The following is a 115,343-nucleotide window of genomic DNA, read 5'->3' as shown; positions in this document are numbered from 1 at the left end:
ATTCTTTAGAATGGTTAAAGTGGATTATTTTAGGCTTAATTTATATTGTAATAGCGTTTACATTTCGTTCTTACAGTCAGCCACTATTATTACTTATAATGATTCCTTTTAGTATGATTGGGGTTGTTTTAGGGCATTATATTCACGATTTTCCAATCAACATTTTATCTTGGTTGGGTATTATTGCACTAGTAGGTATTATGGTAAATGATGGTTTAGTTTTAATAGGGAAATTTAATAGTTATTTAAAAGAAGGAATGTTGTTTGATGACGCTTTAGTTTTGGCTGGTCAATCTCGTTTTAGAGCCATTTTCTTAACTTCTTTAACCACAGTAGCTGGTTTAGCCCCTTTAATGTTAGAAAAAAGTAGACAGGCACAATTTTTAATTCCGATGGCAATTTCTATTTCTTACGGAATAGCAATTGCAACCATTTTAACCTTGGTAATGTTACCATTATTATTGTCTGTTTCTAATTCTGTAAAAGTTGGACTTAAATGGCTAAAAACAGGAGATAAAGTAAATAAAGAAGAGGTAGAAAGAGCTGTTATAGAATCTAAATTCGACGAACATGAAGATCATTAGAAATACCATATTAATAGTCGGGTTTTTATCGACTTTACAAGGAATCTCGCAAGAGATTTTAAGCAAAAAAGAAGCATTAGAAATTACCTTAGAAAATAACTTCGGAATTAAAATTGCGAACAATAATTTAGAAGTTGCAAAAAACAATAAAAGTATTTATAATACTGGTTTTTTGCCAACGGCAACGGTTTCTTCGGGAGCAAATTATAGCAATAATAATCAAACCAACACACCACAAACGGGCGCAGCAACATCTACTACAGGTGCTGTAACTAAGTCTTATAACGCAAGTATTGGTTTAAATTATATTCTTTTTGATGGATTGGGAAGAAAATACAATTATCAGCAATTAAAAGAAACCTATAATTTAACCGAATTACAAGCTAGAGAAACGATCGAAAACACCTATTTACAATTGTTTACCTCATACTTTCAAATTGCAAGGTTATCAGAAAATAAGACAAATTTAGACGAGGCATTGTCTATTTCTAAACAACGTTTACTGCGTGCAAAATATCAATACGAATACGGGCAATCAACTAAGTTAGAGTTGTTAAATGCAGAGGTAGATGTAAATAATGATAGCATTACATTAATAAGTGCCAAACAGCAATTAAGCAATGCCAAACGTGGTTTAAACATTATTTTAGGAATTGAAAAAGCAGTAACTTATAATGTTGAAACGGAGGTTAGTTTTAATAAAATGATGAATTTAGAAGAGCTCCAGCAAAAAACAATTGCTAATAATTCTACCCTTAAACAAAATGAAAAAAACATTGCTATTAGCGAGTTTAACATTAAAGTAAATAAGGCTAATTATTTACCTTCTTTAGCTTTAAATACATCTTATGGTTGGAACCAGAATGATAACGAAAACCTTGCCAATGCCTTTCAGCCAAAATCTACATCATCTAACGGATTAAATGCAGGTTTAAGTTTGTCTTGGAATTTGTTTGACGGTGGAAGTACAAAAACCAATGTTGCCAATGCAAAAATAGCATTAGAAAATCAGCAAATATTATTAGAACAACAAAAAGTAACCATCAATAATAATCTGAAAAATACTTGGGAGAATTATCAAAACCAATTATTTATTTTATCAGCACAAGAAAAAAATGTATCAACTACACAGAATAATTTTGATAGAAGTACAGAGCGTTATAAATTGGGACAAATAACATCTATAGAATTTAGGCAAGCACAAATTAATTTACTAAATTCTAAAACAGCTTTTAACAATGCTAAATTTGATGCAAAATTAATTGAATTACAACTTTTACAATTAAGTGGAGATATTTTAAATGTCAATTTTTAAAAACTGATTTTGGTCATATTTTAAAGTAACCTAATGTTATATTTTTGAGTTCAAAATTAGATGAATATGAGCTTTTTAAATATACCACAAGTTTCTTGGGTAAATGGTACCATTATGATAGGCATTTTTGCATTGGTTGTTGTTGGCCTAGTTGTAGCCGTTTACTTATTAATGAGCACAGATAAAAAAGCCAAATAATTTTATTTCCCCCCTAATATTAATAAAAGCCTAAGTTTATCTTGGGCTTTTGTTGTTGCAATAAACTAGAATATACTTTATTTTTACAATAGGTTTCACTATTTTTATAGGTGAAAAATAAAGTATAATGACAAGTAAGTTAGAGATTAATTTTGGTTACCTTTTTGAGGAAGATTTAATTTTAGAAATAGAAAAATTAGGCGTTTCTAAAAGCTTTAAAGAAGATACAACTATTATAGAAGTTGGAGATTATATAAAATCGATGCCTTTATTAATTTCTGGAGCCATTAAAATTCTTAGAGAAGATGAATATGGAGATGAGATTGTTTTATACTATTTAGAAAAAGGAGATACTTGTGCCATGACACTTTCTTGCTGTATGGGGCAAACAAAAAGTAAGATTAGAGCGGTAGCAGAAACAAATGTTGAATTAATTATGTTGCCAAAAGAAAAAATGGCAGAATGGTTAGGGAAATATAAAACTTGGCAATCTTATATTTTACAAACATATCATAACAGAATGGATGAGCTTTTAGAAGCTTTAGATACTATTGCTTTTCTAAAAATGGACGAACGTCTTTTTAAATATCTTAAAGATAAGGCAATGGTTACCCATAATGATGTTTTAAATGTTACCCATAAACAAATTTCTGAAGATTTACATACCTCTAGAGTTGTTATTTCTAGATTACTTAAAAAGTTAGAAAACGAAAGTAAAATTCAATTATTTAGAAATAGTATTAAAGTTTTAGAACTGTAACATTAGTTACTGAATAATAATAAAAGACATCCTATTTTTGTAATAAAAAGAGATGAAATTTTTAATTTTATTTATATTAGTATCTTTTATGTTTGGATGTAAAGATGCTAAGAAATCTCCTTCTTATTCTAAAAAGTCAGTTTCGGATACACAAGAACATATTGGTAAAAAGTTAATGGAAACCAATTGTTATGTTTGCCATGATGCTATAACACCAGAAGATAACCGAATTGCACCACCAATGATTACTATAAAAAAGCGTTACTTAATGAGTAATAGCTCTAAAGAAGCATTTATTAAGTCAATACAAGATTTTATTAAAAATCCAACAGAAGAGAATGCTAAAATGTACGGTGCAGTAAAACGTTTTGGAGTAATGCCAAAACAAGTTTTTCCTGAAGAAACGATCAAAGAAATTGCAGGTTATATGTTTGAGTCTGATATTGAAAAACCAGAAGGGTTTGACGAACATTATAATCAACAACATGGAAACGGAGGCGGTAATGGAAAAAGAATGCAAAGACAACAGCAAGGTCAAGGTACTAATTTTAAAAAACTATCTTACAGTGAAAAAGGATTGAAGTATGCATTAGCTACCAAAAGTGTTTTGGGTAAAAACTTAATGGGGACAATTCAAAAAAAAGGAACTCTGGCAGCATTAAATTTTTGTAATGTGCAAGCTTTTCCTTTAACAGATAGTATGTCTGTTGTACATAAAGCAACCATAAAAAGAGTCTCTGACAAACCAAGAAATATTAAAAATGTTGCAAACACTTTAGAAAAAGGTTATATTAATATTTTTAAAGAAGAGGCTAAAGCAAATAAAGAGTCAGAACCCATTGTTGTTGAATCTGCAGAAAATGTAAAGTTTTATTACCCAATTAAAACAAATAGCATGTGTTTACAATGTCATGGTAAACCAACTTCGGATATTAAAAGCACTACATTAGCCCAAATAGACAAGTTATATCCAAAGGATTTGGCGATTGGATATAGTGAAAATCAAGTGAGAGGAATTTGGAGTATTACCTTTAATAAATAATCATATAAAGTTCTTAGGCATGAGCAATTTTTCAGAAATTATAAATCAAGATAAACCTGTTTTAGTAGATTTTTTCGCAGAATGGTGTGGACCTTGTAAAACCATGAGTCCAATTTTAAAAGAAGTAAAAGACGCATTAGGTGATGCAGTTTCTATTGTTAAAATAGATGTTGATAAAAACCAATCGTTAGCTGCAAAATATGAGGTTAGAGGTGTACCAACTTTAATTTTATACAAATCTGGCAAACAAGTTTGGAGGCAATCTGGAGCAGTGCCTAAAAACCAGTTAATTACTATTATAAATAACAGTGGTAAGTAATTTAATATTAAGTTGATTAGAAATAGTTGTATAAAAAGGACATTTTTGTCAATCTAAATTTATTTCAGGTTCTTATGAAGGTAGAACTAGATTAAGTTGATGTTTTGAAAAAGTTAAGTTTTTTAAACCTTTTTTAGACAGCTTCTTTTATTTAGAAATACAATCTAAACTATAAAAACCACCACAATTTTCGGTTCTCTTTTTAGAAAATTGGGTAATTAAATATGCTGTTGTAATTAAGTTTCTTAGCTCGCATAAATCTATAGAAAGTTCAGAATGGTCATAAAGGCGTTTGTTATCTTCATAAAGTACTTTTAAACGCTTTTCTGCCCGAAGCAAACGCTCGTTAGAACGTACGATACCTACATAATTGGTCATAATAGTTTTTACTTCATTTCTATCATGTGTAATTAATACTTTTTCCATGTTTTTAATAACACCATTATCATTCCAAACAGGTATATCTTTTGGTGTTTTGGCCTTATTGTATTTTTTAGAAACACTTAGAAAGGCATTATGAGCATATACCAAGCCTTCTAATAAAGAGTTAGAAGCCAATCTATTTCCACCATGTAAACCAGTTCTTGTAACTTCTCCACAAGCATATAATTTTTTGATAGATGTTTTTGCTTTTTTATTCACATTTACACCACCACAAATGTAATGAGACGCTGGCACTACAGGAATATAGTCTTTGGTTACATCAATATTTAAAGATGCACATTTTTCTGTAATATTAGGAAAATGCTCTTTAAATTTTACCATGTCTAAATTAGTGCAATCTAAATATACATGAGGCTTTCCACTCTTTTTTAATTCATTATCAATGGCTCTTGCAACAATATCTCTAGAGGCTAATTCTTCTCTTTCATCATATTTATGCATAAAAAAATCACCATTGTAATTTCTTAGTTTTGCACCAAATCCTCGCACAGCTTCGGATATTAAAAAGGCAGGATATTCGCCTGGGTTGTACAACGCTGTTGGATGAAACTGTATAAATTCCATCTCAGAAATTTCTGCTTTTGCCCGGTATGCAATTCCTATTCCGTCTCCAGTTGCTACAGTAGGGTTTGTAGTAGTTTCATAAACTTGCCCATTTCCTCCAGAAGCTAAAAGTGTAAACTTGCTTACAAAGGTTTTTACTTTATCTTCTTTAATATCTAAAACATAAGCACCATAACAAGAAATTTTGCCATTTCGCTTTGTTTTAGTCTTTTTAGTTTGATGTTCTGTAATTAAATCTATCGCGTAATGATAGGTAAGAAATTCTATATTTGGTTGTGCATTTACTTGTGCTAATAAAGCACGTTCAATTTCTGCACCTGTAATATCTGTATGATGTAAAATTCTGTTTTGAGAATGTCCGCCTTCTCTACCTAAATCATAATTTCCTTTTTCGTTTTTATCAAACTTTGTTCCCCAATCTATTAATTCTTGTAATCTTTCTGGAGCATCTCTAACAACCATTTTAACAACCTCTTCGTCACATAAACCATCACCTGCAATTAAAGTGTCTTCTATATGTTGCTTAAAGGTATCAACAGTTTTATTATAAACGGTAGCAATACCACCTTGGGCGTATTTTGTGTTAGATTCGCTTTGTTTGTCTTTAGTAACAATAACAACTTTAGCGTCTTTGTGTTCTAGAGCAACTTTTAAAGCAAAAGTTAATCCAGAAACTCCAGAACCGATTATTAAAAAATCGGTAGAGATTATGTTTTTATCAGGTAACATTTTAAGGCGTTATTTAGAAAGTTCTAGCATTCTGTTGATAGGAATTATTGCTTTTTCGCATAATTCTGCTTCTACTTCTATATTTGGTAATTCGTGTTTTAAACATAAATACAATTTTTGCATTGTATTCATTTTCATATAAGCACATTCGCTACAAGCACAAGTATTATCTTCTTTTGCTGGAGCAGGAATTATTTCCTTATCAGGATTTTCTTGTAACATCTGAAACAAAATTCCGGCTTCTGTAGCAACAATAAATTTCTTTTTATCGCTATTTTTAACGTGGTTTAAAAGACCAGAAGTAGAACCAATATATTTGGCTACTTTAAGCATGTGTGCTTCAGATTCTGGATGCGCAATTAATTCTGCATCTGGGTGTTCTTGATATAAGTCAATCAGTTTTTCCATAGAAAAAGCTTCATGAACCATACAAGCGCCATCCCAAAGTAACATATCTCTTCCTGTTTCTTTATTTAAGTAAGCTCCTAAATTTCTATCCGGAGCAAAAATAATAGGTTGGTCTTGTGGTATAGAATCAATAATCTTTCTAGCGTTAGAAGAGGTACAAACGTAATCGCTTAAAGCTTTTATTTCTGCAGAGCAATTTATATACGTAACAACTAAATGATCTGGGTGTTTCTTTTTAAATTCTGAGAATTGTTCTGGCGGACAAGAATCTGCCAAAGAACATCCTGCTAATAAGTCTGGTAATAAAACTTTTTTAGTAGGGTTTAATATTTTTGCGGTTTCTGCCATAAAATGAACTCCTGCAAAAACAATAATGTCTGCATCTGTTTTAGCGGCTTGTTGTGCCAAGGCCAAACTATCACCTACAAAATCTGCAATTTCTTGAATTTCATCTATCTGATAATAATGCGCTAAGATAACTGCATTCTTCTCTTTTTTTAGTTTCAAAATCTCCTCAACATAATCAATATTAGGAGTTTCAATATCTAAAAATCCTTTTTTGTTGAGGTTTTTTTTTGCACTAACTAAAGTTTTCATAAAAAGTGTTTATTATTAACTACGTTGCAAATATAAACTCTATTTTGTTGGTAGGAAAATGATTGTCATCATTCTGTTAAATTATGATTATAATAAGCTAAAATATGAACTTATCTGAAGATTTTTGGGAAAACAAGTATCAAACAAACAAAATTGGTTGGGATTTAGGAGCTGTTTCTCCTCCTTTAAAAACATATTTTGATCAATTAACAAACAAAGACTTAAAAATTTTAATTCCAGGTGGTGGAAATTCTTACGAAGCAGAATATCTTTTTAATAATGGTTTTACCAATGTTTATGTGGTAGATTTAGCTAAAAGTGCCCTAGAAAACATTAAAAATAGGGTTTCAGGTTTTCCAGAATCACAATTAATTTTAGGTGATTTTTTTGAGTTAGATCAAACTTTTGATTTGATTATTGAACAAACTTTTTTCTGTGCAATACATCCTGATTTAAGAGAGAAATATGCACAGAAAATGAACCATTTGTTAGGTGAAAAAGGGAAATTAGTAGGATTACTTTTCGATGCAAAACTAAATGAGGATCATCCACCTTTTGGTGGAAGTAAAACAGAATACATAAAGTATTTTGATTCCTATTTTAATATGGATGTTTTTACTAAATGTTATAATTCTTATCCTAACAGACAGAAAATGGAGTTATTTGTGAAGTTTGTAAAGAAATAATAAAACAACAATCTAAAAAGTGTGTTTTGGGAAATATGAATTTATTTTAGACTTTCTAAAAATACTCTAAATTCATCTGTGTTGTAATTGGCCATTCCCTCATGTGTTAATACAATATTTCCTTCACGATCAATGATATAAGTTGTTGGTAAGGCAGATGATTGTAACATTGTAGGCAAATTACTAGCAAGCGTATAAATTGGCAAATTATATCCTTTTCGTTTATTAAAAGCCTTTGCCGTTTCAAAATCTTTATCGAAAGACAAGAGGATAAAAGCAACATCATTACCCATTTCTTTATGTAATTTACTAATACTTGGCATTTCTGCAATACAAGGAGGGCACCATGTTGCCCAATAATTTAGAAATATCACTTTATCTTTTAAGTCTGATAAGGAAATAATTTTTCCATTGCTATCTATCAACTTTATATTTAAATCAGCCTTTGTGTATTCCGAAATAGTTTTAGAGTTTTTTTTGTGTGTGATTTCCTTTACATCAGGGTTCATAAGACCAGTAGCCAATACGCCTCGCTGTGCAAAACCAATTACTTCTGTATGTAAACCTGTAGCATAAAGTGTAATAAGTATTAAGACAAAAACTCCGTTCTGAATCCATGTTTTCTTTGCGCTTTTATTTTTTTTCATTTTAATATTTTTTAATAAAACTTATTTCTTTCTCACTATAATTTATACTGAATATTTTACCTTTACAAGGCATACAAACATAAATAAAATAAGGCCTAACAGACGTACCTCTTGTAGCCAATCATGTTAAAGTAATATTAAATATTAGAGGCTTCTATGTGTTCTTGTTTTCTTAAATTTACCAATGTAAAAATATGGGTTTAGCTACTTATGTTACATAGGGAACGTATGGTAATGTATATTTTTGTAGATCTTAATAAATATAACAAGTATTTTTGATATGGAAGACATGCTCTTTTATGATAGATTGCAGTTTGCATTTACTATCACCTTTCACTACATATTTCCGCAATTAACAATGGGACTTTCATTATTGATAGTCTATTATAAATGGAAATATTTAAGAAATAACAATGAACAATATAACAATGCTGCAAAATTTTTGATGAAGATTTTTGCAATTAACTTTACAATGGGTGTTATTACAGGGATTCCAATGGAATTTCAATTTGGTACCAATTGGGCAAAATTTTCTGAGCTTACAGGCGGAATTATTGGACAAACCTTAGCGATGGAAGGTCTGTTTTCTTTCTTCTTAGAATCCTCTTTCTTAGCACTCTTTATTTTTGGTGAAAAATTAATGGGACAAAAACTCCATCTTTTAACAGGTTTTTTAGTCTTTTTAGGTTCTTGGGCAAGTGGTTGGTTTATTTTAGCTACCAATGCTTGGATGCAACATCCTGTTGGTTATGAAATTTTAGAAAACGGAAAATTTGTATTAGAAAATTTCTCATCATTGTTTTCAAACCCTTGGTTGTTACCTGCTTTTTTACACAATCAAATGGCATCTGTGGTAACCTCATCTTTTGTGGTAGCCAGTATTGGTGCTTTTTATATTTTAAGAAAAAAACAAGTTGAATACGGAAAATTATTCTTAAAAACGGGTATAATTTTCGGATTAGTTTCTAGCCTTTTAGTGGCTTTCCCTACTGGAGATTGGAATGCTAAAAATGTTGCAAAATATCAACCAGCGGCTTTTGCTGCCATGGAAGGGATTTTTGAAACAGAAGAAGCTGGAGCAGAAATTGTGTTGATTGGACAGCCAAATATGGTCGAAAAAAAATTAGACAATAAAATTGCAGTTCCTAATATCTTAAGTTTTTTAACCCATCAAGATTGGAACAAGCAAATTCCAGGAATGGATCAATTTAAAGAAGAAGAATTGCCAGATAATATACCGGCTCTTTATTATTCTTATCATATAATGGTTGGTTTAGGTACTATATTTATTGGTATTATGGCATTAGCACTTTTCTTTTTATGGCGAAAAAAACTGTACACTTTTAAACCATTACTTTGGTTTATTATGTTTTTAGTTCCGTTTCCATACATTGCTAACCTTACGGGTTGGTACACGGCAGAATTGGGAAGACAACCTTATTTAGTCTACGGATTGCTAAAAACAAGCGATGGTGTTTCGCCAACGGTGTCTTCTGGAAATACTTTATTTACCTTATTGGGTTTTGTTGCTTTATACATGCTATTAGGACTATTATTTTTAGTTTTAGTAGGTAAAACGATTAACGAAGGTCCTAAACTTCAAAAACATTAAACGATGGAAATATTTTGGTACATTATAATAGCAACTGTTTTAGGAGTCTTTTTTGTTTTAGACGGATATGATTTCGGAACAGGAATTATTCATTTATTTTTTGCTAAAAAAGAAAAGGATAAAGAAGTAATTACAAAATCTGCAGGTTTATTTTGGGATTCTAATGAGGTTTGGTTAGTAGCTGCAGGAGGAATGCTTTTTATGGCTTTTCCTACGTTTTATGCTTCTGTATTTAGCGGATTCTACTTGCCCTTAATTATCGTTTTATGGTTGATTATTTTTAGAGCAATTGGACTTGAATTTAGAAGTCAATTTAAATATCAGATGTGGAAAGATATTTGGGATGTTTCTTTTGGAGTTTCTAGTTTATTACTGGCCTTATTTTTTGGGATTGCTCTAGGGAATATTGTGAGAGGTGTAAATTTAGGTGGCGTAGAAAACGGAGTTTCTGTGTATGAAGGGCATTATTTTTTCTTACCACTTTGGGATAGTAGCTTTAGTCCTCTAACAGAGCATCCGGGAGTTATAGATTGGTTTACGATTATTATAGGTTTAATTTCTGTAGTTACCTTAGCAATACACGGTGCTAATTGGGTAATTTTAAAAACCAATTCAACTATCAATTTAAAATTGAAAAGTGTTATTTTTAAGTTGAATATTACTTTAACAATTCTTACCATTTTTTCGGTAGCAGTGTGGCAAATTGTAAATCCAGACTCTTTAAATAATTTTGTAGATAAACCTTATTTATTAGTATTCCCGATGCTGTATTTTACGGGATTAGTTGGCTTATTTTTTATCAAAAAAATTAAAAAAGAGGTACATGCCTTTTGGCTATCAACTTTATTAATATTAGGAGGAATTACCTCTTCTTTGGCTTCTTTATTTCCTGTTATTTTACCTTCTGTTAATGATGTTCACGAGCCACTTACCATATACAATACTGCGGCACCAGAATACGGCTTATCTATAGCGTTTATTTGGGGAATTATTGGTGTTATCTTACTTGTAATTTATGCAATCATCCAAAAAAGATTAAAGGGAGGTAAGGTTGATGATATGGATTACGGCCATTAATCTAAACCTAATATTATGACAGAAACATTAATTTCTTTACTCAGTATTTTATTAGGAATAATTGGAGCGATAGGTTTTGGTATGCTGTTTAAAAAATATTCATTTGGTATTGTAGGTAATACAATAGCGGGTGTTTTTGGAAGTGTCTTTTTTATTAAATCATTTGGACGATTAGGCTTTAATCCGCAATCGATAATGCAAAATGAAACATTTAATGGGGTATTATTTAGCGTTAATTGTATGGTTTCTCTTTTAGGAGGTGTTTTAGGATTGGTAATTATTAAGTTGATAAAAAGTAAGTTAAGTAAATAATTGTTTTCGGGAAAAAATAGTCATGCATATTTCATTTTTTTTTAATTATTAACCATTTGTTGGCTAAAAAAGATAGAGTCAGATTTTAGAAGCTTCAAAAGTGTATTTTTAAAATAACCTCATTAAATTGCTTGTTGAGGTATTACCATTTTTAACTTAGTTTTTAGGCTGAGTAATTATTAATATCTTGCAGTTAGAGAAAATTGATGAATTTAAAAACTCATATTTAGATTGCTTTATTTTAATAAACAGAATTTAAGGAATGTCAAAAACTAAAAAATTCGGCACATTTGCAGGTGTTTTTACACCATCAATACTCACAATTCTAGGGGTAATTATGTATATGCGTTTGGGTTGGGTAGTTGGAAATGCTGGTTTATTAGGCGCTATTCTAATTATTATAATTGCACATGTTATTTCTATTTCAACGGGTCTTAGTGTGTCTTCTGTTGCCACTGATAAAAAAATTGGAGCAGGCGGAATTTACTACGTCCTTTCTAGAAGTATGGGCGTTCCAATTGGTGGTTCAATTGGTATTGCCTTGTATGTGGGGACTGCTTTTTCCATTGCATTATATTTAATAGGTTTTGCAGAAAGCTTTAATAGTTATTTAGGCTTCGGAATGGAGATAAATGATTTTAGAATTACAGGTACTATTGCCTTATTTTTACTTACTGCTTTGGCTTTAATAAGTACATCTGTAGCTTTAAAATCTCAGTATTTTATTTTGGCAGCCATTGTATTATCAATTGTTTCCATCTTTTTTGGGTCACACAACTTTACACCACAAACGGTATCTATGTTTTCTACGGAAGGATCGGTTCCTTTAGAAGTTGTTTTTGCCATATTTTTCCCTGCAGTTACTGGTTTTACTGCCGGAATAGCAATGAGCGGAGATTTAAAAGATCCTAAAAACTCTATACCTAAAGGTACTTTACTTGCTATTGGAGTTGGTTTAATTGTGTATTTAGTATTGGCAGTTTTTATAGCGTACACAATAGATTCTGATGTTTTAAAATCAGATTATAATATTTTAATGAAAATAGCCTTTTTTGCTCCTGCCGTAATTGCTGGTGTTTGGGGAGCAACATTGTCATCCGCTTTAGGCGGAATTTTAGGTGGTCCAAGAATTTTACAAGCCATGTCTGTAGATAAAGTTACACCTCGCTTTTTTGCAAAGGGAAGAGGTGAAAATAATGAGCCAGTAAATGCATTATTATTGGTGTTTTTAATAGCTGAAGCCGGAATTTTAATTGGTGAATTAGATGTTATTGCACGTGTGGTTTCTATGTTTTATTTAACTGCTTACGGCTTTATTAATCTGTCTTTTTTTTTAGAAAGTTGGGCAAATCCAGATTTTCAACCCACTTTTAAAATTAAAAGGTGGATTGGGTTAGTGGGTGTTGTGGCTTGTTTTGGAGTGATGTTTAAATTAGATATGATTGCTATGATTGGGGCTTTAGCTGTAATTGGAGGATTGTATTTTATGTTGCAACGAAAGGAAGTAAAAATTAATTCTACAGATATCTGGAAAAGCGTTTGGGAAAATGTGGTGAATAAAGGCTTGATGAAGATTGATACAAAACATGATATTGATACTAATTGGAACCCAAATATTATTCTTTTTAGCGGTAGCAGTGAGCATCAAGGATATTTATTAGAATTAAGTAAAGCCGTTTCTGGTAAAACTGGCGTGGTTACTAACTTTAAGTTGATTATAGACAAAGAGAATAAAATTCCTTTAAAAAAAAGAGATCAGGTTGTTAGAGAAGACATCTATAATGAGTTAGGTATTTTTGCTAGACAAGTAAAAGTTGATAATTTATATAAAGGAATTACCAATATTGCTACTACTTTTGGCTTTTCTGGGGTAGAACCGAATACGATTATGATGGGATGGCCAAAAGGGTTAGAAGGCTCTTCGGAATATGCAGAAATGACTGAAACTTTGCTTTATTTAGATTATAACTTATTGTATTTAGATTTTGATAGAAAGTCGAAATTTGGAAGGTATAAAACAATAGATTTATGGTGGCGAGAAACCGATAGTAAGAATGCTGAAATGATGCTAAATATCGCTCGTTTTATTATTGCTGCTCCAAAATGGAATCAAACTTCTATTCGTGTTTTATTTGTAGATAATAATAATGTGAATCCGGCTGTTATTCATGCAAAAATATCTGAATTAGTAGAAGACCTTAGAGTGCTAGTAGAAATTGTAATTGTAGAAAATGTTATAGATCAAACCTCTTTTTATGATTTAATAAAACAATACTCTAAATCCACAGATTTATCAATTATTGGAATTCCTAATTATAAAATTGAAAAACAAGCTCAATTTATTCTTAAAACAAACGACTTGTTCGAGACTATTGGCTCTACTTTATTAGTTAAAGCAGCCAATAACTTTAATGTGCTAGATTTAGATTTTGTAGAGGATAAATAGTTAGTTTAGGTGTTTTTTTAGTCTGTTTTTATTTTTTTTAAAGTTATTTAAGTTCTTGTATTTACCTTATTTAGAAGTTTTAAAATCTGTTAGTTTGCTAGGTAAGTAACCATAAATCTTTTTAAATGCAACTGTAAAGTGTTGTGCATGTTTGTAGCCTACTTTATACGCCGCTTCTGTTACATTGTAATTTTTTTCTAGTATTAATTCTTTTGCTTTTTCCATTCTAATATTAGTTATATACTTAAAAATTGTGGTAGCATATATTACTTTAAAATCATGTTTAAGTTTAGATGTATTTACTCCTATTGTTGCAGCTAATTCAGTAATTGTTAAAGATTTTTCTAGATTTATATGTATGTATTCACTTATTTTTAGAATATTCTTATAATCTTCTATAGGTAAAAGGCTATTTTCTTCTTCGTAATTATTTTCATTAGTTTTGGCTAATAACTGTATTAATAATTCGTTGATTTTTGCTTCTAAATATGCTTTTTTTAAATCATCAGGATAGTTACAATTAACAATTTGATGAATGTGGCTTTTTAATTCAATTGATATAGGTTTACTTTTTTCCCATAATAAAAAGGCTGTTTTATTAGAGATGGCTGTGCCTATTTTGTGTAGTATTTGTTTAAAATTAGTACCAATAATATCTTTTAGATATTGTTCTGTAAAAAGTATTTCTAAGGTTTTTCTCCTTTTTGTTTTATAATTTAAAGTACCATTAACTTCTGGTAAGTAAAATAAATTATAATGCGCATTTGGAATAAAAATTTCTGTTTGCGATGAATTTAAAGGTACATAATGGCTATGACCTTCTATTTCAAATTGTAATTTATATAAAGGAAAATCATGCTGTACCTCTATATTATATTCTTTTGTTTTAAGATCTCTTATTATAATTCTTAAACCATTAATACAAATTTCTGTTTGTGTTCCTTTTATACTATTGTTATTTATTTCAGTTGTTTTTTCTGTATAATTTGATGTTTTAAAATTTTTTTGAAATGATTTTACTAATATGTTTTTATCAAAAATAGAACTTTTTAGTGTTGTTTTCATTTCTTCTTTTCTCGTTGATTAAAAAACCTTTTGCGTTATAGTAATAGATTTTTACTTATCTAAATTTGCGCAAAAATAAAACATTATTAATAATTAGTCTAAATAAGAACAGTAAAAAATTAAGGTATCTAATTTTATATTAAGAATACACTTTCATTTTTAAATCTTAAAAAATAAAAATCAATTAATATTATGCAAATATCAAAAATTCTAAAAACAATTATTGCGTTGTTTTTAATAAGCTCAACCTATGCTCAACAAAGCACAGGCAGTGTTTCAGGTAAAGTAATAACATCAGATGGAAACCCAGCATCTTTTATAAATGTAATTATTAAGTCGACTAAATTTGGTACTACTACAAATTTTGATGGAAAATATTCTTTAAAAAATATTCCTTACGGAGATTATACTTTAGAGTTTTCATTAATAGGAATGCACAGTAAAAGCATTCAAATTCAAGTAAACTCATTAGAAACTAAGATAAATGATGTTCAATTAGATGAAAATCAAGAGCAATTAAATGAAGTTGTAATTATTGCAGAACGTTTAAATCAATTTGCACATAAGGAATCTGAATATGTTGCAAAGGTTCCATTAAAGAATAGTAACAATCCACAATCTTATTCAGTAGTAACAAATGCGTTATTAAAAGAACAAGTAAATACAGATTTAGCTTCTGCTTTTAAAAGTATTACTGGTGGAGGTTATGTACAATCTAATGACGGTAATGTGAGTGTGTTTTTAAGAGGTTTTAGATCTGACGTACATTTAAGAAATGGCGGAATTGCTTGGGTAAAGGCTCCAATTGATCCTCAAAATATAGAAAGAATAGAACTGATAAAAGGACCTGCTTCTTTATTTTATGGAGCTAATGTTAATAATATTGCCAACTTTGGTGGTGTTGTAAATAAAGTAACAAAACAAGCTTATAATGGCGAAAAATTAGATTTAGGTTACATCGCAGGAAGTTTCGATTTAAATAGAGCAACCATAGATTATAACACAGTTTTAAACAAAGAAGAAAGTGTTTTCTTTAGGTTTAATGGAGCTTATAATAATGAAGCTAGTTTTCAAGACCAAGGAATTATAAAAGAGTTTATGTTGGCGCCTTCTTTAACTTTTGAGTTGTCAGACAAATTAACAATTAAAGCAAATCTAGAATACAACCAAAGTAAACGTAATTTAAATTTTGCAAGAGGTGTATCTGGAGCATTAATTTCTGATACTGTAAATTCTTGGGATGATTTAAACTGGGACTTTAATACCAATTATGGTACCAATGAAATGGCTGGTTATTTTTCTTCTTTAGTATCTCAAATAAACATGAATTATAAATTATCTGATACTTGGACATCAAAAACTAACTTTACAAAAGCAAGTTCATTTACAGATGCAAATTATTTAAGAGTTGTAATGGGAGATGTAACAACTGTTAATAGATTTTACTTACAATTAGACCCAAGAGAAACGCAAAATACACATATTCAACAAGACTTTTTAAATGTTGTAGAAGGTAATAAAGTTGATAATAAATTTGTTACAGGTATTAGTTATTTAAATAATTTAGATGACACACAGCGTACCGGAGTTTGGAATGCAATTGATGCGGTAGATACTACAAACCCTGTAATTACAGGTTTAACAAATGATCAATTTGAAGCAAATATAGCTGATGGAACAAAAAATAAAACAATTACTAAATTTCAAACTTTAGGGTTTTATGCTTTTGATGCCATTACGATAAACAAACAATTAACTTTAACAGGAGGTTTACGTTTTGATCGATTTATGTCTAGTAACACAGTGGCTAATGGAGTAGAAGGAACTAACGGATACAATCAAAATGCATTAAGCACAAAATTAGGTATCGCTTATAATCCTTTTGAAGACAAAGCATCATTATTTGTAAATTATATGGACGGATTAAACAATAATGCACCTTCAGATAACGGAAATGGAGAAATTATTACTTGGGATCCAGAAAGAGCAAAACAATTTGAAGTTGGAACAAAATTAGACTTTTTTAATGGTAAATTATTAAGTACAATTAGCTACTATAATATTAAAATAGACAATGATATTATTGTTGATGAAAACGGAATTAGCTCACAAACAGGAGAAACTTTAAGTAAAGGTTTTGAAATTGATTTAATTGCAAATCCATTACCAGGTTTAAACATTGTTGCAGGTTACACTAAAAATAATGCTACTTTAGAAAAAGTAAGTTTTGGTAATGAAGCTGTTTTAGGAAACAGTTTAAGTTATACGCCAGAAACAGTTTGGGACTTTTGGTTAAGTTACCAAGCTTTAAAAGGAAGTGCAAAAGGTTTAGGCTTTGGAGTAGGAGCTAACCATATGAGCGAAATTTATAACAGTACAACTAATAACTTTGGTTCAGAAGCTTATACAACGGTAGATGCTACTGTATTTTACAAAAAAGACAATTATAAAGTAAGTTTTAAGGCAGATAATATTTTTGATAAAGAATATTACAATGGTTACGGTATACCCCAAAAACCTTTTAACTTTAGATTAGGTCTTACGTATAGTTTGTTTTAATTATTATTAAATGTTGAAGAGAGAACGTGTTGTAACTGCGTTCTCTTTTCTGTTTTAAAATATCATAGATATGAGAAATATAATTGTTTTTACTTTTTGTTTGATGTCTTTTTTATCTCAAGCTCAAAAAATTGAGATTGGAGAGGTAAAAACCATACAATCTAAAATATTAGATGAAGAAAGAGAATATTTGGTGTCTTTACCAGAAAATTATTCAAATAAGAATTTTGCCAATCAAAAATACCCCGTTATTTATCTTTTAGACGGAGAAAAATTTTTTAATGTTACCACAGGTATTGTTCAAAAGTTATCTGATGGATATTATCCATTAATGCCAGAATGTATTATTGTGGCAATAAAAAACACGAATAGATCTAGAGATTTAACGCCTACAAAAGTTACGAGTTTATCTTATGAAAATGGAGGTTCTAAGAAATTTGAGTCTTTTATTACAGAAGAATTAATTACTAAAGTTAATCAGACTTATAGAACATTAGATTATAAAATTCTTATAGGGCATTCATTTGGTGGCTTGTTTGCGTTTAATACCTTGTTAAAAAATCCTTCAGAATTTAATGCTTATTTAATTATAGATCCAAGTTTATGGTGGGATGATAATGTACTTGTAAAAAAGTTGGAAAGTAATTTAGAAACAATAGATTTTAAAGGAAGTTCTCTGTTTTTTGCAAATGCAAATTCTAAAGGAAATCAAAAAGTACCTAGCAAACAACATTTTGCTCATTTTGAAGCTAAAAAGAATGCACTTGAATTAATGGAAATTACTACACCTAAAAATTTAAATTATCACGTTAAATTTTATAATGATGAAGATCACGGAAGTGTTGTATTACCATCATTAATTGATGGATTAAGAACGATATTTAATGGTTTTAGAATAAATGTAAAAGAGCTTGTAAAAAATCCTTCAATATTAGAAACACAATATAATTTGTTGTCAAAAAATATAGGTTTTAATCTAAAACCTCAAGGAGCTTATATAGACAGAGTCGTAGATTTAGCTATAAAATTAAAAGAAAAAGAGAATGCGATAATTTTAAATACAATCCATCAAAAACAAGATCCAGATAATGTTTATTTAAAAGAGAAACTAGATTAACATTCTAGATAAATAAAGAAAAATAGTTGAGTTCAATTAAAAAATATAAAGATGAAATTAATCAGTAAAATTTTAATAATAGCAATCTTAACAATTGTTGTTGGTTGTAGTGAAAAAGAAAGTAAAGGCAGGTTTAATTATCCAATGATAAAATCTAAAATTGCATTGACAGAAGAACAAACCACAAAGTTTGATAAAATTACAACGGAGTATACAGAAAAAGCAAAACAAGCTTGGTTAGATGCTAACGGAAATAAAGAAGCTGCTTTGGCTGCACAAAAAATAGTTTTTGCAGAACAAGATGCTAAAATAAAAGCGTTTATAGAGGACAAACAATACGCAACTTATTTTACAGAAGTAAACATAGAACGTGGCGGAAGAGAAAAATACAATATGTCTTTAATTAAGAAAGAATTGGATTTAGATAGTTTGCAATCTGTAAAATACGATGCAGCAAATGAAACTTTTTTTACAGTTTTAAGAGATAATCACGATAATTATCACGGAAAACTAGATGTTTATATGCAGTATCATAAAGAAATTGATGTAAGTAGAAGAGCTGCTTTTAAAAAGATGATGACAGAAGAACAGTTTGACACATATTTAAAATTGGTTGAGGAATATAAGGTTGGTAAAATTGAAGAATAATCGTTTTTAGAAATTTTTAAAGACAATATATGATCAAATATTTACTTCGCAAAAGAAGAAAAAAAGAATCTTTATTTAAGTATATCATGTCCGTGCTGCATTTGTGGCTCGGACTTTTATCGTCTGTGATAATTTTTATTGTTTGTCTTTCTGGAAGTATTTATGCGTTTAAAACACAAATAGAAAACCTTATAGATAGTGATGTTGTTTATATAAAATCAAATAATAGTTCTAAAATAGCGATTGATACTATTTTAAATAATTTCGAAAATCAGTTTGGTGGCGCAACCAATATTACTGTTTTTAAGGAAAATAATAAAAGTATTTTAGTTTCATCATTTAGTAAGAATAATATTGGAGTTTCTGCATATTACAATCCTATTTCTGGTGAATTATTAGGTACTAAAAATCAAAATTCAATAGCCTTTTTTGATTTTATTTTAGAAGTCCATAGGTTTTTGTTGGCTGGTGATGTTGGTAAATTTATAAACGGAGTGGCTGTTTTAATGTTTATTTTCTTACTCTTTTCTGGCTTTATAATCTGGTTGCCAAAAAGGATAAATCAACTTAAAAAAAGTTTAAAAATAAAGCTTGATGCCAAGTTTTATCGTGTAAATTACGATTTGCATAGAGTTTTAGGGTTTTATTCTATTTTGTTACTTTTTTTTATTTCAGTTACCGGTTTGTATGTTTCTTTTCATTGGGTAAAAAATGTTGTAATTGTCGGTTTGGGCGGAGATTCTATTGTAATATCAGATACCAATATTGCTTTAAAAGCATCTTTATCAAGTTCTTTTAATGTTTTGTTTGATGATTTATTAACAAAAGAAAATACGGTTATAAAGCAAAAAAGTGATTTACAAACGTTGCTTATAAAAACAGATAGTGTTTTAAAATATAACGGAACAAAAGTAATTCAACTAGCAAATGAAAATACTAAAAGCATCAATATTAATAAAATGAATACTGATAACTTGTTGCATTTTTATGTTCCGGATAAAATAGAATTTTCAATTGATGGTAAAGTTAGAAAACAAGAACTATTTACAAATTTACCATTACACGAACAATTTAAGTTAATTGCAAAACCATTACATACAGGCGAAATTATGGGTTTGCCAAGCATTATTATTTATTTTCTGATTAGTTTAGTTGGATGCTCGTTACCAATAACAGGTTTTATTATTTGGTTTAAAAAAATCAACAAAAATAATGTGTAATGTCCTTTTTCATAGGTTTTAATCACTTGCAGGTGGGTTTAAAAGAGTGTGATTTCTTTAAGAAAAGGCGTTATATAAATTCCGAAGAAATAATTTTAACTCCCATATCAACCATTTCTTTTTTAATTTTCTTAAAACCTTCATTGTCTAGTGCTTCAGAAGCATCTTCAATAAAAAAGCAGTTAAAACCTTCTTTAACTGCATCACGAATGGAATAATAAACACAAATATCTGCAGCTAAACCACATATAAAAAGCTCAGTGGTTCCTTTTTCTTTTAAATAGCCAGCTAATCCTGTAGATTTTAGGTGTCCATTATCATAAAAGGCACTATAGCTATCAATTTCCTTATTAGTCCCTTTTCTAAAAATAGTTTCACATTTTAATGTATTTAGTTTAGGATGCAATTCTGCACCTTTAGAACCTTGTACGCAGTGATTTGGCCATAAGGTTTGTGAGATTCCTTTAATTTCAATTTTATCAAAATTAGATAACCCTTTATGGTTCGAAGCAAAACTGATATGATCCTCCGGATGCCAATCTTGGGTAGCAATTACCAAATCAAATTTAGGTTGTATCTCATTGATAATTGAAACTATTTTATCTCCATTAGGAACAGGAAGCGATCCACCGGGAATAAAGTCATTTTGTACATCGATTATAAGAAGTGTTTTCATAAATCGTTTTTTATTTGAAATTAATATACAATGATGCTAGACACAATAGTCTTATGAATATTGAATTTAGAATTGATGTTCTTGTATCAATTGATCACGGTCTTGTTTTAATTTTAAACTCAATCCTATTTTGTAAATATGTGGATTTTGAAAACGTTTGTATTCATGTGGAAGCAGTTCTAAACGAGATTGTGAATATTCAGCAATTTCAGAAACAGAGCGAGAAGGGACTGTTTTTTTTCCGTTTTCCATAACTTTCTCTAGTAACTGTTCTTGTTTAAAACCTTCTAATTTTAAACTCTTTGTAGCATCAAAAGGGTGTTCTATTTTTGCTACTTCGCCTTCTTTATATACTACTACAGCATCCGCACCATAAAACATGCCTTTATCATCTAACATTCTATAAACCTGTTTCTTGTAAGGTAATGATACTTTTATAATGTTTTCAGAAAGCTTAATTCTTGGCTCTCCATTGTATTCAGATAATTTATAAACACCGTCCATGGCAGCATCAGGATTTCCTGTAACTAAATTAGTTCCAACACCAAAAATATCAATAGGAGCTCCTTGTTCTTTAAGACTTTTTATAACATATTCATCCAATTGATTAGAGGCTACAATTTTTACATAATCTAAATCGGCTTCGTCTAAAATTTCTCTCGTTTTTTTAGATAAATATGCCAAATCTCCACTATCTAAACGGACTCCAAGTAATTTTTCTCCTCTAGCTTCCATTTCTTTGGCTACTGTAATTGCTTTTGGTAATCCACTTTTTAATGTGTTGTAGGTATCTATTAAAAGTACACAGCCTTTTGGTCGTATGCTTGCAAAATCTCGAAATGCTTGTATTTCTTCTTTATAACTTTGTATGAATGAGTGCGCCATTGTACCTGTAGACGGAATGTTGTAATCTTTAGCTGCAGCCACATTACTTGTGCTATCAAAACCACCAATTATAGCAGCTCTTGAGGCATAATATCCTCCAGTTGCATGTGCACGACGTAAGCCCATATCTAATAAAACCTCCTCTTTTGCACTATATCTAATTCTACTTGCTTTTGTTGCTATTAAAGTCTGAAAATTAAGAATGTTTAGTAAAAAAGTTTCTATAATCTGTGCTTCAATAATATTAGCTTCTACCTGTAAAATTGGGCGATTAGGAAAAACAACATCACCTTCTTTACTTGAAAAAATAGTTCCTTTAAAACTAAAATTCGTCAAGTATTCTAAAAAATCACTTTCAAATCCATGTTGTTTTAAATATTCAATATCAGAAGTAGAGAATTTAAAATTTTCCAAAACATTTAACACATCTTCTAATCCTGCAAAAATAGAATAGCCACCATTAAAAGGATTGTGGCGATAATAATAATCAAACACTGCTCGTCCATCTGGTTTCGTCTTAAAATAGACTTGAGCCATAGTAAGTTGATAAAGGTCTGTATAAGCTGCTGTAATATTCATGCCGATTTAGTTTTAAAATGTGAAGGTATTTAAAAAAATATATATTATTCCTAAGCCTTCAGAAAAAAAACGTATTCCTTTATTTTAAACATTTCCAAAACTCAGATAATCGCTTTTTTAGCTATAAAAGTTTATCCTACAACTATTCAATATTCTATTTGTAATAGTGATCCGTATGTTTCGTAGAAATAAGTATGCAACTATAGCGAACTATCATTCTTTGCTAGGTAACTTATGTTACTGACTTGAGAAATTATCCAGTGTACATTTGCCTCAGATAATTAAAGAATACATGAAAAATACAATATACATAACCATATTTTGCTTATTTACAGTTACTTTGCTTGTAGATGCACAAGAGATAAAACCAATTTCAAAAGCAGAAATCTTAGTCAAAGTTGTAGAAAATAATAGAACCATTCAAATTTCTAAAGAAGAGTTTAATGCTTCAAAAGCAGATTATAGACAAACCAATGCTGTGTTTTTACCAAATATTACAGCAAGTCATACGGGTATTTCTACAACAAACCCTTTAATGTCTTTTGGATCTAAGTTAAATCAGGAAATATTAATCTCTGCAGATTTTAATCCTGCATTGTTAAATGATCCAACAACTACTAGAAATTTTGCAACGAAGATCGAGATTCAGCAACCTTTAATCAATTTAGATGGTTTCTATCAAAGAAAAGCAGCCAAGACAAAAATGGAAGCCATGTCTTTAAAAACAGAACGTACACAAGATTATTTAGTTTTTGAAGTTGAAAAAGCATACATGCAATTGCAATTAGCTTATAAAGGTGTTGCTGTTTTAGAAAAAGCCTTAGAAGCTGCAAACTCAAATAAAACAATGGCAGATAATAGTTTTAAACAAGGTTTTTTACAAAGAGCAGATGTTTTAAATGTAGAGATAAGAGTTACAGAAGTTAAAAACCAGTTACAAACAGCAAAAAGTAATGTACAAAATGCTTCTAATTATTTATCATTTTTAATGAATGATGAAAGCGATGTGGTGTATCAACCCACAGAAAGTTTAGCTGTTTCTAGTCTTAACATTGGTAACAAAATAATTTCTGAAAATAGAGCAGATATTAAAGCAATGAAATTGGCGTCTAAAGGCTATGAAGCAATGAATAAAGCTGATAAAATGGCTTTTTTACCGCGTTTAAATGCCTTTGGTAGTTATGAAATGTACGATAATAAAGTTTTTCAAGGTGATGCAAGTGGTTATTTAATTGGAGCACAATTAAGTTGGGATATTTTTCAGGGTTCTAAACGTTTTGGAAAAGCTCAAAAAAGTAAAGCCGAGTTCGAGAAATCTAAGTTAGAATACAATCAATATGTGTCTAAAAGTAATTTAGAATTGAATAAAGTAAAGCGCCAATTGGTTGATGCAAAAAACAGATTAGAGTTAACGGATTTAGCAGTACAACAATCAGAAGAATCTTTAAGAATTAGAAAAAACAGATTTAAAGAAGGTTTAGAAAAAACGTCCGATTTACTAATGGCAGAAACTCAATTTGCACAAAAGCAACTAGAATATTATCAAACAATTTACCAATATAATTTTACACAGTCCTATTTAAATTTTCTAACAAAGAAATAAAGAAAGTTAGCAGTAAGTAGTCGCCGTTTTCAGTAAAAAAATAAAACCAATACAAATGAAAAAATACATATACATAATAGCAATATTTACAACATCATTATTAATAACGAGTTGTGGTAGTGAAGAAAAAAAAGCAGCGGTAGATACTACACCAGCAATTGCTGTAAAAGTTAGTAAGGTTGCTGTAAATAGCAACACACCGTTTTTGTCTGTAAGCGGAAAAATTGAGGCAACTAATAGTGCAGATTTAAGTACTCGAATGATGGGTTACGTTAAAAATGTGCATGTAAATGTTGGCGACAAAGTTAGAAAAGGTCAGTTGTTAGTTTCTATTAACAATACAGATTTACAAGCAAAAAAAGGACAAGTAAACGCAGGTATTACACAGGCTAAAACGGCTTTTACAAATGCAGAGAAAAATTACAATCGTTTTAAAAATTTGTATGAAAGTAAAAGTGTTACTCAGAAAGAAATGGATGACATGACTGCTAATTACCAAATGGCAAAAGCAGGTTTAGAATCTGCCAATCAAATGAAAAACGAAATTAATGCACAGTTTGCATATTCTAATATTACGGCTCCTTTTAGTGGTGTTATTACTAGTAAAAATATTGAAGTAGGAGATATGGCAAATCCAGGGATGCCTTTAATTAGTTTAGAAGCTCCTGATGAGTTTGAAGTAATTGCGATGGTTCCTGAAACAGAGATCTCACAAATTAAAAAAGGAACAACTGTAAATATTTTGGTGAAATCTATGGATAAAACACTAAAAGGAAAAGTTACGGAAGTAAGTACTTCTGCTAAAAATACAGGAGGACAATATTTAGTGAAAATTAATTTAGATAAAACAGAGGTGTCTATTTTATCTGGAATGTTTACTACGGTACAGTTTCCGGTAGAGAGAAAAACAGCATCAGAATTGGTTTTAATTCCTACGGATGCAATTGTTACCAATGGTCAATTATCTGGCGTTTATACAGTAAGTGAAACTAATACTGCTATGTTACGTTGGTTGCGTTTAGGAAGAACTTATGGAAACAATGTTGCCGTTTTATCTGGTTTAAATGCTGATGAATCTTATATAGTTTCTGCGGAAGGAAAATTATTCAACGGAGCTAAGATAAGTATTCAGTAAATAGTTTTCAGTCACAATTACAAGTCTGAATTATAATAGTAATCAAGAATTATCGCGTTAAGGATAGAAGTGAAAATCCTTTTTTTGCTGCCATATATGGCAAAAAAAGATTGTAACGGATAGCCTGTTAAAACGCCCAAAATATTAATAATATGAAAGAAGGTTTAGCTGGAAAAATTGCAAAAGTCTTTATTGGATCAAAATTAACCGTATTGCTAATGATCGTTTTTATGGTGGTTGGTGTGTATGCTTCGTTTTTAATTCCGAGAGAAGAAGAGCCGCAAATTGATGTGCCAATGGCAGATATTTTTGTGGGATATCCTGGTGCGAGTCCTACCGAGGTAGAAACGCGCGTGGTAAAACCTTTAGAAAAATTAATCTCGAATATTAAAGGTGTAGAGTATGTGTATTCTACGTCTATGAACGAGAAAGCAATGGTAATTGTGCAGTTTTATGTGGGTGAAGATATTGAGCGTTCTTTTGTAAAGTTATACAATGAAATTAACAAACACATGGATCAAATGCCAGCTGGTGTTACGTTTCCGTTGGTTAAAACACGTGCTATTGATGATGTGCCAATGTTGGGTTTAACGTTGTGGAGTGAAAACTATAGCGATTATCAATTAAGCCAAATGGCGCAAGAGTTAGAATCGGAAATTAAGAAGGTGAATGATGTTTCTATTACGCATAAAATTGGCGGTAGAAACCGTCAGTTACGTGTGGTTTTAGACAAAGATAAATTGGCTGCAAGCGGATTGGATTTCTTATCAGTTTCTGAAATGATAAAAGCCAATAACACACAATTAAGTGCAGGTAGTTTTGATAAAAGTGATACAGAATTTTTAGTAAAAACAGGTAAGTTTTTAGCTTCTGCTGCAGATGTTGAAAATTTAGTGGTTGGCGTACAACAGAATAGACCAATCTACTTAAAACAAATTGCTAATATTGTTGATGGACCAGAAATTCCACAGAATTATGTGTGTTTAGGTTTCGGAAAAGCGAGTGAAAAAGCCAATACCTATAAATCTGAATATCCGGCAGTAACTATTTCTGTTGCTAAAAGAAAAGGAGCCGATGCTATGAAAATTGCTGAGGTTATTTTAACAAAAGTAAATCATTTACGTACAACTTTAATTCCGGATGATGTACACGTAGAAATTACAAGAAATTACGGAGAAACCGCTTCTCATAAAGTTTCTGAACTGTTGTGGCATTTGATTGGTTCTATCTTTGCAGTTACCTTGGTTGTAATGCTAGCAATGGGTTGGCGTGGTGGTTTGGTGGTGTTTTTATCGGTGCCAATTACGTTTGCGTTAACGTTGTTGAGTTATTATATGATGGATTATACGTTAAACAGAATTACGTTGTTTGCGTTGGTTTTTGTAACAGGTATTGTGGTGGATGATTCCATAATTATTGCAGAAAATATGCACCGACATTTTAAGATGAAACGTCTGCCGTTTAAACAAGCTGCTTTATATGCAATTAATGAAGTTGGAAATCCAACCATTTTAGCAACATTTACTGTTATAGCTTCTGTTTTACCAATGGCTTTTGTGTCTGGTTTAATGGGGCCTTATATGGCGCCAATGCCAATTGGAGCATCAATTGCAATGATTTTGTCATTATTTGTAGCCTTAACCATAACACCTTATTTAGGATATATTTTCTTAAGAGAAAAAGATAAAAAAGGTGGTGTAGAGAAAGTAGAAAAACCTTTAGAAGAAACTTTTATATATAGAATTTATAACAAATTTGAAAGACCTTTATTGGAAAATGGAATGAAACGTTGGTTGTTTCTGGGTGGAACATTTGTGGTTTTAATGGCTACAATGGTATTATTTTTCACCAATTCTGTGGCTGTAAAAATGTTGCCTTTTGATAATAAAAACGAGTTTCAGGTAGTAATAGATATGCCAGAAGGAACTACTTTAGAAAGAACAGGAGTTGTTGCTCAAGAAATTTCTCAGTATTTAGCAACAAGACCAGAAGTGGTGAATTATCAGAATTATATTGGTACTTCTGCACCGATTACTTTTAATGGTTTGGTACGTCATTACGATTTACGTGGAGGTTCTAATATGGCAGATATTCAAGTGAATTTGGTTGATAAGGGAGAACGAACAATTCAGAGCCATGGAATTGCAAAATTATTAAGACCAGAAATACAACGAATTGCTGCAAAATACAATGCAAATGTGAAGTTGGTAGAAGTACCACCAGGACCTCCTGTATTATCTACTATTGTTGCTGAGGTTTATGGACCTGATTATAATGAGCAAATTAAGATAGCAAATAGTGTTCAGAATATTTTAAAGAACACAGAAGATGTGGTAGATATCGATTGGATGGTAGAAGATGACCAAACAGAGTATCAATTTGAAATTAATAAAGAAAAGGCAATGTTGTATGGGGTTGTTCCGCAGCAAATTGCGTACACCATGAATATGGCTTTGTCTAACCGTGCAATTACTACTTTGTATGATGAAAATGCGGTGAATCAGGTTGGTTTGGTATTGAGTTTAGATGAAAAAGAAAAGTCTACTATTTCTGATATTTCGCAATTAAAAGTAAAATCTAAACAAGGGAATATGGTTCCTATTGCAGATTTGGTTGAAATTAAAGAGACTATTGCTGCAAAAAGTATTTATAGAAAAAACCAAAAACGTGTGGTTTATGTATTGGCAGATATGGCAGGAGAATTAGAAAGTCCGGCATATGCCATTTTAGGAATGGAAGAAAAATTGAAAGAAATAAAACTTCCTGTAGGGTATAAGTTGGATGAAATGTATTTGGGACAGCCAGATTTTGAAGATAATTACACTGTGAAATGGGATGGAGAATGGCAAATTACTTTAGAGGTTTTTAGAGATTTAGGAATTGCATTTTTGGGAGCTATCATCTTAATTTATATTTTAATTGTTGGATGGTTTCAAAATTTTAAAGCACCAATTGTTATGATGGTGGCAATTCCGTTATCATTAATAGGAATTATTTTAGGACACTGGATTATGGGTGCATTTTTTACAGCAACATCATTTATTGGAATGATTGCACTGGCAGGAATTATGGTTCGGAATTCTGTTTTATTGATAGATTTTATCAACTTAAGAACAGATGAAGGAATTCCTTTAAAACAAGCTTGTATTGAAGCAGGAGCAGTAAGAACAACTCCAATTTTATTAACCGCAGGAACCGTTGTTATTGGAGCATTTGTAATTTTGTTTGACCCTATTTTTCAAGGACTAGCAATATCTTTAATGGGAGGAACGATTGTTTCTACGGTATTAACATTGTTAGTTGTGCCACTTGTTTATTATATGATAGAAAAGAAGAATTATAAATAGTAATTAATTCTCTCGCAGATTGCGCAGATTCTCGCAGAAGAGTTCCATAAAAATCTGCGATTATCCGTGAGATCTACGGGAAGTAAAAAAGAAAAAATTCATGAAATTAGTAATTGTTACAGCTGTAGAAGAATTTCAAAAGGAGGTTTTAAAAATCTTCAAGAAAGCAAATATTGAAAACTTTAGTAGTTCAGATATTGATGGTCATAAAAATGTACCTCAATTATTAAAGGCTTCTAGTTGGTTTTCTTCAGAGAAGAACGGTAATGAATCTATTATGTTTTTCTCTTTTACAGAAGCAGAAAAAAATAGATGGTTTATTTGTGTTTATAGAAGATTTTAATAAAAATATAGAAACAAATAATCCTTTAAAAGCAATTGTTTTACCAATACAAAGGTTTATATAAATTTAAGAAAGATAAAGAATGTTAAATAAATATTTTAGAGTTATAGTAGGAGTAATGGTTTTATTAAGTGTGGTGCTTTCTGTTTATGTAAGTCCTAATTGGATGTGGTTTACCGTATTTATAGGAGTAAATTTAATTCAGTCTGCTTTTACAAAATGGTGTTTGTTAGAAACCATTTTAGTGAAATTAGGCGTTAAAAAATAAGAGTTGATATTAAAATAGAGACTTATTCGATAATTTTTTCTGGTTGTTTTAAAAGATATTTTATTGAATAAGCTCTTGTAAAGTGTGCTCCATAGAAGAGAATCAAACTAGTGTAAGAAACCCATAGCATTACTAATATTATAGAGCCAGCGGCACCATAGGTAGAACCTGGTTCTACTTCGCTAAAGTAAATTGCAAGTAAATATTTACCAACAACAAAAAGAATTGAGGTTAACAAAGCACCAATTCTAACAGCTCTCCATGGTACATTTGCATTTGGTAGAATTTTAAACATCGCTGCAAAAACAAAATAAATAGAAGCTAAGGAGATAAAAATATCCAACGTGAAAATGGAATTTACTAATTCATTAGAAATAATATTTTTTAAATTTTCTCCAAAAGTACTAAGTAGTGATGTTAAAACGAGACTTATTAATAGTAAGAAAACAATAATTAAGATAAAACCAAAACTTTTTAATCTTACAAAAACAGTTTCTAAAACACCATTTTTAAATCTAGGTTTAGCATCCCAAATGGTGTCTAAAATATTTTGTATTTGAAAAAATACACCTGTAGAACCATACAGTAAAGTTGCAATACCAATGATGGTAGTAAATAATGACGTTTTTTTATTTCCATCATTAACCATCATTCCTTTTATTGTTTCTGCCGTTTCGGCACCAATAGCGTTAGATATTTCGTTTAAAATTTGTCCTTCTACTATTTCTTTCCCCCAAATAGAACCAACAAGGTTAAATATAATAATTAGTAGTGCAGGTAAAGAGAGTATTGCGTAATAAGCAATAATTGCAGCTTTATTAAAGGGGTCATCTTTAAACCAGGCTTTTGCACTTGTTAACAATAACTCAGGTAAATGTGTTAGTTTAAATTTTTTTCTTTCTGTATTTTCTTTTTTATCTGTCATACATAGCAAAATTACAGAATAATTATAGATCTATAATTATTTTTTAGATGTGTATTTTGTTACTTTTAAAGTTCTTAGTAAAAGAAAAATATTAAGATTTATACTTTATCCTCTATATCTTCTTTCTCTTGATGGTTCAAACTTTTTACCTGCTCCTCCTAAACTATTAAATTTCCAGGTAAAGGTTAACATTGCGTATTGTTTTAAAACAGTACTAGAAGAATCTTGAATATAATCTTCTGTAGCGACTCTTCTTGCATTTGTATTCTGATTTAAAATATCATATACTTTAATACCAACTGCTCCTTGATCTTTTAAGATTGAATAACGTAAAGTTGTATTCCAAAACCAAGCACTTTTTTGAAATCCGTCTGCAATATTTGGATTATAGTTATAGTTAACATCGTTTCTCCATTCTAACTTTTTTGGTAAAAATGTTGAGGTGCTTATTAAAACATCATGACTTGTAAAGTTTTTATCACTAAAACTATCTATATCGTAAGTGTTTTTGTTAAATGAAACAGAATAAGATGGTCTAATTTCAAACACATCATCCCACATAAAATCAAAACCAATTCTTGGAGAAATAGACGTTGCTTTACTAGAATATTGTACACCATTGTTAAAGTTAATGTTTTTATTAAGATTTCCAAAAACCGTAAATTCTGATTTTAAACTACCAAAATCTTCCCATTTTTTGGTTACACTATAACTTCCACCACCTTGTAGGCTATAAAAACCATCTACGTTGGCATAAGAAGTTTCTCTAATAAGTGTATTTTGATCTACTATAGTGTTTGCTACGACTCTATCATTTGTTATAGTAGCGTTACCAAAAGCCCAAAAACCAGTTCTTTCTTGCCAATTAAAATTGGATACTCCAAAACGAATACTATGTGTTTTAGTAGGATCTAATTCTGGATTACCAGTTACAATATTTAAAGGATTAGATTCATCTCTAAATGGTTGTAATTGAGATAAAGAAGGTGTTCCGTTTCTAAAGTTATATCTAAGACGATAGCTACTGGTTCTGTTTTTTCTAAAACGAAGCCCTAATCCGTATTCTAAGTTATTAAATTCTCTTTCTAAATTGGTTTCTGGCCTTAAAAAATCTGTGTTTTTTAAAGTTCTGTTTACGTAAGCAATATCTGCAGAAGTAGACCATTTTTCATTTCGGAAAGATAATTTTGCACGTGGTTTTTTAACATTGTCTTGATATTCGAAATCGGTACTTAATAAGCTACTGAAATCTGTGTAATCGTTGGTGTTTTGATCCAAGTTAAACGTACTTCTTATTTTTGTTGTTTTTGTGTTTGAATATTCATAACCAACATCAAAAAATAATAGTCTTGATATTATTGGAAAACGATACGTAACCTCACTTCCAATTTCCGTTTTGTCTGTATTTCCATCGGAATATTGGTCTCTAAGTATTTGATTTGGTGTATCACCATAAATATTAGTTTCAGATTTCACTAAATCTTCTGTTTCAGATTTATCAATATTTGCTGTCAATTCTACTCTTAAAAAAGCACCTCTACTGCCAAACATTTTGGTTAAATTTACTTCATTATTAAAATTTTTGCTATTAGAATCTGCAATTGAGTTAGAGTTAGAATCGTTTGTTAGCGCATTGCTGTTATTAAAACTTTCTGAATTACTTGTATATGTGTTTTTGTTAATATCTGCATTAAAATCAGATTCTATGTCAATTCTAAAAGTACTGTCAATTTCAATTTCAAAATCTACACTTGCATCATGGCTGTCACTTTCATTAAAAGAAGTGTTGTAAGAATTTGTAGAAAAGCTTGTTCCGTCGGCTAAGAATGTTTCTCTGTTACTAGTTGTTTTATTGTCGGATTCACTATTTTTATAGAAGTAATCACTAGAAAGTTCAAACATTTTACCAAAAGCGTTTATGTAATTTAAACCATAGTTGTTAGAAGTAACAATACCTTGTCCGCCTCCAAAGCTTCTGTTATTTCCACCAAATTGCAATCTTTGATTTCCAAAACTAAAACCAGGAGAGTTTATATTATTACCACCGGCTAAAAGTCCTATTCGTTCGCTTCCTTTAAAACGAGTTGCCATACCTGCATATTCATATCTTCCGTCTGTACCAATTCCTGCAGCAGTTTTACCAAAATACCCTTTATTATTTTCTTTTTTAATAGTCAGGTTTATCGTTTTATTTTCTCCATCAGAATCTTCACCTGCAAATGCTTGTGCATTGGTTTTTGTATCTGAAATTTGTATTTTTTCAATAATATCTTTGGTAAGGTTTCTGGTTGTAATGGTTGGGTCGTTTCCAAAGAAAGGCTTTCCGTTAACAAGTATTTTATTCACAGATTTTCCGTTTACCGTTATTGCTCCTTCATCATCGACTTCTACTCCAGGTAGTTTTTTTAATAAATCTTCTACATTGGCATCTTTCTTTGTTTTAAAAGACTTTACATTAAATTCTACGGTATCTTTTTTTATGGTGATGGGAGCACTTGATCTAATAACAACAGCATCTAATGCATTAGCTAGTTCTAAATTTAAATTACCAACATGCTGGTTTTTTGTATTAATTATTTTTGTGTACGGTTTATAACCAATATATGAAACTACTAATTTTATTTGGCTATCTGCTGTTTTACCTTCAACATTAAAATAACCTTTAGCGTCTGTTATTGTATAAGAAATAATACTGCTGTCTTTTAAACGTTCTGCATGTACGGTTGCAGATTCTAGCAATTCATTGTCTTCTAGTGATGTTATTGTACCAGTAATTTTAAATTCTTTAGTTTGAGAATAGGTGATACAAGTAAAAATTAAGCAGATGAGTAAAAGAACTTTCTTCATTATTATTGGTTGATTAAATGAGGTGTGGACAAGTGAAACTAAATAAAGAAGCAAAGGTTTAATTAAAGAATTGATAAATACGGGTTTTTAACAAAACTTTAGGGTTTGGGTGGTGTGCTCTTTTTTCTCTTTTTTTAAAAATTGTAAACCTAATTTATAAGGGTAAAACGTTGAAGATGATGTGATAAAAACTTGGTAAGTATGGGAAATTAGTAATTTTATCGTTTTGTTATATTTATTTATTCTAAATAAAGACTATATTTGTCACATAATTATTTAAGATGATTGTTTTTTATACTGAGAGTAAGCCCGTAGTTTCTATGTTAAATACATCCGTATGTGATAGTGTTTGTTCGTCTAGTTGCATAAAACCAAAAAGTAGCTGTTGTAATAAGTATAAAAAAAAGGGCATCAACTGTAAGCGATGCCCTCATATTTTGCTAAAAGCTTCTTAGCTTAATTTTGTTGTTATCCTTTTCTATATAAAGGATCTGTACCAATTGTCCCCATTAAACCTTCTAAATATTCATTAGAAATTACATGTTTGTATTGTCGTTTTAAGTTTTCTAATCGTGTATTAATATCCATTTCTGAAGCAATAGAATTGTTATAAGGGTTTGCAATAAAGTCTTCAGAATATTTTATTTGATTATCATAAAAAGCAATGTCTTTTTGCTGTTTTAATTGTAATCTCTCTTTGTACCAATCGCTGTTAATCACGTACTCCCTTTCAAATAATTTACGTAATTCTGGATCACTAATGTCTTTACCTTCATAATTACCGTATGCCATAATGTGTAATAATACCTTTAATGGTGGAATAGCAGCACTTATGCTTCCATCTTCAAAATAGTTTAAAGCTACTTTTTGCTGTGCTTCAGTAATATTTTTAATTCCATCTACAAAATCTTCTAAACCTTGTAATTCTGGTTTTAGCATTCTTTCGCTAAAAACAGCTGTAGGTTCATCAAAAATTCTATTAAGACATCTGTAAGAAAAAGTTTTTGTAATTCTGTATCCTAATCTACTCGCTAAAATAGTTTCTCCTTCGTATTCAAAATCATTAATTTTTTCTAAAGAACCATTTTTAATTAATTCTTTAGGATCTCTGTCTTTAGGTTCTAATCTTGCCCAAATTTCAGGAATTAATAAACTGACATCATGATCTATTTTATTTTCTGCACCTACATAACCTGCAGCGGTGCTAAATCCGTTAGATTCTGTTAAGATATGAGACAACAACGCATTGTTTAGATCTGTTGTTGGAGTAAGCATGTTAAATGGTGCTTTTGTTAAAGCTCCTTCTGTACCAGCTCCAGTAGTAGATGGAGATTTTCCTGTTAAACTACAGATAAAGTCCATAAATAATTCTGGTGTTTCTTGGTAGTGAATTGGGTTGTACACTGCTAAAGGTCTTATTCCGGCTGCTTTATCAACAGGATTATTTCTTCTACCGGGTAAAACAGCATTAACAACATGATATACAGGTTCGTTTAAGTTTATTTTTCTAACCAAACGAACACCAATATCCGCTAAGTAAGTTTCTTCAGTTTCTACAACATTTTTACAAGGCTCTAAATAACGAGGGTTTTTGGTAGGTTCACCATTTACAATTCTTGTATGAGAAGGCAGTGCAAAAAACTGTTCTTTTTTATCACTTTTAACAATACTTTCAATAAAATCTTTAACCGGTTGTGTGTATTTATCAAAGTTGATAGTGTCTTCGTATAAAGCAATAGCGTCTTCTTTCTTTAATAATTCGTAGTTGGTTAAAAAACGGCCGTTTGTTACTAAATCTAATTCGGCAGCTTTATCGTAACCTCTTACTACCGCTTCATCTGGTCTCTGAAAAAGGTGTGCCTCGCAATTGGTTAATAGCTTTAAACTTTTATTAGTGAATTCTGGGTTTAAGTTTTTTAATTGATTTCTAGGTATGGTAATAGAAGCTGTTATATCGTCTTCTGTTTGTACTTTTTCTGAAGGAGAAAAATCTGAACGTAATTTGTTTAACATCCAATTTCCTTGTTCATTAAAACCAATACGAACATAACTACCAACAACAGGTGTGTTATTGTATAGTAAACTCGTTCCTTTTTTTCCGTTGATAATTTCAACAGACATATACTCTTTCCAATTTAAAGTTCCGTGTGCTTGTCTGTATAACCTTTTTACAAAAAGTACTAAAGAACGAATGTGTACAGGAATTTCTTCTAAAAATTGATTGAACTCATCTGAATTATGTTTCGACGGAATTAATAGTTTAACAGCAGAACTTAACGTTCTTTTTTCACTTAGAAAAGATCTAGAAATTGGTCTGTTTTGATCTTTTACTTTCCATCGATTAGAATAAACATACTCTATAATTTCGTCTGCTTTTTTAAAGTCTTCTTCTATATTATGAATGTTAAAAGTACTATACGTAATAGCATTTTGCATTGGTTTAGATATCTCAGATTTACCACCACCAGAAACTGTACATGGTTTATGGCAAAAAACACCTTCTGCAAATGTTTCTATAATTCTCCATAAATCGATGGATTTATGTTTTTCTAATTTTAATTTACTTCCGGTAGGGTGTATGTAAGTTTTGTAAGGAGACAATGTTAATTTCTGCTCTTTACTTTTATGCATCCAAGTGATGCTGTTGGTATTAGTGTTTATGTATGCAAACTCCGGAATGTAAACAATATTTGGGTATTTTTTATCTACCGCATAGTTTTCTGGTTTTACCTCTATGGTATCTCCTAAAAGTTGTTTTACACCTTCAAAAGTATGCTTAAAGTTATAAAACTCAGATTGCACTTTACCATCTACGGTATCTCCCATAACTCTTCTAGCAAATGCAATGGCACCACCTGCATGTTCTTCCTCTACCAAACCAAATAGGTTGGCAGAATAACTAATTTGAGTTTTTATTTCTTTTTTAGAATAACCGTAATAATTATCTGCAATTAGGGTAACTACAACACCTTTATCATCTCTACAGGTAATTTTAAAAGCACCACCTTCATTATAAAGTTCCTCTTCATTTTCCCAACACATTCCGTCTTTTTTCTGACGTTCTGTAGCATCATTAAAATGAGGTAAGCCAACATCTTTCTTTTTTAATTCTTTTAATTGTGGCGCTAGAACAATACAGCCAGTATGTCCTGTCCAGTGTTCTGTATCTAAAGCAGCATCATTTTGTGCTAAATTATGGTCTCCGGCATTGCCGAAAATAGACTCTACAAAATCTAAATTACTTACTAAGTTTCCTGGTACAAAAAAGCGAACTTCTAATGATTTTTCTGAGATTACTCCTTTTACTTCCGGACAAACCACAGGTCTTAAAAGTGATGAAACCATTACTTTTGCTTGGTTTTCTTGATTAGAAGTAAATGGAAGTGTTTTTAAATTATCCGAAGGATTAAAAGCTGAATGTAATAAATGCGCAAAAGTTTCTTGCGGAACTTCTTTTTTGTCTAATGGTACAGGTAAGCTACCTTCTACAATATGAAAAGTTCCCTTTGTTGTTCTTTTATCGTTTAAAGGGTTGTTTAAAATACCTTGTTTTATTCTGCTAGTAGTAACTAAATTACTTTTAAAAGAATCACCATCTGGAGGTAAACTAAGTTCTCTTGCTTGTCCTTTTTTAGTTAATACCAATGTGTTGTTTGGTATTACAAGAGATTTATTAATAGAGACTTCTTTTAAATAATCATTAATAAATGCTTGTATTCTTGAATCTACAGGAGAAAGATGGTTCGATAATAATCTCGATCTTTGCTTGATGCTTTTAATAAGACTGCTAGTTAATTCCTCAAATTTTGGATCTAAAAATTGAATAGAATTTTCTGGTTTGTCTTTAAAAGTAGGTTGTCCTAATGAAGCTAATTGTAGGTTAATAAACTGAATAATGTCATTTCTAGTTTCTTGCATAATGATATTTTTAAACTCTTATAAAAATACCATAAATTTTTCATTGCTAAGTTACTGATACATTAAGTATTTAACTCTTGTTAAAAATAAATCGTTTTATTGATTTTTGTCTTAATTTCAACATTTGTTAAACGTTTAACTAAATGTTAAAAAACTACTTAAAAGCACTTAAACCTGTTACGTCTAAACCTGTAATTAATAAGTGTATGTCATGAGTACCTTCATAGGTAATTACACTTTCCAGATTCATCATGTGTCGCATTATAGAATATTCTCCAGTAATGCCCATTCCGCCTAACATTTGTCTAGCTTCTCTTGCAATATGAATAGCCATGTCTACGTTATTTCTTTTTGCCATAGAAATCTGAGCGGAAGTTGCTTTTCCTTCATTTTTTAAAGTACCCAATCTCCAGGCTAATAATTGTGCTTTGGTGATTTCAGTAATCATTTCTGCTAATTTTTTTTGTTGTAGTTGAAATTGACCAATCGGTTTGCCAAACTGTTCGCGTTCTTTACAATAACGTAAGGCGGTATCGTAACAATCCATTGCAGCACCAATTGCGCCCCAAGCAATTCCGAATCTTGCAGAATCTAAACAACCTAAAGGTGCTCCTAATCCAGATTTATTAGGCAATAAATTTTCTTTAGGCACTTTTACATTATCAAAAATAAGTTCTCCTGTTGCAGATGCACGCAAAGACCATTTATTATGTGTGGTAGGCGTAGTAAAACCTTCCATTCCGCGTTCTACCAATAAACCATGAATTCTACCTTCTTCATTTTTTGCCCAAACCACTGCAACTTGAGCAAAAGGAGCGTTAGAAATCCACATTTTTGCACCATTTAAAAGATAATGATCTCCCATATCTTTAAACTTGGTTTCCATTCCGCTAGGGTTAGAACCGTGATTTGGTTCTGTTAATCCAAAACAGCCCATCCACTCGCCAGAAGCTAACTTTGGTAAATACTTTTTACGTTGTGCTTCATTTCCATATTTATAAATAGGATACATTACTAATGAAGATTGTACAGAAGCAGTAGAGCGAACTCCAGAGTCTCCACGTTCAATTTCTTGCATAATTAATCCGTAAGAAATTTGATCTAATCCTGCACCACCATATGCTGAAGGAATGTAAGGGCCAAAAGCACCAATTTCTGCCAAACCACTAATAATTTGAGTTGGAAATTCTGCTTTCTGAGCATACTCTTCAATAATAGGAGAAACGTCTCGTTTTACCCATTCTCGAGCTGCAGTTCTTACTAGTTTGTGTTCTTCGGATAATAAATCATCTAGATTATAATAATCTGGCGCTTGAAAAAGATCTTGTTTCATAAGTTTACATCTAAAAATGGATTCGAATTTAATCTTATTTTTTGAACAATATGTGTGTTTTTAAACAAATGTATTGATTATTGTTTAATATTTATGTTTTCATTTATCAGAAATGAAACTTTAATAAAGCAATAAATATGAAAGTTAAAGATACAAAATCTATAAAAAGTAGATGATTTCTATTAAGTTTGTATGCATGAAGCATACCTTAGGAAAAGAAGAGCGTTTAAAAAGTAAAAAGCTCATAGAAAAACTTTATGTAGAGAGAAATTCTGTGAAGGCGTATCCTCTTAGAATGATTTATTTACAAACAGATCATACCTCAGAATTCCCAGCTCAAGTGGGAGTTTCTGTTCCTAAACGTAATTTTAAACTAGCTGTAGACAGAAATAGAATTAAGCGGTTAATGCGAGAATCTTATCGTTTGCAAAAAGAAATTGTCTACAATAATTTAGAGCAACCTTATGTTTTTATGATTTCGTATATTGGGAAAGATAAATGTACTTATGACGAGATATTCTTAAAAATGGAAAAATTACTAACTCGGTTTGTTAGTGAAGTAAAAAATAAAAAAAATGAAGAGGTTTAAGTTTTCAAAAAATACAATTATTGTTCTTTTAGTAGGAACAATCTTTTTATCGTTTGCATTTAAATCGAAATTCTTTGAGGTTGCCAAGCAAATTGAAATTTACAATACATTATTTAAAGAGTTAAATATGTATTATGTAGATGAAATTAATCCTGCAGAATTAACAAATAGCGCTATTAAAAATACGCTTAAAGATTTAGATCCTTATACCAATTTTTACAATGAGCAAGATGTAGAAAATGCAAAAATATTAAGAGAAGGAGAGTATGGCGGTATTGGAGTTTCTGTTTATTATATAAAACAAGGAATTCAGATTAAAGAAATTTTTAAGGGATATTCGGCAGATAAAGCAGGTTTAAAACCTGGAGATATTATTGTTTCTATTGATGGACAATCTGTAAAAGATATGGAAAGTGAGCAACTTTCTATGTTGATAAAAGGAACGCCAAATAGTGCTTTTTCTGCAGAGATAGAAAGACAAGGGAAAAGGATTCAGAAAGAAATAACTAGGGATAAAGTGGTGATAAATCCTGTGCCTTTTTCTGAAATGATTGATGAAGAAACGGGGTATATTGTATTAACACGCTTTAATGAAAAAGCGTCATCCGAAGTAAAAAAAGCATTTAGAAAATTAAAGAAGGCAGGTATGAAGCAACTGGTTTTCGATTTAAGAGGAAATCCAGGAGGTTCTTTGTTAGAATCTATAAATATTGCTAATTTCTTTTTACCAAAAGGAGAGGTAATTGTTTCTACAAAAGCAAAAGTTAAAAAATGGAGCAATACGTATAAAAGCACTAATGATCCTTTAGACTTAGAGATACCGATTGTAGTTTTAGTAAATGGACGTTCTGCTTCGGCATCAGAAATTGTAAGTGGTTCTTTGCAAGATTATGATAGGGCGGTAATTATGGGGCAGCGTTCTTTTGGAAAAGGATTGGTACAGCGTTATAGAAAATTGACATACGGTACCCAATTAAAGTTAACAATTTCTAAGTATTATACGCCAAGTGGTCGATGTATTCAGGAGTTAGATTATGCTAATAGAGATAAAAACGGAAAAGTTCCTAAATTTTCTGATTCAGGAATCAATGAGTTTAAAACGGCAAACGGAAGAAAAGTATATGATGGAGGTGGTGTTTTACCAGATGTAGTTATTAAAACATCAGAAAAAACGGAAGCAACTGAGATGATCTTAAACTCTAAAGTTATTTTTAATTTTTCTGTAAACTATTATTATCAGCATCCATCAATAGAAAGTGCTCTTAATTTTGAATTTAAAGAGGCTGATTTTAATAAGTTTACTAATTATTTAGAGTTAGATACCACATTTGTTACCAGGCAAGAAGCTTTGTTTAAAGAAGCATATAAAGCTATAACAGTAAATAATATTTCTAATGAATATGAGAAAATTAAAGAAAAATTATTTAAAAATAAAGTAGATGAAATCACTAAGAATAAGGATATTCTTAAAATAGTTCTTGAAGAAGAAATTCTAAATAAATACTATTTTGATGAGGGGGTATATAATCATAAATTAAAGAATGATTTGGTTATAAGAGAAGCGGTTAACGTATTAAAAAACCAAGAAAAATATAAGCAAATTTTATCCGCTAAATAATTTTATATTTGAAAATTAAAATTGAAAATGACAAAAATAAATAAAACAGATAGAACTAGAGCTCACGAGTCTACAAATGCAATAGAAAAATTATATATTTCTATGCGTCATTTATTTAGTAGAGGTTTTTACAAGCCAATGGGTATTTCTGGAGAAACTTTACGTAAATCTTTACTTTTATTAAGACCAGAAATTTATGGTTCAATTGCAGAAGAAAGAATTGAGTTAAGCGGTTTAATATATGTAATAGAAAGGCTTCCGAGAGGAATTGAAGAATGCCAATTTATAAACTTAACTGCAGATGAAGGCTATAGTAGTTCTCATTTCGAAAGCATAATTCCGCCTAAAAGAAGAAGGAATTGTTATAGAATAGACAAAGACCAAATGAATATAGAAATTACACGTGGTCGTTCTGAAATTTATGATATTCTAACACACTTAACTTTTTTATTTATAGAATCTCACAAAATTCAAAAAAGAGTAACAATAAACGAAGGAACAGATTTTATTAGAGAATGGAAATATTTAGAAGATATTGTTATTTATAATAAACAAATTACCGACCAAGAAAGAGAGGTTGCTATTGCACATTTAAGTAATATTTTAGGAAGAACTTTTGAGGAAGTAATAGATATTCATAAAGCATTTGCAACATCAGAAAAAAAAGATCGTTTTTTTCACTTAATTTATTGGTTAGGTAAATTAGCAATCAATGAAGTTTTAGAGAATAAGAAGAGAAAAGTTACTTTTAGCTCTGTTTTAATTGAAGAAATCGGACATCACATTTATGGTGATATTTGGGCAAATAATATTAAAAAGGTACTAAAAGAAAATAGTCTGCTTAAAAGACCAATTCATATTATTAGTGCCAACATGCACAGTGTATTAAATTCTATTTATGCCAAAGGTGCGTTGCCAAAAGAAGCCGAAGAGCATGAAGGTTTTGGTCTGTTTCAGTTATTAAGTAATTCTGATAGTAAGCCTTTGCAAAAAGCGGTTAAAGAATATGCATCAGAAAATGGATTGATCTATATTAAAGATACTTCTGGTACAAATATTAACGTTCAAGTAATAGATACAGAAAAAATTAATTTTGAAGATTCTCCGTATGAAAAAGTAAATTCTGTAAATAAGAAGCCTGTTATAATTGTGATGGATTATGCTTTTGGTGAACAAGCTTACGAAACTATGGATGAGCTTTTAAAACCTTATAAAAATACGAAGAAGAAAAATCATTTAGATGTAAAATCTGTTTCTATAATGGGTAAAGCAGGTATTTTAGAAGGTGGTAAAGGAGATATTATGATTCCTACTGCGCATATTTTTGAAGGTACTGCAGATAATTATCCATTTAAAAATGAGTTGTCTAAAGAAGATTTAGAAGGTTTTGGTGTAGAAGTTTTTGATGGTTCTATGATTTCTGTTTTAGGAACTTCATTACAGAATAAAGATTTGTTACAGTTTTTCCATGACTCTACATGGAATGTTATTGGTTTAGAAATGGAAGGTGCTCATTATCAAAAAGCAATACAATCTGCCTCTAAAATTAGAGGAAATATTTCTAAAAACGTAAAAGTAAGATATGCATATTATGCATCGGATAATCCGCTAGAAACAGGAGCAACATTAGCTTCTGGAGGTTTAGGGATGACAGGTGTTACACCAACATATGCGATTACACAAAAAATATTAGAACAAATTTTTTAAGAGTCTAAGACTAAAATATTATATCAAAAAAGAATGTCAACAAATCAAAAAAATAACGAAGAAGAAATAGATTTAGGTTCATTATTTGTACTTATCGGTAAAGGTTTTTCTAAGTTTTTTAATTTTATTGGAAGTATTTTTAAAGGAATTTTTAATTTTTTAATCATAATTTTAATCTTCTTTAAACAACACTTTATTAAGATTGCAATTGCAGCATTGGTAGGAGTTGTAGCAGGGGTTTTTTTGGAGGTGAAAAAGAAAGATCTTTATGGATCTGATTTACTTGTAAAACCGAATTTTGAAAGTACAAGGCAATTATATAATAATATAAATTATTATAATGACCTTGTAAGGCAGAAAAAGACGGCAGAATTAGCAGAGATTTTTAATTTAGACGAACCAACAGCTGCAAGTTTTAAGAAGTTTACAATCACTTCCATTGAAACTGAAAATGATATAATTGATTCTTACAATAAATTTATTTTGGCAGTAGATACAACTACGGTAAAGAGTTATAAATATGAGCAGTTTAAAAAAGCCTTCTCAAATTATGATTATAAAATTCATGAAATTCACGTAGTTTCAGAAAAAAACGACGTTTTTAATAATCTAGGAGATGTTATTATTTCTTCCGTAGTAAAGAATAAATATTTTAACAGATTAAAAGAGTTAAGTAATGAAAACCTAAATAGAACAGATTCTTTATTACGTCAAAATTTAGGTCAGGTAGATTCTTTAAGGAAGGTTTACATGCAGGTAATGGTTGAAGAGGCAAAAAAACAAAGTAACGGAACAAATATAGACTTAGGAGGTGTTAAGAGCACAACAAAAGAGTTAGAACTTTTTGAAACGAATAGAAGAATTAATGCAGAGTTAAGGGATGTTGTTAATGATAGATCTGAAGAATATGAGGTGATTAATGTAATTTCTAATTTTCAGGCGGTAGGATATAAAGTAAGTGGTGTTACGCAAAATTACGCCTTTTTATTAGCTATTTTAGGTGCGGGTCTTATGTTTTTATTTTTAATGATAAAACAACTAAATACATTTCTAAATAACTACAAAAAATAAATAATGCAAACAATTCTTATAACAGGTGGAGCGGGGTTTATAGGCTCTAATTTTATACCTTATTTTTTAAACGAACATAAAAATTACAAAGTAGTAAACTTAGATTTACTTACGTATGCAGGAGACCTTTCTAACTTATCTGAAATAGAAGATAATGAAAGGTATACTTTTGTAAAAGGAGATATTTGTGATAGAGATTTGGTAGAAAATCTTTTTAATCAATATAAATTTACGAGTGTTATTCATTTTGCAGCAGAATCTCATGTAGATAATTCTATTAAAAACCCTGATGCATTTGTAAGAACAAACGTCTTTGGAACTTTTAATTTACTAGATGTAGCTAAAAAATATTGGATGGAAAGTCCGAATGTATTTATAGAAGGTTTTGAAAATTCAAGATTCTTACATGTTTCTACAGATGAGGTATATGGTACTTTAGGAGAAACAGGTTTGTTTACAGAAGAAACTCCTTATGCACCAAATAGCCCTTATAGTGCTTCTAAAGCATCATCAGATTTTATGGTGAGAAGTTACTTTCATACGTTTGGGATGAATGTTGTAACCACCAATTGTTCTAACAATTATGGGCCAAAACAACATGACGAAAAACTGATTCCTACAATTATAAGAAAAGCAATTTCTGAGGAAAATATTCCCATTTATGGTGATGGAAAAAATATAAGAGACTGGTTGTATGTATTAGACCATTGTACTGGAATAGCGCTTGCTTTTAAAGAAGGTAAATTAGGGGAAACCTACAATATTGGTGGTAAAAATGAACGAAATAATTTATATATAGCAAATGCTATTTGTGAAATTTTAGACGAAGAAAAACCAAAAGAAAAATCGTACAAAGAACAAATTAGTTTTGTAGAAGACAGAGCGGGTCATGATTTTAGATATGCAATTGATGCATCAAAAATAGAAAATAAATTAAACTGGAAAGCTCAAGAAAATTTTGAAACTGGTATTAGAAAAACCATAAAGTGGTATTTAGAAAAATATAATTAGATATGAAAGGAATAGTTTTAGCAGGAGGTTCTGGTACAAGATTACACCCACTTACATTGGCAGTAAGTAAACAATTAATGCCAGTGTATGATAAACCGATGATTTACTATCCTCTTTCCACTTTAATTTCTGCCGGAATAAGAGAGATTTTAATTATTTCTACACCGCAAGATTTACCCTTGTTTAAAAAGCTATTAGGAAATGGAAATCAAATTGGTTGTAGTTTTCAGTATGAAGTGCAAGCAGAACCAAATGGTTTGGCAGAAGCCTTTATTATAGGTGAAAAATTTATAGGCAAAGATAAAGTTGCCTTAATTTTAGGAGACAATATCTTTTATGGTTCAGGGTTGTCTAATTTGTTAAAAGCAAATAATAATCCAGATGGAGGTATTGTGTATGCATACCATGTAAATGATCCTGAAAGATATGGTGTGGTAGAATTTGATGACAATCAGAAAGCAATTTCAATAGAAGAAAAGCCAGAAAAGCCTAAATCTAATTATGCGGTTCCTGGTATTTATTTTTATGATAATGACGTTGTAGAAATTGCTAAAAATATAAAGCCAAGTAAAAGGGGCGAGTTAGAAATAACAGAAGTTAACAACGTGTATTTAAAAAAAGGAAAACTCTCTGTAGAAATTTTAGATAGAGGTACTGCTTGGTTAGATACAGGTACTTTTGACTCTTTAATGCAAGCAGGTCAGTTTGTACAAGTAATTGAAGAAAGACAAGGCTTAAAAGTTGGTTCTATAGAAGAAGCTGCATATCGTGCAGGTTTTATTACCCGAAAAGAAATGATAGAAATAACTGAGCCTTTATTAAAAAGTGGTTATGGAAATAATTTATTAAAAATATAATGATTGTAAAAGAAACAAGTTTAGAAGGGTGTTATGTAATAGAGCCTCTTTTTTTTAAAGATAATAGAGGATGTTTTTTATTAGAATATAATAAAAAAGAATTCCAAGAAAAAACCGGGTTTACAGGAGATTTTGTTCTAGGAAATCAATCTACATCTCAATATGGAGTTGTAAGGGGGTTGCATTTACAAAGAGGAGAATTTGCACAAGCAAAATTAGTACGAGTTGTAAAAGGTAAAATTTTAGATGTTGCCGTTGATGCTAGAAAAGGTTCTGAAACTCTTGGAAAGGTATTTTCAGTAGAATTATCGGAAGAAAATAATAAGCAATTACTTGTTCCAAGAGGTTTTTTACATGGCTTTTCTGTTTTAGAAGATGATACAATTGTGTCTTATAAATGTGATAATTATTATCAACCAGAAGCAGAAGATGGTGTTTTATTTAATGATAAAGATTTAGATATTGATTGGGGTATACCTTTAGGTGAAATTACATTGTCTGAGAAGGATACTAAGTTAAAAACGTTTAAAGAGTTTATAAAAGTAACAAAATAGAAAGGTTTATAATTGTAATATAAGAAGCTAACTATAAATAATTTCTAAAACTAAAATCTATGATTCCTAAAATTATACATTCAATTTGGGTTGGTGGTAAAGAAAAACCTAAATTGGTAAAACAATGTGAGAAGTCTTGGGAAAAATATTGTGGGAATTATGAATTTATCGAATGGAATGAGGATAACTTTGATTTTAATAAAGCACCTTTATTTGTAAATGAAGCTTATCAAAAAAAAAAGTGGGCTTTTGTTTCGGATTATATAAGACTTTGGGTGCTTTATAACTATGGAGGAGTTTACCTTGATTCTGATATGGAGCTACTAAAAAATATTGATGACTTCTTGGTTAATAAAAGTTTTACTGGGTTTGAGGATGATGTTTCTGTACAAAGCAGTATAATAGGTAGTGTGAAAAATAACGATTTAATAAAAGAGTTATTAAGTTATTATGATGATAAATCGTTTATTTTAGAAGACGGATTAAATACAATTACGAATGTAGAAATAATATCAAGTATTTTAAATAAAAAAGGACTTATAAAAAATAACAAAGAACAATTAATTCTTGATAATTTAAGAATTTATCCAAGTGATTTTTTCTGTCCCAAAAGCTTTACAAATGGTAAAATTGTAATCAGTAGAAATACTTTTGGAATTCATCACTTTAATATGTCTTGGATTAGTCCTGCAAAAAAAATATCCATTAAACTAGGACAGTTTTATAGAAGAATTCTTAATAAAAATGTTTAAAAATATTTTCAAAATATTATCATCGCATATTATTGTTAAGTCTTTGGGACTTGCCAATATAGCTGTTGTATTAATTTTTTTATCGATTAAAGACTTTGGTGAGTATAGTTATTCTCTCCTTCTATTGCATTTAGGAGCAATAATTATAGATCCTTTTTTATCTTCTTATTTAGTTGATTTTAAAACATATAGTTACAAGAAATTTAATTTTGGAATTTTATTTTTATCCATTTTATTAGCGCCTCTTTTTTTTTATATAATTTCACATTTAAATCCTAAGTTAAATTTATATCTGTTTTTTTTATTTATAACAACATTTATAATTGGTACATCTTTAAAATCATATTTAAATGTTAAAGAAAGGTATTATAATTATGGTATTGTTGATGTAGTTAGGCAAGTAAGTATTTTTGGTACAACCATTCTTTTCTTTTATGTTTTAGACTCTAATAATTATTTAGAGTTACTAGAAATCAACTACTTAGTTTCGTTTTTAGCCATGGTGTTTTTAGGTGTTCTTTTTGTAAAGAAAAGAGAGGTAGAGTTTAGTATTACTTTTGATAAATTAAAAACTTTATTATTTAGGTCTAAGTTTTTAATTTTTTACACTGCTTTAATTCCTTTTATTTCTTTTATTGATTCTTATTTTGTAGATGCATATTTGTCTGAAAAAAGCTTAGGTATTTACTCTTTTTCTTTAAAAGTTTATAATATTTCATTAATGTTAGTTGTGCCAATTTTTACGGTTTTAAACATCAAACAAATAGAAATTGCCAAAAATGATGATTATATACTATTTGTTAAAAAAAGTTTTAAAAAGGTCTTGTTATTTTCTTTTGCTCTTTTTTTAATTGCAATTCTTTTTAATTTTATCATTACACATTATATTTACAAAGAATATATTATTTCTTTTTGGAATACTAACATTTTAATGTTGGGTGCCTTTATTACGTATGTAACATTGCCATTTTCTTTTTTAATTGCTTACAGAAAGTATAAGTATTTATTTTCTTTAGGTGTATTAGCTATTTTATTTAATATTATTGTCAATTATTTTTTTATTGAGAAATACGGAATGCGTATAGCTGCTTTTTCAACCTTTTTATCTCAATTAATCATTAACCTAGGATCGGCTATTCTTTCATATATTTTGTTAAATAAAAAGAATGAGAATTAGTTTAAAAGAAGTATATACATTTTTATTTTTTCTAGGGATTTTCTTTATTCCCTTTAATTCGTATGTGGGTATTTCTTTTTTAGGAGAATACAGAAAGGATGGTGCAATTGTTTTATTTCTACTAGCATCGATGTTCTTTTTTTTAGATTCTTTTTTTAAAAAGAATCTAAAAATACCAGTAAAAAACCTTTTTTTTCAGTTTTTAATCCTCTTTGTAGGCTGGTTATTTATTTCTACGTTATTAAATTTCACTTCAATTTATGAGAATTACTTAAAACAAACATCTGGGTTTAATCGGTTTTTTAGACAATTTTTAGCGCTCTCAATAGCTTTAATCTTATTTGTTACTGCCTATAACATTTTTAGTAACTATAAATTGAAAACAATATTTCTTCGATTAAGAAAAATACTTTTGTATTCCTTTGTTTTTATTTCGTTTTATTCCTTTATAGAAATTTTAATTTTAGTTTTTAATCTATCTTTTTTAAAAAGTTTTTTTCAACTATTTGATTATTTCCCTTTTACAGAAACAAGTTTAGATTTTAATTTTAAAAGAATTTCTTCTGTTGCTTATGAACCTCCTTTTTTAGCAATTTATTTGATTACAGTAGGTGGGTGGATGTTTAGTTATATTTTAACTTCAAAAGGAGTAAAAAAATACATACCAACTATAGTTGTTTTTATATTAACTTTTTTTTCAGGATCTAGAACAGCGTTAATTGTTGTGATATTTCAATTTATATTTTTTATAGGGGTTGTATTTTCAATTAATATTAAATTTCAGAAAGTTATACAGAGGTTTTTGCTTTTATTTAGTGCATTAATTATTTTGTTGTTTGTTTTTAATGGCAAAAAAGTAGCAGAGGCAGTTGAAACTAAATTAAGTACACTTAATTTTAAAAAAAACCTAACAAAAAGTATTTCTAATAGATCTAGGTTTGGTATTCAATACACATCATTATTAGTATTTGAAGAGAACCCCATTGTTGGTGTTGGTTTTGGCCAACAAGCTTATCATTTAAAAGATAAATATCCTAAATGGGCTACTCATAATAATTATGAGTTTAAGGAATATTATTTAAATGATAAAGATACATCCTTTCCTCCAGGCTTCAATCTTTATACTAGATTGTTAGCCGAAACAGGAATCATAGGAGTTTTAATTTTTGTGTCATTTATTTTTTTAATTATGCGACAATGTAAAAAGCTAATTAAAAGCAGAAATGACATAGAAAAAATAGTACCTATTGTATTACTTATTTCATTTATTGGGTTTTCAATAAATTGGTTGCAATTTGATAGTTTTAGAATTTATGGATTTTGGATTTGTTTAGCGTTATTAATATTGCAAATTCAACAGAAAAAAATAGAAAATGAATAGAGTTATTTTGTTAATTCCCCATTTTAACAACCCAATTGGGCTTTATAAATCTTTAAAGTCAATAAACAAAGAGGAATTCTTAGATGTCATTATTGTAGATGATGGGAGTGCCATTAAATTTGATGAAAACACGGTTAGATCTTCTTATTTAGCTAATGGAGAAGTTTATTTTGAATACCTTCCAGAGAATAAAGGGATCGAAATTGCTTTAAATAAAGGCTTAGAGTTTATTTTGAAGAAAGAATACGAGTTCACAGCGAGATTAGATTGTGGAGATGTTTGTATAGAAGAAAGGTTTAAAATACAAGAATCATTTTTAGATTTTAATAAAGAGATTGTGTTAGTTGGCAGTAACGTAGAATTTGTAGATTTAAAGGGAAATTTGGTCTATACTTTAAAAGTGCCAGAAAAAGATAAACTTATTAGAAAAAAGATGTTTATTAACGCCATGCATATTCATCCAACCATTATGTTTAGAAATAGTATTTTAGATACTATTGGTTTATATCCTGTTAACTATAAGGCAGCAGAAGATTATGCGTTTTTTTTTAATGTAACAAATAACTTTAAAGTTGCTAATATTAATAAGGTTTTAGTAAAATGTGAGATAAATCCAAAAGGAATTTCTACACTTTTAAGAAAGAAACAAGCAAAAAATAGAGTAGTCTTGATACTAAATAACTTTTATTTAGGTTTATATCCTATATATGGTTTGTTAAGAAGCTGTCTGCTCTACATTTTACCATTATCTCTTTTAATTAAATTAAAAAGTATTATTAAGAATTGATAGTAAAAAAAATAGATAATTTATTTGATATTGTTTTTTCAGTATTATTATTATCATTGCCAATATCAGTGGCAATCCCAAACATATTATTAGGAGTTCTTTTTTTAATTTTCTTATTCAAAAAAGACAAAGTTATATTGTCTAATACATATAGTAAGTTAGTAGTTATATATGTTTTATATATTATTTTTAAGGCAACCTTCTTTAATACCTTCCTAGAAAATTTTAATATATATAAGCAGTTGCTTGTTATTCTTGCTTTAAGTTTTTTATTTTTTAATGTTAAAAATGTAACTTTAGTTATAAAAGGATACATTTTAGGTGTTTCTTTTGCGATTATACTTTCTTTTTTTAAAATTTTAAAATTTTATCTTTCTTTTAAAGCCTTGCCTTTTGGTAACACTGCAGAAGTGCAAGATTTAATTTTAATTCATAGACCTTATTTTGGTTTTATGTGTTTAATTGCAATTGTTTTAATAGACATATTGTTTCTTAAACTTAAATTAAAAGCAGAAAAAATAACTTATTTAGTGCTAGCTTTTTTAATTGCTGTTTTTCTTTATGTTATTGTTGCTAGATTGGCATTATTCTTATTGGTCATTTATTTGGTCATAAGAAGTATAACTTATCTTAAGTTTTCAAGGACTAAGTCAGTTTTAGGATTCATTACCATTGTAGTTCTAATCACGATTTTTTTTTCAAAGAATAAAAATTTGAAAGATAGATTACATATAGAAAATTCTTATAGCCAGACAATTAAAGTATTAAAAAACCAAGAGCCAAGGTTTGTTATTTGGGATTGTGTTTTTAACCAAATTAATGATTCGAAATTTAATTTTTATTTTGGTCATAATAATCGAAATACTATTCAGGATAATTTAAATAAGTGTTATAAGGATAATATAGATAATATTTCTAAAAGAGATTATTATCTAAAAACTGCGTTTAATACTCATAATCAATTTTTAGATATTTTCTTAGAAGGAGGTATTGTTGGTTTAACATTAATGTTATCAATTTTATTTTTTTCTTTGTATACATTTAAAGATAGTTTTAATTCGATATTTGTTATATGTTCCTTTGTACTTTTTTTAATGGTAGAGAATTTATTTCATAGGCAATTGGGTGTATATTTATTTGGTGTTTTTATACCTTTATTTCATAAAATTACGAAAGAAAAAAAATGAAAATAGAAAAAAAAATATTAGTGATGGATTGGTTAGATGCCTATGCAGGGTCAGAACAGGTTGTAAAATATTTACATCAAAAATACAATTTTGATAAAGTTTATGTTTTAATAAATATAATGCCAAAAGAAAATTTAAAAAAAATATTTGGTAATAAAGTGATTCCTATAGAAACGACTTTTTTAAAAATATTTGGGAGTAAGTTTAGAGCAGCATTACCTCTTTTTCCTTTTTTCTTAAAACAATTAAAAGTTAAAGAAGAAAATGCACTTATTATAAGTGTTACACATTCTGTTGTAAAAGGAATAAGTTATAAAAAAAGTAGCAAACATATTTCTTATTTAGTAGCAAGAAATTTAAAATATGTTTGGGAAGAAAAAGAATTGTATTTTAAAGGCATAAAAAAAATAGGTTCTTTTATTATACCTTCAATGAGAAGGTTTGATATAAGAATGTCTAAAAAACCTACAGTAATAATATCTGTTTCCGATTTTGTATCTAATTGGGCAATAGATAAGTATAAAAGAAAAGTATATACTATTAATCCACCAGTAAATGTGGATGATTTTGAGTATTGTGAAGAAAAAGAAGATTTTTATGTATCTGTAGGTAGATTAGAGCCTTACAAAAGATATGATTTATTAATAGATGCATTTAATAAGAATGGAAAAAAATTAGTTATTATTGGAGACGGTTCCTTAATGAAAGAATTTAAAGATAAAGCAAATAAAAATATTGAGTTTAAAGGATATTTATTCCCAGAAGAATCTAAGCAATTATTAAAAAAAGCAAAAGCTTTTGTTTTTTGTGGTAAAGAAGATTTTGGAATAGCGCTTTTAGAACCACAGGTTTGTGGTACACCAGTAATTGCTTATGGATCTGGGGGGGCTTTAGATACAGTATTAGAAAATAAAACGGGAATATTCTTTAGAGAACAAACTGTAGCATCATTAACCGATGCGATTAATAAATTTGAAAGTATTAAGTTTAACTGCAAATCTATAAGAGAACATTCGTTAGGTTTTTCAATAGACAATTTTAAAAATAAATTTCATAAAAAAGTAATTGAAACCTTAGAATTAGATTAGATGAAAAAACGCTTTTCCTATTTAATAAGACCACTTCAAACATTTGTAGACCTACTTATTATCAACGTTATTGTTTATTTAATATATGATAAAGCATTTTTAAATGTTTACTTTCTATCATACATATCTGTTTTTTGGCTTGTTACAACTTATTTATTTGGGTTCTATAATGTATATAGGTATACAGGTTTACTAAGAGTTTCTACACTTTTAGGAAAACAATTTCTCCTTTTTATTCTAGGTTATTTTGCTTATTTCGGTTTCTTTAGAGAAGGAGAGGTTGTTAATAATCAGTTTTTAATTTTAATTTCTATAATTTTAAGTGTTTCTTTAGTAAAATTTTTGTGGCTTCTATTGTTAAAGAAATACAGGTCTCTTGGGAATAACTTTAGAACGACGATTGTAGTTGGTTTTGATGATTCTTCAAAAAATATTATTAAACTTTTTAAAAGTAAATCTAACTTAGGATATAGATATTTAGGCTTTTTCTCGGATAAAAAGTATAAGAATAGTGAATGTTTAGGAGATTTAGAAAGTGTGTTTAAATATGTAACAGATAATTTTGTAGATCAAATTTACTGCTCTTTGTCATCATTAAATGAAGATCAAATAAAAAAAATAAACAAGTTTGCAATTGATAAGGACATTGTTTTAAAACTGATACCAAACTCAAGTGAATTGTATAGTAAAAATCAGAGTGTAGAATATTATGACGATGCATTAATGGTTTTAAATGTAAATAAACTGCCCTTTGAGTTTGCGGAAAACTTTTACATTAAAAGAGTATTTGATGTCTTCTTTTCTTTATTCGTAATCATTTTTCTGTTATCATGGTTATTACCTATTTTATGGTTTTTAATCAAATTAGAATCTAAAGGACCTTTAATTTTTAAACAAGGAAGGGAAGGTATAAACGGAGAAGAATTTATATGTTACAAATTTAGATCTATGCAAATAAATGATTTATCAGATAAAATACATGCTACAAAAAATGATGCCAGAGTAACAACGATTGGAGCGTTTTTACGCAAAACAAGTATGGATGAATTACCTCAGTTTTTTAATGTATTAATTGGTGACATGAGTGTAGTTGGACCCAGACCACATTTAGAAAGTTTGTCTTTAGAGTATCAAAAAGATGTAGATGATTATTTAAAAAGACATATTGTAAAACCAGGAATTACTGGTTTAGCCCAAGTAAGTGGGTATAGAGGAGAAATAAAAAGAAGAACAGATATTAAAAATAGAGTAAGGTTAGATATTTTTTATATAGAAAATTGGTCATTTTTTTTAGATATCAAAATTATTTTACAGACCATTCTTAATGTTTTTAAAGGAGAAGAAAAGGCGTATTAGATGACAGGAAATGTTACACTTACAGCTACAATTGTTCTTTACAATGAAAATCTATCATCATTAAAAAAAACGATTGACTCTTTTTTAAAAATAAATTTAGATAAGAAACTTTTTTTAATTGATAATTCGCCTTCAAATACGTTACAGAAACACTTTGTTTCTTCTGAAATTGAATATATTTTTGTTGGAAAAAATATAGGTTTCGGTCGTGCTCATAATTTAGTTTTAGATAAAGTCAACTCTCAATTTCATCTGGTTTTAAATCCTGATGTAGAGTTTGATTCTCTAATTATTCCTATTCTAATTAGTAAATTAGAAGAAGAAAAAGATGTTTCTTTTATAACACCAAAAGTTATTTATCCAAATAAAGAAAAACAATACGTTTGTAGAAAACATCCAACTTTTTTTGATTTGATAAATAGAAAACTAAAGATCTCTAAAAATCAAATTTTAAAAAACGAGTATAGAAATAAAGATTTATCAAAACCATTTTATCCAGAATTTATTCATGGTTGTTTTATGCTTTTTAAAGCAGCCGATTTTAAAAATCTAAAAGGGTTCGATGAACGTTATTTCTTATATATGGAAGATGCTGATATTTGTAGAAAAATAGATGATTCAGGAAAAAAGAAACTATATTATCCAAACATAGAAATTACTCATCAACATCAAAAAGGTTCATCAAAAAATATTAAATTATTTTTTTATCACCTAGCATCCGCAATTAAATATTTTTTAAAATGGAGTTTTAGTTAAAATTAAACAATTATTAAAATTCATATTTCTAAAATGTCTTTCCCACGAAAGTGGAAATCCAAAGAATTTAAAATATATTTGCATTAACAACAACACAACAAACAATGAATGTACTTATTTTAGGTTCTGGAGGTAGAGAACACGCTTTTGCTATAAAATTATTAGAAAGTAAAAAAATTAATAAACTTTTTGTAGCTCCAGGAAATGCAGGAACAGATAAAATAGCAACCAACATTAATATTAGTGTTACTGATTTTGAAGCGGTTAAAAAGGTTACATTAGAAAACAACATTAAAATGGTTGTTGTTGGTCCAGAAGTACCTTTGGTAGCTGGTGTGCACGATTTCTTTTTGGCAGACGAAGAGTTAAAAAATATTCCAGTAATCGGGCCTAAAAAAGACGGTGCTTTATTAGAAGGATCTAAAGATTTTTCTAAACAATTCATGCAAAAACATGGTGTTCCTACAGCACGTTACGAGTCTTTTACTAAAGATAATTTACAAGAAGGTTTTGCTTTTCTAGAAACTTTAGAGCCGCCTTATGTTTTAAAAGCAGATGGTTTAGCTGCAGGAAAAGGAGTGTTAATTTTAAACTCTTTAGAAGAAGCAAAAACCGAATTAGAAGAAATGGTTTCTAATGGGAAATTTGGAGATGCATCTACAACCGTAGTTATCGAAGAGTTTTTAAAAGGAATAGAATTATCTGTCTTTGTGTTAACAGACGGAAAAAGTTATAAAATTTTACCTTCAGCTAAAGATTATAAAAGAATTGGCGAAGGAGATGCTGGTTTAAATACTGGTGGAATGGGCGCAATTTCTCCCGTACCGTTTGCAGATAAAGCATTTTTAGATAAAGTAGAAGAATTGGTTGTAAAACCTACCATTGCAGGTTTACAGAAAGACGGAATCGATTATAGAGGTTTTATCTTTATTGGATTGATGAATGATAACGGAAACCCTTCTGTGGTTGAGTATAACGTTAGAATGGGAGATCCGGAAACGGAAGTTGTTTTGCCTAGAATTGAGTCAGATTTATTTGAATTGTTCGAAGGAGTGGCAAATCAGAACTTAAGCGAAAAATCGTTTTCTGTAACCGATAAAACGGCAACTACAGTTATGTTGGTTTCTGGAGGATATCCAGAAGCTTATGAAAAAAACAAAGAAATTACAGGTTACGATACTGTAGAAGATTCTTTCGTTTTTCATGCAGGAACTACCATTAAAGATGGCAAAGTTGTTACAAGTGGAGGTAGAGTTATCGCGGTAACCTCATTTGGTGACACCATTGAAGAGGCTTTAGAAAAGAGTTATAAAAGTATCGATAAGATTCATTTCGATAAAATGAATTACAGAAAAGACATTGGTTTCGATTTGGTGTAGATCTATTTTTATTTGGGCGTTTTAACAGGCTTTCCATTGTATCTTTTTTTCAGAAAAAGAAAAAAAGGATGCCATTTCAATCCTTAACGCACTTGTTTAAAATCAACTGTTTTATCCGAGTTTTTTAGTGATTATTAAAAAATGAAAGCTACCCAAAATAAAATAATTGTAGCTCCTTTAAATTGGGGCTTAGGTCATGCAACACGTTGTGTGCCAATTATAAATGCGTTGTTAGAAAACAATTTTACACCAATAATTGCATCAGACAGAAATGCTTTAACCTTTTTAAGAAAAGAATTTCCTAGTTTAGAATATATAGAAATCCCAGCTTATAACATTTCTTACCATAGAAATTTAAAGTTGGGATTACTTTTGCAAATACCTCAGGTTTTAAAAGCAGTTAGAGAAGAGCATAAAATTATCAATGATTTTATACTTAAAAACACAGACGTTGTTGGTGTAATATCAGATAACAGATTTGGAGTAAGAAGTTCATTAGTTCCTTCTGTTTATATTACCCATCAAATAAATGTTTTATCTGGCATCACTACTTTTTTTACTTCCTATTTTCATCAAAAAATAATCAAAAAGTTTAATGAGTGTTGGATTCCTGATAATAACGGTTCTCAGTTTTCAGGAAAATTATCATCAACCAAAAATAATATCAATTTAAAATTTATTGGAGTATTAAGTCGTTTTAAAAAGCAAGCATCAGCTCAAAATATTGATATTTTAATCATTTTTTCTGGTCCAGAACCCAATAGAACCCTTTTAGAAAATAAATTGATATCAGCCTTTAAAAATGACTCTAGAAATATTGTTTTTGTTTTGGGTAAAGTAGAAGCAACTCAAAAAAAATGGACTTTAAAAAATAGTACGTTTTACAATTATTTATTATCAGAAGAACTTCAAAAATTAATCAATTCGAGTAAAATTGTTATTTGCAGATCTGGTTATTCCTCTATAATGGATTTAGCTGTTTTAGATAAAAAAGTGTTTTTTATTCCTACAGAACATCAACCAGAACAAGAGTATTTAGCTTCGTTTTTAGAAAGTAAAAAGTTAGCTCCTTTTTCAAATATGAAAGATTTTGTAAAAGAAGATATTTCTAAAATAGAAAATTATAAAGGTTTAAAAACTACTGAAACAATCTTAGATTCAGGTTTATTTAGGCTTTTCGAGCGTAAAAGAAAACTCTGATCCTTCACCATAAGTACTTTTTAATAAAATGGTTTCGTTGTGTGCTTCTATAATGTGTTTTACAATAGACAAACCTAAACCAGAACCGCCTTGTTCTCTAGATCTACTTTGGTCTACTCGGTAGAACCTTTCAAAAAGTCTAGAAAGATGTTGTGGTTTAATTCCTTCTCCATTATCTATTGTTTTAACAATAAACTTAGCTTCATTATAACTTTCTATAGCAACTATAGTAGTTCCGTTTGGTTTACCGTATTTAATAGAGTTTACAATTAAGTTGATTAAAACTTGTTCAATTTTTTCTGCATCTCCTTTTACAAATACAGGAAATTCATGAATTCTGTCAAATTTTAAGGTAATGTTTCTTTTTTTTGCTCTCATTTCAAACATATCAAAAACATTTTGAACCAATTCTAAAATGTTAAAGACATCCTTATTTAATTTCATACCGTCATTCTCTAATTTAGCAATCATATCTAAATCTTTAATAACGGCAACCAACCTTTCTACTCCTTTATTAGCTCTCTCAAGATATTTTGTTCTAATTTCTTTGTCGTTTACGGCTCCTTCAATTAAGGTTAAAATATAGCCTTGTACTGTAAATAAAGGTGTTTTAAGTTCGTGAGCAACGTTTCCTAAAAAATCTCTTCTAAAAGAATCTCTCTCAGTTAAGCTTTTTATCTCTAGTCTTTTACCTTCTACGAATCTTTGCATTCTTTTAGAAAGTTTATCAATATCTGTAGTTACAGAATCTCTTCGTAAATCGTTTACGTCTAAGATAGAAACATCTTCGTATATTTTTTTAAGGCGTCTGTATATAAAGTGCTCTGTTCTATACTGAATGATAAAAAAGGAAATTACATAAAGAACTGCAATAGAAAAAAGGACAGAACCAATACCAATATGCTTAGAAAAAAAACAATAGGATAATGCTGCGATTACAACTGTAAGCAGTGTTAAATATAAGGCAGACCAAAGTGCGTAAGAATATGTTTTTTTAATTTTCATGAGGGCAATTTTAATGCTCTGCGCCTTCTAAAACAAACTTATAGCCAACTCCTTTTACGGTTTTAAAGTGGTCATCACCAATTTTTTCACGTAGTTTTCTAATGTGTACGTCAATAGTTCTACCGCCTACAACAACTTCGTTTCCCCAAACAGTATCTAAAATAACTTCTCTTTTAAAAACTTTACCGGGTTTAGAGGTTAACAAAGAAAATAATTCGAATTCTTTTCTAGGAAGAGATATTCTTTTACCAGCTTTATAAACTACATATTCATCTCTATCAATGACAATATCACCTATTTTAAAAGTTTCTTCGCTATCTTTTTTGGTTTTTAGTCTTCGTAATAGAGATTTTACTTTACTTATTAAAACTTTAGGTTTAATAGGTTTTGTAATATAATCATCTGCACCGGCCTCAAAACCAGCTAATTGAGAGTAGTCTTCGCCTCTTGCTGTTAAAAATGCAATAACAACGTTTTCTAATGATTTTACTTTTCTAATTTTTTCGCAAGCTTCTATTCCGTCCATTTCTGGCATCATAATATCTAATAAAATTAGATGTGGAATATTCTTTTTAGCAGCTTTAACAGCTTCTATTCCATTTGTTGCAGTAAATATCTGATAGCCTTCATTTTTTAAATTATAGCCAACAATTTCTATAATATCTGGCTCATCATCAACCAATAAAATTTTAATCTCACTTTTGTTCATAAATAGATTTAAACTATGCAACACCAAAAATAGTAATAATAATAATATTAAGGCCGCTCCTTAACAATCATTTAATCTCAATGCAATCTATTAACGTTAATATAACGTTGATTTTATTATTAATAAAAATTCAGTATTTCGTCTTTTTTATTGAATTAACGATAATTTAATTAAGTTTATGATTGTTTTATCTTAATTATCCATATTTTTATGGGTATAAATCTAAAATAATTAACACATGAAAAAAAATTACATTTTTACTTTATTACTTACACTTTGTTTAACCGGAGTTTCTTTTGGACAAGAAATGTTATTAAACGGAGGTTTTGAAAATTGGGATGATGATACTTCGCCAACAAGTTGGACAAAAGCAGAAAGTATAACCAAAGAAGCTACAGAAATACATGGAGGTTCTTTTTCTGCCAAACATGTTGGTGGAACTAAAGATTTAGGACAAACAATTACAGGGATTACAGCAGGAGCTGTTTATACAATTACACTTTGGTATAAAGTATCTGTTGAAACAGATGGAACGGATATTCGTATTTGGTCTTATTGGAAAGATGCTGAGAACGAAAGTGTTTTAGATGACTTAACAAATGATATTATAAGAGGAGGAGATGCTTCGAATGGTTACTTAACTAATAACGTTGGTACTTGGACTAAATATGAAGCTACTGTAACTGCTCCAGTAGGTGCTGTGGATTTTTATTTTGAACTAAGAACATATAAAGGTGCTACGGTTTATTGGGATGACTTATCATTTGTAAAAAACGCTACTGCTTCTTTATCTAAAAATTCAATAGAAGGTTTTGCAACGTATCCAAACCCTATTACAAATAAAAATTTCACAATTTCTAGTAATAGCTCAGATACTAAAGAGGTATCTCTTTTTAGCGTAATTGGTAAAAGAGTATTTTCAACTTCTTTTTCTGGTTTAAAGAAAAATTTAGATGTTTCTGCAATTAATTCTGGAGTCTACATTTTAAAAGTTACAGAAGCTGGTAAAACTGCCACAAAAAAATTAGTGATTAGATAACTTCTAAACGCGTTTTTATTTTATTAAGCTTCGAATTTATTTCGGAGCTTTTTTATTTTCACTATCTTTAGTAATGAAAAAGAAAAACGTATTGCTATGAATTTACCTATCAACTTAAATGATGTCCTTTTTTTGGATATTGAAACGGTTCCTGAATATGAAAATTGGGGACAACTAGCTGAAGAAACACAAGAACTTTACAATAAGAAAACCCAATATCAACGTAAGGAAGAAGTTTCTGCAGAAATATTTTACGAAAGAGCTGGTATTTGGGCAGAATTTGGTAAAATTGTTTGTATTTCTGTTGGTTACTTTGTAGATGTTGAAAAGAAAAAACAATTGCGCTTAACGTCTTTTTATGGTGATGATGAACATCAACTTTTAACGGAGTTTAAAGCATTGTTAAATCTACATTTTAATAAGAAAAACAATGTTTTATGTGCGCATAATGGTAAGGAATTTGATTTCCCTTTTATCGCTAGAAGAATGATAGTACATCAAATTGAATTGCCAAGTAAATTAAACTTGTTCGGGAAAAAACCGTGGGAAGTTCCGCATTTAGATACTTTAGAATTATGGAAGTTTGGAGACTATAAACATTATACATCACTAAAACTATTAACGTCTATTTTAGGAATCCCATCGCCAAAAGATGATATTGATGGGAGTGAAGTGGCAAAAGTGTATTACCAAGAAAAAGATATACAAAGAATTGTAAAGTATTGTGAAAAAGACACCGTTGCAGTTGCCCAAATTTTATTGCGCTTTAATAACCAAGAATTATTAAGGGCAGAAGATATTGTAAGTGTTTAGTTATTTTACATATACAGATCCACAGTGAAACTCTGAGGTCCAAAAATGAAATCCCCATAGAAAATTTGTTTATTTTCTATGGGGATTTTTAAGTTTTTATTGGTGAAACTCTAATAAAATAACTTTTCAAAACTATTTTTTTTAAAAACTCAGCGAACTTCTGTACAACAACTTTTAGTCTTCTAATTTCATAGAAAGCTCTAACCAGCGCTCTTCTTTTTGTTCTAAATTTGTGATTGTTTCTTGTAGTTCTTCAGATTTTTTAGCAATATCGTCAGCAGCAATTTCAACATTTAAGAACTCTTTTTCTATAGTTGCTTTTCTTCTTTGAAGTCTTTCAATATCTCCTTCCAAAGCACCAAACTCTCTCTTTTCATCAAAAGTTAAGGTGTTTTTATTTGATTTTTTTTCAGTCTTTTTCTCTTCTTTTGCTTCTATAGGTTTTGCAGTAGCTTCTGTTAATGCAGAACCATCATCATATGCTCTAAAATCTGAGTAATTTCCTGGGAAATTTTCAACAACACCTTCGCCTCTAAAAACAAATAATGCATCTACAATTTTATCCATAAAATAACGGTCGTGAGAAACCACTAAGAGGTTTCCAGGAAAGTCTAATAAGAAACTTTCTAATACATTTAATGTTACAACATCTAAATCGTTTGTAGGCTCATCTAAAATTAAGAAATTCGGATTCTGAATTAAAACAGCACATAAGTACAAACGTTTTTGCTCTCCTCCAGATAGTTTTTCAACAAAATCATATTGTTTCTTTTTATCAAACAAAAAACGTTCTAATAATTGTGATGCAGAAATTTTTCTTCCTTTAGATAAAGGGATAAATTCACCGAATTCTTTAACAACCTCAATTACTTTTTGTCCTTCTTTTATTTCAATTCCTGCTTGCGTATAATAACCATATTTTACAGTTTCACCCAAAATAACTTTACCTGAATCCACGGGAGCAGTTTCTGTAATAATATTTAAAAAAGAAGATTTTCCTGTTCCGTTTTTACCAATAATTCCTACACGTTCTCCACGTTTAAAAATATATTCGAAATTGTCTAGAATCTTTTTTTCTCCAAAAGACTTAGAAACTTTATGAAGTTCAAGAATTTTACTTCCTAAACGTTCCATGTTAATTTCTAATTGAACTTGATGATCTTTTCTACGCTGATGTGCTTTTTCTTTAATTTGATAAAAGTCATCCGTTCTAGATTTAGATTTTGTAGTTCTTGCTTTTGGTTGCTTTCGCATCCATTCTAATTCTTTTTTAAATAAACTTTTAGCTTTTCCTAAATTGGTAGCTTCTAGAGCTAAACGTTCTTCTTTATTTTGTAAATAGTAAGAGTAATTCCCTTTGTATTTATATATTTTACCTTCATCTAACTCTAAGATTTCGTTACAAACACGCTCTAAGAAATAACGGTCGTGCGTAACCATAAATAAGGTAATTTTTTCTTTGGCAAAGAAAGCTTCTAGCCATTCAATCATTTCTAAATCTAAATGATTTGTAGGCTCATCTAGAATTAATAAATCGGGTTTATTAATTAAAACAATAGCTAAAGATAGTCGTTTTCTTTGTCCTCCAGAAAGTGCACCTACTTTTAAAGTTAAATCGTCTAATTTTAATTTCGATAAAATTTGTCTGTATTGCGTTTCAAAATCCCAAGCATTGTAATGTTCCATTTGCTCAAAAGCAGCTTGATACGCATCGGTATCATCTAAGTTTAATAACGCTTTTTCATATTGATTAACAATAGAAAGAATTTTATTATCCGTTGCAAAAATAGTTTCTTCAATGGTTAGCTTTGGATCGATATCGTCTTTTTGAGCTAAATAAGCAATGGTAATTCCTTTTCTGCTAACTACTTGTCCAGAATCTGGAACATCTAAACCAGCAATAATATTTAGGATGGATGTTTTACCACTTCCATTTTTAGCAACAAAAGCCACTTTTTGGTCTTTACTAATTCCAAAAGAGATGTCTTCAAATAAAACGCGTTCTCCGTAAGACTTAGAGATATTTTCAACAGATAAATAATTCACAGAAATAAATTTATTTTTTGCAAAGAAACAAAAACCCAAGCGTTAAGTAGGTTTTTTGATGTCATTTAATTTGTTTGAGCGAATTCTAAGCTATATTTATGTTAAATGTTCTGGTTTTTATGTTAATTAAAGAGATTTAGGTAATTATATTTCATCAAAATCTAATTTTAGAATATTTTAATTAGTGCTATATTGCGTCCATATTTATTGATAAAAAAAAGATATGAAAATAATAGTGCCAATGGCCGGAATTGGGTCTCGTTTAAGACCTCATACATTAACAGTTCCTAAGCCTTTAACCGTAATTGCAGGAAAACCAATTGTACAACGTTTAGTAGAAGATATTGCTTCTGTTATTGATGAAAAAATTGATGAAATTGCCTTTGTTATCGGTACAACTGCAAAAGGATTTCCTACAGACACAGAAGCTCAATTATTAAAAATTGCTGCAGAATTAGGTGCAAAAGGATCTGTGTATGTGCAAGAAGAAGCTTTAGGAACTGCACATGCAATTTATATGGCAAAAGAATCTTTAACTGGACCTTGTGTTGTTGCCTATGCAGATACTTTATTTAAAGCAGATTTTACTTTAGATGTAAATGCTGATGGTGCAATTTGGGTAAGTAAAGTAGCAAACCCAAGTGCTTTTGGTGTTGTAAAATTACAAGATGGTATTATTACAGATTTTATAGAAAAGCCAAAAGATTTTGTTTCAGATTTAGCAATTATTGGAATTTATTATTTTAAAAGTGGTGATAAATTATTAGAAGAAATTCAATATTTAATCGACAACGATTTAAAAGAAAATGGAGAGTATCAACTTACAAATGTTTTAGAATCTTTAAAGCAACAAGGGGCAAAATTTATTCCTGGAACGGTAGATGCTTGGATGGATTGTGGTAAAAAAGATCCAACAGTAGATACCAATAAACAAGTTTTAGGTTTTGAACATGAAGCTGGTAATAATTTAGTTGCTAAAGATGTCGTTTTAGAAAACTCAGAAATTATTCAACCATGTTTTATTGGTGAGAATGTGGTGCTTAAAAATGCAAAAATAGGACCTTATGTTTCTATTGGAGCAAATAGTATAGTGGAGAATTCTACGATTGTAAACTCGCTAATTCAATCTAATGTAGCGATTTCTAATGCCGATTTAGACAACGCAATGATTGGTAACCATGCAAAATACAATGGTAAATATACTTCTGTAAGTATTGGTGATTATACAGAATTGACATAAATGATATTTATAGGAAAGAACAAAGAGTTTAGAGAAAAGAATATTGTAGGTTTTTATACCTATGCTCTTTTTTCTTTCTTCTTTGTTCTCTTTTCCTTCAACTCTTTCTCACAAGACAGTATACCAATTGCTAAGGATTTAACAGAAGAAAAAGAGTTAGACTTTCAGCAATTTTTTTTTAAGGCTTTGTCCGAAAAATCAATTGGTAATTATCAAAAAGCGATTGAAAATTTAGAAAATAGTAACCAGATTTTAACAGGTAATATGGCTGTTTATTTTGAGTTTTCTAAAAATTATTTACTGCTTAATAAAACATTATTAGCAAAAGAGTACATAAAAAGAGCGCTTAATAATGAGCCCAATAATATTTGGATGTTACAGCATCTTGTTAAAATCCATATAAAAGATAAAAATTTTTCTGATGCAATTGAAGTTCAGGAAAAATTGGTAACTCTTAATTTAAGCGAGCAAGAGTTATTGGTAAAGTTGTATTTAAATAATAAAGAAGAAGACAAAGCGATTTCTTTAATGAATACAATGGAGCAGAATAACGGACTTTCTACCTCTTTTAAAAGGTTGAAAGAAGGCTTAGCTAAAAGGAGAAATAATTCGGTGGTTGAAAAAAAAATAACTGATGGAGGCTCTCTTGAAGAGCAATTTAAAGCGAATAAATCATATGCTGTTTTACAGCAAATTTTAGTAGCGGCTAAAGAGAATCCTGAAGTGCTTTTAAAATATTCTGATGAAGGCATTTTGCTGTTTCCTGCGCAGCCTTTTGTATATTTAATGAAAGGAAAGGCTTTAAATTATCAGAAAAAGTTTAAAAATGCGTTAATAAGTTTACAGAATGGTATCGATTTTGTAATTGAGGATACTATGGAAGCAGATTTTTATAAAGAAATGGCAGTTTCTTATAATGGTTTAGGTAATTTTAAAGAGGAAAAAAACTTTATAGAGAAATCAAAAAAAATAAAAAATTAAGAATGAGATTTTTAAAATATTTTATAGTATTTACAATTGTATTTACTTCCTGTAAAGCAAAAAAAAGTATGATTGATGCAAATGTTATTGCTGAAGAGATGTCTGCTAAAAAAGTTGCTAGAAAACATGTTGCTGCTAATTTTGATAAAAAAACAGTAGATGCAAAACTGAAGGCAAATTTTAATAACGGTAAGATTAATCAAAGTATTTCCGTTAATTTAAAAATGGAAAAAGATAAGGTGATTTGGCTGAAAGGAACTAAGTTTATTACCCTTTTTAAAGCAAAGATTACACCAACTTCTGTAAGTTACTATTCGTCTTTAGAAAGAGAATATTTTGAAGGAGATTTTACAATGCTAAAAAAGTTGTTAGGTACAGATATTAATTTTAATCAACTTCAGAATTTGTTTTTAGGGCAGTCTTTAACCAATGTTAAAGATCAAAAGCAAAATGTAAGTATAGTAGATAACTCGTATGTTTTATCACCAGAAATTAAGGCAAGCTTATTCGATATCTTCTTTTCAGTAAATCCTTCGCATTTTAAATTAGACAAACAATCTATTGTTAATTCAGTAAAAAATCAACGTTTAGATGTCTTTTACCCATCTTATAACGTGGTTGATGATGCAATTTTTCCATCAGAAATTAATATTAAAGCCAAGCAACCTGGTAAATTTACAGATATAGATTTTACAGTAAGATCTGTAGAATTTAATACAGATATAGATACTTCTTTTTCAATCCCTAGAAGTTATAAGCAAATAAAATTATAGTGAAAAGTAGAAATTTTTACATACCCGTTTTAATTTTTTTTCTAAGTGTTTTTTCTGTTTTTGGACAAACAAGAAAACAGCTAGAAGAACAGCGAAAGAAACTTAATTATGAAATTAAGCAAGTAAACTCGTTGCTTTTTAAAGAAAAGAAAAAAGTAGATAATGCGTTAGAAGACCTAAACGATTTAAATAGAAAAATAAGTGTTAGGGCTAAATTGATTGCTATAATTAACGCAGAAGCAAGAATATTATCAAAAGAGATTCGTGCTAATGAAACTGAGTTAAAAAAATTAAAAAAGAAGTTAGCAGATTTAAAAGCAGACTATGCAGATATTATTTTAAAATCGTACAAAAGTAAATTTCAACAAAGTAGAATGATGTTTTTACTTTCTTCACAAAACTTTCACCAAGCTTATAAAAGGTTTGAGTATATGAAACAATATACTGCTTATAGAAAAAAGCAAGGAGAAGAAATTGTTATTCATGCAAATGAAGTACAATCTGTAAATGACTCTTTATTGGTTCAAAAATCCTTAAAAGATAAGTTAATTGCATCTGAAAATGAACAAAAAAAGGAAATTGAAGAAGATAAAAGGAATCAAGAGAAGTTATTAGCTGCTATTAAGAAGAAAGAAAGTAGTTATAAAAAAGAGCTTCAAAGTAAGGTTAAAGAAGAGAAAAGAGTTACTGTACAAATTGATAGAAAAATCCGTGAAGAAATTGAGCGAGCAAATAGAATTGCAAGAGCGAAACTAAAGGATAAACCTAGTAATAGTAAACCAACTGTTGTTAAGAAAAATGAGTTTATTTTAAGTCCGGAAGCAAAGGCTTTAGCAGCAAAATTTGAATTAAATAAAGGTAAATTACCTTGGCCTGTAAGCGAAGGTATTGTGGTTAGAAGGTTTGGTACACAGCCGCATCCCTCATTTCCTGGAATTACCGTTAATGGTACCGGTTTACATATTGTAACTAAACAAGGTATAAAAGCGCAATCTATTTTTAATGGTAGAGTTTTAAATATTTTGGTGAGTGCAGAAGGAAGAAAAAATGTTTTAATACAACATGGTAATTATATTTCATCATACAACAACTTAGAAAAAGTAACTGTTAAAAAAGGAGATGTTATAATAACAGGACAAGCAATTGGTCAGGTTTTTACGGATAAGGTTTCTAAAAAAACAAAATTAGTTTTTGTATTGTTTAAAAATACAACACGTTTAAATCCTTCTTCTTGGATTCTAAGAAGATAATTACTTAAGATAGTATTTGCGTTAAAATAGAATTTGATACCACATATAAGAACGCTGGTATATAATTAAGTTTGTACAAGAATTTACAAATTTTTTATATTAATTAAAATTTTATTAAAATGGAAAACTTAAACAGAAAGACCGTTGCAATATTAGCAACTAATGGATTTGAAGAAAGTGAATTAAGAGAACCAAAGAAAGCTTTAGAGGAAGCAGGTGCAGAGGTGCACATTGTGTCTTTAGAATCTGGAGAAATAAAATCTTGGAATGAAGGTAATTGGGGAGAAACGTATAAAGTAGATAAAACTTTAAAAGAGGTGTCTCAAGAAAACTACAATGCATTGATGTTGCCTGGTGGAGTTATAAACCCAGACTTATTACGTAATAATGAAGATGCAGTTCATTTTGTGAAATCCTTTTTTGAGCATCATAAACCTGTTGGAGCTATTTGCCATGGACCTTGGTTATTGGCGGAAGCAGACGTCTTAAAAGGAAGAAATATAACTTCATACAGCTCAATTAAAACAGATCTTATAAATGCTGGAGCAAATTGGGTTGATGAAGAAGTAGTTGTAGATAAAGGATTAGTTACTAGTAGGAATCCTGATGATTTACCTGCATTTAATGCTAAGTTAGTAGAAGAAGTATATGAAGGTAAACATAAAGGCCAAATGGCTTAATTTTATCTTATTGCTATTAGTAAAAAAGAAAGAAGCGCAAATTTAGATTTGCGCTTCTTTTTTTGTGATAACCTTTAACTATTTAATCTTAATAAGAATCTTTACTGGAAAGGTTAAATGATGACTATTCTGGTTGAGGAGAGTACTTAATGTTTTTCTGAAGAATAACTGCATTAGGAATGGTTATTAATTCTTTTTCTAATGTTCTTAAAGTGATAAAAAATGCACCAATATCTCTAATTTCACCTGTAATATTATTATCTTTTTCTAGAATAGTAATGGTGTCTCCAATTTTTACAGGATAATTTATAAATAAAATTAAGCCAGCAGTAATATTAGAAAGAATAGACCATTGTGCAAAAAAAGCAATACCTAAAATGGTTAAAAAGGAAGAAACGTAAACTAATAATTGTTTCTCGTCTACTCCCCAAACAAAAGATACAAATACAATTATAGTAATGTAAATAAGCACTGAAATTATTTTATTTGTTAAAATAATTCTAGCTTTTTGAAACCCAAATTTTACTTGAATTTTCCTTAAAGAATTGGTAATTACAAAGCGAATTAAAAAAGCAACAACTATAATTGCTATTGATGATATGATTTTATAATTGTAAAATTCCATAATTATAGTATTTAACTAAATACTGCTTTTAAGGCAGTCGCATCTCCAGGCTTTAGTTTTCCTGCTAAAACTAAACTTAACTCTTTACGTCTTAAAGCTCCTTCAAAGCGTGTTAGTTCTAAATCTGTTTCTGGTCTAATTTGAGGAATAGCAACAGGTTTTCCTGTTTCATCTACGGCAACAAACGTGTAAATACCTTCGTTTACTTTAGTTCTAGATCCAGATTGTCTGTCTTCTGTCCAAACATCTACATAGGTTTCCATAGAAGAGTTAAACGCTCTAGATACCTTAGCTTCTATTGTAACTACACTACCAACAGGTATTGCTTTACTAAAAGCAACATGGTTTACAGAGGCTGTAACTACAATTCTTCTGGAGTGTCTTCTAGCAGCAATGCTACAAGCTCTATCCATTCTAGCAAGTAATTCACCACCAAAAAGGTTGTCTAAATAATTGGTTTCCCCAGGTAAAACTAAGTCGGTAAGTATTGTTAAAGATTCTTTCGGCGTTTTTACTTCCATCAAAAAATGTTTTTTTGCAAAGATAGCAATCGCTTATTAAAAAATGAGGTTTAAAATTGTTAAAGAAAAGTAGAATTAATCTAACTTTTCAACAAGTAACCAAGCATCTTTAGATACTGTTTTCTGAATTCTATAAAGGTTGTTAGTAGCTTCATTTCGGCTAGCGTAACTGTTAAAAGTAACTTGAGTAAGTCCCCATTTGTTAACGCCAATTATCTTAGCATCAAATCCTTTTGCTTTTAATTCTTCTACTCTTTTTTCTGCATTTTCTGCAAATTGAAAAGCGCCGGCAACAATATGAAAAGGTTTCGCTACTTCTTTAACAACATTTAAGTTAATAGTTGGTAAAGGATTAGAAATAACAAAAGTAGCAGCTTGTATTTTTTTCTGAATTGCTTTTTCTTGATTCGCTAAGTTTTCTTTTTGTAGATTATTTTCATAACCATTATAGCCAGCATAACCTAGAGTTAGTAAAATAGCAGCAGTTGCAGCATATTTTATAAATGCAGGTATTCCTCTTTTGCGCTCTTCTTTTACAGGAAGAGGATTCAAAGGTTTTACTTGTTCTTTAAATCTAGAAATAGCAGAAGATGTTACGGAGTCTAAACCAAAAGATTCCGTTAAGTAATTAACAGCAGCATTCGGTTCAAAAATAATTTGTTTTTCTTCATTTAAAGACAAAACACCTAAACTATCAATTTGTACAGTGTTAGACTGTAGTTCATTTTGCCACTTAATAACAGATAATGAAATAGCAGTAGAAGCTTTTTCGAAAGAAATGTTTTCTGCAGAAGCAATATAATTAGCTAATAAACCATCATTGTGTTTTAACAAACTATTAAAAGTAACCTGTTTAGTAGGTGGTGTAAAAGTATGTGTAAAATTATTGGCTTTTGCACCAATTTTATTGGTTACAAATCCTCCAAAGTCAGGTACAATTACGCAGTCGTATCTGTACAGTAAATCGTTTATGTAAGTTGCTAATTTCATTAGAACAAATATAGAAATTAAGGCGTTTTGAAAAACAATTTCTTAACAATTTTATCAACAAATATTTTATATATTGGTATTCAAATTGTTACCAAATTGAAAGAAGAAAAATTATTAGCGGTCTTAAGATTACAAAAGTGTAAAGCTATTGGCGATATTTTAGCCAAAAAACTTATTGTAAATGTGGGAGATGTAGAGCAGGTCTTTAAAGAAAAGACAGCGATACTCTCAAAAATTAACGGAATTGGTAGTCATGCTTTAAAACATCTGTTTGATGCAAAAAATATTGAATTAGCCCAACAAGAATTAAAATACATTCAAGATAATAATATTGAACATTTTTATTTTTTAGATGATGATTATCCTAAAAACCTTCAACATTGTATTGATAGCCCTATTTTATTGTTTAAAGATGGCAATATCGATTTTTCTAATCAAAGAATTATTTCTATTGTTGGTACCAGAAATATTAGTTCTTATGGTCGTGACTTTTGTAATCAATTAATTAAAGAAATAGCCGTTTATAATCCCATTATTGTAAGTGGTTTTGCATACGGTGTAGATATTTGTGCACATAAAGCAGCTATAGAACACAAGTTGCAAACCATTGCTGTTTTAGCACATGGTTTCGAGCAAATTTATCCGAAGGTACATAAGAAATATATAAATCAAGTAAATGAAAATGGAGGTTTTTTAACGGAGTTTTGGAGTGAAGAATCTCCTTTAAGAGAAAATTTCTTAAAAAGAAACCGAATTGTAGCGGGTATTTCTAAAGCGACCATTATTATAGAATCTGCCTCAAAAGGAGGTTCTTTAGTAACAGCTGATATAGCAAATTCTTATAACAAAGATGTATTTGCGGTTCCTGGTAGAACCACAGATATTTATAGTAAAGGATGTAATAATTTAATAAAAAATAATAGGGCGCATTTATTGAGTTCTGCTTCCGATATTGTGAAAATGTTGAATTGGGATGTTCAAGAAAAAACGAAACCAATTCAAAAACAACTATTTGTAGAATTAAACGAGAACGAGCAAAAAATTCATGATTTATTACATGATAAAGGGCAACAGTTATTAGATGTTATATCATTAGAATGTAATATTCCAATTTATCAATTATCATCTATATTATTGCAGTTAGAATTAAAAGGTGTTACCAAACCTTTACCAGGAAAGATGTTTGAACTTGCTTAATAATTCCTATTTTTGAAACTATGAAGGTAGAAAGAAAGTTAATGTCTAAAAAGAAACCAACATTTCCTATTAATGATATGTTGAGCGATTACTTAAAAAAATACAAAAGGAATGTAAAAATTCCAATTTTTTATGATGATTTATTGCGTTTTCAAGGCTCTGTAACTGTGTATGATAATAATGATGAAGACACACTTTGGATACGTACTTATTATTCTGAATGGGACCGAATAGAGATAGACAATAGCTTAAAAAAAATATACATGATGTTGCTTTCTGATGGAAGTGATGCAACCTTGTCATTTTTAAATGTTGATGCTATAGATTACTGTACGTTTGGTAATTCTAAACCGTTTAGAATAAAAGTAAGAAATATTTTAAATGATAATTTTACGTATTTCTATGTAAAAAAAGCAGATGCTTCTCGTGTCTATGGTTTAGAGTTGGAGCATATATTATCTCCTCACAACATCAATTTTTTGGTGTATAAAGACACACTAATAGAAGAACATATTGTAGGGATTCCGGGAGATGATTTTATCAAGAACTTCTTGCCAAAATGTACAGAATCAGAAAAGTCGCAAATAGCCAAAGAGTTTGTAAAGTTTAAAGAACGTTGTTTGGTTCGTTTGTTAGGGGATATGCGCTCTTACAATTATGTGGTTACGCCAACACACGATTTTTTTAGCATCATTTATAAAATTAGAGCCATAGATTTCGATCAACAATCTTTTGAAGGGAATTTAAAAGTTTACAACCTACAATTTATGAAGGAGAACTTTAAAATGGTGGAAATGGTGGGTAAAAAATTACAAAATAGTTCTATTGAACAATACAAAATAGAAGAACGCTCCTTTATGGCAAAACGGATGATTACTGCGCCAAGAAGAACGGAGAGGCTTATAGCTTGCATGAAAAATGATACCATTTCATATCCAGAAAACATAGCATTGTTAAAGAAGCAATTAATGAAATATGTGGGAGATGTAAAGTTTAAAGACTGTAATAATATGGGTGAAATTTTAGATACTATTTTATCTTTTGTAAAGCGTAATTATTTAGATATAAGTAATAAAGAGTTGTTTTAGAGGCTGTTTCCTGCTTTCACTACTCGCTTTTTTTATTGCTCTTTCTCGATACAAATTTTTCATTCTTCAAAATTCACTCGAACGGACAATAAAAAAGAGCTCAGACAAACCGTTCAATCAGGGCTAAACTTGTTTGCTGGCACTTTGTAATAGAAGTCTAATTATTATCTATTTTAAAATAAAAAAAAGGACGTAAAAATTAATTTACGTCCTTTTTATTTGGCATTATTTTTAGATTACCAAGCCCCAATAAAGTGACTTCCTGTTGTGTTTACTAACTCAGCACCTTTAGTTACAGCACCACTTTCAGTATCTACAACATAAATGTTCCCGTTTTGTCCAACAGGCGCTTGCGTTAAATAGATTTCATTTCCATCAACCGCAAAACCTTGGTATTGAAATAAGTAAAAATCTGGATCATAAGGAATATCTTCAATTTTTACAGCTGTTTTAGCATTTAAATCAATCAAAGCAAAAAATCCTTGAGCTCCTGCTAAACCATCAGCAGAACCTTCATGACGGTAAGCTAATACTGCTTTTCCGTTTGCTGCAGGTCTCCAAGCAAGAACATAAGCTCCTGTTACACCTAGAGCATCATCTAAATTAAAGTCGTAAGAATTGTCATATTCATTATTAGCTCCAATTTTTAAAATATGAGAACCTTCTGGATCACTTTGGTTTGCTTGGTAAACACTTCCGTTATATTCAAAAGCATTAATACTTCTGTATCCGTTTGTGTTTCCATGTCCTACAGTAGAAGTGATTACTGTTGGGTTGTCTAATGATGGGTAATCTAAAACGATGGTTTTAGAACCTAAAATTTCATAATCGCTATCACTTTCTACGGTACTTGGGTCTACTTTACTTAAACGACCACCGATATATAATTTATCTCCAGCTGCGTTTAAAGTAGGCATATCAATTCTAGAGAAATAATAACCAGCAGCTTCTTCTTCTGCGCTTAAAGGCACAACATGCTCTTCAAACCCTTTTATTAAAGAGTTTTCTAAATCTAAAGTTACTACACCTATGGTAGCTTCTGTATTTGTATAAACATCGTCTGTTACATCATCTGGTGTTCCGTTATCATCAACTTGGTGTTCTGTAGATACGTATACAGCAGATCCTGTTTTGTCACCATCAAATAATTTTATCCATCTTGGAGCAGTTCCTACATAAGGAGCAATACTTACTTCTGTACCTGTTGGTGTAAAATTTTGACCACCTTCTACAGTATATTTAGTGTAGTTACCACCTGTATCTCCTGCGTAGCTTATATTAAAAATTGTACCTCCGTCTTCCGAAGCTTGTAATCTAGCAGTTCTGTTTGAAGGTGCAATAAAACCATTTTCGAAAGGGTCTATAGACACTGTTGGGTCTTTTGCATCTTCACTAGATACACTGTAAATTAGTGTTCCGCCATTTCCGTCTCCAGGATTGTCTCCCATTTTAGCTCCAGCAATTGTTATCCATCTAGTAGCATCTGGTTCTGGGGTATCAATTGGGTCATCGCTAACATCTTCGCTACATGCCGTAAATAGGCCTAATGATAATACAAGGGCTAATGCTTTGTGGTTTAAAAAAAATCTTTTCATTTTTATTTTATTTAGTTAAATTTATTGATTGTGTAATTTAATTTTATGTAAAAAGCTCTACCTGGTTTTTGTACAGATAAATTATCGAATACAGGTTTGTCAAATATGTTTTTAATATCGAAACTAGCAACAAGTTTTTTGTTTGGAAAAGAATAACTCAGACCAAAATCTTGAGAAAATTGTTTCGGTACTTCAAAAAAATCATTACCAACTGTATTAGAACCTTGAGGAACTAGGTATGAAAACTCATCTGTAAAGTACATCGAGTAAAATAGGTTTAGTCTAGATTTTTTCTGTATCAAATCTTTAAAAGAGTAGCGTAAACTACCATTCATGGTAAAAAAAGGTGTGTTTGGTACATCTATTTCTATATTGTTATCTATAATTTGTAAATCGAAACGAGACACATTAAAATTTACTCCAAAATTTCTATCATAGGTGTAATTTAATTGTGCGTCTATCCCTTTAGAGGTTGCAGTTCCTTGGTTTACGTATATAATTAATTCGTCATCAACATTAAAAGATGTTTCTATTGGTAAACCAATTCTGTCTTTAATGTTTCTTGTAAATACATTTGTAGAGATAGAGAAATCATGATCTTTTATGTTAAATGTACCAAATCTAAAACCTAAGTTATAGTTGTTACTTTGTTCGGGTTTAATAGTTGAGTTTGCTACAACATTATCACCATCATTACCAAAAACTTCAGTTTCATCTGGTAAACGAACAGCTTTTTCCGCAGAAGTTAATAATGTAACTTTTGGAGAAATAGCATATGAAGCTGCAAAACCGTATCCGTCTTTTTTGTTATTGCTGCTTATAATTTCATCAACGATACTTTTATTTCCGTTTCTATCTGTTTGGATTTCAGGATCTATACTGGTCGTTTTTTGTTGATAATGTTTTCCGAATATGCTTGTTCTTAGTCTATTATCAAAAGCTTTAAATTCATAGGTTAAAGAATAGATGTTTTTGTCAATATTTCTTGTGCCTTTAAAGGTGTTTTCTAATACAGAAACTAAAACATCGCTGTCTTCTCTGTCAACTCCGCTGTAAACATGGTTTACTAAAATTTTATGGTGATCATTAAAATCATAAGACACACCAGTTCTAATAGAGGCTACTTTTCTTTTAATTTTGGCCAATGTTGGTCCTCCTTCTTGTTGAGATCCCCAAGTATATTTGTATTCGTTACCTCTAAAGTCGATGGCTCTATCTCCAGTCCAACTATAAGCCCAAGCAACGGTATCGTTAATAGCACGGTTTCTTTTTCCGTACAATCCGTTTATTTTTACATCTAGCCCTTTGGTGAAAAGATTTTTCTTCTGATAAATTATGTTTGCCAACAAAGCATCCGATTCTAAAAAACGGTCTTTATAAGGTGTGATAGTCATAAAAGCCCCGTGTTGCACCTCTTTGTAGTCTTTAGAAGCATTAAAACCAACAAAAAACTGGTCTGCCCATTTTACATCTGTAAAACCAGCTTGAAACATTCCGCCTGTAGATCTATAGGCGTCATTAAATCTTTTTGCAGTAATTGGAGTTTGTACACCTCCTAAGCCTGTATCTACAACACTTCTTCCAGATACTTCGTAGTCATTATCAGAATAATTATGAAATATAGAAGATTTTACAGTAAACCCAGTTTCTTCAAAACGATATAAGCCATTAACGTTAGCTTGCAGGGTGTTGAATGATCCGTATGAAACAGATGCGTTTAAATTTGTTTTAGTGTCATTACGAAGTACGATGTTAATGGCGCCTCCTAAAGCATCATCTGTCAAATGTCCAGGAACCACTCCTTTATACACTTCAATATTTTTAATCATGGAAGGCGGGATACTGTTTAGATTGTAAGAAGATCCGTACATAGAACTAGGAATTCCGTCAATAAAAATTCGTACAGCATTACCCGATAATCCATTTAAACTATAACTAACTTCTGATCCTAAACCACCATTCTGACGAATTTTTACGCCAACAGTAGTGTTTAATAAATCGTTTGTTTGAACGTTTCTAAGACCGGCTTCTTCAGTTTTTATAACATTTACTGCAAAACCTTGGGTTTCTTTTTTAGTTTCTTCTGTTTTTGTTGTTATACGTACTTCATCTAACAGATTCTTTATACTTTCTAATAAAACATTTACTTTCTTCTTATTAGAATTGAGTTGAGTGGTAATTGTTTTAGACTTTGAGTTTAAGGAATGGAATTGAATTTTATGGGTTCCGTAAGGAACAGATTTTATATAGAATTCTCCTTTAAAATCTGTAACAGTCTCTTTGTAAAAGTGATCTCCTTTTATAACTACAAAAACATCTATACCCGGTTCATTGTTATCAACTGTTACTTTTCCGTAAAAATCTCCTTCTTGACCAAAAGCGGTATATGATATAAGTAGCAGTAAAAGTGTTTTAAAAAAAGATGGCATTCGTTTTATTTTTCGACAAATATAAAGCTATTTGTAATCAGTCTAAATAAACTTAATGAATTTGATGAATTATTTTTTTAAGGCTACTTTTGATGTAAATGTGTTAATTCTTAGGTGTTGATAATAGTAATAATTAAAAAAAGAGATGTTATTTTTAATGATTCTATATAACGTGTTTCGGTTTTTGTTGTGTTATAGGCACTATTATCTTGTAAAAATAGTTTTATTTCATTTTTTTAGGGGAATAAATACAAGACGTTAGCCAAATTAGACGTGGAGAATAGTGGTTTGTAATTTTACTTTCTACTTCTTACACTTTTAACAATCACTGTTAATAATATTAGGTTTCCACCAATAATCGTATTTACACTAGGTATTTCATTTACAAAAATATAGGCAATAATAATCCCAAAAATAGGTTGAACACTGCTAATTATACTAGCAGTAGCAACAGAGAAGTGTTTTAAAGAGTGAATCATCATAGTGTGGCCAATGGCTGTTGATAACAAGGCAATTAATAATAGTAAAGGTAATTGACTTTCAAAGTTAGAAAAATCACTAAAAAATAAAATGAGAATTAATAAAAGAGTCACAATAATTAATTGGTACAACATAATTGTACTCCCATTATAGTTGGTTACGTGCTTTTTGGTGGTTAAGTTTCTTAAAGCATAACAGAAAGCAGAAAGAATACCTAGTAAAACTCCTTTAGATTCATCATTTTCTAAAGAAAAATCTGGCACTAAAATATATACTCTAATTAATGCAAGGATACCTAATAAAACATGAATTTTATTTAGAGAAAAAGGGTTCTAAAAGAGCAGCCATTACAGGAAAAGTATATAGAGATAACATTCCTAAAGCAACGTTAGATCGTTTTAAAGCATAAAAATAGGTAACCCAATGTGCGCCTAAGAAAAAACCATTTACAGCAAAAGAAGAATAATCTTTTTTCGATTTTATTTTTAAATCTATTTTCTTGATTTTACAAAAAATATAGATTAGAACGGCGGCAAAACTAGCTCTACATAAAATAATTACTTCTGGTGGTAAAGCAATGTATTTTCCTAAAATAGCAGAGGCACTTATAGAAAGCGTTGCTAAAAGTAAAAAGGATAAATTTTTTACATGAGTGTTTTCTATTAAAGAAACTATGGGATTTGGTAGGAAGTTTTAAGCCTTGTTTATTGTTTCCATTCTAGTGTCTCTACTAAGCGTAAAATGTCTTTTTTAACATAATCTACTGCGGGTAAAATGGAGTCGTAATTTGGTTTTGCGTAAAAATACAAGGATCCTTTTATAAAATTTTTGGTGCTATCTGTTATGTGAAATTGAATTTGAGAGGCCGCATTACCTGTTATTTCATACATGCTGCCAAAAACTCTTTTTTTAGGATTTACAAAATCCTTTGGAATAATTTGTTCTGCTTTTATGGTGTGTTTAAAAACCAGTTTTTCTGCATCTGTTAGTAGTTCTTTAATGTTGTTTTCTACCGGTCTGTAGGTAATGTCTATAGAAGCTTTTAGGTTAGGGTATTTTATGGTGAGCCAATTGTTAGGATCGTCATAAATTTTTGTGTTTTCTAAAATATCAAAAGAATAAGGTCTTGCTAGGTCTAGTTTTTTGTATGCTTTTGTAGGATATGTTAAACTTAAATATCCTTTTGGTTTGGGCAATACATCCTCTTTACAAGATAGAAATAGGATAGTAAAAATTAATAGTAAAATATTACGCATTTCGTGTAGCTTTAACTTGTTTAATGCGTTTTTTATCTAACGCTTCTATGGTAAACGTATAGTTCTTAAAGTTTATTTTCTCTCCTTTTTTAGGAAACTTACCAGAAACCTCTAAAATAAAACCAGCTAAGGTTTCGCTTTCTCCTTTTTCTTCTTCAAATATATCTTCATCCTCGTCATCTAAAACCTTACAGAAATCTTTAATGCTTGTTTTACCTTCAAAAATATAATTGTTAGCGTCTATTTTAGAATAATGTAAATCTTCATCATCAAATTCATCATTTATATCGCCAACAATCTCTTCTATTACGTCTTCTAAAGTCAGTAAGCCGCTTGTTCCTCCATATTCATCAACAACAATTGCTAAGTGATTTTTCTTTTCTCTAAAATCAGCTAATAAATCATCTAACTTTTTGTTTTCTGGTACAAAAAAAGTTTCTCTCAGTAATTCTTGCCATTTAAAAGTTGTTTTATTTAAATGAGCCAATAAGTCTTTAGCGTATAAAACACCAACAATATTGTCTATGTTGTCTTTATAAACTGGGTTTCTAGAGTAGCCGTTTTTTAGTATTTTTTCTAAAACTACTTCGTAGGATTCGGTATCTGAAAGTGCAAAAATATCTATACGAGGTACCATAATTTGTACGGTTTCTGTATTTCCGAAGTTTACAATTCCTTCAAGAATTTTTTGTTCATCTTTTGTGGTTGCGCCTTCAGAAGTTAACTCTAGTGCTTGTGATAGTGTTTCTACAGAAAAATTAGAATTTTTACTACCTAATTTTTTTTCTATCCACTTTGTTAGTGTAATTAAAGGTAAGCTAAAGGGGGTTAGTAAAATATTTATGGTGTGTATAAACTTAGACATTGTTTTAGAAAAGCTAAGTGCATTTCTAGAAGCGTAAACCTTAGGTAAAACTTCGCCAAATAATAGAATTAAAAAAGTTACAAGAACAATTTCTAATAAAAAACGAGTAGGAATTAAAAATGAAAATAGTTCTAGTTTAAAGTCGAAACCACCAAATAAGGTTTCTGCCAATGAGGCAAATAATAATACAATTAAGATATTTATAAAATTGTTGGTTATTAAAATTGTGGCTAATAGTTTTCGAGGTTTTTCTAATAAACTAACTACTATGTTTTGATCTTTACCGTTGTTAGAAAGTTCGTTTAAATCTGTTTGTGAAAGTGAGAAAAAAGCAACTTCTGCTCCAGAAACTAAAGCAGAGCTAACAAGTAAAACAATTAGAAAAACTGAATTAAACGTAGTTGCAAAATCTATTGAGGCAAATAATGAAAGTAATATTTCGGGATCTGGGTCCAATTGTTATAAGTTAGATTAATTAAAATGGTAAATCATCGTCTTCTTCTGGGGTTTCAGTTTTTGGGGCTGGGGCAGAAGGTTTAGATTCTTGTTGTGGTGCAACAGGAGTTGAATTATCAGCATTTTTCTTGGTAGAAAGCATGGTCATTTCATTTACATGAACTTCTGTAGCGTAACGTTTCACTCCATCTTGTTCCCATTGGCGATTTCTTAATTTTCCTTCTATATATACTTTATCTCCTTTAGATAAATACTTTTCACACACTTTTGCCAGTCCGTTTCTTACAACAAGATTATGCCAATCGGTAGAAGTAACTTTTTCTCCGTTCTGTTTGTTTGTGTAGCTTTCACTGGTTGCTATTGGAAATCTACCAACACAATTTTGATCATCAAAATAGTGCATTTTAACATCGTCACCTAAATTACCAATTAAAATTACTTTGTTTATTGTTCCTGCTGCCATCGCTTTCTTTTTTTTGTTTAAGTATTGTTTAGTTTATATCTGTCGATTTTAAACCTTCGATAAATTACGTTGCTAAATGCAATTAAAATATTTAATTATTTTAATTTTAGTGCTACTCGAATAGACAAACTTAATTTGTTTAATAACTGTACCTCAAAAGTACTAAAAATATTAATTACTTTTTAGATTGAAAAGCTTCTAAAAAATTTGCAATTAAAATGGGGACAGGATATTTTTCAATTTCAATCCACTTTATCGTTGTTTCGGCAGTATTTGCAGTTTCTACAATCCAGAATTGGGTATATAAATGTTGATGAGATAATTTATGTACAACCTCTTTTGGGTTAAAAAGTGAAATAGTGGTTTCTAAAGGAAATAAATTGATAAATTCTTCTGATGAAACTAATTCTTCCTTATTAATGATTTTATCACTTTCTATTAATGGAAATTGGTATAAACCTTGCCAAATTCCTTTTCCTTTTCTTTCTGATAAAATAGTTGTGTTGTGATCTGTTTTTATCACAAGAAAATTAAAGTATCTTTTTCTTACCTTTATTTTCTTCTCTTTTACAGGAAGTTCTTTGGTTAACTTTTTTTCTAATGCCACACAACTATCAGAAAAAGGACAAGTTTCGCATAGCGGGTTTTGAGGCTTGCAGTGTAATGCGCCAAAATCCATAATGGCTTGGTTATACGTTCCTGGTTGCGTTTCGTCAATTAATGATTGCGCTAATGTTTTAAACTCTTTAATTCCTGCGGATGAGTTAATAGGTGTATTTATACCATAATAACGAGAAAGTACTCTGTAAACGTTACCATCTACAACTGCAGTTGGTTCGTTAAAGCAAATAGATGCAATTGCAGAGGCAGTATAATCTCCAATTCCTTTTAGTTTTATAATCTCTTTATATGTGGTGGGGAATTCGCCATTAAGTTCGTTTGCAATTTGTTTTGCAGAAAAATGTAAGTTCCTTGCTCTAGAATAATACCCTAGACCTTGCCACATTTTTAAAACGGTACTTTCATCCGCTTTTGCGAGGTTAAAAACAGTTGGAAAATCTGTGGTAAATTTTTGATAATAGGACAAACCTTGGGCAACTCTTGTTTGTTGTAACATGATTTCTGACAACCAAATAAAATATGGGTTTTTGGTTTTTCGCCAGGGTAGATCTCGGTTGTTTTGTAAGTACCAGTAAATTAATGTGTTAGAAAATGTCATTGCTTAAAAATAGGTTTGCAATATTACATTATAAAATTCACATAAATTTAAGTGTTATTATTTTTGGAGTTGATTAATTATCATATATTTGCATCCGCATTTTTGAAAGTAAATTAATAAAAATATAGTAAATATAGAGACATGACGAAAGCAGATATAGTATCAAAAATTTCAGATAAATCAGGAATCGAAAAAACAGATGTATTAGCAACTGTAGAAGCATTCATGACTGAAGTGAAAGATGCATTAGAAAATGGCGACAACGTTTATTTGAGAGGTTTTGGTAGTTTTATTATCAAAACAAGAGCAGAAAAGACTGGTAGAAATATTTCTAAGAATACTACAATTAAGATTCCAGCACACAATATTCCAGCCTTTAAACCGGCAAAAACTTTTACTGAAGGAGTGAAAAGTAAAGTAGTAGTAAAGTAACAAACACACAATATTAATCTAAATCTTAACGGGTTTAAAAATTCTAAACATTATGCCAAGCGGTAAAAAAAGAAAAAGAGCTAAGATCTCTACACACAAGAGAAAGAAAAGAGCAAGAGCAAATAGACACAAGAAGAAAAAGTAAGCATCCGCTTACTTTTTCGTTTATTGTAAGCGAAAAACAAAAAAGTTCATTGACATAAGAGATTATACAATCTCACACGGTATTACAAAATACCTGACAATATTAATCCCATCTGCACAATTATGTGTAGAGTTAAAACCATTTCAGCATGAAAACAGAATTAATAATTCGTTCAAATTCATCTGATATTGATTTTGCCTTATTAAGAGATGGAAAACTTATTGAATTAAATAATGAAACTAGTGATAACAAATTCTCGGTTGGCGATATATTTTTAGCCAAAATAGGAAAAGTTTTAACTGGTTTAAATGCAGCCTTTGTAAATGTAGGATACCCAAAAGATGGGTTTTTACATTATCATGATTTAGGTGCGCAAGTAAACTCATTAAATTCGTTCATTAAGAAAGTAAGCACAGGTAAGTATAAAGAATTCACTTTAAAGAACTTCCAAAAAGAGGAAGACATTAACAAAGACGGTAGTATTAACCAAGTACTAAAAACAGGGCAAAACCTATTAGTACAAATAGTAAAAGAACCAATTTCTACAAAAGGACCAAGATTAAGTTCTGAGTTGTCTATAGCAGGTAGATATTTGGTTTTAGTTCCTTTTTCTAACCGAGTTTCTGTTTCTCAAAAAATAGCAGACCCAAAAGAAAAAGAACGTTTAAAAAGATTAGCAAAAAGCATTAAACCTAAAGGGTTTGGTGTTATTTTAAGAACTGTTGCCGAGGGCAAAAAAGTTGCAGAACTAGACAAAGATTTGCAAAACTCATTAGAACGTTGGGTAAAAATGTGTAAAAGTATACCAAATACAAACACGCCAACAAAAATCTTAAGCGAGTTAAACAGAGCATCGTCTATTTTAAGAGATGTTATGAATGATTCTTTTACTAGTATTGTAACAAATGATGAAACTTTGAAAGAAGAAATAAAAGAGTATTTACATGAAATTTATCCCGAAAAGGAAAAAATTGTAAAATTACACAGATCTGAAACTCCTATTTTTGAAAAATACGGAATAGAAAGACAAATTAAAACATCATTTGGAAAAACAGTTTCTATGAGTAAAGGTGCCTATTTAGTTATAGAGCACACAGAAGCATTGCACGTTATTGATGTAAATAGCGGAAACCGTTCTAATAAAGCTGGTTCTCAAGAAGATACTGCACTAGAAGTAAATTTAATTTCAGCTACCGAAATAGCACGACAGTTACAACTGCGTGATATGGGAGGTATTATAGTTGTAGATTTTATTGATATGCACAAAGCAGAAAACAGAAATAAACTGTTTCAGCACTTGAAAGATCAAATGGCTTTAGATAGAACAAAGCACAAAATATTACCTCCAAGTAAGTTTGGATTGGTACAAATTACAAGACAAAGGGTAAGACCAGAGTTAAGTATAAAAACTACCGAAGCCAACCCAAATATAAATGGAGAAGTAGAAGCACCTATTGTTTTGTTAGACAAAATAGAAGCAGATTTAGAGAAATTTATGTCAACCTCTAAAGCAGGAAAAGTACAGTTAAATGTACACCCTTTTATTGCATCTTATCTAACAAAAGGAGTGAATTCTATACGTTTTAAATGGTATTTAAAACACAAAAAGTGGATTACAATTATACCTCGTGACGCTTACACATACTTATATTATAAATTTAAAACTAAATAGTTTTAAGGATTATATTATAAAGGCAATAATTTTTTATCAAAAAACCCCGAAACTTCTATGTTTCGGGGTTTTGTGTTTTTATAAGGTTCTGTTAATTCCTTGGGCGTTACCACAAGGGGCAGGCTTTCGCACTCGCTTTTTTTGTAAAAAACAAAAAAGAGCTCAAACAATTGCTCTATCCTTAACGCATATAGAGAACTAGACAAAGTAGTTTTTAAAAAAAGCACCATAGAGTTACTTCTAATCATTGAGAAGTTGTATAACATTGATAACGCAAAACTTAGTCACAAAACTTGTTATTTCTACGCTAGGAAGAAATCTTATAAAGAAGCTAAAGCAAAACTGATCAACTTCATGAGATTTCTAAATCGCAAAAAAAAGCTCATTTCGAAATGACAAACTTAACACTAAGAAGACTTTGTGATTTTCAATACTATTTAGCTTCTTTAATCAAATACAAATAGACTGGGTAATGATCAGAATAACCACCAGTATAGTTTCCGCTAGAAAAACTTCTAAAAGGATACCCTTTATATTTTCCCTTTTTAGTCGTTAGAAAGCGTTTGTTAAAAATCATTGCTTTGTACATCTTGTAAGAAGAAAAATCTTTTTCACCTTTATCTAATAGAGGAGACGTAAAGAAAATCATATCAAATAAATTTATTTTATCTCTATATTTTAGGGTGTTAAATCCTCTCCGAAACATGTCTTCATAAGGGTTATATAAATCACCTTCTGCTACTTCTTTCTTTCTACTTTTGGTCTTTAGCACATTTTTAAAACTAGAATTATTAGGGTCATCATTAAAATCTCCCATAATTAATATTTTAGCATTGGCATCTTGCGCTCTAACTTGTTCTATAATCTTAGTATTCTGGTAGGCAGCTTTTTCTCTATTGGGCCTACTTGCAGCTTCTCCACCTCTTCTAGAGGGCCAATGGTTTACAATAATATGTATCAATTCATCATCTAAATAACCAGAAACTAATAATTGGTCTCTGGTGTAAATAGGGTAATTATCTTTAAATATTTTGGGGTTAAACACTTCATGATGAATAGGGTTGAAATATTTTTTCTGATACAATAAGGCAACGTCTATTCCTCTTTTGTCAGGAGAATCGTAATGTATAATTCCGTAATCATTCTTTACTAAGTGCTTTGATTTAATTAAATCTTCTAGTACATTTAAATTCTCTACTTCAGAAACACCAATAATAGCAGGACTTGTTTTTGTTTTATCTTCTCCAATTTGAGCAATTGTACTACTTAGTTTTTCAATTTTATCCCAATAAACCTTAGATCTATTCGATTTTAACTCCATAATTGGGCTTGCTTCGTCATTCTTATTTACGTCGTTAATTGTGTCAAATAAGTTTTCTAGATTGTAAAAAGCAATGGTTCTAATATTATATTTTTTTCCGTTTTTCTGAGAATTACATACCGTAATCGTTAGCGAAAAAATAAAAATAAAAAATATTTTCTTATTCATTTTAGTGTTTTTATAAAGTAGTAAAAGTAATAAACTAAAGTTATTTTATTAGTTAAGATAGATTGAAATTCAAAGCTTTATTTTTTTTTCGTTAACTTTAAGAGCAAAGGAAAAAGAAAATTTAGAGTTCAACTTATGATTTATGAAAAAAATTGTTATGGTAACATGCTTGCTGTTAGCTTCGTTTTTGGAGGTTAATGGGCAAGGTGTAGTGAAGGGAATTATTTTGGAGAACAATTCTAAGAAACCGCTTAAAGGTGTTTTAGTTAAAATTAGAAATACGCCTAAAAATCAAACTACGGACTTAAATGGTAGTTTTGTATTTAAGAATTTTCAAAGTAGAAAAGCTATTTTAGAGTTAAGATTGGTTGGGTATGAAACTCAAAATATTCCCATCGAACTCTCGGAAAATGTTTTAGACTTAGGAAGTATCTTTTTATTTAAAACAGTTACAGAAAATCAAGATTTAAGTTTAATTACACTTACAGATGATGAGTTAAATGATGATGCTAGCTCTGCAGATAATATTTCTGGACTACTACAAGCGTCAAAAGATATTTTTCTTAGAACCGCTGCTTATGAATTTAGTTCTTCCTTTTTTAAGATTAAGGGATTGGATTCAGGAAATGGTAAAGTGCTTATTAACGGCATAGAAATGAATAAAATCTATGATGGTAGAGCACAATGGGGAAATTGGGGTGGGTTGAATGATGTGTTAAGAAATCAGGAGTTTAGAAACGGATTAACACCTTCAGATGTTACTTTTGGAGGGCTTTTAGGGGCTACAAATATGAATACAAGAGCATCGGAACAAAGACCTGGAATACGTGTTTCTTATTCTTCCTCTAACCGAAGTTATCAGCATAGAATCATGGCGACGTATTCTACCGGAATGTTAAAAAATAATTGGGCTTTTACATTTTCTGGAAGTAGAAGGATAGGAACTGAAGGTTATAATGACGCTACTTCTTACAATGCATATGCTTTTTTCACATCCATAGAAAAAAAGTTAAATGATAAAAGTAGTATTAATTTTACAGGGATTTTTACGCCAAATAGAAGAGGGAAAGCATCACCAAACACACAAGAAGTATTTGATTTAAAAGGCATAAAATATAATGATTATTGGGGTTTTTTAAATGGGAAGAAGGTAAATTCTAGAATTAAAGAAGTTAGCGAGCCTATTTTAATGTTAAACCATTATTGGAATATTTCTGAAAAGACTGCTATAAATACTAATGTGTCGTATCAATTTGGGAAGATTGGTAATAGTAGAATTGATTACAATGGAGGTGCTAACCCAAGTGCTGCTTATTATCAAAATTTACCAAGTTATTTTTTAAGATATGATGATTTTGAAGGTGCGTATGATGCTGAAAATAATTTTGTAAACGACGGACAGATAAACTGGAATCGGGTTTTTGACGCGAATAAAACCAATAATAATTCAGGTTTAGAAAATGCCTATGTTTTGTATGAAGACAGAAATGATGACAAACAATTTACTATAAATACTATTCTAAATACAGAAGTAAATGATCATATTTCTATTAACGGAAAAATAGAGTATAGGCGTTTGAATTCTCATAATTTTGCATCTGTTATAGATTTGTTGAGCGGTGATGCATATTTAGATATCGATCCTTTTGGAGCAACCGAAGAAGAAAAACAAAACGATCTTTTAAATCCGAATAGAATAGTAAGAGAAGGAGATGACTTTAAATATAATTTCAATTTAAATTCTACTATTATTTCTGCTTTTACACAAACTCAATTTAGATACAATAAAACGGATTTTTATGCAGCCTTAAAAGTTTCTAATACAACACATCAACGAGAGGGTTTGTATAAAAATGGTAGTTTTTCTGAGAATTCTTTAGGAATGTCTGAAGCACAAAAATTCATGAATTATGGTTTTAAAACAGGAGTAACATATAAAATTACCGGTCGTCATTTAGTAGATATAAATGCGGCATATATAACCACTGCACCTACCACTAGAAACACTTTTTCTAATTCTAGAGAAAATAACAATGTGGTTTTAGATTTACAAAGTGAAAAAACGCTTTCTACAGATGTTAGCTACGTATATAGAAGTCCAATTATAACATCAAAATTTACCGCGTATTATACATCAGTAAAAGATGCTACAGAGATTTCTTTTTATTTTGCGGATGGTGTTGGAGGAGATAATACTGCTTTTGTACAAGAAATTTTAAGCGGAATTAGTAAAAAACATATGGGTTTAGAATTGGGGTTGGAAGCCCAAGTTACAGCTAGCTTAAATTTAAAAGGAGCCGCTGCTATTGGTCAGTTTACGTATGATAATAATCCGAATTTATACTTAACGACAGAAGCAGATAATGAGTCTTTAGTAGCTGGTTTTGTAAACGGATTTAAAGATTTTGGGACTACAAATCTTAAGAATTACAAATTAGCTGCTGGACCTCAAAATGCATATTCGGTGGGGTTTGAATATAGAGATCCATCTTATTGGTGGGGAGGAGCAACACTTAACTTTTTTAGCAACACATTTATAGATATTTCGCCTTTAAATAGGTCTCAAAACTTTTATTTAGATGATGATGGATTGCCCTTTTTAGAATATGATACTGAAATAGCTCAAGGACTTTTAAAGCAAGAAAAATTCGATAATTATTCTGTAGTAAACTTAGTCGGTGGTAAATCTTTTCTGATTAACGGTTATTACATTAGTGTTTTTGCAACGGTAAATAATTTATTGAATAAAACGTATAAATCTGGCGGATTTGAACAAGGAAGAAATGCTAATTACAGACAATTATTAGAAGATAAGTCTCTAGATAAACCTGTTTTTGGAAATAAATATTGGTATGGTAGAGGTGCAACTTATTTTATGAATGTAAGTGTGTCATTTTAAGAAAAAGAAAAACGTAAAGATGAAAAAGAATAAAATAATCACAGTTGTATTGATACTTGTAACAAACGTCTTGTTATTGAGTTGTGTAGAAGATGCAGATTTTACAGTACCAGAAAGTTTAGGGAATGAAGAAAATGAAGCTGTTAATAAAATTATAGACAGTATTTTTTCTGGCGCTCTTCAATTAAAAACCATAAAACAACTAAAGGAATTGTATATAATTGGTAATGATCCTTTAGAAATTGTTTCCGATATAGTAGTTAAAGGCTATGTTATTTCATCAGATAAGTCAGGTAATTTCTATAAAGAATTTTACATGCAAGATGCTCCAGAAAATCCAATAGCTGGTATAAAAGTTGCCTTGAATTTAAGTAATAGTTATAATAAGTTTAATATTGGTAGAGAGGTTTACATCCGTTTAAAGGGTTTGTACGTTGGCGAAACAAATTCTGGAGATGGTAATATTACTATTGGTGGAAAAATTAGTACCACAGATCTTACTGAAATTGAAAATGTTACATCAAATCAAATTCCTAATCATATTTATAGAACGGAAATTACAGAAGAAATTGTGCCAAAATTGATTGATTTTGGAGGAATTAATGCTTCTCATATTGGAACTTTTATCACGCTAGAAGACGTTTTTTTTGATGCTAAATTAGCGGGGAAATCTTATGTAGATCCCATAGAGGATTTTGATACACAACGTAAAATTCAAACTTGCTTAGGGCTGGGGTATGATGAATTATTAGTAGAAACGAGTTCTTTTTCTCGTTTTTCAAACGAAACTTTGCCTGAAAAAGCAGGTACTATAAACGCGGTCGTTTCTAAAGATTTTGGAGGGGATTTAATGGTACTTGTTTTAAATGATACCAACGATGTTACTATGATTGATGAAAGGTGTACGCCGTTACCTGCAGAAGAGTATTCGATAATTTTATTATCAGAAAATTTTGATAATGAGTCTGGAGATATTGATGTTTTAAATTGGATTAACTTTAGAGAAGAAGGGACGAAATCATGGAGGTCTTACACAGATACTTATGCGCAAAGTAATGCAGCTAGAGTTAATTCTATCAATTCTGGAGATGAAAGTACTATTACTTGGTTAATTACCTCAAGTATTAACTTAGACACTACATCTCAAGAGTTTTTATCTTTTGAAACTTCCAATAGTTTCGGAAATGGAAGTGAGTTACAAGTTTTAATTTCTACAGATTTTAATGGAAACGAAAACAATATAAATACTGCAATTTGGACAGTCTTACCTGCGAAAATTGTTTCTGATGGAGAGAATTATAAAAATTGGGTGCATTCTACTTATATCGATTTATCAAATTATTCGGGTACTGCCTTTATCGCTTTTAAATATACAGGTAACGGAAATGTAAACTTTAACGGAACTTATGAGTTGGATAACGTAATAATAAATGCAAAAGAATGATGTGTTTTTTGATTTAGAAAATTAAGAAGTTTTCTTATTTTTACATTATGGATAAAATAGAACACATTGGTATTGCTGTAAAGGATTTAGAAAAATCGAATGCGTTGTATGCTTCTTTGTTTGGAAAACCACATTATAAAACAGAAGAAGTAAAATCCGAAGGAGTTAAAACTTCTTTTTTTCAATCAGGACCTAATAAAATAGAATTATTAGAAGCTACAAATTCAGAAAGTCCAATTGCTAAGTTTATAGAAAAGAAAGGCGAAGGAATTCATCATATTGCTTTTGCGGTTTTAGATATTAAAGCAGAGATAAAAAGACTCGAAAATGAAGGTTTTATTGTTTTAAATAAAGAGCCAAAAAAAGGAGCAGACAATAAATTAGTTGCTTTTTTGCATCCAAAATCTACCAATGGGGTTCTTATTGAGTTGTGTCAAGAAATAGATTAGTTAAAATACTGCTAACAGTTACGGTAACTGCATTCTAATTATTATCTTGCAGGCTTAAAAAAATTCTATAATATGTCTTCTAAATTTGATGCTTATCAAAAACGACGACTGCTATCTTCTTACTTATCAGTAGTAGTAAGTATAGCCTTAGTACTTTTTATGGTCGGTATTTTAGGGTTAGTTTTGTTAAAATCTACCTTTGTTGCCAATAAAGTAAAAGAAAAAGTAGCGATAACTTTGTTCTTAAAAGATAATGTTTCTACTAAAAATAGAAACAGTTTTAAAGATTCTTTATTAGAAGAAGAATTTACAAGAACAATTATTTATACGAGTAAAGAAAAAGCTGCAAAAATCTATAGCGAAGAAATTGGTGAAGACTTTCTAGAATTTTTAGGTGAAAATCCGTTAAAAAACGGAATAGATATCTACTTAAAAGCAGATTATGTAACACCTGAAAAAATGCAAGAATTAGAAACACGTTTTCTCAAAAATGCTTTTGTTTCTGATGTTTCTTATGATAAACCTTTAATTAACTTATTAACCAAAAACATAAAACGAATTAGCTTTTGGCTATTGGTTGTTTGTGGTTTCTTTGGGTTAATAGCAATGATATTAATTAATAGTTCTATTAGATTATCTATATATTCTAAGCGATTTAATATTAAAACCATGCAAATGGTTGGTGCAACAAAAGGCTTTATAAGAAGACCTTTTATTTGGCAAAGTATTAAATTGGGTATTTTTGGAGCCCTTTTAGCCCTAGTTGCTTTAGGAGTTATTATTTATTATGCAGATCAGCTAGCACCTAGTTTACATTTGGTTAAAGATTATGTTACGCTAGGATATTTAGTTGGAGGTGTTTTAATATCAGCTTTTTTAATTACGTGGATTAGTACTTATTTTGCAACACAACGTTTTTTAAACTTACAAACAGACGAACTTTATTATTAATATAATGGCAAACGAAAACACAGAACAACCAGTATTTTTATTTGGTAAAAGAAATTATACTTTCATGATTATTGGACTCATCGTTATTGCAATGGGTTTTATATTTATGTCAGGTGGAGGAAGTGATAATCCTGAGGTTTTTAATGAAGAAATCTATAATTGGCAGCGTATTCGTTTAGCGCCAACTTTAGTAATTATTGGTTTAGGAATTGAAATTTATGCTATTTTAGCAAATCCAAAAAAATAATAATGGATATATTAGAAGCAATAATCTTAGGTGTAATACAAGGATTAACAGAGTTTTTACCAGTTTCTTCAAGTGGTCATTTAGAATTGGCTAAGGTAATTTTAGGAGATACTTCTGTACCGGAAGAAAGTTTAACTTTTACAGTGGTTTTACACTTTGCTACAGCACTAAGTACTTTGGTTATTTTTAGAAAAGAAGTAGCAGAAATTTTTAAAGGGTTGTTTCAGTTTAAATGGAATGATGAATCTAAGTTTTCTTTAAAAATTATTCTTTCAATGATTCCAGCTGTTGCTGTTGGTTTACTTTTTGAAGAACAATTAGAGTCTTTTTTTGGAGGAAAAATTCTATTAGTAGGGGTTATGTTGTTAGTAACTGCTGTACTTTTATTATTAGCAGATAAAGCAAAAAATACGAATAAAGAAGTAACATTTTCTAATTCATTAATAATTGGAATTTCTCAAGCAATTGCAATGTTGCCAGGTATTTCTAGATCTGGAGCAACAATTTCTACCTCTGTTTTATTAGGTATTGATAGAACAAAAGCAGCCCGTTTTTCTTTCTTAATGGTGGTTCCATTAATTTTTGGTAAAATAGGTAAAGATTTATTAGGTGGAGACTTAAGTTTTCAATCTTCAGAAATGTTGCCTATTTCAATTGGTTTTGTAGCTGCTTTTTTATCAGGTTTATTAGCCTGTAAATGGATGATTGCATTGGTTAAAAAAAGTAAGTTATCTTACTTCTCATTATACTGTGCTATTGTTGGTTTTGTTGCTATTGGTTACGCTCTTTTAAATTAATTTTAGTCTGATTATTTCTGTGAAAGCAGAGACTTCATCATAATAAGTTTTCTTCAAAATGATAAAAACAGTAGAAGAGTATAAAAACGGTCAAGTCTTGTTAATAGACAAACCTTTAAATTGGACTTCTTTTCAAGTAGTTAACAAACTTCGTTGGGAAATTAGACAACGCTTTAATATTAAGAAAATTAAAGTTGGTCATGCGGGTACTTTAGATCCGCTTGCTACAGGTTTATTAATTATTTGTACAGGTAAGCAGACAAAAGAAATACATGTTTACCAAGGACAAGAAAAAGAATATACAGGTACATTTACAATAGGAGCAACCACACCAAGTTACGATTTAGAAACTGAGGTTGATAAAACCTATCCAACAGATCATATAACAGAAGAATTGTTATATGAAACTACCAAGCAATTTATTGGGGATATTCAGCAAAGACCACCTATTTTTTCTGCAATTAAGAAAGATGGTAAACGTTTATATGAGTTAGCTCGAAAGGGTGAAACTACAGAAATTAATGCAAGAACTGTAAGCATAACAGAATTCGAAATCACAAAAATAGATTTACCAGAAGTAGAATTTAGAGTGGTTTGTAGTAAAGGTACTTACATTCGTTCCTTAGCGTACGATTTTGGATTGGCTTTAAATTCAGGCGCACATTTATCAGCATTAAGAAGAACTAAAATTGGTGATTTTTCTGTTGAAAATGGAGTTTCTGTAGAGCAATTTATTCAAGATATACAAGATGACACTGTAGAATCTTAATAGTTAAAATATTTTATATAAAAAACCCAAGCATTTGCTTGGGTTTTTGTTTTATATAGAAGTGTAGAAACTTATTTTTTAGCTAATAAATCTCTAATTTCTGCTAATAAGTCTTCTTGACTTGGTCCTGCAGGAGCTGCTGGAGCTGGTTCTTCTTTCTTTTTAGTTGAGTTAATACCTTTTACAATCATAAACATTACAAAAGCAACAATTATAAAATCGATAACGTTTGTTAAGAAATCTCCGTATAAAACAGCTACTTCACCAACAACTTTTCCAGCGTCATCTACAACACCCTCTTTAGCGATCCATTTCAAATCTTTTAAATCAGTATTAAATATTAATCCAATTAGTGGAGAAACAATTCCTCCTGTAAAAGAAGTTACAACTTGTTTAAAAGCTGCACCCATTACAAAACCTACTGCAATATCAATAAGGTTTCCCTTCATTGCAAAGTCTTTAAACTCTTTAAGCATTCCCATTTTTTATTATTTTTATTATTTGTTAGAATACAAAAGTAATAAAAAAAATCATCACTTTAACATTTTGTTAACACGCTGTGAAATTGCGGTTAAGGTTTCGTAAGGTATTGTTTCAGAAACATCGGCAATATGTTGTATCATTTCTTGATTATTAAAGATGATTACTTCATCACCTTCAGCACAATCAATTTTAGTAATATCTACCATAATCATGTCCATACAAACGTTACCAATAATGTGTGCTTTTTGATTCTTGATAATAACATAGCCCTTTTTATTTCCCAATCTTCTAGACAAACCATCTGCATGACCAATTGGTATGGTTGCCGTTTTGCTTTGTCTTTTGGCGGTAAAAGCTCTATTGTAGCCAACTGTTTCTCCTGGTTCTATAATATGAATTTGAGAAATAATAGATTTTAGATTATGTGTATTTTTAAGTTGAGCCGTTTCTTTTTCATCGTTACCAAAACCATACAAGCCAATACCAATTCTAACCATATTAAATTGTGCTTTTGGGTAGTTTATTACGCCAGAAGTATTTAAAATATGCAGCATTGGTTCGTACCCTAAATGTTTGTAAAATTGTTGGGCAATGTATGCAAAGTTATTTATTTGATTAATGGTAAAGTCTTGTTCTTCTAAATCTTCACTTGCAGCTAAGTGAGAAAATAAAGAAGCTACTTTTACGTGTGTTGCTTCCTTTAATTCGGCAATTATATTAGGAATATCTGTATGCCAAAACCCTAATCTATTTAAGCCTGTATTAAACTTTATATGAACTGGGTAATTCATTAACGGAATTTCATCAGCCAGTTTTAAAAAGGCATTAAAAATTTTAAAATTGTATAAACAAGGCTCTAACCTATAGTTTACAACAGATTGTAAGTTTTGTATGTGTGGGTGTAAAACTAAAATAGGACTTTCTACACCAGCTTCACGCAAAGCTATTCCTTCATGAACATAAGCTACGGCAAAATAATCTACCTTATTTTCTAAAAATTTAGCAATTTGTACGGCATCACTACCATAGGCAAAAGCTTTAACAACCGCTAGAACTTTTGTTTCTGGTTGTAATTTGCCTTTAAAATAATTTAGGTTATGCAATAGTGCATCTCCATCAATTTCTAAAACTGTAACATGGTTATTCATTTATTCCTTAGTTGAATCAACATCTTTTTGTGTTAACATTTTTTGTTTTTGGAGTGCCTTGTAATATGCAGCTCTACTTAAAGGCTCATATTCTTGGGTTTCTCCTAATAGTACTAAATCCTCATTTTGGGTTTTTCTAAAACTGTAATTTGCCAAGTTTCCTGTATGTGTGCATACTGCATGTACTTTTGTAACGTATTCTGCAGTTGCCATTAAAGCAGGCATTGGACCAAATGGTTTTCCTTTAAAATCCATATCTAACCCCGCAACAATTACTCGAACACCTCGGTTGGCAAGGTCGTTACAAACGGCAACAATTTCATCGTCAAAAAACTGAGCTTCATCAATACCAACAACATCAACATCAGTTGCTAATAAGCGAATGTTAGAGGCAACAGGCACAGGTGTAGAGCGAATTCTATTATCATTATGAGAAACTACTTCTTCTTCATCATAGCGTGTATCAACCTCAGGTTTGAAGATTTCTACACGTTGTTTTGCAAATTGAGCACGTTTTAATCTTCTAATCAATTCTTCTGTTTTACCAGAGAACATAGAACCACAAACTACTTCAATCCAGCCAAATTGTTCTGAATGATTTACTGTATTTTCGAGAAACATTTTGTAATTTTAGGCGTTAGAATATTAAATTTGATGTTACTTTGAATTTCAACAAATTTATGAATATTTACGAGTAAAAAATAACTTCAACTTACAACTTATGCACAAAAAATTAGAAGCCGATTTAATGAGTTTAGCACACAGCATTTTGCAATTAAAAAATAAAGAGGATGTGTTTGCTTTAAAAGAAAAATCGAAAGAAATTTATGAAAAATTATCTTTATTAGCTTTTGTAGAAGAATATATAAATACAACACCCAATTTAGAAGTAACAAAAGAGGAATTAATTGAAAATGTAGAAAAAGGAATCGCATTAAAAGAAAAACAAGAAGTTTTTGCGGTTGATATTGAGCCGGTTAAAGAAGATATTGAAGAAGAAACAGTAACCCTTTATGAAATAGAAGAAGAGGGAGTAACTTTACCTGTTGAAGACCAAATTGAGGAAGAATTGGCAGAGGAGTTAGTGATAGAAGAAGCAGAAGAAGATGCCGAAGAGGAAATTGAAGAAGAGATTGAAGAGGATGTGAAAGAAGAAGTGAAGGTTGTAGTTGAAGAAATTATAGAACAACCTTTTGATGAAATAGAAGATATTATATTTGCAGAACCAACCCCAGTTGAAGTAAAGGAAGAAGTTAAAATTGAAGAAAGTAAGACTTTGTCTTTAGAAGAAGAGTTGCAAGACACTATTTCTGTAGATCAAATGGCTACTTTATTTGATATTCCTGCTGCTGCACCAAAATCATTAAATGATAGGTTTTCTGCTAATATTCAAATAGGTTTAAATGATAGAATTGCCTTTGTAAAGAATTTGTTTGATGGAAGTCAAGAAGATTTTAATAGAGTAGTTTCTCAATTAAATACATACGGAACAGAAAAGGAAGCTTTAAAATTTATCAATAAAATGGTAAAACCAGATTACGACTGGTCTTCTCAACAAGAATTAGAGACTCGTTTTATAGAAATTGTAGAGCGTAAATTTGCATAAAACTATTTAAATTTAGAGCAGTAAATAATTTAATGGAATAACAGAATTATTTACTGCTTTATATTTTATTAACCCTAGAAAATAGAATAACTCTTGAAACCAATTTTAATACATACGCATTTTCATAAACGAAGAACCGGAGTTACTAGAAGTATAGAAAATGTGCTACCTTTTTTTAATAAGGAGTATGAGACTTATGTTTATGGTTATAATGTTGAAGGAGATAAAATTACGACTTCAAAATTAAAGAAACTTCTTTTTTCTGATCGAGAGGTTGTTGTGCATTGTCATAGAAATAATGAAATAATGAGAATGTTATTTCTACGTTTTTTAGGAGCAAAGTTTAAGTTAATTGCAACACGTCACGCAGAAACGACTCCGTCTGGATTAACTTTAAAATTATTAAAAAAAGCCGATAAAGTGGTAACACTCATAGAAAGTATGAGTGAAAACTTAGGTATAAAAAATACCATTGTTGGTCATGGAGTAAATGTTGATTTGTTTTCTCCTAAAAAGGATGTCGCTTTAGAAAATATTCAGCAAGAAAATGTAATTTTATGTGCAGGAAGAGTTCGTAAAGCAAAAGGGCAAGTAGTTTTATTAGAAGCAGCTAAGGTTTTAAAAGAACATAAAAATTGGGCTTTGGTAATTGTTGGTAAAATAGATAAACCTGCTTTTTTAGAGGAATTAAAAAAGATTGCAAAAAAGCATCATATTGCAGATCAAATATATTTTGTAGGTGAAACATCAGATATTGTTTCTTATTATCAAGCTTCAAAAATTGCTGTTGTGCCTAGTTTTTCGGAAGGATTTTCTTTAGTAACTGCAGAAGCTATGTCTTGTGGATGTTCTGTAATTGCAACTAAAAATGTGGGAGTCCATTCTTCATTAATAGATAATCAAAAGAATGGTTATTTATTTGAAGCAGGGGCTACCTCAGAATTAGAAACACTTTTATCTAAGTCATTAAAGAATGAAATTCCTCTTTTAGGAAAAGAAGCACGAGAAGAAATTCTAAAAAACTGGAGTGCAAAAAAAGAAGCAGAAAACTTAATGGCAGTTTATAAAACAACATAGGTTTAGATGCTGTAAAATAAGCTGTAAGAATAGCAATTGTAACAAATGTAGTTCGTGGTCGTCTTTAATTTAAAACCTACTAACATGAAACATTTAGCAACAATTTTATTCACACTTTTTATAACAGCTATTTCTGCACAAGATGCGGCATTTCAAAATTTCTACAATTCAAATAAAGAAAAATCTACGTTCTCTATCAATTTATCAGCTTCATTAGCAGGTTCATTTTTAGATAATGAAGACGATGACGATTTAATGAACATCATTAGAAAATCGAGCGATTTTAAATTAATGATTTTTGATAATAAAGACAATAATCTCTCTAAGGATTTTAGAAAATTCGGCAGAAAAAACAATCTAAAAACGCTTGCTCGAGTAAAAGAAAACGGAAGTAAAGCCGAATTATTTTTTATAGAGAAAGGTAGCTACATTAGAGAAATAATTATTAGAGCAAACAGCGATTCAGAAAAAATGGTGCTGTTTGGGGTAAAAACTAAAATTACACACGATGAATTAGCCGCAATGATTTCTTCTTCGGATGTAAAGTATTCATCAAATTAAAAAACAAGAATAAAAAGAGAAGGTTTTAACCAATCTTCTCTTTTAAAGCTTCAATTACTTTTTTACTATTTCCAATAAAAAATTCTTCATCAACTATAAAAACCGGACGCTTTAAAAACGTGTATTCATCCAAAAGAAACTGTCTATAATCAGCCTCAGACAACGTTTGGTTTTTTAAATCCATAGATTTATACAACTTTGCACGTTTATTAAAAAGTGCTTCATAACTGCCAGAAATGGCATACATTTCTTCTAATTGATCTGCAGTAAGGTTGTTTGTTTTAATTTCCTGTCGTTCAAAACCATCGGTATTTACCTCTTTTAAAATTCTTCGGCAAGTATCACAAGTTTGTAAAAAATAGACTTTCTTCATTTTTATAGATTATATTTACATCTCCAAAATTACACAAAAAAATGAACATACAATTCGATCTTTTAAGAACATCTCGCACACTAGTTTTAAAAGAATTAGAGGGCTTAACTTTAGAACAAATCCATACTACACCAGCTGGTTTTAAAAATAACATTGCTTGGAATGTGGCACATTTAGTGGTTACGCAGCAGCTTTTAAACTACAAATTAGCAGGTTTAAACTGTTTATGTCCAGATGAGTTAATCGAAGATTATAAAAAAGGAACCGTACCAACAAAAACCTTTACAGAAGAAGAGTTTGAAGAAGTAAAAGAGTTGCTTTTAGGTTTGCCAGACACTTTACAAGAAGATTACGAAGCAGGTATTTTTGAGAATTTTGTAGAATACCCAACAAGTACTGGTTTTGTACTTAATTCTATAGAGGTTGCTATTTCTTTTAACAATTTTCACGAAGGAATTCACTATGGAATTATAAGATCTATCAAGAAATTTTTATAGGTTTATTAGAAGCTGTTTCCAGCTTTTCGTTATATCTTTTTATAGCTGTCATTGCGAATCACACTTTTTCTTTGAGATTCGCAATCTCATAGCTTAAAATAGATTCTCCTCTTTATAGGCTATAAAAAGGATGCCACTTCAATCTGGGCTAAACTAGTTTGCTAACTTATAGTAATATAAAATTATCAATACATTTTTAAAGATGAAATTCAATACCAAAACAATTCACGGAGGTCAAAAACCAGAAGAAACTACCGGAGCAGTAATGCCTCCAGTTTTTTTAACATCTACTTTTGCTAAAACGAGTCCTACGAAACACAAAGGATTCGAATATTCTAGAGGAGGAAACCCAACAAGGGCTGCCTTAGAAAATAGTTTAGCATCTTTAGAAAATGGAACTCACGGATTTGCATTTGCATCGGGTTTGGCAGCAATAGATGCTGTTTTACGTTTATTAAATCCTGGAGATGAAATTATTGCAGGAGACGATTTATATGGTGGAAGTTATAGAATGTTTACCAAGTTATTTCAAAAATACGGATTAGAGTTTTCTTTTGTAAATATGGACGATGTTGCAAACATTACAAATGCCATTACGGAAAATACAAAGCTAGTTTGGATAGAAACACCAACCAATCCATTGATGAAAATTGCCGATATTAAAGCAATTTCATCAGCAGTAAAAGATATTGATGCTACTATTTTAATAGGAGTAGACAATACGTTTGCAACGCCATATTTACAGCAACCTTTAGATTTAGGAACTGATATTGTAATGCATTCTGCAACAAAATATTTAGGAGGCCATAGCGATTTAATTATGGGCGCTTTGGTTGTAAAAGATAAAAAGCTGGCAGAAGATATTCATTTTATTCAATACGCAGCAGGCGCAATTTCTGGACCAATGGACTCTTTTTTAGCATTAAGGGGTATAAAAACGTTACATATAAGAATGCAACGACATTGTGAAAACGGAATTGTAGTGGCTAAATTTTTAGAAAAGCATCCAAAAGTTAGTCAAGTTTATTATCCTGGTTTAGAAAATCATCCAAACTACGAATTGGCAAAAAGTCAAATGAATGGTTTTGGAGGAATGGTTTCTTTCCGACTAAAAGAGGAGACACAAGAAGCAGCATATGCATTTTTAAAAAACACTAAAATATTTACGCTTGCAGAATCTTTAGGCGGCGTAGAAAGTTTATCTAATCATCCAATTAGCATGTCTCATGGTTCTATTCCTGCTCCAGAAAAAGAGCGAATGGGAATTACAAATTCCTTAATTCGTTTAAGTGTAGGTATTGAAGATATAGAAGATATACTTACTGATTTAGAACAAGCCTTAAAAGCATAAAAAAAAGAGCCAATTGGCTCTTTTTTTTATGCTTTTAATTTAAAACTTATTCCGGATTTTTAACAGTAAAGACATTTCCGTCTAAGTAGTAGTTTGCACGTAATTTTAATTCCTGAGGATAATAAATAATGCTTTCCGGTTGTTGTTTTAACAAGTAATTACCAGTGTCCCATTTATTGTTTTTATTTTCATCAATAATGGCTCTAATAAAATATGTTTTTGGTTCTAATAGATTGTATCGTATTTGCCCAGAACCTGTAATAAAGCGTCTTTCTATAAGTTTGTCTTTGTTTTTTCCTTCTAAAAGTTCAATAATTAAATGATTAGAAGTTTCGTTTACAATATCCATGGTAATTCTTCCGTAATCTTCAATTTCTTTTGTAGTAAATTTGAAGTTTAAAGTATCGTTTTTTTGTTCAAAGATATCAGAAATAGCGTCTGGCATCATCTTAAAAGCATATTTCTGTTGTGGTTCTTTATCAAAAATAAAGGCTATTTTATTTTCTATGTTAGAAATTATACTAACAAAAGGAACTGATAATGTATCTTTATCTACCAAGGTAATCTTGCTCGTATCAATTTTTACAAGCGGGTTGTTTCCTTTTATAAAAAAAGTATCCCTAAGTTGTAGTGTTCCGCTTACAGAAGAACTTAAAATTAACGAGTCTGTTTTTTTCTTACGAAGATTTACAGTAACTGTATCTATAAATCTATCGTTTGTAACTATAAAATTTAAAGAATCCGCTTCAAAAGGTTTGTACCAGTAATTTAGTGTGTCTTTATCTATTTCTAGCTTAGAAACACTTCTAAAGTCTTCTGGAGTATCAGAGATAATTTGAACTTTTAGATCTTTTATGACACCTTCATAACCAAATTCAATTTTACCTCTTGTAATTTCTTTACCACGTTTAAATGAATAAGGTTGAGTTTCTTTAAATAATATTATTGGTTTTTTTATAATACTATCTCTAGGTAAAGTTATGGTATCTGTAAAAAAACCTATTTTATCTTCCCTTGGATTAAAAAGGTAATCGTTGACAGTTTCTTTTAAAGCAACCATTAAATACTTACCTTCTTTTAAGTTTGTAAGGTTAAAAAGAGAAGTGTCTAAAGAACTTGTTACATAATTTGGTTTCTTTTTAAAAACGATGGAATCTGTAAAAGAACTATCTATTTTATATAATAAAACATTGATGTTTTTTTGACTTTCGTCTAAATAAGCATCTTTAATTTTACCAGAAGTAGAAAGTGAGTCTATATATTTACCAGTAGAAAAAACATATTTAAAACTTTCTAACTTGTTTCCTTCATTATTATCTTCAATAGCATTACCAAAGTTTATAATATAGGTAGTGTTTTCTTGTAAAGTATCAAGTATTTTGATGTTTAAAAATTTACTAGCCGTACTTTGTGGTGTAACCAATAAAGGTGTTTTTAGAGGAGGAGAAACAATTAGTTGTTTGTTTAGGTCCTTTAATTTTATATACTCGTTAAAGTTTAATTCTATCTCTTTTGCATCAAAATTAATGGTTTCATATGCTGGTTTAGAGGTCACGAACAAAGGGGCGTCTTCGTCTTTAGGACCACCTTCTGGGTTTCCTGTTCTTGCGCAGTTAGTTAAAATTACAATTGAAATGCTAAAAAAAATTAATCTAAAAAAGTGTCTCACAAAAAGTAAATTTTATACAAATTAACAATATATTTTTGACTTAAAAATCATAAAGTTTATTCGGTGTATGCCATTGTTAAAATACTAATTTTTACACCTTCGGTTTTTTGCAGCTCTTTTGCACAAGCTTCTAAAGTTGCACCAGTTGTAATAACATCATCAATTAGTAAAATGTGTTTATTTTTTAAGGCTGTTATGTTAGATAACTGAAATTTTGTATCGTTATTATTAAAACGCTCAAAACGAGCTTTAAAAGTTTGAGTTTTTGAGGAGGAAGTTCTTAATAAAATATCTTCTACAAAGGTTTTATTTAGGTGATTACTTAAGGATTCTCCAAATTTTGAAACTTGATTATAACCTCTTTCCCTTCGTTTTTTAGGATGCAACGGAACGGGAACAATAACATCAATAGCAGAAAATTCATTATTTTCTATTAACATCTCTCCCAGCCAATTTCCGAAAAACACACCTACTTCTTCATTTCCTTTGTATTTTAATTCGTGAATTAATTTTTTGGTTATCCCTATTTTTCTGTAAAATAATAAAGAATATGCTTTTTCTATGGTAATTCTTCCATAGAATGTTTTAGTTATTTTATTTTCAGAATAGTTTGTAAAATTAGTTAAAGGTAAGTCGTGCCTGCAAAATGTACATATTGCATTTTCATTCTTAGTGAGTTGATTATCGCAATTTGCACATAATTTGGGGTAAAAAAGATTGAATAAGTCTTTTAAAATTCGCATTTTTACAAAGCCTTTTTTTTTAGAAAGATAAGATTATAATTTAAGAATAAGATTTGAACAACAGAATAAATTTTTTTAAAGAGTCAATAAAGAACTTAAAGACCTTAGGAACTGTTACACCGAGTTCTCGATTTTTAGCAGAAAGAATGTTAAAGAAAATAGATTTTTCTAAAGTAGAAGTTTTAGTAGAATTTGGTCCTGGAAACGGAGCGATAACCAAACTTATTTTAGAGAAGTTACCCATTAATGCAACTCTAATTTGTTTTGAAATTAATGATTGTTTTTACAATGAACTATCTGAAATAAAAAACAAGCAACTTATTGTTGTAAAATCATCCGCAGAAAAAATTGAAGAAGAACTAAAAAAACTCAACTTAAATAAAACGTGTCACATTATTTCTAGTTTGCCTTTAACCATCATTCCGGAGGAAGTTGCAGATGAAATTTTAGAAAAATCTTTTCGTGCTTTAGTAGATAATGGAACCTTTATTCAGTTTCAGTATAGTTTAACATATTTTAAAAAACTTAAAAATGTGTTTAATCAATCTATATCTTTAGGTTTTGAGCCCTTAAATTTCCCTCCAGCTTTTGTTTATCATTGTAAAAAGGTAAGTTAAAATTTTATTGATATATTTTTACAAAAGTTTCTTTAACTCTTTCTGATAATAATAAATAAGGAACAATAATTCCTGTAGAAATAAAACTTTTTAGTAGTTGATTTTCCTCTACACTTGTTAAATTATTAACACCTGTTATGGCTGTTGCTAAAAATGAATCCGCTACTATAAATACCAAATAAACGATTAAAAAGATAGCATATACTCTAGGGAAACTACTTCTCTTTTTTATAAATAAAACAATAATTAGTGGTAAAAAGACTAAAACTGCTGCGTTAAATATTGTTTCAATAATTAATAATAGCCCTATAGATAAACTAAAGTCTGTGCCACCAAAATAGACTAACCAATCTCCATTTAAATATACTTCTGTATTTAATAAATCCATAAAAACCCTTATTGGTGAGATACAGAGTCCAATACCAATTAAAATTAACCAACCACCAATAGGTTTATTTTCTTGATAATAAGATTCAATTTTTGGTGTTACATCGTAGTGATAAAGTTTAAAAGCTAACCAAGTAAAAAATATTAAAAAACAAATAAATATAAAAATGCCTAAGTATTTTAATGCTGAACCAGTTGAGGTAGAACTACCTCCTGTATTATAGGAAATGTTGTAGTTTAACTCGCTATCTAGTTTTTTTAAGTCATTATAAAATGCTGGAAATTCGGCTACACTTACAAAGTCCTTTTGTATTTTAAGTAAATGTTTTAAAGTTAATATATTTTTAGATTTATTATATAATACATCAAAATCGTAAAAAATATTTGGAGAGTTCAAGTTAAAATTGTCTTCATCAACATTCCATTCTTCTGGTAACTCTACATTAATGGTGTGGCTTCTTGTAATAGGATAACTAAGTTCGAAAGGTGTTTCTCTTTCAATTTTAGAAGGCATTGATAGTACATTTGTTATTGTGTACGGTGTAAAATCTACACCAATCTGGTTTTCCATGTATGATGGTTGCCAAATACTATCAATCTTATAAGTTTCGTTTATTGTAAATGTGTTTGTTTTAAGATTGTCTGTATATTCTGGTTTGCCTAAACTTTTTATATTCGCATGATAGTCTGAGTAAAATTTTTCAAACTCTTTTTGGATGTTGATAATACTATTGTTTTTAAAATAAAAACGAATATTATCAGCCTCTGCTTCACTGTAAATACTAGTTATTTTTAAGATTGCACCTTTGCCAACTTCCTCTAAAATATAATTATCTGTTATATCGATGGTGTTTTCTGCAAACGGAAAAATTTCTTCGAAATCTTTATTTCCTTTTTTAAGAACTAATCCAAATCTATAATCAGGAAAAACAACTTTATTAAAAGTACCACCTTGATTTGTGATTGTTGGGTCATACCAACGCTCACCTTCATTACCATCGATAACTTTAACTACACAATGATTAAAATGAGCAGGATTTGGCAATAAATTGGTAACAGTTTTCTTTAGATAAGTACTCACTAAAACAGGATACGCTTCAATGTTCATTTGATTAAGCATGGTTACTAATAATAGACTTTTGTCTTTACAGTCACCAAATCGTTGGTTATAAACCTTGTTAGGAGACGAAGGTTTGTAAGCGCTAATTCCGTTTTCTAACCCTAAATATCTTACTTCATCTTGCACAAACCTTAATGTAGCTTCTATTTTTAGACCTTTAGTATTGTTTTCTTTATCAATTTCTTTAATTTTTTTTAATAAACTGTTAGATAGATTGTTTTTAACTTTAAAAAGTTGAACACCCCAATCAATTAAATTTTCCCAAGATTTGTAATTACCTATTTCTATAAAGTTAGCATCTAAAAACCACGAAGGCGTATTGTCTTCAAAATGGGTGGCACTAATATTTTCTTCTAATAAAGTATACGTGTATTTGTTGTTATTAAAAGTTTCGTTAAACTTTAATTGGTTTTTAAATGACTTTACTTCAAGTTTGTTTTTAGAGTTAATTCTTACATTTATTTTACCTATCGGATGTGAATTGTCTAAATTATAATACTCTGCAAAATAATTTTTATGAATAGGGTTGTATCCCTTTCGTGTAAAACTATAAGCTATAATATCTCCAACTCTTACATCGCTAATATGAGTTACTGCAGACAAACTACCATCATAGATATAATTTTCTGCATCTAACTCTTGTCTTATGGTTTGAAATTCTGAATTGTTGAGTTTACTGATGGTTTGTCCATTTCTTATAATATCAATTTCATGAAAACTAAGGTTTTGATAACTTGGATCAAAAGAAATATTAATACTCGATGCTTCTTGTATACCTACATTTTCCGTAATTTTAGTGACAACTTTAAAATAATTTTCTTCGCTATCTACTTGTGTTTGTTGATCGTATAAGAGAATTAAAGTTCCCTGTGTTATTTCATCAAAATTAATATCTGGCTCGCTGGCATAGGTTTGAACTTCAACCCAATTAGGTGTTGATGTTTTTTTAATCTGAGCAAAATTTAAAGAGACAAATAAGAAGGAGAAAACAACCGTAAAAAGGCTTTTTAACATGTTATAAAAGTTTTAACAAAAGTAATTTTTAATATATAAAAAATTGATATAAATAATTTATTTTTGCTTTATGGCAAAACAAGAAGATCAATTTAAGAAAGTATTATCGCACGCTAAAGAATATGGTTATGTTTTTCAGTCTTCTGAAATTTATGACGGATTAAGTGCGGTTTACGATTATGCTCAAAACGGAGTTGAGCTAAAGAAAAATATTAGAGATTATTGGTGGAAAGCAATGGTGCAAATGCACGAAAACATTGTAGGTATAGATGCTTCAATATTAATGCATCCTACAACTTGGAAAGCTTCTGGACACGTAGATGCTTTTAACGATCCATTAATTGATAACAAAGATTCTAAAAAACGTTACAGAGCTGATGTTTTAATTGAAGAATATTGTGCTAAAATTGAAGGTAAAATAAATAAAGAAGTTGCTAAAGCAGAAAAACGTTTTGGTGATGCTTTTAATAAAGAAGAATTTTTAGCGACCAATGGAAGAGTTGTTGGGTATCAAGAAAAAATAAATACAATTTTAGCAAGAATGGGTTCTTCTTTAGAAAAAGAAGACTTAGCTGACGTAAAGTTATTAATTGAAGAGTTAGAAATTGCAGATCCTTTAACAGGTTCTAGAAATTGGACGGATGTAAAACAGTTTAATTTAATGTTTGGTACTAAATTAGGTGCTTCTGCAGAAACTGCAATGGATTTATATTTGCGTCCAGAAACTGCACAAGGAATTTTTGTAAATTTCTTAAACGTGCAAAAAACGGGTAGAATGAAAATTCCTTTCGGAATTGCACAAACCGGTAAGGCTTTTAGAAATGAGATTGTTGCAAGACAATTTATTTTTAGAATGCGTGAGTTTGAACAAATGGAAATGCAATTTTTTGTAAAACCAGGAACTCAAAAAGAATGGTATGATGCTTGGAAAGAAACACGTTTAAAATGGCATTTATCTTTAGGAATGGGAGCGGAGAACTACCGCTTTCATGACCACGATAAATTAGCTCATTATGCAGATGCAGCAGCAGATATTGAATTTAACTTCCCTTTCGGATTTAAAGAATTAGAAGGTATTCATTCTCGTACAGATTTCGATTTAAAAGCGCATGAAGAATTTTCTGGTAAGAAATTACAGTATTTCGATCATGAAGAAAATAAAAGTTACACACCTTATGTAGTAGAAACTTCTATTGGTTTAGATAGAATGTTTTTGGCGGTTTTTTCTAACTCTTTACAAGAGGAAGCGTTAGAAAATGGAACTACAAGAACTGTTTTAAAATTACCTGCAGTCTTAGCGCCTTTTAAAGCAGCTATCTTTCCTTTAGTTAAAAAGGATGGTTTGCCAGAAGTAGCGCGTGAAATTATGGACGATTTAAAATGGGATTTCAACGTTTTTTACGATGAAAAAGATGCCGTTGGTAAACGTTATAGACGTCAGGATGCAGCAGGAACACCATTTTGTATTACTGTAGATCATGACACTTTAGAAGATAAATGTGTTACTATAAGACATAGAGATACTATGGAGCAAAAACGTGTTGCAATAGCCGATTTAAAAGAAATTATTAAAGCAGAAGTAGATGTAAAAACTTGGTTACAGAAAATGTAATTAAATTTTAAGCAAAAAAAAAGCTGAATCTCAATTGAGATTCAGCTTTTTTTTGCTTTTAAAATAAGTGTTATGCTGCTATTTTGTCTGCACAACAAGCCATTTTACAGTCTTCTTTACAAAAGGTTGTTCCATCTTCATTAACAGAGCAACAAGCTTTCTCTGCTGCTGTAGTAGTAGTTTTGTTTTGGCAAGTTTCTTTACAATCTTCTGTACAAGTATGTGCTACTTTTTTAGGAGCAATAGAAGCTTTATAAAGTTCTCCGCCAGCAATACCGCTAACAAAAGCAACTAAATCTTCTTTAGAAGTTGTGTTTGCATCAAAGGCAATGTTTGCAATGCTATCTGTAAAAACAACTTTAGCATCTATAACACCTTCTTTTTTAGATAATTTAGATTGAATCGTTTTAGCACAACCAATTTCGCAAGTCATACCAGAGATAGCTAAAGAAACGTTCTCTTTTTGTACGGGTAGTTTTTCTTTTTTAACTTCACTTTTACATCCTATTAAAAGGAAACAAGCAAGTGCGAAAGAAAATAATATTTTTTGAATTTTCATTATTATAAGTTATAAAATTATTTTACAAATTTATTAATAAAAGCCTTGACTTTTAAATTTTTATAGATTTTTGTACTAATTTTAAATAAAAAAAGGTTGAAAACCGAAATCTTCAACCTTTTATACTTTTTTAAAGTAGCTTATTTAAAATCTTCGTCAGTAACACCTTCGTTAATTTTAATTTCTGTAACCTCAAATTTTATATCCATAGGTCCCATTTTTTGTCCCATTGAAAATGGAAATTTGACACCCTTTACTTCTTTGTAATTAGAAAAAGTAGAAGGTACTCTTACTTCTTTTCCATCTGGAGTTTTTACAACTTGAACTTCTTGTAATTTTAATCCAGATTTTATATCAAAAAATATTTCTTTATCATCATATTTAATAACGTAAGCTTTGGTGCCTTCTAAAGGTTCAATTCTTAAAAGTTCTCCTTCTTTATATGCTAATTCTCCTATAATTGTATTTTTAGCTTTTGATTTTGTAATTTCTTCTGCTGTCATTTCTTTTTTGTTACCTCGTGCTTCTTGGTATCCTGTTTCACCATCAAAAACCATTTTTTGTAAAACTTGTCCCATTCCAGAAACAATAACAACACTTTTATTAGGTGCAGCAGTTTTTGTTACTAAAGAAATATCCATTCCTTGTACTTTTGCCGCAGAAGTAATTGACACAGATTCAATTGCCATCAATTTATCTTCTCCTCCAATAGCATCAATGTAAGAATCAATAACAGAACTTGCAGTAACGCCTTCTGGAATTGCTATAGTCATCTCTGGCTTTTCAGTAGCATTACCATTTTTATCAAAGTAGTTGATGGTGTACCCTGTTTTTTCTAAATTATCTAAAACATCAATTGCTTTACCAGTAACAATTATACGAGCTTCATCACTTTTAAAGTATTTTAAAGCTGCATTTTGAACATCTTCTGCAGTAACAGCATTTATGTTAGTTAAATAGTTTTCGTAAAAATCTGTTGGTAAATTATAACGAGCAATATTTAAAGCAAAACTAGCCGCAGTTGCAGGTTTTTGTACATCTATAACAAAGTTACCAACATATTGTGCTTTTGCATTTTTTAATTCTTCTTCGGTAACTTTTTCAGTACGAATTTTATCGATTTCCTTTTTAATTTCTACTATAGAACTGTCTGTAACTACGTTACGAACACTTGCAGATGCTCTAAAAGTTGCCGCTACTTTACTCTGTCTAAGGCTAGAATAAGAACCATAAGTGTATCCTTTGTCTTCACGTAAATTCATAAATAAACGTGCAGTTCCACCACCACCAAGAATATTGCTTGCTAATAAAGCTGCATAATAATCTTTGTCGCCTAATTTTAAATCGATATTGTTAGCAACTACAACTTCTGATTGCACTGCGTTTGGCATATTGATAAAATTGATTTCTGTTTTAGAAACATTCTCTGGTTTTTTGAAAGTAACTTCTGGAATATCACTTTTTACCCATTTTTTGAATAAACTTTTTACTAATTTTTTAGTAGCTTTTATATTGATGTCTCCAACAATAATTAAATAAGCATTGTTTGGCTTATAATAAGTATTGTAGTTAGTTTTAACATCATCTAAAGTAATGTTGTTTACAGTTTCTTTAGAGATAAACTCTCCATAAGGATGGTTTTTACCATACAATAAAGCGCTTTCTACTCTTCTTGCAGTACTAGTAACATTTTTTTCGTCAGATTTTAATCCGTCTAAAGTAATTTTAATTTCTTTATCGAATTCTTCTTGCGTAAATTGAGAGTTTATAACTCCGTCTGCCATTAATTCTAATATCTCCGGGAAATATTTTGTTAATGACCTTGCAGAAGCACCAGAACTGTAAAAATTAACTCCAGCTCCTAAGAAATCTACTTTCTCATTAAATTCATCTTTGGTAATATTTTTTGTTCCTCTTCCTAATAAACTTCCCATTATGCTAGAAACTCCTGCCTTGTCTCCCTCTACAACAGGTTTGTTGTCTATAGTTAAACTAGCAGATGCTCTTGGTAATTTATGGTTTTCTACCATAATTACTTGTAAGCCATTTGATAAAGTAAATTTTTCTGATTTACCTAATTGAACCTTTGGTGCTGGTCCTGGTTTAGGTTGTTGGCTTCTATCTATTTGTGCAGTTGTAGCAAAAGACATTGCTATAAGTGCGATAAGTGATATTATCTGTTTTTTCATTGTATATGTCTTTTGTTAATTATTTTTTAGGTAAATATTCTAAAGTTACTCTTTGATTTGGGTTTAGATATTTTTTAGCAACTTCTCTAATATCTTCACGAGTAATAGAACGATAAATTTCAATTTCTGTATTAATTAAATTTGTATCTCCGTATAATACATTGTATCGTGCCAAAGAGTTTGCAATTCCCTCTACACTAGAGTTAGAGTTTACAAATTGATTTTCGAATTGATTTTGAAGTTTTTGGTATGTTTTTTCTGAAATTAATTCTGTTTGTAACGTTACAATTTCTTCATCAATTTCTGTAACTATGTCTGCTAATTTAGTATCACCTTGTGGTAATCCAAAAATAATATACGTTCCGTAATCTTCTTGACTTAAGTTAATAGCACCAGCTTGTAATGCCATTTTTTTAGTATCTACTAACTTTTTATATAACACAGAACTTTTTCCTGTACTTAAATAAGAAGAAATCATATCTAATACTCTAGAATCTTTTGTTTTCATAGACGGCGTTCTGTACGCTGTCATAATCGCTGGAATTTGAATGTTAGGGTCGTAACCTTTTGCTGCTATTGGTGCAGTAATAGGTTCTTCTTCTATTACAGTTCTTTCAATATCTGCTCCACGAGGAATTGGTCCAAAATAAGCTTCAATTAAACTTTTTGCATTTGCAACGTCAATGTCTCCTGCAACAACTAAAGTTGCATTATTTGGTACATAGAATTTTTTATTAAATGCTAAAAAATCTTCTAAAGTAGCATCATCTAAGTGTTGCATTTCTCCAATTGTTGTTCCTTTATATGGATGTTTTTTAAAGATTTCTTTTTTTACATATTCTAAAAAACGAGAATAAGGTTGGTTATCTACTCTTAATCTTTTTTCTTCTTTTACAACTTCGTTTTGAGTATCTACACCATCTTGACCAATAATAGGATGTAATAAACGCTCAGATTCCATCCATAAACCTAATTCTAGATTGTTAGAAGGAAATATTTCATAATAATAAGTTCTATCATCAGTTGTATTGGCATTGTTTTTTCCACCATTTGCCGCAACTATTTTAAACCATTCTCCTTTATCAATATTTTCTGTTCCTTCAAATAACAAATGTTCAAAAAAGTGAGCCATACCAGTTCTGTCTGGTTGTTCGTCTTTTGCACCAACATGGTACATTACTGCAGTTGTAACTACGGGTGCAGATTTGTCTTGATGTAAAATAACGTGCATTCCGTTATTTAAGTCATACTCTTCAAATTCTACTTGTTGTGCATTTATAGAAAATGCGATTAAAAAAGCAGAAGTAAGAGATAAAATACTTTTCTTCATGTATTAATTTTTAAGTTATTAATTGATATTTGTTTGACGCTGGCACCTTAAATATGTTACAGTATTTATTCAAACATTTTATAGATCTACCAAAAATAAAAATTTAATTATAGAATTCTTAGTGAATAAGGTTTTATTTACTTGATTTTGATGTGATTATTTTTTATTAAAAGATATTGTAGAGTATTAAAAAAGATGTATATTTGCACCCGCATTTTCATTAGGATTGTGCACAAATAATTAGTAATAAACGCAAAACAAATAGTATGTACGCAATCGTAGAGATGGCAGGGCAGCAGTTTAAAGTTGCAAAAGACCAAAAAGTATACGTTCACCGTTTACAAGGAGAAGTAGGATCAAAAGTTACTTTTGATAACGTTCTTTTACTTGATGAAAAAGGAAATGTAACTATTGGCGCCCCAGCTATAGAAGGAGCTTCAGTAACAGCTCAAATTTTAAGTCACTTAAAAGGTGATAAAGTAATCGTTTTCAAGAAGAAAAGAAGAAAAGGTTACATTAAGAAAAACGGACACAGACAATTTTTAAGCGAGATTCTTATTGAATCTATTGCTGCTTCTGGTAGCACAAAAGCTGCTCCTAAGGCAACTAAAGCTGCTCCAAAGAAATCTGCAAAAGCAGACGACTTAAAGAAAATTGAAGGTGCAGGACCTAAAGCTGCAGAAGCTTTAGTTAATGCAGGTTTAGATACTTTTGCAAAAGTAGCAAAAGCAGATCCAGCAAAATTGAGTGAAATCTTAACTGAAGCTAGTTCTAGATTATCTCATTTAGTAACAACTACTTGGCCTAAACAAGCTGGTTTAGCTGCAGAAGGTAAGTGGGATGAATTAAAAGAATTACAAGATAGATTAGACGGAGGTATTGAAAAATAATTCCTAAAAATTTAACTTTAACCTATAAAAACTCAATAACATGGCACATAAAAAAGGTGTAGGTAGTTCGAAGAATGGTAGAGAATCAGAATCGAAACGACTAGGAGTAAAAATATTTGGAGGACAAGCTGCAATTGCAGGAAATATTATTGTTCGTCAAAGAGGAACAACTCACAATCCGGGAGAAAACGTTTACATGGGTAAAGATCATACTTTACATGCAAAAGTTGACGGTGTTGTAGAATTCCGTAAGAAAAAGGATAACAGATCTTATGTATCTATTACTCCATTTGAAGCTTAGTCTATTTAAGTTTTAAAATTATTAGAAACGCTCAAACATGAAAATGTTTGAGCGTTTCTGTTTTTAGAAATTATTACGAGTAAATTAATTGCTTTTTAGATTACTAAAATAAATCGTTTTATGTTTTAATAAAGGTAATTCAGGTGATAAATGAGTATAGATTGAGCTTATTAAATAAATTTCATAATAAGAATAAAAGCAAGTTGTTGTAGTAGGGGATGGGTGTAAATACATGTTTTTTAGATTATTATAGCTGTTTTTTTGGTGTTTACAACTGCTAGTCATTTTATAGTTGTATATTTAACATGAAATTTAATTTACTTGTAACATTTTTTTCGGGGGAATATGAATGTTATTAATAATAGTTATTTTTCATAAATAAAAATAAGCTACTCTTAGGGTAGCTTTTTTTTTTATCTAGTTAATTATGTAGAAGCTTAGTTGTTACTATTTCGTATTTTTACGGCTATGAAATTTTTATACAACTTTGTCGTTTTTATAGCAGCTCTGTTACTGCCAATAATTGCTTTATTTAATAAAAAAATAAAACTTTTTGTATCTGGTAGAAATCAAACATTTTCTAAAATATTAGCCTTAAAGAATTCAGAAGTTATTTGGTTTCATGCAGCTTCTTTAGGCGAGTTTGAACAAGCAAGGCCAATTATAGAAGCAATTAAAAAAGAATACCCATCATATAAAATTTTAGTCACATTTTTTTCTCCTTCGGGATATGAAATTAGAAAAGATTATAATTTAGCAGATGTTATTTGTTATTTACCTTTAGATTCTAAAGCAAAAGCAAGAAAATTTGTAGAAACTGTAAATCCTAAATTTGCCGTTTTTGTAAAATATGAATTTTGGCCAAATATTTTAAATGAATTAAAATCAAAAGAAATTCCTACAATTTTAGTTTCAGGTATTTTAAGGGAAAAACAATTGTTCTTTAAGAGTTACGGAGGTTTTATGAGAAAATCTTTAGAAGCTTTTCATCACTTTTTTGTACAAGATGAAAATTCTAAAAATTTACTAGAATCTATCAACTTTAAAAACGTTACCATTGCTGGTGATACTCGTTTTGATAGAGTTTCTAAAATATTAGAACAAGATAATTTGTTAGGTTTTATCAATCAGTTTAAAGACAATAATTATACAATTGTTGCTGGAAGTACTTGGCAAGAAGATGAAGCGTTGTTGGTAAATTACATAAATAATAATGCTACAGAAGATGAGAAGTTTATTATTGCTCCACATAATATTAAACATGATGCAATTTTAGAATTACAGAATTCCATCAACAAAAAAACAGTTTTATTTTCCACTAAAGCGGATAAAAACCTCGCTGAATACCAAGTTTTTATTATTGATACGATTGGTATTTTAACTAAGATTTATGCCGCAGCAGATTTGGCTTATGTTGGTGGAGGTTTAAAAACAGGGTTACATAATATTTTAGAACCAGCAACTTTTGGGATTCCTGTTGTGATTGGTAATAATTACGACAAATTTAAAGAAGCCGTAGATTTGGTAAAAATTGGTGGCTGTATTTCAATTGCAAATCAAGAAGAATTTACATCTAATCTTATCAGTCTAAAAAAGGATGAAAACTTTAGAAAGTTAACAGGAGTCATTAATAACAGATATATTGAAGATAATCTTGGAGCAACAAAATTAATTATGAATTATTTAAAAGAGAAGATTTAATAATGGATTTTATATTACAACCTTGGGCTTGGTATGTTGGTGGCCCTTTAATAGCAATATCATTACTCTTATATTTTTACTTTGGTAAAAATTTTGGAGCATCAACAAATTTTGAAACATTGTGTACCATTGCAGGTGCAGATAAAGTGTCGGATTATTTTAAGAAAGATTGGAAAGACAGAGATTTTGCATTGATGTTTGTAGTTGGTTTAATAATTGGTGGCTTTATTTCTGCAAATTTTCTAACGCCAAATCAAGCAATAGATTTAAATCCAAAGACAGTGCAAGAATTAACAGATTTAGGTTTTTCTAATGTTGGAAGCGAATATTTTCCTGATGAAATTTTTAGTGAAGATGTTGTCTTTTCTTTAAAAGGGTTTTTAATTTTAATTATTTCTGGAGTTTTAATTGGTTTCGGAACCCGTTATGCTGGTGGTTGTACTTCTGGTCACGCAATTACAGGTTTAAGTAATTTAGAGTTGCCTTCTTTATTGGCGGTAGTTGGTTTTTTTATTGGTGGTATTATTGCTACGTGGTTTATAATTCCAATTTTATTTTAGCAAGGTTTGGCATTAAATAAAAAAATAATTAAAAATTTTCACTTCGAATATAGTCAACAAGTTCGTTGGAAATTTAAAAATATAATTCAATGAAAAACATCAAATTTTTAATATTAGGAATCTTTTTCGCAATCGTTTTAAGCAAAACGCAAGCAATTAGTTGGTATCGATTTTACGAAATGTTTAAGTTTCAATCTTTTCATATGTTTGGAATAATTGGAGGAGCAGTTGTAATTTCTATGATTTTTATGCAGCTTTTTAAAAGTGGAAAAATAAAAGACATTCACGGAAATAAAATAATACCAAAACCGAAAGAAAAAGGTTTTGTAAGAACACTTTTAGGAGGAACTTTTTTTGGTTTAGGTTGGGGTATTTCTGGTGCTTGTGCAGCTCCTATTTTTGTAATTCTTGGTTTCGAATTAATTCCGGCTTTAATTTTATTGTTCGGATCGCTTTTAGGAACGTTGCTTTATGGCGTTTTAAGTAAAAAACTACCAAATTAAATGAGCAAATTAGTAGACGGTTTTGGTAGACAAATGGAATATGTGCGACTAGCAGTTACAGATCGTTGTAATTTGCGTTGCCAATATTGTATGCCTGCGCATGGTATAGATATTGTTCCGAGACAAGAATTACTTACCTTTAAAGAAATGTATCGTTTAATTCGTGTATTAACCGAATTAGGGGTAAATAAAGTCCGTTTAACCGGTGGAGAACCTTTTGTACGTAAAGATTTTGTTAGGTTTTTAGAGATGTTGTCTTTTAATGATTTATTAGATGAAATTAATATTACTACAAACGGTGCGTTAATTTCTCATCATATTTCTAAGATTGAACAATTAGAAAAAGTAAAAAAAATCAATTTAAGTATTGATAGTTTAGATCGAGAAAAGTTTGCGAAAATTACAAGAAGAGATGTTTTTCCTGAGGTTTATAAAACCTTTGAATTACTAGAGAAAAGTAGTTTAGATTTAAAGCTAAACGTAGTAGTGCAATCTGGTTTTAATACCGATGAAATTGTAGACTTTGTACGATTGACAAAAGATAAAAATGTTGCGGTTCGTTTTATTGAAGAAATGCCTTTTAACGGAAAAGGACAGCGTGATATGAAAGAAAATTGGACTTTCAATAAGATTTTAAATGAAGTAAAAACGGAGTTTGATGTTACCGAAGTTCAGTCAGAAAAATCATCAACTTCTAGAAATTATAAAGTAGACAATCATTTAGGAACTTTCGGAATTATTCCCGCCTTTACAAGAACTATTTGTAACGATTGTAATAGAATTAGAATTACAAGTACTGGTACATTTAAAAACTGTTTGTTTGATGATGGTGTTTTTAATTTAAGAGATTTTATTAGAAAAGGCGCTTCTAATGACGATTTAAAAGAATTGTTTTTAGGTCTTGTAAAAGAAAAGCCAGAAAATGGATTTATAGCAGAAGCAAATAGAAAAGATGGTGGAGCTTCAGAGAGTATGAGTACTATTGGAGGATAAAAAAAATATGGACAGTTTTGATATTTTTATTTTTGCTTTCATTGTCTATGGAATATACAGTTGTGTAAATATTAAAAGTGATTATTTAGAATATAAAAAGTCAAAAAACTATATAGAGTTTAATATTTATATTAGAAATGTTGGAATTATTATTGCAAGTTTCATTGCATTAATATATCAAATTAATAAATTGCTTAATTAAACGAATAATGATTTCAGTAGAAAAAGCTTTGCAAACCGTTTTAAATTCAAGTCAAGAACTTGGAATTGAAGAAGTTCCGTTTATAAAATCTGTAGGTAGAATTCTAAAAGAAGAGATTCTTGCAGATAGAGATTTTCCGCCATTTAATAGAGTTTCTATGGATGG

General features: G+C 29.9%; 104 protein-coding genes (2 of these 104 running past the window's edge). 69 read left to right on the top strand and 35 right to left on the bottom strand.

The genetic code is table 11. The annotated features are described in order from the left end of the window. From H0I27_RS16765 to trxA, 6 genes are all read left to right on the top strand, one after another. A protein-coding gene (locus tag H0I27_RS16765) for an efflux RND transporter permease subunit (RefSeq protein WP_218731778.1) crosses the window boundary here: on the top strand, positions 1-584 show its final stretch. It extends 2,617 nt beyond the left edge of the window; the window shows 584 of its 3,201 coding nt (coding positions 2,618-3,201); its start codon lies beyond the left edge, outside the window; the stop codon is at positions 582-584. Further along, the gene (locus tag H0I27_RS16760) at positions 571-1,899 is read left to right on the top strand and encodes a TolC family protein (RefSeq protein ID WP_218731777.1); all 1,329 of its coding nucleotides are present in this window, start codon (positions 571-573) and stop codon (positions 1,897-1,899) included. Before H0I27_RS16765 ends, H0I27_RS16760 begins: the two co-directional genes overlap by 14 nt. A 66-nt stretch (positions 1,900-1,965) precedes the next feature. Continuing rightward, complete coding sequence (locus H0I27_RS17725; protein ID WP_261972279.1) at positions 1,966-2,097, top strand: hypothetical protein; 132 nt, start codon at positions 1,966-1,968, stop codon at positions 2,095-2,097. A 127-nt stretch (positions 2,098-2,224) separates the two neighbouring features. After that, positions 2,225-2,857, top strand: a complete 633-nt coding sequence (locus H0I27_RS16755; RefSeq protein WP_218731776.1) for a Crp/Fnr family transcriptional regulator — start codon at positions 2,225-2,227, stop codon at positions 2,855-2,857. A 52-nt stretch (positions 2,858-2,909) separates the two neighbouring features. Further along, the gene (locus tag H0I27_RS16750; protein WP_218731775.1) at positions 2,910-3,899 is read left to right on the top strand and encodes a DUF3365 domain-containing protein; all 990 of its coding nucleotides are present in this window, start codon (positions 2,910-2,912) and stop codon (positions 3,897-3,899) included. A 19-nt stretch (positions 3,900-3,918) separates the two neighbouring features. After that, a complete protein-coding gene (gene trxA / locus H0I27_RS16745) occupies positions 3,919-4,218 on the top strand; it encodes a thioredoxin (protein ID WP_208890527.1) in 300 nt (99 codons plus the stop codon). Positions 4,219-4,365: 147 nt separating this feature from the next. Here trxA and nadB read toward each other — a convergent pair whose 3' ends face one another. Continuing rightward, the gene (gene nadB / locus H0I27_RS16740) at positions 4,366-5,955 is read right to left on the bottom strand and encodes an L-aspartate oxidase (RefSeq protein WP_254712699.1); all 1,590 of its coding nucleotides are present in this window, start codon (positions 5,953-5,955) and stop codon (positions 4,366-4,368) included. Positions 5,956-5,964: 9 nt separating this feature from the next. Beyond that, positions 5,965-6,960, bottom strand: coding sequence for a quinolinate synthase NadA (nadA, locus tag H0I27_RS16735; protein ID WP_165731697.1), 996 nt, complete (start codon positions 6,958-6,960; stop codon positions 5,965-5,967). 104 nt (positions 6,961-7,064) lie between these two features. Here nadA and H0I27_RS16730 point away from each other — a divergent pair, with 104 nt between their 5' ends. Next, a complete protein-coding gene (locus H0I27_RS16730) occupies positions 7,065-7,646 on the top strand; it encodes a methyltransferase domain-containing protein (RefSeq protein ID WP_218731774.1) in 582 nt (193 codons plus the stop codon). Between the two features lie 41 nt (positions 7,647-7,687). On the opposite strand, the gene H0I27_RS16725 is transcribed toward H0I27_RS16730, so the two are convergent. Next, on the bottom strand, positions 7,688-8,293 hold the full coding sequence (locus H0I27_RS16725; protein WP_218731773.1) for a TlpA disulfide reductase family protein: 606 nt from the start codon (positions 8,291-8,293) through the stop codon (positions 7,688-7,690). Positions 8,294-8,573: 280 nt separating this feature from the next. On the opposite strand from H0I27_RS16725, the gene H0I27_RS16720 reads away from it, so the two are divergent. The 4 genes from H0I27_RS16720 to H0I27_RS16705 all read left to right on the top strand — a co-directional run bounded on the left by H0I27_RS16720 (position 8,574) and on the right by H0I27_RS16705 (position 13,740). After that, a complete protein-coding gene (locus H0I27_RS16720; protein WP_218731772.1) occupies positions 8,574-9,905 on the top strand; it encodes a cytochrome ubiquinol oxidase subunit I in 1,332 nt (443 codons plus the stop codon). 3 nt (positions 9,906-9,908) lie between these two features. Beyond that, positions 9,909-10,982: a cytochrome d ubiquinol oxidase subunit II gene (cydB, locus tag H0I27_RS16715; RefSeq protein WP_218731771.1), complete on the top strand. Its 1,074-nt coding sequence runs from the start codon at positions 9,909-9,911 to the stop codon at positions 10,980-10,982. A gap of 15 nt (positions 10,983-10,997) precedes the next feature. After that, positions 10,998-11,294 carry a hypothetical protein gene (locus tag H0I27_RS16710; protein WP_218731770.1) on the top strand — a complete coding sequence of 99 codons (297 nt, stop codon included), beginning with the start codon at positions 10,998-11,000 and terminating at the stop codon, positions 11,292-11,294. Positions 11,295-11,556: 262 nt separating this feature from the next. Further along, the gene (locus H0I27_RS16705; RefSeq protein ID WP_218731769.1) at positions 11,557-13,740 is read left to right on the top strand and encodes an amino acid permease; all 2,184 of its coding nucleotides are present in this window, start codon (positions 11,557-11,559) and stop codon (positions 13,738-13,740) included. A 66-nt stretch (positions 13,741-13,806) separates the two neighbouring features. On the opposite strand, the gene H0I27_RS16700 is transcribed toward H0I27_RS16705, so the two are convergent. Continuing rightward, a complete protein-coding gene (locus tag H0I27_RS16700) occupies positions 13,807-14,805 on the bottom strand; it encodes a helix-turn-helix transcriptional regulator (protein WP_218731768.1) in 999 nt (332 codons plus the stop codon). 192 nt (positions 14,806-14,997) lie between these two features. On the opposite strand from H0I27_RS16700, the gene H0I27_RS16695 reads away from it, so the two are divergent. The 4 genes from H0I27_RS16695 (at position 14,998) to H0I27_RS16680 (ending at position 20,349) form a co-directional block, all read left to right on the top strand. Next, on the top strand, positions 14,998-17,364 hold the full coding sequence (locus H0I27_RS16695) for a TonB-dependent receptor (protein ID WP_218731767.1): 2,367 nt from the start codon (positions 14,998-15,000) through the stop codon (positions 17,362-17,364). Positions 17,365-17,434: 70 nt separating this feature from the next. After that, complete coding sequence (locus H0I27_RS16690) at positions 17,435-18,481, top strand: alpha/beta hydrolase (RefSeq protein WP_218731766.1); 1,047 nt, start codon at positions 17,435-17,437, stop codon at positions 18,479-18,481. A gap of 51 nt (positions 18,482-18,532) precedes the next feature. Further along, positions 18,533-19,129, top strand: a complete 597-nt coding sequence (locus H0I27_RS16685; RefSeq protein ID WP_218731765.1) for a hypothetical protein — start codon at positions 18,533-18,535, stop codon at positions 19,127-19,129. A 125-nt stretch (positions 19,130-19,254) separates the two neighbouring features. After that, a complete protein-coding gene (locus tag H0I27_RS16680; protein WP_218731764.1) occupies positions 19,255-20,349 on the top strand; it encodes a PepSY domain-containing protein in 1,095 nt (364 codons plus the stop codon). A gap of 70 nt (positions 20,350-20,419) precedes the next feature. Here H0I27_RS16680 and pncA read toward each other — a convergent pair whose 3' ends face one another. Next, positions 20,420-21,025: a bifunctional nicotinamidase/pyrazinamidase gene (gene pncA, locus H0I27_RS16675; RefSeq protein WP_218731763.1), complete on the bottom strand. Its 606-nt coding sequence runs from the start codon at positions 21,023-21,025 to the stop codon at positions 20,420-20,422. A gap of 66 nt (positions 21,026-21,091) precedes the next feature. Next, a complete protein-coding gene (locus H0I27_RS16670; protein WP_218731762.1) occupies positions 21,092-22,489 on the bottom strand; it encodes a nicotinate phosphoribosyltransferase in 1,398 nt (465 codons plus the stop codon). Positions 22,490-22,781: 292 nt separating this feature from the next. Between H0I27_RS16670 and H0I27_RS16665 the strand changes: the two genes are divergently transcribed. The 5 genes from H0I27_RS16665 to H0I27_RS16645 all read left to right on the top strand — a co-directional run bounded on the left by H0I27_RS16665 (position 22,782) and on the right by H0I27_RS16645 (position 29,185). After that, positions 22,782-24,092: a TolC family protein gene (locus H0I27_RS16665; RefSeq protein ID WP_218731761.1), complete on the top strand. Its 1,311-nt coding sequence runs from the start codon at positions 22,782-22,784 to the stop codon at positions 24,090-24,092. 55 nt (positions 24,093-24,147) lie between these two features. Beyond that, a complete protein-coding gene (locus tag H0I27_RS16660) occupies positions 24,148-25,227 on the top strand; it encodes an efflux RND transporter periplasmic adaptor subunit (RefSeq protein ID WP_218731760.1) in 1,080 nt (359 codons plus the stop codon). Positions 25,228-25,379: 152 nt separating this feature from the next. Further along, positions 25,380-28,574, top strand: a complete 3,195-nt coding sequence (locus tag H0I27_RS16655) for an efflux RND transporter permease subunit (protein ID WP_218731759.1) — start codon at positions 25,380-25,382, stop codon at positions 28,572-28,574. Between the two features lie 100 nt (positions 28,575-28,674). Further along, positions 28,675-28,917 carry a hypothetical protein gene (locus H0I27_RS16650; RefSeq protein WP_368407322.1) on the top strand — a complete coding sequence of 81 codons (243 nt, stop codon included), beginning with the start codon at positions 28,675-28,677 and terminating at the stop codon, positions 28,915-28,917. Positions 28,918-28,999: 82 nt separating this feature from the next. Then, positions 29,000-29,185 (top strand): DUF2892 domain-containing protein, encoded by a 186-nt coding sequence (locus H0I27_RS16645; RefSeq protein ID WP_218731758.1) that lies wholly within the window; start codon positions 29,000-29,002, stop codon positions 29,183-29,185. A 22-nt stretch (positions 29,186-29,207) separates the two neighbouring features. Here H0I27_RS16645 and H0I27_RS16640 read toward each other — a convergent pair whose 3' ends face one another. The 4 genes from H0I27_RS16640 to H0I27_RS16625 all read right to left on the bottom strand — a co-directional run bounded on the left by H0I27_RS16640 (position 29,208) and on the right by H0I27_RS16625 (position 38,208). Then, positions 29,208-30,110: a YihY/virulence factor BrkB family protein gene (locus tag H0I27_RS16640; protein ID WP_218731757.1), complete on the bottom strand. Its 903-nt coding sequence runs from the start codon at positions 30,108-30,110 to the stop codon at positions 29,208-29,210. Positions 30,111-30,215: 105 nt separating this feature from the next. Further along, entirely contained in the window at positions 30,216-32,957 is a 2,742-nt protein-coding gene (locus tag H0I27_RS16635; RefSeq protein ID WP_218731756.1) for an outer membrane beta-barrel protein, read from the bottom strand. A 468-nt stretch (positions 32,958-33,425) separates the two neighbouring features. Beyond that, on the bottom strand, positions 33,426-36,875 hold the full coding sequence (locus H0I27_RS16630; protein WP_218731755.1) for a hypothetical protein: 3,450 nt from the start codon (positions 36,873-36,875) through the stop codon (positions 33,426-33,428). A gap of 154 nt (positions 36,876-37,029) precedes the next feature. Further along, positions 37,030-38,208, bottom strand: coding sequence for an acyl-CoA dehydrogenase family protein (locus H0I27_RS16625; protein WP_218731754.1), 1,179 nt, complete (start codon positions 38,206-38,208; stop codon positions 37,030-37,032). Positions 38,209-38,404: 196 nt separating this feature from the next. Between H0I27_RS16625 and rnpA the strand changes: the two genes are divergently transcribed. The 17 genes from rnpA to H0I27_RS16540 all read left to right on the top strand — a co-directional run bounded on the left by rnpA (position 38,405) and on the right by H0I27_RS16540 (position 56,678). Beyond that, positions 38,405-38,797 (top strand): ribonuclease P protein component, encoded by a 393-nt coding sequence (gene rnpA / locus H0I27_RS16620; protein ID WP_218731753.1) that lies wholly within the window; start codon positions 38,405-38,407, stop codon positions 38,795-38,797. After that, a complete protein-coding gene (locus H0I27_RS16615; protein WP_218731752.1) occupies positions 38,784-40,415 on the top strand; it encodes a S41 family peptidase in 1,632 nt (543 codons plus the stop codon). The genes rnpA and H0I27_RS16615 overlap by 14 nt, the downstream gene beginning before the upstream one ends. A 27-nt stretch (positions 40,416-40,442) precedes the next feature. Continuing rightward, positions 40,443-42,122, top strand: coding sequence for a hypothetical protein (locus tag H0I27_RS16610; protein ID WP_218731751.1), 1,680 nt, complete (start codon positions 40,443-40,445; stop codon positions 42,120-42,122). A gap of 33 nt (positions 42,123-42,155) precedes the next feature. Continuing rightward, on the top strand, positions 42,156-43,193 hold the full coding sequence (locus H0I27_RS16605) for a hypothetical protein (RefSeq protein ID WP_218731750.1): 1,038 nt from the start codon (positions 42,156-42,158) through the stop codon (positions 43,191-43,193). 3 nt (positions 43,194-43,196) lie between these two features. Then, complete coding sequence (rfbB, locus tag H0I27_RS16600; protein ID WP_218731749.1) at positions 43,197-44,204, top strand: dTDP-glucose 4,6-dehydratase; 1,008 nt, start codon at positions 43,197-43,199, stop codon at positions 44,202-44,204. Positions 44,205-44,206: 2 nt separating this feature from the next. Continuing rightward, entirely contained in the window at positions 44,207-45,061 is an 855-nt protein-coding gene (gene rfbA, locus H0I27_RS16595) for a glucose-1-phosphate thymidylyltransferase RfbA (protein WP_218731748.1), read from the top strand. Further along, complete coding sequence (gene rfbC, locus H0I27_RS16590; RefSeq protein ID WP_218731747.1) at positions 45,061-45,615, top strand: dTDP-4-dehydrorhamnose 3,5-epimerase; 555 nt, start codon at positions 45,061-45,063, stop codon at positions 45,613-45,615. Before rfbA ends, rfbC begins: the two co-directional genes overlap by 1 nt. A 59-nt stretch (positions 45,616-45,674) precedes the next feature. Further along, positions 45,675-46,367: a glycosyltransferase family 32 protein gene (locus H0I27_RS16585; RefSeq protein WP_218731746.1), complete on the top strand. Its 693-nt coding sequence runs from the start codon at positions 45,675-45,677 to the stop codon at positions 46,365-46,367. After that, positions 46,360-47,544 (top strand): hypothetical protein, encoded by a 1,185-nt coding sequence (locus tag H0I27_RS16580; protein WP_218731745.1) that lies wholly within the window; start codon positions 46,360-46,362, stop codon positions 47,542-47,544. The genes H0I27_RS16585 and H0I27_RS16580 overlap by 8 nt, the downstream gene beginning before the upstream one ends. Further along, positions 47,534-48,925, top strand: a complete 1,392-nt coding sequence (locus H0I27_RS16575) for an O-antigen ligase (RefSeq protein ID WP_218731744.1) — start codon at positions 47,534-47,536, stop codon at positions 48,923-48,925. The genes H0I27_RS16580 and H0I27_RS16575 overlap by 11 nt, the downstream gene beginning before the upstream one ends. Then, positions 48,918-49,712, top strand: coding sequence for a glycosyltransferase (locus H0I27_RS16570; RefSeq protein ID WP_218731743.1), 795 nt, complete (start codon positions 48,918-48,920; stop codon positions 49,710-49,712). The genes H0I27_RS16575 and H0I27_RS16570 overlap by 8 nt, the downstream gene beginning before the upstream one ends. Then, complete coding sequence (locus H0I27_RS16565) at positions 49,709-50,899, top strand: O-antigen ligase (RefSeq protein WP_218731742.1); 1,191 nt, start codon at positions 49,709-49,711, stop codon at positions 50,897-50,899. Before H0I27_RS16570 ends, H0I27_RS16565 begins: the two co-directional genes overlap by 4 nt. Then, a complete protein-coding gene (locus H0I27_RS16560; RefSeq protein ID WP_218731741.1) occupies positions 50,896-51,987 on the top strand; it encodes a glycosyltransferase in 1,092 nt (363 codons plus the stop codon). The genes H0I27_RS16565 and H0I27_RS16560 overlap by 4 nt, the downstream gene beginning before the upstream one ends. Further along, positions 51,988-53,343 carry an exopolysaccharide biosynthesis polyprenyl glycosylphosphotransferase gene (locus H0I27_RS16555; RefSeq protein ID WP_218731740.1) on the top strand — a complete coding sequence of 452 codons (1,356 nt, stop codon included), beginning with the start codon at positions 51,988-51,990 and terminating at the stop codon, positions 53,341-53,343. Beyond that, a complete protein-coding gene (locus H0I27_RS16550; RefSeq protein WP_218731739.1) occupies positions 53,344-54,099 on the top strand; it encodes a glycosyltransferase in 756 nt (251 codons plus the stop codon). Positions 54,100-54,203: 104 nt separating this feature from the next. Then, the gene (purD, locus tag H0I27_RS16545; RefSeq protein WP_218731738.1) at positions 54,204-55,478 is read left to right on the top strand and encodes a phosphoribosylamine--glycine ligase; all 1,275 of its coding nucleotides are present in this window, start codon (positions 54,204-54,206) and stop codon (positions 55,476-55,478) included. 141 nt (positions 55,479-55,619) lie between these two features. Further along, the gene (locus H0I27_RS16540; protein ID WP_218731737.1) at positions 55,620-56,678 is read left to right on the top strand and encodes a glycosyltransferase; all 1,059 of its coding nucleotides are present in this window, start codon (positions 55,620-55,622) and stop codon (positions 56,676-56,678) included. Here H0I27_RS16540 and H0I27_RS16535 read toward each other — a convergent pair. Further along, positions 56,643-57,683 (bottom strand): cell wall metabolism sensor histidine kinase WalK, encoded by a 1,041-nt coding sequence (locus H0I27_RS16535; protein ID WP_218731736.1) that lies wholly within the window; start codon positions 57,681-57,683, stop codon positions 56,643-56,645. The two genes, H0I27_RS16540 and H0I27_RS16535, sit on opposite strands and share 36 nt — an antisense overlap. A 10-nt stretch (positions 57,684-57,693) precedes the next feature. Beyond that, positions 57,694-58,392 carry a response regulator transcription factor gene (locus H0I27_RS16530; RefSeq protein WP_218731735.1) on the bottom strand — a complete coding sequence of 233 codons (699 nt, stop codon included), beginning with the start codon at positions 58,390-58,392 and terminating at the stop codon, positions 57,694-57,696. Positions 58,393-58,630: 238 nt separating this feature from the next. Between H0I27_RS16530 and H0I27_RS16525 the strand changes: the two genes are divergently transcribed. Beyond that, positions 58,631-59,431, top strand: a complete 801-nt coding sequence (locus H0I27_RS16525) for a T9SS type A sorting domain-containing protein (protein WP_218731734.1) — start codon at positions 58,631-58,633, stop codon at positions 59,429-59,431. Positions 59,432-59,527: 96 nt separating this feature from the next. Beyond that, positions 59,528-60,244, top strand: a complete 717-nt coding sequence (locus H0I27_RS16520) for a 3'-5' exonuclease (RefSeq protein ID WP_218731733.1) — start codon at positions 59,528-59,530, stop codon at positions 60,242-60,244. 174 nt (positions 60,245-60,418) lie between these two features. Here H0I27_RS16520 and H0I27_RS16515 read toward each other — a convergent pair whose 3' ends face one another. Then, a complete protein-coding gene (locus H0I27_RS16515) occupies positions 60,419-62,290 on the bottom strand; it encodes an ABC-F family ATP-binding cassette domain-containing protein (protein WP_218731732.1) in 1,872 nt (623 codons plus the stop codon). Positions 62,291-62,513: 223 nt separating this feature from the next. Here H0I27_RS16515 and H0I27_RS16510 point away from each other — a divergent pair, with 223 nt between their 5' ends. The 5 genes from H0I27_RS16510 to H0I27_RS16490 all read left to right on the top strand — a co-directional run bounded on the left by H0I27_RS16510 (position 62,514) and on the right by H0I27_RS16490 (position 67,214). Next, the gene (locus H0I27_RS16510) at positions 62,514-63,530 is read left to right on the top strand and encodes a sugar phosphate nucleotidyltransferase (RefSeq protein WP_218731731.1); all 1,017 of its coding nucleotides are present in this window, start codon (positions 62,514-62,516) and stop codon (positions 63,528-63,530) included. Beyond that, positions 63,531-64,511, top strand: a complete 981-nt coding sequence (locus H0I27_RS16505; protein ID WP_218731730.1) for a lipopolysaccharide assembly protein LapB — start codon at positions 63,531-63,533, stop codon at positions 64,509-64,511. Positions 64,512-64,513: 2 nt separating this feature from the next. After that, a complete protein-coding gene (locus H0I27_RS16500; protein WP_218731729.1) occupies positions 64,514-65,284 on the top strand; it encodes a DUF4292 domain-containing protein in 771 nt (256 codons plus the stop codon). Next, positions 65,284-66,534: a murein hydrolase activator EnvC gene (locus H0I27_RS16495; RefSeq protein ID WP_218731728.1), complete on the top strand. Its 1,251-nt coding sequence runs from the start codon at positions 65,284-65,286 to the stop codon at positions 66,532-66,534. The genes H0I27_RS16500 and H0I27_RS16495 overlap by 1 nt, the downstream gene beginning before the upstream one ends. Positions 66,535-66,653: 119 nt before the next feature. Then, entirely contained in the window at positions 66,654-67,214 is a 561-nt protein-coding gene (locus tag H0I27_RS16490) for a type 1 glutamine amidotransferase domain-containing protein (RefSeq protein ID WP_218731727.1), read from the top strand. Between the two features lie 124 nt (positions 67,215-67,338). Here H0I27_RS16490 and H0I27_RS16485 read toward each other — a convergent pair whose 3' ends face one another. The 3 genes from H0I27_RS16485 to H0I27_RS16475 form a co-directional block, all read right to left on the bottom strand. Then, on the bottom strand, positions 67,339-67,839 hold the full coding sequence (locus H0I27_RS16485) for a mechanosensitive ion channel domain-containing protein (RefSeq protein ID WP_165731756.1): 501 nt from the start codon (positions 67,837-67,839) through the stop codon (positions 67,339-67,341). Positions 67,840-67,850: 11 nt separating this feature from the next. Beyond that, positions 67,851-68,360: an acyl-CoA thioesterase gene (locus H0I27_RS16480; protein WP_068447114.1), complete on the bottom strand. Its 510-nt coding sequence runs from the start codon at positions 68,358-68,360 to the stop codon at positions 67,851-67,853. Positions 68,361-68,435: 75 nt separating this feature from the next. Then, the gene (locus H0I27_RS16475; protein ID WP_218731726.1) at positions 68,436-69,350 is read right to left on the bottom strand and encodes an SPOR domain-containing protein; all 915 of its coding nucleotides are present in this window, start codon (positions 69,348-69,350) and stop codon (positions 68,436-68,438) included. 96 nt (positions 69,351-69,446) lie between these two features. On the opposite strand from H0I27_RS16475, the gene dprA reads away from it, so the two are divergent. Both dprA and H0I27_RS16465 read left to right on the top strand, forming a co-directional pair. Further along, on the top strand, positions 69,447-70,547 hold the full coding sequence (gene dprA / locus H0I27_RS16470; RefSeq protein ID WP_218733941.1) for a DNA-processing protein DprA: 1,101 nt from the start codon (positions 69,447-69,449) through the stop codon (positions 70,545-70,547). Between the two features lie 20 nt (positions 70,548-70,567). Next, entirely contained in the window at positions 70,568-71,635 is a 1,068-nt protein-coding gene (locus H0I27_RS16465) for a hypothetical protein (protein ID WP_218731725.1), read from the top strand. A gap of 236 nt (positions 71,636-71,871) precedes the next feature. On the opposite strand, the gene H0I27_RS16460 is transcribed toward H0I27_RS16465, so the two are convergent. From H0I27_RS16460 to mutY, 8 genes are all read right to left on the bottom strand, one after another. Then, positions 71,872-73,230: a hypothetical protein gene (locus H0I27_RS16460; RefSeq protein ID WP_218731724.1), complete on the bottom strand. Its 1,359-nt coding sequence runs from the start codon at positions 73,228-73,230 to the stop codon at positions 71,872-71,874. An 11-nt stretch (positions 73,231-73,241) separates the two neighbouring features. Beyond that, positions 73,242-75,659, bottom strand: a complete 2,418-nt coding sequence (locus H0I27_RS16455) for a TonB-dependent receptor (protein ID WP_218731723.1) — start codon at positions 75,657-75,659, stop codon at positions 73,242-73,244. A 296-nt stretch (positions 75,660-75,955) separates the two neighbouring features. Next, the gene (locus H0I27_RS17685; protein ID WP_254713104.1) at positions 75,956-76,402 is read right to left on the bottom strand and encodes a DMT family transporter; all 447 of its coding nucleotides are present in this window, start codon (positions 76,400-76,402) and stop codon (positions 75,956-75,958) included. 49 nt (positions 76,403-76,451) lie between these two features. Next, the gene (locus H0I27_RS17680) at positions 76,452-76,718 is read right to left on the bottom strand and encodes an EamA family transporter (protein ID WP_254712744.1); all 267 of its coding nucleotides are present in this window, start codon (positions 76,716-76,718) and stop codon (positions 76,452-76,454) included. A gap of 125 nt (positions 76,719-76,843) precedes the next feature. Further along, positions 76,844-77,395 (bottom strand): gliding motility lipoprotein GldD, encoded by a 552-nt coding sequence (gene gldD / locus H0I27_RS16445; RefSeq protein ID WP_218731722.1) that lies wholly within the window; start codon positions 77,393-77,395, stop codon positions 76,844-76,846. Next, a complete protein-coding gene (locus H0I27_RS16440; protein WP_218731721.1) occupies positions 77,388-78,716 on the bottom strand; it encodes a gliding motility-associated protein GldE in 1,329 nt (442 codons plus the stop codon). Before H0I27_RS16440 ends, gldD begins: the two co-directional genes overlap by 8 nt. Positions 78,717-78,735: 19 nt before the next feature. After that, positions 78,736-79,179: a single-stranded DNA-binding protein gene (locus tag H0I27_RS16435; RefSeq protein WP_218731720.1), complete on the bottom strand. Its 444-nt coding sequence runs from the start codon at positions 79,177-79,179 to the stop codon at positions 78,736-78,738. 175 nt (positions 79,180-79,354) lie between these two features. Then, positions 79,355-80,398, bottom strand: coding sequence for an A/G-specific adenine glycosylase (gene mutY, locus H0I27_RS16430; protein ID WP_218731719.1), 1,044 nt, complete (start codon positions 80,396-80,398; stop codon positions 79,355-79,357). A gap of 141 nt (positions 80,399-80,539) precedes the next feature. Here mutY and H0I27_RS16425 point away from each other — a divergent pair, with 141 nt between their 5' ends. Beyond that, positions 80,540-80,830, top strand: a complete 291-nt coding sequence (locus H0I27_RS16425) for an HU family DNA-binding protein (RefSeq protein ID WP_036824254.1) — start codon at positions 80,540-80,542, stop codon at positions 80,828-80,830. 293 nt (positions 80,831-81,123) lie between these two features. Next, complete coding sequence (locus H0I27_RS16420; protein WP_218731718.1) at positions 81,124-82,647, top strand: ribonuclease E/G; 1,524 nt, start codon at positions 81,124-81,126, stop codon at positions 82,645-82,647. Positions 82,648-83,080: 433 nt separating this feature from the next. Here H0I27_RS16420 and H0I27_RS16415 read toward each other — a convergent pair whose 3' ends face one another. Continuing rightward, a complete protein-coding gene (locus H0I27_RS16415) occupies positions 83,081-84,136 on the bottom strand; it encodes an endonuclease/exonuclease/phosphatase family protein (RefSeq protein ID WP_218731717.1) in 1,056 nt (351 codons plus the stop codon). A 142-nt stretch (positions 84,137-84,278) separates the two neighbouring features. On the opposite strand from H0I27_RS16415, the gene H0I27_RS16410 reads away from it, so the two are divergent. The 7 genes from H0I27_RS16410 to truB all read left to right on the top strand — a co-directional run bounded on the left by H0I27_RS16410 (position 84,279) and on the right by truB (position 91,692). Then, on the top strand, positions 84,279-87,035 hold the full coding sequence (locus H0I27_RS16410) for a carboxypeptidase-like regulatory domain-containing protein (RefSeq protein WP_218731716.1): 2,757 nt from the start codon (positions 84,279-84,281) through the stop codon (positions 87,033-87,035). Positions 87,036-87,054: 19 nt separating this feature from the next. After that, entirely contained in the window at positions 87,055-88,479 is a 1,425-nt protein-coding gene (locus tag H0I27_RS16405) for a DUF5689 domain-containing protein (protein ID WP_218731715.1), read from the top strand. Positions 88,480-88,526: 47 nt separating this feature from the next. Beyond that, positions 88,527-88,928, top strand: coding sequence for a methylmalonyl-CoA epimerase (mce, locus tag H0I27_RS16400; RefSeq protein WP_218731714.1), 402 nt, complete (start codon positions 88,527-88,529; stop codon positions 88,926-88,928). A gap of 72 nt (positions 88,929-89,000) precedes the next feature. After that, positions 89,001-89,879, top strand: coding sequence for an ABC transporter permease (locus H0I27_RS16395; RefSeq protein ID WP_218731713.1), 879 nt, complete (start codon positions 89,001-89,003; stop codon positions 89,877-89,879). Between the two features lie 4 nt (positions 89,880-89,883). Next, positions 89,884-90,126 carry a DUF3098 domain-containing protein gene (locus tag H0I27_RS16390; protein ID WP_218731712.1) on the top strand — a complete coding sequence of 81 codons (243 nt, stop codon included), beginning with the start codon at positions 89,884-89,886 and terminating at the stop codon, positions 90,124-90,126. Between the two features lie 2 nt (positions 90,127-90,128). Beyond that, positions 90,129-90,923, top strand: a complete 795-nt coding sequence (locus H0I27_RS16385) for an undecaprenyl-diphosphate phosphatase (RefSeq protein ID WP_218731711.1) — start codon at positions 90,129-90,131, stop codon at positions 90,921-90,923. 58 nt (positions 90,924-90,981) lie between these two features. Further along, complete coding sequence (truB, locus tag H0I27_RS16380) at positions 90,982-91,692, top strand: tRNA pseudouridine(55) synthase TruB (protein ID WP_218731710.1); 711 nt, start codon at positions 90,982-90,984, stop codon at positions 91,690-91,692. A gap of 71 nt (positions 91,693-91,763) precedes the next feature. On the opposite strand, the gene mscL is transcribed toward truB, so the two are convergent. Genes mscL through H0I27_RS16365 form a run of 3 tightly spaced genes read right to left on the bottom strand, consistent with a single transcriptional unit; the run spans position 91,764 to position 93,944 of the window. Continuing rightward, positions 91,764-92,174, bottom strand: a complete 411-nt coding sequence (gene mscL / locus H0I27_RS16375; RefSeq protein ID WP_240915441.1) for a large conductance mechanosensitive channel protein MscL — start codon at positions 92,172-92,174, stop codon at positions 91,764-91,766. Between the two features lie 51 nt (positions 92,175-92,225). Then, positions 92,226-93,323: an alanine racemase gene (alr, locus tag H0I27_RS16370; RefSeq protein ID WP_218731709.1), complete on the bottom strand. Its 1,098-nt coding sequence runs from the start codon at positions 93,321-93,323 to the stop codon at positions 92,226-92,228. Next, positions 93,324-93,944, bottom strand: coding sequence for a thymidine kinase (locus H0I27_RS16365; protein ID WP_218731708.1), 621 nt, complete (start codon positions 93,942-93,944; stop codon positions 93,324-93,326). A 100-nt stretch (positions 93,945-94,044) separates the two neighbouring features. On the opposite strand from H0I27_RS16365, the gene H0I27_RS16360 reads away from it, so the two are divergent. From H0I27_RS16360 to H0I27_RS16350, 3 genes are all read left to right on the top strand, one after another. Continuing rightward, the gene (locus H0I27_RS16360) at positions 94,045-94,929 is read left to right on the top strand and encodes a hypothetical protein (RefSeq protein ID WP_218731707.1); all 885 of its coding nucleotides are present in this window, start codon (positions 94,045-94,047) and stop codon (positions 94,927-94,929) included. Between the two features lie 93 nt (positions 94,930-95,022). Continuing rightward, positions 95,023-96,006 carry a glycosyltransferase family 4 protein gene (locus H0I27_RS16355; RefSeq protein ID WP_218731706.1) on the top strand — a complete coding sequence of 328 codons (984 nt, stop codon included), beginning with the start codon at positions 95,023-95,025 and terminating at the stop codon, positions 96,004-96,006. An 84-nt stretch (positions 96,007-96,090) separates the two neighbouring features. Next, the gene (locus H0I27_RS16350; RefSeq protein WP_218731705.1) at positions 96,091-96,567 is read left to right on the top strand and encodes a DUF4252 domain-containing protein; all 477 of its coding nucleotides are present in this window, start codon (positions 96,091-96,093) and stop codon (positions 96,565-96,567) included. A 25-nt stretch (positions 96,568-96,592) separates the two neighbouring features. On the opposite strand, the gene H0I27_RS16345 is transcribed toward H0I27_RS16350, so the two are convergent. Continuing rightward, entirely contained in the window at positions 96,593-96,940 is a 348-nt protein-coding gene (locus H0I27_RS16345; RefSeq protein WP_218731704.1) for an arsenate reductase family protein, read from the bottom strand. 41 nt (positions 96,941-96,981) lie between these two features. Here H0I27_RS16345 and H0I27_RS16340 point away from each other — a divergent pair, with 41 nt between their 5' ends. After that, a complete protein-coding gene (locus H0I27_RS16340; protein WP_218731703.1) occupies positions 96,982-97,437 on the top strand; it encodes a DinB family protein in 456 nt (151 codons plus the stop codon). 202 nt (positions 97,438-97,639) lie between these two features. Next, positions 97,640-98,788, top strand: coding sequence for a cystathionine gamma-synthase (locus tag H0I27_RS16335; RefSeq protein ID WP_218731702.1), 1,149 nt, complete (start codon positions 97,640-97,642; stop codon positions 98,786-98,788). A 46-nt stretch (positions 98,789-98,834) separates the two neighbouring features. Here H0I27_RS16335 and H0I27_RS16330 read toward each other — a convergent pair whose 3' ends face one another. Together H0I27_RS16330 and H0I27_RS16325 are read right to left on the bottom strand one after the other, a co-directional pair. Continuing rightward, complete coding sequence (locus tag H0I27_RS16330) at positions 98,835-100,457, bottom strand: Ig-like domain-containing protein (RefSeq protein WP_218731701.1); 1,623 nt, start codon at positions 100,455-100,457, stop codon at positions 98,835-98,837. A gap of 56 nt (positions 100,458-100,513) precedes the next feature. Next, positions 100,514-101,200: a ComF family protein gene (locus tag H0I27_RS16325; protein ID WP_218731700.1), complete on the bottom strand. Its 687-nt coding sequence runs from the start codon at positions 101,198-101,200 to the stop codon at positions 100,514-100,516. Positions 101,201-101,253: 53 nt separating this feature from the next. On the opposite strand from H0I27_RS16325, the gene H0I27_RS16320 reads away from it, so the two are divergent. Then, the gene (locus H0I27_RS16320; protein ID WP_218731699.1) at positions 101,254-101,817 is read left to right on the top strand and encodes a class I SAM-dependent methyltransferase; all 564 of its coding nucleotides are present in this window, start codon (positions 101,254-101,256) and stop codon (positions 101,815-101,817) included. Positions 101,818-101,821: 4 nt separating this feature from the next. Here H0I27_RS16320 and H0I27_RS16315 read toward each other — a convergent pair whose 3' ends face one another. Then, positions 101,822-104,338 (bottom strand): DUF2569 family protein, encoded by a 2,517-nt coding sequence (locus tag H0I27_RS16315; protein ID WP_218731698.1) that lies wholly within the window; start codon positions 104,336-104,338, stop codon positions 101,822-101,824. Positions 104,339-104,408: 70 nt separating this feature from the next. Between H0I27_RS16315 and H0I27_RS16310 the strand changes: the two genes are divergently transcribed. Next, the gene (locus H0I27_RS16310; protein ID WP_218731697.1) at positions 104,409-105,950 is read left to right on the top strand and encodes a glycine--tRNA ligase; all 1,542 of its coding nucleotides are present in this window, start codon (positions 104,409-104,411) and stop codon (positions 105,948-105,950) included. A 70-nt stretch (positions 105,951-106,020) separates the two neighbouring features. Here the strand turns inward: H0I27_RS16310 and H0I27_RS16305 are convergent, their stop codons facing one another. From H0I27_RS16305 to H0I27_RS16295, 3 genes are all read right to left on the bottom strand, one after another. Further along, complete coding sequence (locus tag H0I27_RS16305) at positions 106,021-106,509, bottom strand: cation transporter (RefSeq protein ID WP_218731696.1); 489 nt, start codon at positions 106,507-106,509, stop codon at positions 106,021-106,023. 140 nt (positions 106,510-106,649) lie between these two features. Beyond that, complete coding sequence (locus tag H0I27_RS16300) at positions 106,650-108,698, bottom strand: pitrilysin family protein (protein ID WP_218731695.1); 2,049 nt, start codon at positions 108,696-108,698, stop codon at positions 106,650-106,652. 19 nt (positions 108,699-108,717) lie between these two features. After that, on the bottom strand, positions 108,718-110,028 hold the full coding sequence (locus H0I27_RS16295; protein ID WP_218731694.1) for a pitrilysin family protein: 1,311 nt from the start codon (positions 110,026-110,028) through the stop codon (positions 108,718-108,720). A gap of 266 nt (positions 110,029-110,294) precedes the next feature. Here H0I27_RS16295 and rplU point away from each other — a divergent pair, with 266 nt between their 5' ends. From rplU to H0I27_RS16260, 7 genes are all read left to right on the top strand, one after another. Beyond that, complete coding sequence (rplU, locus tag H0I27_RS16290; RefSeq protein ID WP_218731693.1) at positions 110,295-110,918, top strand: 50S ribosomal protein L21; 624 nt, start codon at positions 110,295-110,297, stop codon at positions 110,916-110,918. A 40-nt stretch (positions 110,919-110,958) separates the two neighbouring features. Continuing rightward, positions 110,959-111,219: a 50S ribosomal protein L27 gene (gene rpmA / locus H0I27_RS16285; RefSeq protein WP_036782547.1), complete on the top strand. Its 261-nt coding sequence runs from the start codon at positions 110,959-110,961 to the stop codon at positions 111,217-111,219. 468 nt (positions 111,220-111,687) lie between these two features. Then, positions 111,688-112,920, top strand: a complete 1,233-nt coding sequence (locus tag H0I27_RS16280; RefSeq protein WP_218731692.1) for a 3-deoxy-D-manno-octulosonic acid transferase — start codon at positions 111,688-111,690, stop codon at positions 112,918-112,920. Between the two features lie 2 nt (positions 112,921-112,922). After that, entirely contained in the window at positions 112,923-113,480 is a 558-nt protein-coding gene (locus tag H0I27_RS16275; protein ID WP_218731691.1) for a YeeE/YedE family protein, read from the top strand. An 89-nt stretch (positions 113,481-113,569) separates the two neighbouring features. Further along, complete coding sequence (locus tag H0I27_RS16270) at positions 113,570-113,983, top strand: DUF6691 family protein (RefSeq protein WP_165731796.1); 414 nt, start codon at positions 113,570-113,572, stop codon at positions 113,981-113,983. Further along, positions 113,984-114,976: a GTP 3',8-cyclase MoaA gene (moaA, locus tag H0I27_RS16265; RefSeq protein ID WP_218731690.1), complete on the top strand. Its 993-nt coding sequence runs from the start codon at positions 113,984-113,986 to the stop codon at positions 114,974-114,976. Positions 114,977-115,185: 209 nt separating this feature from the next. After that, a protein-coding gene (locus tag H0I27_RS16260; protein ID WP_218731689.1) for a molybdopterin molybdotransferase MoeA crosses the window boundary here: on the top strand, positions 115,186-115,343 show its 5' end (the start). Its footprint extends 1,087 nt past the window's final position; the window shows 158 of its 1,245 coding nt (coding positions 1-158); the start codon lies at positions 115,186-115,188; its stop codon lies beyond the right edge, outside the window.

The organism is Polaribacter sp. HaHaR_3_91 (assembly GCF_019278525.1).
Classification (GTDB): domain Bacteria; phylum Bacteroidota; class Bacteroidia; order Flavobacteriales; family Flavobacteriaceae; genus Polaribacter.
The sequence above is the reverse complement of the archived record's forward strand: the minus strand, read 5'-3'. Positions and strand labels throughout refer to the sequence as shown.

Bases quoted from the DNA above. Each gene is read 5' to 3' on its own strand.
- H0I27_RS16530 (WP_218731735.1), bottom strand. From the start codon at position 58,392: ATGAACAAAAGTGAGATTAAAATTTTATTGGTTGATGATGAGCCAGAT.
- H0I27_RS16520 (WP_218731733.1), top strand. From the start codon at position 59,528: ATGAATTTACCTATCAACTTAAATGATGTCCTTTTTTTGGATATTGAA.
- H0I27_RS16345 (WP_218731704.1), bottom strand. From the start codon at position 96,940: ATGAAGAAAGTCTATTTTTTACAAACTTGTGATACTTGCCGAAGAATT.
- H0I27_RS16690 (WP_218731766.1), top strand. From the start codon at position 17,435: ATGAGAAATATAATTGTTTTTACTTTTTGTTTGATGTCTTTTTTATCT.
- H0I27_RS16385 (WP_218731711.1), top strand. From the start codon at position 90,129: ATGGATATATTAGAAGCAATAATCTTAGGTGTAATACAAGGATTAACA.
- H0I27_RS16705 (WP_218731769.1), top strand. From the start codon at position 11,557: ATGTCAAAAACTAAAAAATTCGGCACATTTGCAGGTGTTTTTACACCA.
- alr (WP_218731709.1), bottom strand. From the start codon at position 93,323: ATGAATAACCATGTTACAGTTTTAGAAATTGATGGAGATGCACTATTG.
- rfbA (WP_218731748.1), top strand. From the start codon at position 44,207: ATGAAAGGAATAGTTTTAGCAGGAGGTTCTGGTACAAGATTACACCCA.
- H0I27_RS16580 (WP_218731745.1), top strand. From the start codon at position 46,360: ATGTTTAAAAATATTTTCAAAATATTATCATCGCATATTATTGTTAAG.
- H0I27_RS16525 (WP_218731734.1), top strand. From the start codon at position 58,631: ATGAAAAAAAATTACATTTTTACTTTATTACTTACACTTTGTTTAACC.
- H0I27_RS16725 (WP_218731773.1), bottom strand. From the start codon at position 8,293: ATGAAAAAAAATAAAAGCGCAAAGAAAACATGGATTCAGAACGGAGTT.
- H0I27_RS16455 (WP_218731723.1), bottom strand. From the start codon at position 75,659: ATGCCATCTTTTTTTAAAACACTTTTACTGCTACTTATATCATATACC.
- mscL (WP_240915441.1), bottom strand. From the start codon at position 92,174: ATGGGAATGCTTAAAGAGTTTAAAGACTTTGCAATGAAGGGAAACCTT.
- rfbC (WP_218731747.1), top strand. From the start codon at position 45,061: ATGATTGTAAAAGAAACAAGTTTAGAAGGGTGTTATGTAATAGAGCCT.
- H0I27_RS16395 (WP_218731713.1), top strand. From the start codon at position 89,001: ATGTCTTCTAAATTTGATGCTTATCAAAAACGACGACTGCTATCTTCT.
- H0I27_RS16500 (WP_218731729.1), top strand. From the start codon at position 64,514: ATGAGATTTTTAAAATATTTTATAGTATTTACAATTGTATTTACTTCC.
- H0I27_RS16415 (WP_218731717.1), bottom strand. From the start codon at position 84,136: ATGAATAAGAAAATATTTTTTATTTTTATTTTTTCGCTAACGATTACG.
- H0I27_RS16295 (WP_218731694.1), bottom strand. From the start codon at position 110,028: ATGAAGAAAAGTATTTTATCTCTTACTTCTGCTTTTTTAATCGCATTT.
- H0I27_RS16460 (WP_218731724.1), bottom strand. From the start codon at position 73,230: ATGAAAAGATTTTTTTTAAACCACAAAGCATTAGCCCTTGTATTATCA.
- H0I27_RS16585 (WP_218731746.1), top strand. From the start codon at position 45,675: ATGATTCCTAAAATTATACATTCAATTTGGGTTGGTGGTAAAGAAAAA.
- H0I27_RS16420 (WP_218731718.1), top strand. From the start codon at position 81,124: ATGAAAACAGAATTAATAATTCGTTCAAATTCATCTGATATTGATTTT.
- H0I27_RS16365 (WP_218731708.1), bottom strand. From the start codon at position 93,944: ATGTTTCTCGAAAATACAGTAAATCATTCAGAACAATTTGGCTGGATT.
- H0I27_RS16645 (WP_218731758.1), top strand. From the start codon at position 29,000: ATGTTAAATAAATATTTTAGAGTTATAGTAGGAGTAATGGTTTTATTA.
- mutY (WP_218731719.1), bottom strand. From the start codon at position 80,398: ATGACATTTTCTAACACATTAATTTACTGGTACTTACAAAACAACCGA.
- rfbB (WP_218731749.1), top strand. From the start codon at position 43,197: ATGCAAACAATTCTTATAACAGGTGGAGCGGGGTTTATAGGCTCTAAT.
- H0I27_RS16300 (WP_218731695.1), bottom strand. From the start codon at position 108,698: ATGAAAAAACAGATAATATCACTTATCGCACTTATAGCAATGTCTTTT.
- H0I27_RS16510 (WP_218731731.1), top strand. From the start codon at position 62,514: ATGAAAATAATAGTGCCAATGGCCGGAATTGGGTCTCGTTTAAGACCT.
- H0I27_RS16280 (WP_218731692.1), top strand. From the start codon at position 111,688: ATGAAATTTTTATACAACTTTGTCGTTTTTATAGCAGCTCTGTTACTG.
- H0I27_RS16315 (WP_218731698.1), bottom strand. From the start codon at position 104,338: ATGTTAAAAAGCCTTTTTACGGTTGTTTTCTCCTTCTTATTTGTCTCT.
- H0I27_RS16490 (WP_218731727.1), top strand. From the start codon at position 66,654: ATGGAAAACTTAAACAGAAAGACCGTTGCAATATTAGCAACTAATGGA.
- H0I27_RS16665 (WP_218731761.1), top strand. From the start codon at position 22,782: ATGAAAAATACAATATACATAACCATATTTTGCTTATTTACAGTTACT.
- H0I27_RS16465 (WP_218731725.1), top strand. From the start codon at position 70,568: ATGAAGGTAGAAAGAAAGTTAATGTCTAAAAAGAAACCAACATTTCCT.
- H0I27_RS16325 (WP_218731700.1), bottom strand. From the start codon at position 101,200: ATGCGAATTTTAAAAGACTTATTCAATCTTTTTTACCCCAAATTATGT.
- H0I27_RS16575 (WP_218731744.1), top strand. From the start codon at position 47,534: ATGAGAATTAGTTTAAAAGAAGTATATACATTTTTATTTTTTCTAGGG.
- H0I27_RS16480 (WP_068447114.1), bottom strand. From the start codon at position 68,360: ATGGAAGTAAAAACGCCGAAAGAATCTTTAACAATACTTACCGACTTA.
- cydB (WP_218731771.1), top strand. From the start codon at position 9,909: ATGGAAATATTTTGGTACATTATAATAGCAACTGTTTTAGGAGTCTTT.
- H0I27_RS16750 (WP_218731775.1), top strand. From the start codon at position 2,910: ATGAAATTTTTAATTTTATTTATATTAGTATCTTTTATGTTTGGATGT.
- H0I27_RS16410 (WP_218731716.1), top strand. From the start codon at position 84,279: ATGAAAAAAATTGTTATGGTAACATGCTTGCTGTTAGCTTCGTTTTTG.
- H0I27_RS16405 (WP_218731715.1), top strand. From the start codon at position 87,055: ATGAAAAAGAATAAAATAATCACAGTTGTATTGATACTTGTAACAAAC.
- H0I27_RS16540 (WP_218731737.1), top strand. From the start codon at position 55,620: ATGAAAGCTACCCAAAATAAAATAATTGTAGCTCCTTTAAATTGGGGC.
- purD (WP_218731738.1), top strand. From the start codon at position 54,204: ATGAATGTACTTATTTTAGGTTCTGGAGGTAGAGAACACGCTTTTGCT.
- H0I27_RS16390 (WP_218731712.1), top strand. From the start codon at position 89,884: ATGGCAAACGAAAACACAGAACAACCAGTATTTTTATTTGGTAAAAGA.
- H0I27_RS16635 (WP_218731756.1), bottom strand. From the start codon at position 32,957: ATGAAGAAAGTTCTTTTACTCATCTGCTTAATTTTTACTTGTATCACC.
- H0I27_RS16695 (WP_218731767.1), top strand. From the start codon at position 14,998: ATGCAAATATCAAAAATTCTAAAAACAATTATTGCGTTGTTTTTAATA.
- H0I27_RS16655 (WP_218731759.1), top strand. From the start codon at position 25,380: ATGAAAGAAGGTTTAGCTGGAAAAATTGCAAAAGTCTTTATTGGATCA.
- H0I27_RS16630 (WP_218731755.1), bottom strand. From the start codon at position 36,875: ATGCAAGAAACTAGAAATGACATTATTCAGTTTATTAACCTACAATTA.
- H0I27_RS16560 (WP_218731741.1), top strand. From the start codon at position 50,896: ATGAAAATAGAAAAAAAAATATTAGTGATGGATTGGTTAGATGCCTAT.
- H0I27_RS16700 (WP_218731768.1), bottom strand. From the start codon at position 14,805: ATGAAAACAACACTAAAAAGTTCTATTTTTGATAAAAACATATTAGTA.
- H0I27_RS16275 (WP_218731691.1), top strand. From the start codon at position 112,923: ATGGATTTTATATTACAACCTTGGGCTTGGTATGTTGGTGGCCCTTTA.
- H0I27_RS16610 (WP_218731751.1), top strand. From the start codon at position 40,443: ATGACAAAAATAAATAAAACAGATAGAACTAGAGCTCACGAGTCTACA.
- H0I27_RS16475 (WP_218731726.1), bottom strand. From the start codon at position 69,350: ATGAAATTAGCAACTTACATAAACGATTTACTGTACAGATACGACTGC.
- nadB (WP_254712699.1), bottom strand. From the start codon at position 5,955: ATGTTACCTGATAAAAACATAATCTCTACCGATTTTTTAATAATCGGT.
- H0I27_RS16685 (WP_218731765.1), top strand. From the start codon at position 18,533: ATGAAATTAATCAGTAAAATTTTAATAATAGCAATCTTAACAATTGTT.
- H0I27_RS16720 (WP_218731772.1), top strand. From the start codon at position 8,574: ATGGAAGACATGCTCTTTTATGATAGATTGCAGTTTGCATTTACTATC.
- H0I27_RS16435 (WP_218731720.1), bottom strand. From the start codon at position 79,179: ATGGCAGCAGGAACAATAAACAAAGTAATTTTAATTGGTAATTTAGGT.
- H0I27_RS16340 (WP_218731703.1), top strand. From the start codon at position 96,982: ATGAACATACAATTCGATCTTTTAAGAACATCTCGCACACTAGTTTTA.
- H0I27_RS16570 (WP_218731743.1), top strand. From the start codon at position 48,918: ATGAATAGAGTTATTTTGTTAATTCCCCATTTTAACAACCCAATTGGG.
- H0I27_RS16505 (WP_218731730.1), top strand. From the start codon at position 63,531: ATGATATTTATAGGAAAGAACAAAGAGTTTAGAGAAAAGAATATTGTA.
- H0I27_RS16605 (WP_218731750.1), top strand. From the start codon at position 42,156: ATGTCAACAAATCAAAAAAATAACGAAGAAGAAATAGATTTAGGTTCA.
- H0I27_RS16335 (WP_218731702.1), top strand. From the start codon at position 97,640: ATGAAATTCAATACCAAAACAATTCACGGAGGTCAAAAACCAGAAGAA.
- H0I27_RS16615 (WP_218731752.1), top strand. From the start codon at position 38,784: ATGAAGAGGTTTAAGTTTTCAAAAAATACAATTATTGTTCTTTTAGTA.
- H0I27_RS16710 (WP_218731770.1), top strand. From the start codon at position 10,998: ATGACAGAAACATTAATTTCTTTACTCAGTATTTTATTAGGAATAATT.
- trxA (WP_208890527.1), top strand. From the start codon at position 3,919: ATGAGCAATTTTTCAGAAATTATAAATCAAGATAAACCTGTTTTAGTA.
- H0I27_RS16270 (WP_165731796.1), top strand. From the start codon at position 113,570: ATGAAAAACATCAAATTTTTAATATTAGGAATCTTTTTCGCAATCGTT.
- H0I27_RS16425 (WP_036824254.1), top strand. From the start codon at position 80,540: ATGACGAAAGCAGATATAGTATCAAAAATTTCAGATAAATCAGGAATC.
- moaA (WP_218731690.1), top strand. From the start codon at position 113,984: ATGAGCAAATTAGTAGACGGTTTTGGTAGACAAATGGAATATGTGCGA.
- H0I27_RS16660 (WP_218731760.1), top strand. From the start codon at position 24,148: ATGAAAAAATACATATACATAATAGCAATATTTACAACATCATTATTA.
- rplU (WP_218731693.1), top strand. From the start codon at position 110,295: ATGTACGCAATCGTAGAGATGGCAGGGCAGCAGTTTAAAGTTGCAAAA.
- H0I27_RS16305 (WP_218731696.1), bottom strand. From the start codon at position 106,509: ATGAAAATTCAAAAAATATTATTTTCTTTCGCACTTGCTTGTTTCCTT.
- H0I27_RS16485 (WP_165731756.1), bottom strand. From the start codon at position 67,839: ATGGAATTTTACAATTATAAAATCATATCATCAATAGCAATTATAGTT.
- gldD (WP_218731722.1), bottom strand. From the start codon at position 77,395: ATGCGTAATATTTTACTATTAATTTTTACTATCCTATTTCTATCTTGT.
- H0I27_RS16755 (WP_218731776.1), top strand. From the start codon at position 2,225: ATGACAAGTAAGTTAGAGATTAATTTTGGTTACCTTTTTGAGGAAGAT.
- H0I27_RS16625 (WP_218731754.1), bottom strand. From the start codon at position 38,208: ATGAAACAAGATCTTTTTCAAGCGCCAGATTATTATAATCTAGATGAT.
- H0I27_RS16555 (WP_218731740.1), top strand. From the start codon at position 51,988: ATGAAAAAACGCTTTTCCTATTTAATAAGACCACTTCAAACATTTGTA.
- H0I27_RS16360 (WP_218731707.1), top strand. From the start codon at position 94,045: ATGCACAAAAAATTAGAAGCCGATTTAATGAGTTTAGCACACAGCATT.
- H0I27_RS16730 (WP_218731774.1), top strand. From the start codon at position 7,065: ATGAACTTATCTGAAGATTTTTGGGAAAACAAGTATCAAACAAACAAA.
- H0I27_RS16670 (WP_218731762.1), bottom strand. From the start codon at position 22,489: ATGAATATTACAGCAGCTTATACAGACCTTTATCAACTTACTATGGCT.
- rpmA (WP_036782547.1), top strand. From the start codon at position 110,959: ATGGCACATAAAAAAGGTGTAGGTAGTTCGAAGAATGGTAGAGAATCA.
- rnpA (WP_218731753.1), top strand. From the start codon at position 38,405: ATGAAGCATACCTTAGGAAAAGAAGAGCGTTTAAAAAGTAAAAAGCTC.
- truB (WP_218731710.1), top strand. From the start codon at position 90,982: ATGATAAAAACAGTAGAAGAGTATAAAAACGGTCAAGTCTTGTTAATA.
- H0I27_RS16650 (WP_368407322.1), top strand. From the start codon at position 28,675: ATGAAATTAGTAATTGTTACAGCTGTAGAAGAATTTCAAAAGGAGGTT.
- H0I27_RS16550 (WP_218731739.1), top strand. From the start codon at position 53,344: ATGACAGGAAATGTTACACTTACAGCTACAATTGTTCTTTACAATGAA.
- H0I27_RS17725 (WP_261972279.1), top strand. From the start codon at position 1,966: ATGAGCTTTTTAAATATACCACAAGTTTCTTGGGTAAATGGTACCATT.
- pncA (WP_218731763.1), bottom strand. From the start codon at position 21,025: ATGAAAACACTTCTTATAATCGATGTACAAAATGACTTTATTCCCGGT.
- H0I27_RS16535 (WP_218731736.1), bottom strand. From the start codon at position 57,683: ATGAAAATTAAAAAAACATATTCTTACGCACTTTGGTCTGCCTTATAT.
- mce (WP_218731714.1), top strand. From the start codon at position 88,527: ATGGATAAAATAGAACACATTGGTATTGCTGTAAAGGATTTAGAAAAA.
- H0I27_RS16350 (WP_218731705.1), top strand. From the start codon at position 96,091: ATGAAACATTTAGCAACAATTTTATTCACACTTTTTATAACAGCTATT.
- H0I27_RS16760 (WP_218731777.1), top strand. From the start codon at position 571: ATGAAGATCATTAGAAATACCATATTAATAGTCGGGTTTTTATCGACT.
- nadA (WP_165731697.1), bottom strand. From the start codon at position 6,960: ATGAAAACTTTAGTTAGTGCAAAAAAAAACCTCAACAAAAAAGGATTT.
- H0I27_RS16640 (WP_218731757.1), bottom strand. From the start codon at position 30,110: ATGACAGATAAAAAAGAAAATACAGAAAGAAAAAAATTTAAACTAACA.
- H0I27_RS16310 (WP_218731697.1), top strand. From the start codon at position 104,409: ATGGCAAAACAAGAAGATCAATTTAAGAAAGTATTATCGCACGCTAAA.